This window comes from Kangiella sp. M94 (assembly GCF_054926195.1).
On the sequence record NZ_CM142903.1, the window covers coordinates 685,472 to 800,814 of the forward strand.

General features: G+C 43.6%; 107 protein-coding genes and 1 tRNA gene (2 of these 108 running past the window's edge). 72 read left to right on the top strand and 36 right to left on the bottom strand.

The window, feature by feature from the left end; genetic code table 11:
- From ACYTXU_RS03225 to ACYTXU_RS03285, 13 genes are all read left to right on the top strand, one after another.
- Positions 1-78: the final stretch of a polysaccharide biosynthesis protein gene (locus ACYTXU_RS03225; protein ID WP_462208315.1), read on the top strand. The gene continues 960 nt to the left of window position 1, outside the view; the window shows 78 of its 1,038 coding nt (coding positions 961-1,038); its start codon lies beyond the left edge, outside the window; the stop codon is at positions 76-78.
- A gap of 3 nt (positions 79-81) precedes the next feature.
- A complete protein-coding gene (wbjC, locus tag ACYTXU_RS03230; RefSeq protein WP_462208317.1) occupies positions 82-1,215 on the top strand; it encodes a UDP-2-acetamido-2,6-beta-L-arabino-hexul-4-ose reductase in 1,134 nt (377 codons plus the stop codon).
- Positions 1,212-2,366, top strand: coding sequence for a non-hydrolyzing UDP-N-acetylglucosamine 2-epimerase (wecB, locus tag ACYTXU_RS03235; protein WP_462208318.1), 1,155 nt, complete (start codon positions 1,212-1,214; stop codon positions 2,364-2,366). The genes wbjC and wecB overlap by 4 nt, the downstream gene beginning before the upstream one ends.
- Positions 2,356-3,594 (top strand): glycosyltransferase family 4 protein, encoded by a 1,239-nt coding sequence (locus ACYTXU_RS03240; protein ID WP_462208320.1) that lies wholly within the window; start codon positions 2,356-2,358, stop codon positions 3,592-3,594. The genes wecB and ACYTXU_RS03240 overlap by 11 nt, the downstream gene beginning before the upstream one ends.
- A 1-nt stretch (position 3,595) precedes the next feature.
- On the top strand, positions 3,596-4,453 hold the full coding sequence (locus ACYTXU_RS03245) for a sulfotransferase family protein (protein ID WP_462208322.1): 858 nt from the start codon (positions 3,596-3,598) through the stop codon (positions 4,451-4,453).
- On the top strand, positions 4,440-5,063 hold the full coding sequence (locus ACYTXU_RS03250) for a sugar transferase (protein ID WP_462208323.1): 624 nt from the start codon (positions 4,440-4,442) through the stop codon (positions 5,061-5,063). Before ACYTXU_RS03245 ends, ACYTXU_RS03250 begins: the two co-directional genes overlap by 14 nt.
- Before the next feature lies 1 nt (position 5,064).
- Positions 5,065-6,243, top strand: a complete 1,179-nt coding sequence (locus ACYTXU_RS03255; protein WP_462208326.1) for a DegT/DnrJ/EryC1/StrS family aminotransferase — start codon at positions 5,065-5,067, stop codon at positions 6,241-6,243.
- Between the two features lie 69 nt (positions 6,244-6,312).
- Positions 6,313-8,256, top strand: coding sequence for a polysaccharide biosynthesis protein (locus ACYTXU_RS03260; protein WP_462208328.1), 1,944 nt, complete (start codon positions 6,313-6,315; stop codon positions 8,254-8,256).
- Positions 8,257-8,375: 119 nt separating this feature from the next.
- Entirely contained in the window at positions 8,376-9,284 is a 909-nt protein-coding gene (gene cysD, locus ACYTXU_RS03265; protein WP_462208330.1) for a sulfate adenylyltransferase subunit CysD, read from the top strand.
- Entirely contained in the window at positions 9,284-10,705 is a 1,422-nt protein-coding gene (gene cysN / locus ACYTXU_RS03270; protein WP_462208332.1) for a sulfate adenylyltransferase subunit CysN, read from the top strand. The genes cysD and cysN overlap by 1 nt, the downstream gene beginning before the upstream one ends.
- 17 nt (positions 10,706-10,722) lie before the next feature.
- Complete coding sequence (locus ACYTXU_RS03275; RefSeq protein ID WP_462208334.1) at positions 10,723-12,468, top strand: SLC13 family permease; 1,746 nt, start codon at positions 10,723-10,725, stop codon at positions 12,466-12,468.
- Positions 12,469-12,488: 20 nt separating this feature from the next.
- The gene (gene cysC, locus ACYTXU_RS03280) at positions 12,489-13,085 is read left to right on the top strand and encodes an adenylyl-sulfate kinase (protein ID WP_462208335.1); all 597 of its coding nucleotides are present in this window, start codon (positions 12,489-12,491) and stop codon (positions 13,083-13,085) included.
- Between the two features lie 52 nt (positions 13,086-13,137).
- Positions 13,138-13,214: transfer RNA gene (locus tag ACYTXU_RS03285), tRNA-Val, on the top strand.
- Positions 13,215-13,658: 444 nt separating this feature from the next.
- Here ACYTXU_RS03285 and nth read toward each other — a convergent pair.
- Genes nth through rsxA form a run of 7 tightly spaced genes read right to left on the bottom strand, consistent with a single transcriptional unit; the run spans position 13,659 to position 19,469 of the window.
- Positions 13,659-14,294: an endonuclease III gene (gene nth, locus ACYTXU_RS03290; RefSeq protein WP_462208337.1), complete on the bottom strand. Its 636-nt coding sequence runs from the start codon at positions 14,292-14,294 to the stop codon at positions 13,659-13,661.
- Entirely contained in the window at positions 14,287-14,988 is a 702-nt protein-coding gene (locus tag ACYTXU_RS03295; RefSeq protein ID WP_462208338.1) for an electron transport complex subunit E, read from the bottom strand. The genes nth and ACYTXU_RS03295 overlap by 8 nt, the downstream gene beginning before the upstream one ends.
- Positions 14,981-15,622, bottom strand: a complete 642-nt coding sequence (gene rsxG / locus ACYTXU_RS03300; protein WP_462208340.1) for an electron transport complex subunit RsxG — start codon at positions 15,620-15,622, stop codon at positions 14,981-14,983. Before rsxG ends, ACYTXU_RS03295 begins: the two co-directional genes overlap by 8 nt.
- Positions 15,612-16,688, bottom strand: coding sequence for an electron transport complex subunit RsxD (gene rsxD, locus ACYTXU_RS03305; RefSeq protein ID WP_462208341.1), 1,077 nt, complete (start codon positions 16,686-16,688; stop codon positions 15,612-15,614). Before rsxD ends, rsxG begins: the two co-directional genes overlap by 11 nt.
- Complete coding sequence (gene rsxC, locus ACYTXU_RS03310) at positions 16,685-18,292, bottom strand: electron transport complex subunit RsxC (protein WP_462208343.1); 1,608 nt, start codon at positions 18,290-18,292, stop codon at positions 16,685-16,687. Before rsxC ends, rsxD begins: the two co-directional genes overlap by 4 nt.
- Positions 18,292-18,879 (bottom strand): electron transport complex subunit RsxB, encoded by a 588-nt coding sequence (gene rsxB, locus ACYTXU_RS03315; RefSeq protein WP_462208345.1) that lies wholly within the window; start codon positions 18,877-18,879, stop codon positions 18,292-18,294. Before rsxB ends, rsxC begins: the two co-directional genes overlap by 1 nt.
- Positions 18,880-18,887: 8 nt before the next feature.
- The gene (rsxA, locus tag ACYTXU_RS03320) at positions 18,888-19,469 is read right to left on the bottom strand and encodes an electron transport complex subunit RsxA (protein ID WP_018625604.1); all 582 of its coding nucleotides are present in this window, start codon (positions 19,467-19,469) and stop codon (positions 18,888-18,890) included.
- Between the two features lie 888 nt (positions 19,470-20,357).
- Between rsxA and ubiT the strand changes: the two genes are divergently transcribed.
- Positions 20,358-20,900, top strand: a complete 543-nt coding sequence (gene ubiT / locus ACYTXU_RS03325) for a ubiquinone anaerobic biosynthesis accessory factor UbiT (RefSeq protein WP_462208346.1) — start codon at positions 20,358-20,360, stop codon at positions 20,898-20,900.
- Here the strand turns inward: ubiT and ACYTXU_RS03330 are convergent.
- From ACYTXU_RS03330 to ACYTXU_RS03340, 3 genes are read right to left on the bottom strand one after another with little or no spacing between them, the layout of a single operon-like run.
- Positions 20,870-21,751, bottom strand: a complete 882-nt coding sequence (locus ACYTXU_RS03330) for a U32 family peptidase (protein ID WP_462208347.1) — start codon at positions 21,749-21,751, stop codon at positions 20,870-20,872. The genes ubiT and ACYTXU_RS03330 overlap by 31 nt on opposite strands.
- Before the next feature lie 5 nt (positions 21,752-21,756).
- Positions 21,757-22,746: a ubiquinone anaerobic biosynthesis protein UbiU gene (ubiU, locus tag ACYTXU_RS03335; RefSeq protein WP_462208348.1), complete on the bottom strand. Its 990-nt coding sequence runs from the start codon at positions 22,744-22,746 to the stop codon at positions 21,757-21,759.
- 8 nt (positions 22,747-22,754) lie between these two features.
- Entirely contained in the window at positions 22,755-23,075 is a 321-nt protein-coding gene (locus ACYTXU_RS03340) for a chorismate mutase (protein ID WP_462208350.1), read from the bottom strand.
- Between the two features lie 412 nt (positions 23,076-23,487).
- Here ACYTXU_RS03340 and ggt point away from each other — a divergent pair, with 412 nt between their 5' ends.
- The 4 genes from ggt (at position 23,488) to ACYTXU_RS03360 (ending at position 30,214) form a co-directional block, all read left to right on the top strand.
- Entirely contained in the window at positions 23,488-25,230 is a 1,743-nt protein-coding gene (gene ggt / locus ACYTXU_RS03345) for a gamma-glutamyltransferase (RefSeq protein ID WP_462208352.1), read from the top strand.
- Positions 25,231-25,444: 214 nt separating this feature from the next.
- Positions 25,445-26,560, top strand: a complete 1,116-nt coding sequence (locus tag ACYTXU_RS03350) for a DUF4123 domain-containing protein (RefSeq protein ID WP_462208354.1) — start codon at positions 25,445-25,447, stop codon at positions 26,558-26,560.
- A 5-nt stretch (positions 26,561-26,565) separates the two neighbouring features.
- Entirely contained in the window at positions 26,566-29,394 is a 2,829-nt protein-coding gene (locus ACYTXU_RS03355; protein ID WP_462208356.1) for a toxin VasX, read from the top strand.
- Positions 29,395-29,404: 10 nt separating this feature from the next.
- Complete coding sequence (locus ACYTXU_RS03360; RefSeq protein WP_462208357.1) at positions 29,405-30,214, top strand: hypothetical protein; 810 nt, start codon at positions 29,405-29,407, stop codon at positions 30,212-30,214.
- 109 nt (positions 30,215-30,323) lie between these two features.
- Here ACYTXU_RS03360 and ACYTXU_RS03365 read toward each other — a convergent pair whose 3' ends face one another.
- Together ACYTXU_RS03365 and metG are read right to left on the bottom strand one after the other, a co-directional pair.
- On the bottom strand, positions 30,324-30,860 hold the full coding sequence (locus tag ACYTXU_RS03365) for a hypothetical protein (protein WP_462208358.1): 537 nt from the start codon (positions 30,858-30,860) through the stop codon (positions 30,324-30,326).
- Between the two features lie 39 nt (positions 30,861-30,899).
- Complete coding sequence (metG, locus tag ACYTXU_RS03370; RefSeq protein WP_462208360.1) at positions 30,900-32,924, bottom strand: methionine--tRNA ligase; 2,025 nt, start codon at positions 32,922-32,924, stop codon at positions 30,900-30,902.
- Positions 32,925-33,101: 177 nt separating this feature from the next.
- On the opposite strand from metG, the gene apbC reads away from it, so the two are divergent.
- Together apbC and dcd are read left to right on the top strand one after the other, a co-directional pair.
- Positions 33,102-34,190, top strand: a complete 1,089-nt coding sequence (apbC, locus tag ACYTXU_RS03375; RefSeq protein ID WP_462208362.1) for an iron-sulfur cluster carrier protein ApbC — start codon at positions 33,102-33,104, stop codon at positions 34,188-34,190.
- Positions 34,191-34,240: 50 nt separating this feature from the next.
- A complete protein-coding gene (dcd, locus tag ACYTXU_RS03380) occupies positions 34,241-34,807 on the top strand; it encodes a dCTP deaminase (RefSeq protein WP_015780708.1) in 567 nt (188 codons plus the stop codon).
- A 68-nt stretch (positions 34,808-34,875) separates the two neighbouring features.
- Here dcd and ACYTXU_RS03385 read toward each other — a convergent pair whose 3' ends face one another.
- From ACYTXU_RS03385 to ACYTXU_RS03410, 6 genes are all read right to left on the bottom strand, one after another.
- On the bottom strand, positions 34,876-35,295 hold the full coding sequence (locus ACYTXU_RS03385) for a hypothetical protein (RefSeq protein WP_462208363.1): 420 nt from the start codon (positions 35,293-35,295) through the stop codon (positions 34,876-34,878).
- 9 nt (positions 35,296-35,304) lie between these two features.
- Positions 35,305-35,988 carry a DUF3108 domain-containing protein gene (locus ACYTXU_RS03390; protein ID WP_462208364.1) on the bottom strand — a complete coding sequence of 228 codons (684 nt, stop codon included), beginning with the start codon at positions 35,986-35,988 and terminating at the stop codon, positions 35,305-35,307.
- A 67-nt stretch (positions 35,989-36,055) separates the two neighbouring features.
- Positions 36,056-36,679, bottom strand: a complete 624-nt coding sequence (purN, locus tag ACYTXU_RS03395; RefSeq protein ID WP_462208366.1) for a phosphoribosylglycinamide formyltransferase — start codon at positions 36,677-36,679, stop codon at positions 36,056-36,058.
- A gap of 12 nt (positions 36,680-36,691) precedes the next feature.
- Positions 36,692-37,729: a phosphoribosylformylglycinamidine cyclo-ligase gene (gene purM / locus ACYTXU_RS03400; protein ID WP_462208367.1), complete on the bottom strand. Its 1,038-nt coding sequence runs from the start codon at positions 37,727-37,729 to the stop codon at positions 36,692-36,694.
- Between the two features lie 171 nt (positions 37,730-37,900).
- Positions 37,901-38,566 (bottom strand): OmpA family protein, encoded by a 666-nt coding sequence (locus ACYTXU_RS03405; protein WP_462208369.1) that lies wholly within the window; start codon positions 38,564-38,566, stop codon positions 37,901-37,903.
- 166 nt (positions 38,567-38,732) lie between these two features.
- On the bottom strand, positions 38,733-39,302 hold the full coding sequence (locus tag ACYTXU_RS03410; RefSeq protein WP_462208370.1) for a hypoxanthine-guanine phosphoribosyltransferase: 570 nt from the start codon (positions 39,300-39,302) through the stop codon (positions 38,733-38,735).
- 272 nt (positions 39,303-39,574) lie between these two features.
- Here ACYTXU_RS03410 and ACYTXU_RS03415 point away from each other — a divergent pair, with 272 nt between their 5' ends.
- Genes ACYTXU_RS03415 through hda form a run of 3 tightly spaced genes read left to right on the top strand, consistent with a single transcriptional unit; the run spans position 39,575 to position 42,011 of the window.
- On the top strand, positions 39,575-40,639 hold the full coding sequence (locus ACYTXU_RS03415; protein ID WP_462208372.1) for a DUF2066 domain-containing protein: 1,065 nt from the start codon (positions 39,575-39,577) through the stop codon (positions 40,637-40,639).
- Between the two features lie 59 nt (positions 40,640-40,698).
- Positions 40,699-41,298 carry a CDP-alcohol phosphatidyltransferase family protein gene (locus tag ACYTXU_RS03420; protein ID WP_462208373.1) on the top strand — a complete coding sequence of 200 codons (600 nt, stop codon included), beginning with the start codon at positions 40,699-40,701 and terminating at the stop codon, positions 41,296-41,298.
- A gap of 23 nt (positions 41,299-41,321) precedes the next feature.
- Positions 41,322-42,011, top strand: a complete 690-nt coding sequence (gene hda / locus ACYTXU_RS03425) for a DnaA regulatory inactivator Hda (RefSeq protein WP_462208375.1) — start codon at positions 41,322-41,324, stop codon at positions 42,009-42,011.
- Between the two features lie 15 nt (positions 42,012-42,026).
- Here the strand turns inward: hda and ACYTXU_RS03430 are convergent, their stop codons facing one another.
- Positions 42,027-42,386 (bottom strand): carboxymuconolactone decarboxylase family protein, encoded by a 360-nt coding sequence (locus tag ACYTXU_RS03430; protein ID WP_462208376.1) that lies wholly within the window; start codon positions 42,384-42,386, stop codon positions 42,027-42,029.
- 139 nt (positions 42,387-42,525) lie between these two features.
- On the opposite strand from ACYTXU_RS03430, the gene ACYTXU_RS03435 reads away from it, so the two are divergent.
- Genes ACYTXU_RS03435 through ACYTXU_RS03445 form a run of 3 tightly spaced genes read left to right on the top strand, consistent with a single transcriptional unit; the run spans position 42,526 to position 47,536 of the window.
- Positions 42,526-44,277 carry a pentapeptide repeat-containing protein gene (locus ACYTXU_RS03435; RefSeq protein ID WP_462208378.1) on the top strand — a complete coding sequence of 584 codons (1,752 nt, stop codon included), beginning with the start codon at positions 42,526-42,528 and terminating at the stop codon, positions 44,275-44,277.
- A complete protein-coding gene (locus ACYTXU_RS03440; RefSeq protein ID WP_462208380.1) occupies positions 44,278-45,165 on the top strand; it encodes a TolB family protein in 888 nt (295 codons plus the stop codon).
- A gap of 22 nt (positions 45,166-45,187) precedes the next feature.
- Positions 45,188-47,536 carry a bifunctional diguanylate cyclase/phosphodiesterase gene (locus tag ACYTXU_RS03445; RefSeq protein WP_462208381.1) on the top strand — a complete coding sequence of 783 codons (2,349 nt, stop codon included), beginning with the start codon at positions 45,188-45,190 and terminating at the stop codon, positions 47,534-47,536.
- Between the two features lie 80 nt (positions 47,537-47,616).
- Here the strand turns inward: ACYTXU_RS03445 and pckA are convergent, their stop codons facing one another.
- Complete coding sequence (gene pckA / locus ACYTXU_RS03450) at positions 47,617-49,218, bottom strand: phosphoenolpyruvate carboxykinase (ATP) (RefSeq protein WP_462208383.1); 1,602 nt, start codon at positions 49,216-49,218, stop codon at positions 47,617-47,619.
- 270 nt (positions 49,219-49,488) lie between these two features.
- Positions 49,489-50,460, bottom strand: coding sequence for an octaprenyl diphosphate synthase (gene ispB / locus ACYTXU_RS03455; RefSeq protein WP_462208385.1), 972 nt, complete (start codon positions 50,458-50,460; stop codon positions 49,489-49,491).
- Positions 50,461-50,740: 280 nt separating this feature from the next.
- Between ispB and rplU the strand changes: the two genes are divergently transcribed.
- The 3 genes from rplU to cgtA all read left to right on the top strand — a co-directional run bounded on the left by rplU (position 50,741) and on the right by cgtA (position 53,011).
- A complete protein-coding gene (gene rplU, locus ACYTXU_RS03460) occupies positions 50,741-51,334 on the top strand; it encodes a 50S ribosomal protein L21 (RefSeq protein ID WP_462208387.1) in 594 nt (197 codons plus the stop codon).
- 3 nt (positions 51,335-51,337) lie between these two features.
- Positions 51,338-51,592: a 50S ribosomal protein L27 gene (rpmA, locus tag ACYTXU_RS03465; RefSeq protein ID WP_331889592.1), complete on the top strand. Its 255-nt coding sequence runs from the start codon at positions 51,338-51,340 to the stop codon at positions 51,590-51,592.
- A gap of 129 nt (positions 51,593-51,721) precedes the next feature.
- The gene (gene cgtA / locus ACYTXU_RS03470) at positions 51,722-53,011 is read left to right on the top strand and encodes an Obg family GTPase CgtA (RefSeq protein WP_462208389.1); all 1,290 of its coding nucleotides are present in this window, start codon (positions 51,722-51,724) and stop codon (positions 53,009-53,011) included.
- A 67-nt stretch (positions 53,012-53,078) separates the two neighbouring features.
- On the opposite strand, the gene ACYTXU_RS03475 is transcribed toward cgtA, so the two are convergent.
- Entirely contained in the window at positions 53,079-53,627 is a 549-nt protein-coding gene (locus tag ACYTXU_RS03475) for a DsrE family protein (RefSeq protein WP_462208391.1), read from the bottom strand.
- Positions 53,628-53,837: 210 nt separating this feature from the next.
- Here ACYTXU_RS03475 and ACYTXU_RS03480 point away from each other — a divergent pair, with 210 nt between their 5' ends.
- Positions 53,838-54,281 carry a MarR family winged helix-turn-helix transcriptional regulator gene (locus ACYTXU_RS03480; RefSeq protein WP_462208393.1) on the top strand — a complete coding sequence of 148 codons (444 nt, stop codon included), beginning with the start codon at positions 53,838-53,840 and terminating at the stop codon, positions 54,279-54,281.
- A 169-nt stretch (positions 54,282-54,450) separates the two neighbouring features.
- On the opposite strand, the gene rpsT is transcribed toward ACYTXU_RS03480, so the two are convergent.
- Complete coding sequence (gene rpsT / locus ACYTXU_RS03485) at positions 54,451-54,711, bottom strand: 30S ribosomal protein S20 (RefSeq protein ID WP_015780686.1); 261 nt, start codon at positions 54,709-54,711, stop codon at positions 54,451-54,453.
- A gap of 205 nt (positions 54,712-54,916) precedes the next feature.
- Between rpsT and murJ the strand changes: the two genes are divergently transcribed.
- Positions 54,917-56,449: a murein biosynthesis integral membrane protein MurJ gene (gene murJ, locus ACYTXU_RS03490; RefSeq protein ID WP_462208394.1), complete on the top strand. Its 1,533-nt coding sequence runs from the start codon at positions 54,917-54,919 to the stop codon at positions 56,447-56,449.
- A 185-nt stretch (positions 56,450-56,634) separates the two neighbouring features.
- Here murJ and ACYTXU_RS03495 read toward each other — a convergent pair whose 3' ends face one another.
- Entirely contained in the window at positions 56,635-57,213 is a 579-nt protein-coding gene (locus tag ACYTXU_RS03495) for a hypothetical protein (protein WP_462208396.1), read from the bottom strand.
- A 195-nt stretch (positions 57,214-57,408) separates the two neighbouring features.
- Between ACYTXU_RS03495 and ribF the strand changes: the two genes are divergently transcribed.
- The 27 genes from ribF (at position 57,409) to aroC (ending at position 86,796) form a co-directional block, all read left to right on the top strand.
- Positions 57,409-58,350 carry a bifunctional riboflavin kinase/FAD synthetase gene (ribF, locus tag ACYTXU_RS03500; protein WP_462209351.1) on the top strand — a complete coding sequence of 314 codons (942 nt, stop codon included), beginning with the start codon at positions 57,409-57,411 and terminating at the stop codon, positions 58,348-58,350.
- A gap of 58 nt (positions 58,351-58,408) precedes the next feature.
- Positions 58,409-61,225 (top strand): isoleucine--tRNA ligase, encoded by a 2,817-nt coding sequence (gene ileS, locus ACYTXU_RS03505; protein WP_462208398.1) that lies wholly within the window; start codon positions 58,409-58,411, stop codon positions 61,223-61,225.
- Positions 61,226-61,239: 14 nt separating this feature from the next.
- Positions 61,240-61,776: a signal peptidase II gene (lspA, locus tag ACYTXU_RS03510; RefSeq protein WP_462208399.1), complete on the top strand. Its 537-nt coding sequence runs from the start codon at positions 61,240-61,242 to the stop codon at positions 61,774-61,776.
- Positions 61,773-62,210 carry an FKBP-type peptidyl-prolyl cis-trans isomerase gene (gene fkpB, locus ACYTXU_RS03515; protein ID WP_462208401.1) on the top strand — a complete coding sequence of 146 codons (438 nt, stop codon included), beginning with the start codon at positions 61,773-61,775 and terminating at the stop codon, positions 62,208-62,210. Before lspA ends, fkpB begins: the two co-directional genes overlap by 4 nt.
- Positions 62,211-62,213: 3 nt before the next feature.
- Positions 62,214-63,164: a 4-hydroxy-3-methylbut-2-enyl diphosphate reductase gene (gene ispH / locus ACYTXU_RS03520; protein WP_462209353.1), complete on the top strand. Its 951-nt coding sequence runs from the start codon at positions 62,214-62,216 to the stop codon at positions 63,162-63,164.
- A 161-nt stretch (positions 63,165-63,325) separates the two neighbouring features.
- A complete protein-coding gene (pilV, locus tag ACYTXU_RS03525; protein ID WP_462208403.1) occupies positions 63,326-63,994 on the top strand; it encodes a type IV pilus modification protein PilV in 669 nt (222 codons plus the stop codon).
- 12 nt (positions 63,995-64,006) lie between these two features.
- Positions 64,007-64,759 (top strand): PilW family protein, encoded by a 753-nt coding sequence (locus tag ACYTXU_RS03530; RefSeq protein ID WP_462208405.1) that lies wholly within the window; start codon positions 64,007-64,009, stop codon positions 64,757-64,759.
- Positions 64,760-64,775: 16 nt separating this feature from the next.
- A complete protein-coding gene (locus ACYTXU_RS03535; RefSeq protein ID WP_462208407.1) occupies positions 64,776-65,318 on the top strand; it encodes a pilus assembly PilX family protein in 543 nt (180 codons plus the stop codon).
- Positions 65,319-65,327: 9 nt separating this feature from the next.
- Positions 65,328-68,492, top strand: coding sequence for a pilus assembly protein (locus ACYTXU_RS03540; RefSeq protein WP_462208408.1), 3,165 nt, complete (start codon positions 65,328-65,330; stop codon positions 68,490-68,492).
- Positions 68,482-68,982: a GspH/FimT family pseudopilin gene (locus ACYTXU_RS03545; protein WP_462208410.1), complete on the top strand. Its 501-nt coding sequence runs from the start codon at positions 68,482-68,484 to the stop codon at positions 68,980-68,982. Before ACYTXU_RS03540 ends, ACYTXU_RS03545 begins: the two co-directional genes overlap by 11 nt.
- Positions 68,976-69,389, top strand: a complete 414-nt coding sequence (locus tag ACYTXU_RS03550; RefSeq protein WP_462208412.1) for a type IV pilin protein — start codon at positions 68,976-68,978, stop codon at positions 69,387-69,389. Before ACYTXU_RS03545 ends, ACYTXU_RS03550 begins: the two co-directional genes overlap by 7 nt.
- A 162-nt stretch (positions 69,390-69,551) precedes the next feature.
- Positions 69,552-70,115, top strand: coding sequence for a GspH/FimT family protein (locus ACYTXU_RS03555; RefSeq protein ID WP_462208414.1), 564 nt, complete (start codon positions 69,552-69,554; stop codon positions 70,113-70,115).
- Entirely contained in the window at positions 70,108-70,710 is a 603-nt protein-coding gene (gene pilV, locus ACYTXU_RS03560) for a type IV pilus modification protein PilV (protein WP_462208415.1), read from the top strand. The genes ACYTXU_RS03555 and pilV (ACYTXU_RS03560) overlap by 8 nt, the downstream gene beginning before the upstream one ends.
- Positions 70,711-70,721: 11 nt before the next feature.
- Positions 70,722-71,462 (top strand): PilW family protein, encoded by a 741-nt coding sequence (locus ACYTXU_RS03565; RefSeq protein ID WP_462208417.1) that lies wholly within the window; start codon positions 70,722-70,724, stop codon positions 71,460-71,462.
- Positions 71,463-71,466: 4 nt separating this feature from the next.
- Positions 71,467-72,024 carry a pilus assembly PilX family protein gene (locus ACYTXU_RS03570; protein ID WP_462208419.1) on the top strand — a complete coding sequence of 186 codons (558 nt, stop codon included), beginning with the start codon at positions 71,467-71,469 and terminating at the stop codon, positions 72,022-72,024.
- 11 nt (positions 72,025-72,035) lie between these two features.
- Positions 72,036-74,996 (top strand): PilC/PilY family type IV pilus protein, encoded by a 2,961-nt coding sequence (locus ACYTXU_RS03575; RefSeq protein WP_462208421.1) that lies wholly within the window; start codon positions 72,036-72,038, stop codon positions 74,994-74,996.
- An 89-nt stretch (positions 74,997-75,085) separates the two neighbouring features.
- Positions 75,086-75,796 (top strand): AAA family ATPase, encoded by a 711-nt coding sequence (locus ACYTXU_RS03580; protein ID WP_462208422.1) that lies wholly within the window; start codon positions 75,086-75,088, stop codon positions 75,794-75,796.
- 459 nt (positions 75,797-76,255) lie between these two features.
- Positions 76,256-77,290, top strand: coding sequence for a 3-deoxy-7-phosphoheptulonate synthase (gene aroF / locus ACYTXU_RS03585; RefSeq protein ID WP_462208424.1), 1,035 nt, complete (start codon positions 76,256-76,258; stop codon positions 77,288-77,290).
- A complete protein-coding gene (locus tag ACYTXU_RS03590; RefSeq protein WP_462208426.1) occupies positions 77,280-78,896 on the top strand; it encodes an anthranilate synthase component 1 in 1,617 nt (538 codons plus the stop codon). The genes aroF and ACYTXU_RS03590 overlap by 11 nt, the downstream gene beginning before the upstream one ends.
- Positions 78,893-79,513, top strand: coding sequence for an anthranilate synthase component II (locus ACYTXU_RS03595; protein WP_462208428.1), 621 nt, complete (start codon positions 78,893-78,895; stop codon positions 79,511-79,513). The genes ACYTXU_RS03590 and ACYTXU_RS03595 overlap by 4 nt, the downstream gene beginning before the upstream one ends.
- On the top strand, positions 79,497-80,504 hold the full coding sequence (gene trpD / locus ACYTXU_RS03600) for an anthranilate phosphoribosyltransferase (protein WP_462208430.1): 1,008 nt from the start codon (positions 79,497-79,499) through the stop codon (positions 80,502-80,504). The genes ACYTXU_RS03595 and trpD overlap by 17 nt, the downstream gene beginning before the upstream one ends.
- Positions 80,497-81,957: a bifunctional indole-3-glycerol-phosphate synthase TrpC/phosphoribosylanthranilate isomerase TrpF gene (gene trpCF / locus ACYTXU_RS03605; protein WP_462208431.1), complete on the top strand. Its 1,461-nt coding sequence runs from the start codon at positions 80,497-80,499 to the stop codon at positions 81,955-81,957. Before trpD ends, trpCF begins: the two co-directional genes overlap by 8 nt.
- A complete protein-coding gene (gene trpB / locus ACYTXU_RS03610; protein WP_462208432.1) occupies positions 81,954-83,165 on the top strand; it encodes a tryptophan synthase subunit beta in 1,212 nt (403 codons plus the stop codon). The genes trpCF and trpB overlap by 4 nt, the downstream gene beginning before the upstream one ends.
- A 35-nt stretch (positions 83,166-83,200) precedes the next feature.
- The gene (gene trpA, locus ACYTXU_RS03615; protein WP_462208434.1) at positions 83,201-84,106 is read left to right on the top strand and encodes a tryptophan synthase subunit alpha; all 906 of its coding nucleotides are present in this window, start codon (positions 83,201-83,203) and stop codon (positions 84,104-84,106) included.
- A complete protein-coding gene (locus ACYTXU_RS03620) occupies positions 84,051-84,299 on the top strand; it encodes a hypothetical protein (RefSeq protein ID WP_462208435.1) in 249 nt (82 codons plus the stop codon). The genes trpA and ACYTXU_RS03620 overlap by 56 nt, the downstream gene beginning before the upstream one ends.
- Positions 84,300-84,325: 26 nt before the next feature.
- A complete protein-coding gene (aroA, locus tag ACYTXU_RS03625) occupies positions 84,326-85,624 on the top strand; it encodes a 3-phosphoshikimate 1-carboxyvinyltransferase (protein WP_462208437.1) in 1,299 nt (432 codons plus the stop codon).
- Positions 85,625-85,701: 77 nt separating this feature from the next.
- Complete coding sequence (gene aroC, locus ACYTXU_RS03630) at positions 85,702-86,796, top strand: chorismate synthase (protein WP_462208439.1); 1,095 nt, start codon at positions 85,702-85,704, stop codon at positions 86,794-86,796.
- A gap of 38 nt (positions 86,797-86,834) precedes the next feature.
- Here the strand turns inward: aroC and ACYTXU_RS03635 are convergent, their stop codons facing one another.
- From ACYTXU_RS03635 to arsC, 3 genes are read right to left on the bottom strand one after another with little or no spacing between them, the layout of a single operon-like run.
- Positions 86,835-87,248 (bottom strand): DUF2069 domain-containing protein, encoded by a 414-nt coding sequence (locus ACYTXU_RS03635; protein WP_462208441.1) that lies wholly within the window; start codon positions 87,246-87,248, stop codon positions 86,835-86,837.
- A gap of 37 nt (positions 87,249-87,285) precedes the next feature.
- Positions 87,286-87,885, bottom strand: coding sequence for an NAD(P)H:quinone oxidoreductase (gene wrbA, locus ACYTXU_RS03640; protein ID WP_462208443.1), 600 nt, complete (start codon positions 87,883-87,885; stop codon positions 87,286-87,288).
- A gap of 12 nt (positions 87,886-87,897) precedes the next feature.
- Positions 87,898-88,251, bottom strand: a complete 354-nt coding sequence (gene arsC, locus ACYTXU_RS03645; RefSeq protein WP_462208444.1) for an arsenate reductase (glutaredoxin) — start codon at positions 88,249-88,251, stop codon at positions 87,898-87,900.
- 50 nt (positions 88,252-88,301) lie between these two features.
- Here arsC and ACYTXU_RS03650 point away from each other — a divergent pair, with 50 nt between their 5' ends.
- Positions 88,302-89,495 carry a YihY family inner membrane protein gene (locus tag ACYTXU_RS03650; protein WP_462208445.1) on the top strand — a complete coding sequence of 398 codons (1,194 nt, stop codon included), beginning with the start codon at positions 88,302-88,304 and terminating at the stop codon, positions 89,493-89,495.
- Here the strand turns inward: ACYTXU_RS03650 and ACYTXU_RS03655 are convergent.
- On the bottom strand, positions 89,466-91,043 hold the full coding sequence (locus tag ACYTXU_RS03655) for a hypothetical protein (RefSeq protein ID WP_462208446.1): 1,578 nt from the start codon (positions 91,041-91,043) through the stop codon (positions 89,466-89,468). The two genes, ACYTXU_RS03650 and ACYTXU_RS03655, sit on opposite strands and share 30 nt — an antisense overlap.
- 124 nt (positions 91,044-91,167) lie before the next feature.
- Between ACYTXU_RS03655 and ACYTXU_RS03660 the strand changes: the two genes are divergently transcribed.
- Positions 91,168-91,659 carry a TlpA family protein disulfide reductase gene (locus ACYTXU_RS03660; protein WP_462208448.1) on the top strand — a complete coding sequence of 164 codons (492 nt, stop codon included), beginning with the start codon at positions 91,168-91,170 and terminating at the stop codon, positions 91,657-91,659.
- Between the two features lie 16 nt (positions 91,660-91,675).
- Here ACYTXU_RS03660 and ACYTXU_RS03665 read toward each other — a convergent pair whose 3' ends face one another.
- Positions 91,676-93,181, bottom strand: a complete 1,506-nt coding sequence (locus ACYTXU_RS03665) for a beta-barrel assembly-enhancing protease (protein ID WP_462208450.1) — start codon at positions 93,179-93,181, stop codon at positions 91,676-91,678.
- A 131-nt stretch (positions 93,182-93,312) separates the two neighbouring features.
- Between ACYTXU_RS03665 and ACYTXU_RS03670 the strand changes: the two genes are divergently transcribed.
- From ACYTXU_RS03670 to ACYTXU_RS03680, 3 genes are all read left to right on the top strand, one after another.
- Positions 93,313-94,443 (top strand): AI-2E family transporter, encoded by a 1,131-nt coding sequence (locus ACYTXU_RS03670; protein WP_462208451.1) that lies wholly within the window; start codon positions 93,313-93,315, stop codon positions 94,441-94,443.
- 173 nt (positions 94,444-94,616) lie between these two features.
- A complete protein-coding gene (locus ACYTXU_RS03675) occupies positions 94,617-94,946 on the top strand; it encodes a hypothetical protein (protein ID WP_462208453.1) in 330 nt (109 codons plus the stop codon).
- Positions 94,947-95,098: 152 nt separating this feature from the next.
- Positions 95,099-95,800 carry a hypothetical protein gene (locus ACYTXU_RS03680; RefSeq protein ID WP_462208455.1) on the top strand — a complete coding sequence of 234 codons (702 nt, stop codon included), beginning with the start codon at positions 95,099-95,101 and terminating at the stop codon, positions 95,798-95,800.
- 142 nt (positions 95,801-95,942) lie between these two features.
- Here the strand turns inward: ACYTXU_RS03680 and ACYTXU_RS03685 are convergent, their stop codons facing one another.
- The 3 genes from ACYTXU_RS03685 to bcp all read right to left on the bottom strand — a co-directional run bounded on the left by ACYTXU_RS03685 (position 95,943) and on the right by bcp (position 99,911).
- A complete protein-coding gene (locus ACYTXU_RS03685; protein WP_462208456.1) occupies positions 95,943-97,631 on the bottom strand; it encodes a serine hydrolase domain-containing protein in 1,689 nt (562 codons plus the stop codon).
- Between the two features lie 368 nt (positions 97,632-97,999).
- A complete protein-coding gene (locus ACYTXU_RS03690; protein WP_462208458.1) occupies positions 98,000-99,421 on the bottom strand; it encodes a PhoH family protein in 1,422 nt (473 codons plus the stop codon).
- A 22-nt stretch (positions 99,422-99,443) separates the two neighbouring features.
- Positions 99,444-99,911, bottom strand: a complete 468-nt coding sequence (bcp, locus tag ACYTXU_RS03695; RefSeq protein ID WP_462208459.1) for a thioredoxin-dependent thiol peroxidase — start codon at positions 99,909-99,911, stop codon at positions 99,444-99,446.
- A gap of 174 nt (positions 99,912-100,085) precedes the next feature.
- Here bcp and dapA point away from each other — a divergent pair, with 174 nt between their 5' ends.
- The 3 genes from dapA to ACYTXU_RS03710 are packed head-to-tail and all read left to right on the top strand — an operon-like array spanning position 100,086 to position 102,826.
- Positions 100,086-100,967 (top strand): 4-hydroxy-tetrahydrodipicolinate synthase, encoded by an 882-nt coding sequence (gene dapA, locus ACYTXU_RS03700; RefSeq protein ID WP_462208460.1) that lies wholly within the window; start codon positions 100,086-100,088, stop codon positions 100,965-100,967.
- On the top strand, positions 100,951-102,033 hold the full coding sequence (bamC, locus tag ACYTXU_RS03705) for an outer membrane protein assembly factor BamC (protein WP_462208462.1): 1,083 nt from the start codon (positions 100,951-100,953) through the stop codon (positions 102,031-102,033). Before dapA ends, bamC begins: the two co-directional genes overlap by 17 nt.
- Positions 102,020-102,826 carry an MBL fold metallo-hydrolase gene (locus tag ACYTXU_RS03710; protein WP_462208463.1) on the top strand — a complete coding sequence of 269 codons (807 nt, stop codon included), beginning with the start codon at positions 102,020-102,022 and terminating at the stop codon, positions 102,824-102,826. Before bamC ends, ACYTXU_RS03710 begins: the two co-directional genes overlap by 14 nt.
- A 41-nt stretch (positions 102,827-102,867) precedes the next feature.
- Here ACYTXU_RS03710 and ACYTXU_RS03715 read toward each other — a convergent pair whose 3' ends face one another.
- Both ACYTXU_RS03715 and ACYTXU_RS03720 read right to left on the bottom strand, forming a co-directional pair.
- Positions 102,868-104,232, bottom strand: coding sequence for a sensor histidine kinase (locus ACYTXU_RS03715; protein WP_462208465.1), 1,365 nt, complete (start codon positions 104,230-104,232; stop codon positions 102,868-102,870).
- Positions 104,229-104,918 (bottom strand): response regulator, encoded by a 690-nt coding sequence (locus ACYTXU_RS03720; RefSeq protein WP_462208467.1) that lies wholly within the window; start codon positions 104,916-104,918, stop codon positions 104,229-104,231. The genes ACYTXU_RS03715 and ACYTXU_RS03720 overlap by 4 nt, the downstream gene beginning before the upstream one ends.
- Positions 104,919-105,259: 341 nt before the next feature.
- Here ACYTXU_RS03720 and ACYTXU_RS03725 point away from each other — a divergent pair, with 341 nt between their 5' ends.
- The 3 genes from ACYTXU_RS03725 to ACYTXU_RS03735 all read left to right on the top strand — a co-directional run bounded on the left by ACYTXU_RS03725 (position 105,260) and on the right by ACYTXU_RS03735 (position 109,045).
- The gene (locus tag ACYTXU_RS03725) at positions 105,260-106,483 is read left to right on the top strand and encodes a TonB family protein (protein ID WP_462208468.1); all 1,224 of its coding nucleotides are present in this window, start codon (positions 105,260-105,262) and stop codon (positions 106,481-106,483) included.
- Positions 106,484-106,590: 107 nt separating this feature from the next.
- Positions 106,591-107,718, top strand: coding sequence for a M14 family metallopeptidase (locus tag ACYTXU_RS03730; RefSeq protein ID WP_462208470.1), 1,128 nt, complete (start codon positions 106,591-106,593; stop codon positions 107,716-107,718).
- A gap of 4 nt (positions 107,719-107,722) precedes the next feature.
- The gene (locus ACYTXU_RS03735) at positions 107,723-109,045 is read left to right on the top strand and encodes a saccharopine dehydrogenase C-terminal domain-containing protein (protein ID WP_462208471.1); all 1,323 of its coding nucleotides are present in this window, start codon (positions 107,723-107,725) and stop codon (positions 109,043-109,045) included.
- Between the two features lie 13 nt (positions 109,046-109,058).
- On the opposite strand, the gene ACYTXU_RS03740 is transcribed toward ACYTXU_RS03735, so the two are convergent.
- Positions 109,059-111,185, bottom strand: coding sequence for a prolyl oligopeptidase family serine peptidase (locus tag ACYTXU_RS03740; RefSeq protein WP_462208473.1), 2,127 nt, complete (start codon positions 111,183-111,185; stop codon positions 109,059-109,061).
- 198 nt (positions 111,186-111,383) lie between these two features.
- Between ACYTXU_RS03740 and nadA the strand changes: the two genes are divergently transcribed.
- Positions 111,384-112,439 (top strand): quinolinate synthase NadA, encoded by a 1,056-nt coding sequence (gene nadA / locus ACYTXU_RS03745; protein ID WP_462208474.1) that lies wholly within the window; start codon positions 111,384-111,386, stop codon positions 112,437-112,439.
- A 19-nt stretch (positions 112,440-112,458) separates the two neighbouring features.
- Positions 112,459-113,385 carry a class I SAM-dependent methyltransferase gene (locus ACYTXU_RS03750; protein ID WP_462208475.1) on the top strand — a complete coding sequence of 309 codons (927 nt, stop codon included), beginning with the start codon at positions 112,459-112,461 and terminating at the stop codon, positions 113,383-113,385.
- 57 nt (positions 113,386-113,442) lie between these two features.
- Here ACYTXU_RS03750 and ACYTXU_RS03755 read toward each other — a convergent pair whose 3' ends face one another.
- Positions 113,443-114,450: a LysR substrate-binding domain-containing protein gene (locus ACYTXU_RS03755; RefSeq protein ID WP_462208476.1), complete on the bottom strand. Its 1,008-nt coding sequence runs from the start codon at positions 114,448-114,450 to the stop codon at positions 113,443-113,445.
- 285 nt (positions 114,451-114,735) lie between these two features.
- Here ACYTXU_RS03755 and cysK point away from each other — a divergent pair, with 285 nt between their 5' ends.
- Positions 114,736-115,343, top strand: partial view of a cysteine synthase A gene (gene cysK / locus ACYTXU_RS03760; protein ID WP_462208477.1) — the 5' portion only. The gene runs 340 nt beyond the window's last position; only the first 608 of its 948 coding nucleotides appear in the window; its start codon is at positions 114,736-114,738; the stop codon falls past the right edge of the window.

Genomic DNA, 115,343 nt, shown 5'->3' on the forward strand with positions numbered 1-115,343 from the left:
GGTATGAAGAAACTGCTGTTAAAGCTTGAGTTTATTAAAGCTTTTGCGGAAGGTCAATATATTAATCCAGAAGGTTAACCAATGAAGTTACTAATAACTGGAGCAAATGGTTTTGTAGGCAAGAACTTACAAGTTCATTTAAATGAAATACAAGATATTAATTATACTAGTTTTACTAGGGATAATGATATTGAAGAGCTTGATGAGTTACTTGCTGATGTTGACGTAGTCATTCATTTGGCTGGTATTAACCGGCCACAGCAAGATAGTGAGTTCAAGCAAGGAAATGTTGATTTAACAGAAGCACTTATAAAATCAATTGCAAAGCAACAAAGAAAAATCCCCATTATATATAGTTCATCTATTCAGGCAGAGCAGGACAACCCTTATGGAAGAAGCAAGAAAGCTGCAGAGGATCTGCTGATAGAAAACTCGGGTAACACAGGTAGTCAGGTAAAGATTTATCGTTTGGCCAATGTTTTCGGAAAGTGGTGCAAACCTAACTATAATTCGATGGTGGCTACATTTTGTCACAATATTACTCGAGATCTTCCTGTTCAAATCCATAATCATGATGCCGAAGTAAATCTTGTTTACGTCGATGATGTGGTCAATGAGTTCATTTCTACAGCAAAGCATTTGCATGCTAGCGCAACGTCAGAAGATGAATTGTATTTCTCGGAAGTCTCACCAACTTATAAAGAGACGGTCGGCGATATCGCTAAGCAGCTTAACGACTTTAAAGAAAGTCGTAGCTCATTAGTTACCGAACGCGTTGGTAGTGGCTTTACCAGAAAGCTTTACGCAACCTACGTCAGTTACTTGCCTAAAGAGCAGTTTACCTACCAAATTCCAAAATATGGCGATGAGCGTGGCGCATTTGTAGAGATGCTGAAAACTAAGGACTCGGGACAGTTTTCTTATTTTACTGCTCATCCGGGCATTACACGCGGCGGTCACTATCATCACACCAAGAATGAAAAGTTTTTAGTGATTAAAGGCAAGGCATGCTTTCGCTTCAAGCACATGGTAACAGGCGAGTTCTATGAGCTCTTTACCAATGGTGAGACTCCTGAAATTGTCGAAACTGCTCCTGGTTGGAGTCATGACATCACCAATGTTGGTGATGAGGAAATGATTGTTATGTTATGGGCAAATGAGATATTTGATCGAGATAACCCTGACACTTACGCTAGCCCGGTGGGAACCCAATGAATAAACTTAAAGTAATGACCATTTTAGGTACGCGACCAGAGATCATACGTCTATCGCGTGTTATGTCGGCGTTGGATCAACTTGTTGACCATCGAATTGTGCATACGGGGCAAAATTACGACTATGAACTTAATGATGTTTTTTTTGAAGAACTTGGGGTTCGCCAGCCTGATCATTTTTTAAATGTTGATACCAGTAGCTTGGGTCGCAGCTTGGGTGAGATTCTAATTAAAACAGAGCAAGTACTTCTGGAAGAGAAGCCTGATGCGGTGTTAGTGCTGGGTGATACCAATAGTGCCACAGCCACTATTATGGCAAAACGTATGAAAATTCCTACCTATCATATGGAAGCAGGGAATCGTAGTTTCGATCCTAACGTACCTGAAGAAATTAATCGCAAGCTAGTCGATCACCTTGCTGATTTTAATTTGGTCTATACCGAGCATGCTCGTCGTCATTTACTAAGCGAAGGACTACCACATCGTTTTATATACCTGACGGGCTCACCTATGCGTGAAGTTTTAGAACATTCTTTATCTTCTATTAATCAATCTAATATATTGAGTGAGCTCAAACTTGAGAAAGGCAAGTTTTTTATTGTGAGCGTACATCGTGAAGAGAATGTTGATAGTAAAGAAAATCTGGTTAAGGTCATTGAAGCTTTGACAGCACTGCATGAGGAGTATGATTATCCAGTAATTGTCTCAACCCATCCGCGTACCAGAAATCGATTAGAGAAGCTTGGCCTGCTTGATACATCCCAAGGAATTAGTTTCTTAAAGCCTTTCGGATTTTTTGATTACAATAAATTACAGATGGATGCTTTCTGTGCCATATCGGATAGCGGGACAATTAGTGAAGAATCATCAATTCTGAATTTTCCCGCTGTTACTTTGCGTCGTTCGATTGAGCGACCAGAAGCCCTGGATACAGGAGCCATCGCACTTACTGGTTTAGATAAAGACACTTTAATTGAAGGAGTACGCATCGCTACAGTGAGTCGAGACGTTTTTTCCGGAACTGAACGTGAAGTTCCTGAGGAGTATAAAATACGGAATACATCTGAGCGGGTCGTTCGCTTGATCTCAGGAACAGCAAAGCTCACCCGGCACTGGAAAAACATGGACTTATTTAGCCGATATGACTGGTAGTTGTAACGCGGGCGCAAAAGGCTCGCTACGTGTACTCGCAATCCATAGGTATTACTGGCCAGATACTCCCCCCTACGCTTCAATGCTCCGGCGGATCGTATCGACTTGGGTATCTGATGGACACTCAGTCGAAGTTTTAACTTCCCAGCCCTCCTATAAAGCTGCACTCGACAATCAGAAGCTAGCTGCAAGAGATACTCTGGATGGGGCTAAAGTTTCTCGTATGAAGCTACCCAATGAATCCGGAAAGCCTTTGGTACGAGTGTTGAATGCTGTAAGGCTTAGCTTAACTATATTGCGTAAGGCATTATTTGGTAGGCGATATGATGTCATTATGGTTTCTACAGCTCCGCCTGTGCTTGCGGGATTTACTTGCGCTTTGGTAGCCAAGCTTAGGAAAACTCGCTTTATTTATCACTGTATGGATATTCATCCAGAGATAGGGCGTTTATCAGGTGAGTTTCGTAATCCAATTATATTCAGACTGTTACAGGCAATGGATCGATGGAGTTGCAGTAAGGCTAGACCAGCCGTAGTTTTGTCTGACGATATGAAGAGAGCGCTCGAGGAACGTAAAGGAAGTAACCGGTACCAGATCCGGGTGATTAATAACTTTAGCTTACCCTCGGAAGATGCTCCAAGTCAGTCTTTGCCGTTTAATATGCATACCGAAGATTTCAACCTATTGTTTGCTGGGAATATTGGACGCTTTCAAGGGTTGAATGTATTGATTGAAGCGATGGGAGTACTCGCTACTCAGCTACCTCGTATTAGACTTGTTATGATGGGTGAAGGCACAGCCAGAAAAGAGCTAGAGCAGAAAGCACGAGAGCTTAATGCTAATGTCGAATTTGTTGGTCATCACTCTGTTGCTGTTGCTAAGCTTGCTATGCAAAAAGCTGATGTAGGATTTGTAAGCTTAGTACCAGGTATCATTAAATACGCCTACCCAAGTAAGACAATGACATACCTTGAGCAAGGTTGTCCTCTACTGGTGGCTGTGGAGCCACAAAGTAGTCTGGCAAAAGATGTAGAAAGAAATGGGGTAGGGTTAGCTGTTCCATCAGGTGACGTTGATGCTCTAAAAAATGCGATTATTAAAATGGCTGAAGATGATACTAAGTTACGAGATATGAAAGACAAAGCTTTAGTGCTTGGCTCATCTGATTATTCAGAGGCCAATGTTTTACCTGTTTGGAGTGATCTGTTAAGCGAGAGCTGGGAATAGAATGAGTAGAAAAGACGTTATTATAATAGGTGCCCCACGCTCAGGCACAAATATGCTAAGAGATGTTTTGACCTCATTAGAAGGTATAGAAACGTGGCCTTGCGACGAGATTAACTATATTTGGCGACATGGAAATGTAGGTTACCCTTCAGATGAAATTCCTGCAGAAATGGCAGTGCCAAAGGTGCAAAGCTATATACGACGGAAATTCGATTCAATTGCGAAGAAAAACAATGCAGACATAGTAGTAGAAAAAACCTGTGCAAACTCTCTGCGAGTTCCTTTTGTTGATCGAGTCCTACCTGATGCGAAGTATATTTTTATTTATCGTGATGGTGTTGATGCAACAGGCTCAGCGAAGCTACGGTGGACTGCAAAGTTTGATTTAGAATATGTATTGGAGAAAGTTCGCTTTGTACCAAAGTCGGATTTGCCCTATTATGCTTTGCGCTATTTTTGGGCACGCATTTATAGATTGTTTTCTAAAGAAAAACGCTTAGCATTTTGGGGGCCTGCTCTAAAAGATATGGGTGACATCCTGAAAAAGCATACGCTTGAAGAGGTTTGTGCACTACAATGGCAGCGCTGTGTCGAGCTATCAGAAAAAGCTTTTGCTAGCATGCCTGAAGACAAAGTCATTCGTGTTAAGTATGAGAGTTTTGTTCAAGCGCCTAAAGATGAGTTGAAGCGCATTCTAAGATTTGTCGATAAGGATGTAGCTGATGAAAGTGTTAAAAAGGCAGTTTCAGCTGTATCAGCAAAAAGTCTGGGTAAAGGGAGAAAGTTACTGGGAATAGAAAAGGTTAAACAATTGGAAACGTTGGTTGGAGATACTCTAAAGCGTTATGGCTACCTGTAAAGCAATGATATCGCGTAAGCAGGCATTTATTAAACGCACCTTTGACTTTACGCTAGCATTACTTGGTTTGTTGGTTCTATGGTGGTTAATACTGTTGGCTTGGCTGCTTGCGTGTTTGGATATGAAAAGTAACGGTTTCTTTCGTCAAGAGAGGGTTGGTTTAAAAGGTAAGAGGTTTACTGTAGTTAAAATAAAGACAATGCGACCTCTATGTAGTTCAGAGCCTGCTACGACCGTAACTGCGAGTACTGATCCTCGGATTTCAGCGCTTGGGCGGTTTTTTCGGAAAACAAAAATTGATGAATTGCCACAATTGTGGAATGTATTATTAGGACAGATGAGCTTTGTTGGGCCAAGACCAGATGTTCCAGGGTATGTAGATATCTTAGAGGGAGAAGATAGGTGTATTTTAAACCTTAGACCAGGAATAACAGGCCCTGCTACTTTAAAATACCGTAAAGAAGAAGAACTGTTGTCTTTTGTTGAAGATCCTGAGACATATAATCGAGAAGTTATTTTCCCAGATAAAGTGAAAATTAATTTGGAGTATATGCGTAATTGGTCATTCAAAAGAGATTTGTATTATATTTGGAAAACGATTGTAGGTTAACATGTTAAATACTGATTTTTCGCCGTGGCCGAGCTTTACTCAAGAAGAAGCTGAGGCCGTTTCAAAAGTTGTATTATCAAATAAGGTCAACTATTGGACTGGTGTAGAGTGCCGTGAGTTTGAAAAGGAGTTTGCAGAGTTTGCAGACTCAAAGTTCGCTATTGCTTTGATGAATGGGACTGTCGCGCTTGATGTTGCATTACATGCTTTAGGTATTGGTAGCGGAGATGAAGTTATAGTTACTCCTCGCACTTTTTTGGCGTCCGTTTCTTCGGTGGTCAATATTGGCGCTACACCTGTTTTTGCAGATGTCGATCTTGATAGCCAGAATATAGAAGCGCATACCATAGCACCAAAAATTACGGATAAAACCAAGGCTATAGTTGTGGTTCACCTTGCAGGAAGACCTGCGGATATGGATCCAATTATGGAGTTGGCAGCTAAGCACGACTTATATGTTATTGAAGACTGTGCCCAGGCACACGGAGCCAAGTATAAAGGTACGTCAGTTGGTTCAATAGGTCATATCGGGGCATGGTCATTCTGTCAAGATAAGATCATGACTACTGGTGGAGAAGGTGGCATGGTTACCACCAATGATGAAGCATTATGGCGTACAATGTGGGCTTATAAAGATCATGGTAAAAGTTATGAGGCTGTATATGAGCGCAAACATCCTGCCGGGTTTCGTTGGCTTCATGAAAGCTTTGGCACTAATTGGCGTATGACCGAAATGCAGGCTGTCATTGGGCGTATACAATTGACCAGAATGTCGGCATGGACTAAAGCACGAAATGAGCATGCCCAAATGCTCGAAGAGGTTTGTTCTGAGTTTTCTATTGTGCGCGTGCCAAAAACGCCTGACTATATGCAGCATGCTCAATATAAATTTTATTGTTTTGTGAATCCCGATAATCTGAAAGAAGGTTGGAGCCGTGACCGAATCGTTGAGGAAATTGTGAGCAGAGGTGTACCTTGTTATCAGGGATCCTGTTCAGAAGTATATTTAGAAAAAGCATTTAACAAAACGGATTATCGGCCAAAAGAGGCACTGACAAATGCACAACTGTTAGGTGATACAAGTTTAATGTTTCTTGTGCACCCGACATTAACTCAAGATCAATTAGATAAGACTTGTTTGGCAGTAAAGGATGTTTTTGCTTTGGCACAAAAGAAGTAAGAAGTTGCTAGTTGGCGTTTCAGTTATGTTAACCTGTTGACGAAAGACGAGTTCTTTAAAGGGAATAAAATGAATATTATTTTAGAGAAGCTGTTATCCGCTCCACGAATCATCAAAAGAATGATTACTTATATAGTAGATTTAGGCATTCATATTTTTGCCTATATGCTAGCTTTATACTTAACATTTCAAAGTCTAGATATTGAAACTGCAAGTAATGGATTCTTCATTCATGCTGTAACTTCAATTATTAGCTCAATTGTATTGTTAGCTATATTAGGTTTTTATCGAGCCGTTAATCGTTTTGTTAGTTTTAAAATATTATTAGTGGTAGCTCTAGGGTCTTCTCTGTCGAGCTTTGCGTATTATTTTATTGGAAAGAGCTTATCAATCCCTTATGTAGTTGGATCTTCAACAGTGATATACGGTGCTGTACTGTGTATCTTATTAGGAGGCTCTCGCTTATTAGTTCGTTCATACTTTAGCATGAGATTTAACACCCAGAAAGGAAGGGTGGTTATTTATGGTGCTGGATCTGCGGGTCGTCAATTGGCTACGTCTTTAATTGCTGGTAACGAGTACTATCCAGTTGCTTTCATAGATGATGAAGAGTCGCTTGATGGTGTTGTCATTCAAGGTATAAGAGTGTACAGCGCTAGTAACTTGAAAAAGATTGTGAAAGTACATAATGCAGAAAAAGTACTACTGGCTTTGCCTAGCATCTCCAGAGCTCAAAGAAAGCTTATTATCGGACGTATTGAAAGAGCTGGTGTTGCGGTTCAAACCATACCGGGAATGGCAGACATTATTTCTGGCAAAATGAAGATTGATGAATTTCAAGATGTTGATATTGAAGACCTTTTGGGGCGTGATCCTGTTCCTCCTATGCAGGACTTACTTGATAAAAATATTAGAAACAAAGTTGTTATGGTAACGGGGGCGGGCGGTTCTATTGGTTCCGAGCTTTGCCGCCAAATCGTTCAATTACAGCCAACCACTTTAGTACTTTTCGAAATATCTGAATATGCTCTCTATCAAATTGAAAAGGAGCTGAATGAAGTCTGCCATAAATGCAATTTTGAGATAGCGATAAAACCAATTTTAGGTTCTGTTGTTGATAAAGATAAAGTCGGGCATGTTATGAAGCACTTTAAAGTAAGTACTTTATATCACGCTGCCGCTTATAAACATGTGCCAATGGTAGAGCATAATGTTATTGAAGGTATTACCAATAATGTATTTGGAACTATGAATACTGCTATGGCGGCGATTGATGCAAACGTTGAGAGCTTTGTATTAATTTCTACTGATAAGGCTGTTCGGCCAACCAATGTGATGGGTGCATCGAAGCGCATCGCTGAGCTTGTTTTACAAGGCTTAGCGACAAAAGACTCTAATACATGTTTCTCAATGGTTCGCTTTGGTAATGTGCTAGGTTCCTCTGGATCCGTTGTCCCTTTATTTAAAAAGCAAATAAAGCAAGGTGGGCCAATTACTGTCACACACCCTGATATCACTCGTTACTTTATGACTATCCCAGAAGCAGCACAGCTAGTTATTCAAGCTGGAGCTATGGGCAAAGGTGGAGATGTCTTTGTTCTTGATATGGGGGAGCCAGTTAAAATTGTAGAACTGGCTGAAAAGCTGATTTTGTTAATGGGTCTTGATGTTAAAAGTGAAGATAATCCTGAAGGCGATGTAGAAATCAGCTTCACCGGGCTGCGACCTGGTGAGAAGCTTTATGAAGAGTTATTGGTTGGTAATAACGTTCAAGGTACCAAGCACCCAAGAATTATGACTGCAAGTGAAGTGTTTTTGCCTTGGACCGAGATAGAAGACTATTTAAATAAGCTTTTAGTAGCATGTGACATCAATGCACAACAAAAGATTCGCAATATATTGATTTCAATGCCGGCTGACTTCAGCCCGTCTGATGGCATATCAGACTTACTTTGGGTGGGGGAGGATGCTTCCTCCAATAATATTGTGAATATCCCAAGCAGTAAGTTTTAATCAAGTAGACTTTACGGTTAATTTATTATTGCTCAACTTCATTAGACTGCCCCGATTAATATTGATAGGGTTCTTTCTTGAAATTTTTTTGAACAAACCTCAAATTTAGGTTTTATTACATGAATAATCAATCACTCACACACCTCAAGCAGCTAGAGTATGAGTCAATCCACATTATGCGGGAAGTTGTTGCCGAGTTTGATAAACCGGTAATGCTTTATTCTGTGGGTAAGGATTCGTCGGTTCTTCTTCATCTGGCACGCAAAGCTTTTGCGCCGGGTAAAATCCCATTTCCATTATTGCATGTTGATACTACATGGAAATTCCGCGAGATGATTGAGTTTCGTGACCGTATGGCCAAGGATTATGACTTTGAACTTTTAGTTCATCAAAATCCAGAAGGGCTTGCTATGAATATTAGCCCCTTCACACACGGTAGCTCGACACATACAGACATTATGAAGACTCAAGGCTTAAAACAGGCACTCGATCAGTATCAATTTGATGCTGCTTTCGGTGGCGCACGCCGTGATGAAGAGAAGTCTCGAGCCAAAGAACGTGTTTATTCTTTCCGTGACAAGAAGCACAGGTGGGATCCAAAGAATCAAAGACCTGAGTTGTGGAATATCTACAACGGTAAAGTTCACAAAGGTGAAAGCATTCGAGTGTTCCCTTTATCCAACTGGACTGAGTTGGATATTTGGCAGTATATATACTTGGAGAATATCCAAATTCCTGAACTGTACTTTTCAAAAGAGCGTCCGGTCGTTGAGCGTGATGGCACCTTGATTATGGTTGATGATGAACGCATGCCACTGGAAGAGGGTGAAACACCAATGATGAAGAAAGTACGATTCCGTACTTTAGGTTGTTACCCACTGACGGGCGCTGTGGAGTCTGAAGCAGATACTCTCCCAGCCATTATACAAGAAATGTTATTAACTAAAACTTCTGAGCGTCAAGGTCGTGTCATAGATCATGACAGCACCGGCTCAATGGAAAAGAAAAAAATTGAGGGGTACTTCTAATGTCACACGCTTCACCTTTGATTCAAGAAGATATCCTTAGTTATCTTGACCAACATGAGAATAAAGAGTTACTGCGTTTTATTACCTGCGGTAGTGTGGATGATGGTAAGAGTACATTAATAGGTCGCTTACTACACGACAGCAAAATGATTTTTGAAGATCAGCTTGCTGCGATTACAGAAGACAGCAAAAAGTCTGGCACAACAGGTGATAAGGTTGACTTGGCTTTACTAGTAGATGGTTTGCAATCTGAGCGTGAGCAGGGCATTACTATTGATGTTGCTTATCGCTACTTTTCTACGGATAAGCGAAAGTTCATTATTGCTGATACCCCTGGACATGAGCAGTACACACGTAACATGGCTACCGGGGCTTCGACTTCGGATCTTGCCATTATCTTGATTGATGCTCGCTACGGTGTACAAACACAAACACGTCGCCATAGTTTTATTTGCTCATTACTTGGTATTAAGCACGTCATTGTCGCGGTTAATAAAATGGACTTGGTGGACTATTCACAAGAAGTTTACAAGTCGATTCAGGCTGATTATCTGAAGTTAGCCGGTACATTGGATATTCCGGATATCCGCTTTGTACCGATTTCAGCACTAGACGGTGATAATGTGGTGAATCCTAGCGAGAATATGAAATGGTTCCGTGGTTCGCCATTAATGCACTATCTTGAGATTACTGAGATAGCCCATGATATCAATCTTGAAGATTTTAGGTTCCCTGTTCAGTATGTGAACCGGCCTAATTTAAATTTCCGTGGTTATGCCGGCACCATTACATCGGGAACGATCAGCGTGGGTGATACTATCCGTGCTTTACCTTCCGGAAAATTGAGCACCATAAAGTCAATAGTCACTTTTGAAGGTGAACTTGAAGAAGCAACGGCACCAATGGCTGTGACTATAACGCTGAATGACGAAATCGATATTAGTCGCGGTGATATGATTGTTAAGAAGGATAACTTACCGCACGTTTCTTCGCGAATGCGTGCAAAGATTGTCTGGATGCATGAGCAACCATTGACGGAGCATAAAGAGTATTACATTAAGTTCAACAGTAAATTAACTTCGGGCGAGTTCGATAAAATTCATCATCGGATTGATGTGAATACAATGGCGGAACATCCCGCTGGTCAATTAGAGCTGAATGAAATTGGTTTGGTTGATCTTGAGGTGGGCGAAAAAGTGATGTTTGACGACTATCGCTCAAATCATAAAACCGGCGCCTTTATCATTATCGACCGTTTGAGTAATGTGACGGTTGGTGCGGGAATGATCGAACAACCATTATCTGATTCGGAAGAACCGGGTGAGCCTGCAGATGTCAGTGCTTTTGAACTAGAGCTTAATCAATTTGTCAGAAAGCATTTCCCACACTGGGGTGCCAAAGATATTTCGAATACTAAGTAGCAACTGTTGGAAGCGGTATGCTACTAGAGCAAGCTTACGTTTTTAGTGTCATTCTAGCCATGCTGGCTGGGCTGGTTTTTAACCTGGCTCGGCCTGCGTGGCTTTTTTCGTTAGCAGCCTTAGCGCTTTATTTTCCGGGCTTTGTCCCTGCTGAGCGCTTCTTTAGTCATGCAGTAAACCCGGCAGTATTAACTTTAGTATTGTTATTAGTCTGCTCTATTGCACTTGAACGAACTCGTGCTTTAGCCTGGGTCAGTAAGCAATTATTCAGTAAAAGCCAATTTATTACTTTGGCTAAGATGGGCGGGCTGGTAGCCACCAGTTCTGCATTCTTGAATAACACAGCGATTGTTGCTTCGTTAATGGCCGCTGTTCGTAATAATTCCAGTCAATCAGCAAAACGCCTTCTAATACCACTATCTTACTTTGCAATTCTTGGCGGGACATTAACCCTGATCGGTACTTCTACCAACCTGGTTGTGAACAGTTTTCTTGTGGATTTTGGTCAGGCAGGCTTTAATTTCTTTGACTTTTTGCCAGTTGGATTGGCTATTTTATTAGTCTGCGGCATTGCAGTTATTATTGTCAGTTATTGGCTCCCCGAAGGTAAAATTGCCGGTACCGTCAGTCGTGAGTACTTTCTTGAAGCCAAAGTTGATAGTGACAGCAGTCTGATAGGACGAACGGTTCATCAGGCAGGACTGACAACCATAACCGATCTAGATTTGGTCGAGATAGTTCGAAGCGAACAAGTGATAGCCCCTGTGGAACATGACTTTGAGCTGGAAGAGGGTGATCTGTTAATTTACTGTGGTGACGTAAAATTAGCTAAACAACTCGCTAGCATAAAAGGCTTAAGTGTTTTTGCTGAAGATTCGGGATTACTGGATAAACATCTTAAAGAAGTTATCGTAAGCCCGATGTCGACTTTGATCGGACGCACTTTAAAGCAAAGTAGCTTCCGCGCGCATTTTGATGCAGCAGTAGTCGCGATTGGACGTAATGGTGGACGCTTATCGGGAGCCCTTGGCGAAGTCGAAATTCGTGCTGGTGATAAGTTGGTTATTGCAACAGGCCGTGACTTTTACAAGCGCCCTAACATCGAACGTAATTTCATCTTTCTGGATAATGTAAAGTTACATCCTCCTCTTAAAATTTCTCAAGAGATTATTACATTTACTGGGTTCTTCCTGGCGATAACCTGTGCTGCATTTGGTTTGGTTGATCTACTCACTGCGTTAATCGCATATTTGATACTCATATTTGCGACCAAGGTTATAAGCGCTACTGAAGTTCGTCGACGGTTGCCGCTGGATATATGGTTGGTTATAGCATCGGCCCTTGCTATAGCCGATGTTTTTAATCAGGTAGGGGTTGCTAGTTTAATAGCAAGTGGTGTTACCGGCTTATTTCATATTGAAGGAAGCAATGATGTAACAGGGATTTATCTGTCCTTTATTAGCATCTATCTCTTGACCTGGATTATCACTGAGATGGTAACTAATAATGCGGCTGCTGCGCTGATGTTTCCGATAGCATTCGGATTGGCTGAATCGATAGGAGTTAGTTACATGCCGTTTGTCATGGCTGTGGCATACGGTGCTTCGGCCAGCTTTATCAGCCCTTATGGCTATCAAACCAACTTAATGGTCATGAATGCTGGTAACTATAGTTTCAAAGATTTTGCTAAAGTAGGCTGGCTGGTTTCTCTGTGCTTCACTACCGTGGCACTGATCATGATTCCCATTGTGTTTCCATTTTAGTAAAACTGGAGTTTGTTTTCATGACAGAAAATATAGTTTGGCATCATCATAATGTAACCCATGAAGATCGTTGCCAGCAGAAAAGTCAAAAGCCTTGTGTTCTTTGGTTTACCGGCTTGTCTGGCTCGGGTAAGTCAACGGTAGCCAATGCTGTTGAGGCTCTTCTTTTTCAGAATGGAAATCACAGCTATCTGCTTGACGGTGATAACGTTAGGCATGGTTTGAATAAAGATTTATCCTTTACTGATTCTGATAGAGTCGAAAATATCCGTCGCATTGGTGAAGTTAGTAAATTGTTCACTGACTCGGGCTTGATCGTATTGTCTGCATTCATTTCACCATTTAAAGCTGACCGTCAACAAGTTCGTGATTTGCTTGAAGAAGGACAGTTCGTTGAGGTATTTGTTGATACACCTTTGGAAATTTGTGAGCAACGAGATCCTAAGGGACTGTATAAAAAGGCTCGCGCAGGTGATATTAAAAACTTTACCGGGCTTGATTCTCCCTATGAAGCTCCACAAGCCCCTGAGATTCACCTAAAAACCAACGAACACTCAATTGATGAGTTGGCACAGCAAGTCCTGCAATATTTACGCCGTAACGGCTTCATATCCTAAAATAATTGCTTGAACCGCTAAAAGATTATGGTAGAATTCCCGCTCTCAAAATAGTCGCGTAGCTCAGCTGGTTAGAGCACCACCTTGACATGGTGGGGGTCGGTGGTTCGAGTCCACTCGCGACTACCAAATATAAAAAAAGCCGTGCTTGTCACGGCTTTTTTTATATTTGAAAGATACGGCTGAGAACCACCGAAGGTGGTTTGACAAAATTGCCAGGAGCAATTTTGAACAGACTTTAGTCTGGCCCGAAGGGCGAGGGCAGGATAGCCCGAGTAGTCCACTTGCTACTGGAAATGTAGGTCGGAAAAGACCTTTCAGGTCGTCTTCCGACATTAACAATATCAATCGTCAGATGCTGTAAGTTACTACGGTTTGGGTGTTGGATGGCGTTGCTTCGGCGCTGTTCCAATCTATGAGAGGCATAGCACCATCAACTATGTCATTCCAGGCTTGATCTGGAACCTAGTGATTTTAAGAGATTTAAAGAGCGGATTCTGAATTAAATTCAGAATGACATTCCTAGAGAGAGTGGTTGCTGGGGGCTTAGATACGCCCTGTGTTCAATGACCTTTAATCACTAGTCTTATCTTTAAATTCACACAGATCTTCAATTATGCAGCTGCCGCAGCGGGGTTTTCTGGCGAGGCAGGTGTAGCGGCCGTGCAGGATTAGCCAATGGTGAGCATCAAGCAGGAATTCTTCAGGGACAAACTTAAGTAGCTTTTCTTCGACCTGGCGGACGTTTTTTCCGGGCGCGATTTTGGTACGGTTAGATACACGGAAGATGTGTGTATCTACGGCCATGGCAGGTTGTCTGAAAGCGGTGTTGAGAACCACATTGGCGGTTTTGCGGCCAACGCCAGCCAGTGCTTCGAGGTCTTTGCGATTGTCTGGAACGATAGAATTATGTTTTTCGATCAGGTCCTTACAGCATGAAATGACGTTTTTGGCTTTACTGTTAAACAGGCCAATGGTTTTGATGTATTCCTTGAGTCCTTCTTCTCCCAGGGTATAAATAGCTTCGGGTGTATTGGCTACCGGATAGAGTTTACGGGTTGCTTTGTTAACTCCAACGTCGGTTGCTTGCGCCGATAAAATGACGGCAATCAGCAACTCGAAAGTGGAGCTGTATTCCAGTTCAGTTTCTGGGTTGGGATTATGGTCACGCAGTCGCTCGAATATCTCCTGACGCTTGGCTTTATTCATGACTTAAAGCCTCGCCACTTTGAACGGGTGCTGCTTTGGTTGCTTTGGCACGTTCAGCTCTTTTGTTATCAATACCATTTTTTATAGCGATCAGAATTCCCAGTCCAACGAATGCACCTGGTGGCAATATTGCGAAGAGGAATGTTGAGTCGGTCAGATAAAAAGAAATCGTCAAGTCACTGGCCCACTCACCAAACAGTTGTTCGGCACCAGAGAAGAGAGTGCCTTGACCAATCATTTCGCGTAACGCCCCTAGCGTACATAATACGGCTGTAAAGCCTAAACCTTGCATGACGCCATCAAGCAGTGATGGGAAGAATTTGTTTTTAGATGCGAAAGCTTCGGCGCGGCCAATGATGGCGCAGTTAGTGACGATCAACGGAATGAAAATACCGAGTGTTAAATAAAGATCGTAAGTGAAGGCATTCATGATCAGACCAACATTCGTCACAAAGCTGGCAATCATCATAACGAAAATCGGGATACGTATTTCTTTGGGAATATAGTTTCGAACCAGCGACACAGAGCCGTTCGAGCCGGCCAACACCCAGGTGGTGGCAAGACCAAGTGCCAGGCCATTAATAAAGGTATTACTGACTGCCAGTAATGGACATAGGCCAAGTAATTGTACCAGCGCTGGATTGTTGTCCCATAGGCCGTTTTTGATGATGGTCTTGTGTTCGGAATTAATCATTATTTCCTCCACAGTTTTGTGGTCCTTCGAACAGCTGTTGCTTGTTGTTTTCGAAGAAGACCAATGTTTTTGCGACTTGCTGAATGACGGCACGCGGCGTAATGGTTGCTCCGGTGAAGGCATCAAATTGGCCTCCATCTTTACTGACCGTCCATTCTTCAATATTTGGATTGCTTAATGATTTACCTTCAAACTTTAATATCCAGTCGCTTTTTTTAGCGTCAACTTTATCGCCAAGCCCTGGCGTTTCTTTGTGATCAGTAACGCGCACGCCAGTTATAGTACCGTCTGCATAAATACCCACTACCATGCTTATTTTTCCGCTGTAGCCATTCGGAGCTATTGACTCCATTACCACGGCAACAGGCTCTCCATTCTGCCGCATGCGATAGGCTTTCAACGGTTTGTTGGAACCTAGGTCACCGGCATCGGCTATTAATGTACAGTCATGATAGACGTCATTATTGTATTCACTTTGCTCTACTAATTGATTTAAGGTTCGTGCCAGAGCCGCTTCCATCTCTCCAGCAATAGTGTCGCGCGTAATGTAGTAGGTTATCGCAATTAGGCCCACGCACACTGCCGCAAAAATCGCCAGAATCAATCCGTTCTTACTAATCATTTTAGTGAGCATCGGTATCTCCTTGTGGACGTTTTGCTTTGTGGCCATAAACTTTGGGTTTGGTGTAATAGTCGAGCATCGGTACGGTCATGTTCATCAGCAACACAGCAAAAGCGATAGCATCAGGGTAACCGCCAAAAGTTCTGATAAGAATAGTGATAACGCCAATGCCTAAACCAAAAATCCAGCGACCTTTCGGTGTAGTGGATGCGGTCACAGGATCGGTCGCAATGAAGAATGCGCCAAGCATGGTTGCGCCCGCGAATAGGTGGAAGCTTGGTGATAAGTAGTGGTCGCTGTTACTGGCAAACATTACGAATGACATGAGCACCATCCCTAAAAGCATTCCTACTGGAATCTGCCAGCCAATGACTTTACGGAACATCAGTACCAAGCCACCGCCAAGGAAGCCTAGGTTAACCCACTGCCAACCAGAACCAGATAAGCCATTAATCACTGCGTGAGTTTCAATTTCGGCCAGGCGATAACCCTGAGCCAACTCTGTTTTAACATGATCGAGAGGAGTAGCCATGGTAAATCCATCTACTCCCATGCGCGCTGCTGTTATCGAGTCGCCACTCATGCTGGTGCCCGTAAAAATGTAGGATACCGCATCCATAAAGCCAATTGGATTTTGAGCCAGATCAGCTGGTGGAAGCCATGAGGTCATTTCCAGCGGGAAGGAGATCAGCAGTAGTACGTAGCCAACCATCGCAGGATTAAACAGGTTATTGCCCAAGCCGCCATAAACATGTTTGGCAAACACCATAGCGAATGAAACGCCGAGAACTGTCATCCACCAGGGAAGCAGGGGCGGGATAGCGAGAGCCAATAACCAGCCGGTAACTAGCGCGCTACCGTCGAATAAAGTGGGCGCCACTGGACGTTGACGAATTTTCAGAATGAGAGCTTCGGTGGCCAGCGCTGTGATGCTGGCGAGAATGATGTTAATAATGACTCCGACACCAAAGAAATAGACTAGCGCGAATAAGCCTGGCAGAGTTGCTCCAATAACCCACAGCATCACCTCGGTGACTGACGTCGGCTTTTTGGCAAATGGCGAAGAGATCAGGCTCATGCGTCAGTATCCTTGTTGTCGGTTTTTGTATGTGGCGATTCAGTGCCAGGTTCATCGTCCTGCTGTGCTTTTTTCGCTTTTACTCGAGCAAGCGCTGCGGCAACTGCTGATTTTTTTGCATCATCTTCATTGGTTGCTTCGGCTGCTTTTCGTCTTGCTTCTGCTGCCTTGCGATGTTTCTCCGCTTTCTCACGCTTCACGCGTTCCAGTCGCTCCTGGCGAGCTTCATGGCGTAAGCGTGCTTTATCGGCTTTGGTCTTTTCCACTTTTTGGTTGCGAATGGTAGACTTGGCGTAGCGATAGTATTGCACTAGTGGAATATCACTTGGACACACATACGCACAGGCACCGCACTCGATGCAATCAAACAAATCGTACTCTTCGGCTTTTTCAAATTCATCAGACTTGGCGTGCCAATATAATTGTTGAGGCAATAAAGAGGCGGGACAGGCATCCATGCAGGCGCCACAACGAATACAAGGCAGAGCTAAGTGATCGTGTTTCAACTCTTTAGGCGCGGCCATAATGACACAGTTAGTAGCTTTGACAATGCCCACTTTAGGGTTCGGTAATTCAAAACCCATCATGGGGCCACCCATCACCAGTACGCCAGGATTATTAGCGTCACAGATCGACATTAAATGCTCGACCGGAGTGCCAAAAGGTATCCGATAGTTGCCCGGCTTTTGGCATGCTTCACCAGTCAGGGTGACAATGCGTGACACTAGTGGTTTACCAAACTCAAAGGCTTCGTAAATCGCGAAGCAGGTGCCAACGTTGTGCATGACCAGCCCTAAGTCAGCCGGTAATCCACCATGCGGAACCTCTTTACCAGTCAACAACTGGATGAGCTGCTTTTCGCCACCGCTTGGATATTTGGTCGGCACTACAGCAATTTTGACTGTGTCCATTCCAAGCTCTTTTCGTGCCGCTACTAAAGCGTCAATGGCATCAGGTTTATTGTCTTCAATGCCAATGATAATCTTTAAGTTTTGGTAGAGCTGGCTAATGATTTGCGCACCTTTTAAAACTTCTACCGCATGTTCTTGCAGCAAACGATCATCGCAGGTGATATAAGGTTCGCACTCGGCTGCATTGATAATCAGGGTGTCGATTCCTGACTCTCGCTTGAGTTTGATATGGGCCGGGAATGAGGCGCCACCTAAACCGACAATACCGCTTTCACAAATGTGCGCCAGGATTTCCGCACGTTGTAAATTATGAGTATTGGGCTTGGGACTTAAATCGCACCACTGATCTTTGCCATCGGTTTCGATGACCACGCATAAATCATCAAGGCCGGAAGGATGCGCGATGGGACGTTTTTCAATCGCCACAACAGTACCAGAACTGGGAGCGTGGTGATGGGTGCTGAAAATACCATCACTCTCAGCTATGACCTGACCTTTTAATACAGTGTCACCAACATTCACAACGGGTAGCGAGCGGTTTCCAGCCTGCCCTTTAAGGTTGATGACTAGCTGTTTGGGTAGTGGAATATCCTGAATCGATGTCTGGTTCGATTGGACTTTGTGTTCCTTGGGATGAATACCACCGGGAAACTCGAAAATGGGGATTTCAGATTTATAGTTGGAGCGTTCCATTAATGGGACTCCTTACTGAAAATCTGCTTGATAGGAATTTGATTTAACTCCATCTGTTCCGGCTGTTGCCATTTCCAGGTAGAAACAGTCTGTGGAATTTCAAGCATGTCGATGCAGTCTACTGGGCAGGGTTCAACACATAAGTCGCAGCCTGTACACTCGTCAATAATGACGGTATGCATTAGCTTTGGAGCGCCTAAAATGGCGTCGACAGGACAGGCCTGAATACATTTGGTACAACCGATGCACTCGTCTTCGCGGATATAAGCAACACGCGGTGGTTGTTCTTCGCCACGCTCTTCATCGAGAGGTATCACTTCACGACCAAGTAGATCTGCCAGTGCCTTAACGCCGGCTTCGCCGCCCGGAGGGCACTTATTAATTTCATCACCATTGGCGATGGCTTCGGCATAGGGCTTGCAGCCGGGATAACCGCATTGGCCGCATTGTGTTTGTGGCAATATATCATTGATCTGATCAACAATCGGGTCGCCTTCAACCTTGAACTTCACCGACGCGAAGCCAAGAATGGCGCCGAAAATCAGGCCAAGCACAGCAAGAATAATAACTGCTACGAGTAAATCCATGGACAACCTTACAGCTTAACGAGGCCAGAAAAGCCCATGAAAGCGAGCGACATCAGCCCCGCAGTGATCATTGCTATTGAAGCGCCCTTGAAAGGGAGTGGTACATCTGCCGCAGCCAAACGCTCACGCATAGCCGCAAATAAAATCAGAACCAGTGAAAAACCAACCGCTGCGCCAAAACCATAAATTACTGACTGTACAAAGTTATGAGCTTCATTAACGTTAAGCAACGCAACGCCTAATACCGCGCAGTTGGTAGTAATTAAAGGCAGGAAAATACCCAGCAAGCGATACAGAATCGGGCTGGTCTTATGAATAATCATTTCCGTCAATTGCACCATAACGGCAATGACCAAAATGAAGGAAAGGGTTTGCAGGTACTCCATGCCAAGAGGGGCAAGGATAAAGGTATTAACGATGTAACTCAGCGCAGAAGCAAGTGTTAGAACAAAAGTGGTTGCCACTGACATACCTATGGCCGTTTCCAGTTTTCCGGACACGCCCATGAATGGACAAAGCCCAAGGAACTTCACCAGAACAAAATTATTGACCAAAACGGTACCGATAAAGAGTAGCAGATACTCGCCCATCAGCTGATAACACCTTGTTTTTGCGCAATTTTCGCGACGGAATGAATCGAAAGCGACAATGAGTAAATCTTGCCATCGAAAGACTGCATATTATGAGGGATAGGCGGTTTCTAAACAACCACAGAAAGTTTAGGGGAAATGACCTGGATCAAGAGGATAATCATGTGAGGATATCATTTTTTAAGGACAACTCATGAGTTGTCCGTACTAAGGGCGGACTCTTGCCCGTACCTCATATTCGTCATTCCGGGCTCGCTCCGGAATCCAGTGATGTTAAAGAGCAGACTCCCTAAAGGGATTTCCTTCGGTCGCCTGAATTAAATTCAGGATGACATTCCTTGGGGGATATTTCTCTGTTGGCAAGTGTCATTCCTTAAATGTGTTCTAAGAAGTCTGCCAGGGTCAATCTTTGGCAAAAGCCTATTATTCTTATCATCATCTAGGTAATTCAGGATCTTGGGCGACCGCAGGTCGCCCCTACATTATGCTTGTCATTGCTTGGGTGTTGAGTTTTTGGGTGAGTATGGGCGAACACCATTTCTCCCATGGGCTGGTTCGGCGTTGTAGGGACAACTCATGAGTTGTCCGTACTAAGGGCGGACCCTTGCCCGTACCTCATATTCGTCATTCCGGGCTTGACCCGGATTAAAGTCGTCTGGAACGATTTTAAACAGCGAAGCTGGCCTCTGGTGAAATAAAGGTGACCAAAGGAAATCCCTTTAGGGAATGTATTTCATAATCTGCTCTAATTTGATGGGTTACGCTTTGCTAACCCATCCTATAGTACTTATGCCTTACACTGTGAATAAGGAGGCGCATGATCAAGGTCATGCTTTATTTGCTGTGCAATTCTTATAATGAGCTAACTCCAACAATTGATGAATCTTTATGGCTGAATCCTATGGCGTTCTAAACCTTCCTTTTGCTGATAATGTGAAGTCTGTTTTATTACCTAAATTCGCTTCTGTTCTGGCTCCGAATAATTTGGGTTCTTGTATGGTCTGGGTGCCACAGGTGATTAATCGGAAAGTGATTGAGTCAGTGCTAAATCGTGTGTTGCAGGAGCAGGTTGCGGATGGCGACTTCGATTATCTGACCGACAAGTGGTTGCAGGTTGAAATCAGGGATGCGCGATTGTTTGTGACGCTTGGTTTTCGTAATGGTCAGTTTGTCTGTCGTGAGGTTGTGCGCCAGGCGTGCGAGGCAAATGCTCATTTGTCGGTTATGACGGTTGATGCGATTGATATGGTACAGCACAAGGTTGATCCGGATACGTTATTTTTCCAGCGAAAGTTAACCATTGGTGGTGATACGGAGTTGGCGCATCATGTTAAAAATACGCTGGATACGCTAGACCCTGAGGCTATACCAAAAGTGGTGCTGACGCTGTTGCAGCACTATCAGGCGATCATTTCCAGGCCTGCCATCTGAAACCAGTAGCCGTTGCAATATTCGCGAGTGTTGTCTGTAAAATTAACGGTTGCTTGGTTGCTGTTAATGGCATCAGTCAATGCATGAATAACCTCTAGGGTTGTTTCCGGTGCTACGGGCACAATACGCGCATAATCGATTCCAGCGGCTTCTAGTTTCTGCCAGTGATTGAGTAAATTGCTGACTTTTCCTGATTGAGTCTGGATGCCATTAATCTGGGCAAAGCTATCGCCTTCGCGAGTTTTGACAGGAATACCTTCCACATCATCTTTGCATTTAAACTGGCAGCGATCTTTGGGCAGATCATGATGGCGAGCGGTGAAGCAGCGAGCTGAATAGGCCAGTGGCATTCGCCCATAAACCTGATATTCAAGTTCTACGCCAAGCTCCTGTGCTTTGGGCACGACGGGTTTAAGATCTTGCTGGCCAAGTTCAACCGGAATGTTCCAGCGGGTCATGCCTAATTTGTTGAACAGACTTAGCGACTGGTTGTTATAGATATTGATGGCATTGCCGGCAACAAACGGCCTGCTGGCTTGATTGGCAACTTGTATCGCTGACATGTCATTGGCTTCGATCAGGAAATCACCTTGCTGGACAATGTTTTTCAGGTAGTTCAACTCTGATTCGGCTTCGAGCAAGGTCATGGCTGAAAGCACTACCTGTTTGCCGTTGCTGGCTAACAGCTTGCCAATCTCAATCCAGTCTTGCAGAGTCATGCTGCGACGTTTTGAGCAAACGGTTTCACCCAGATAGACGGCATCAATATCGGTGTCAGCAACTTGCTGGTAAAAGTCCTGATAGGCTTGTTTGGTCCAGAAATAAGGGACGGCTGCGAGTGTTGTTTTCATAGTGTTTATTGCCAGCTGCGTTCATAGGCGCCAATGGTCGTTTGGCGGCCCTCTGACAGTGCTGTGAGCTTCTGTTTGTCCTGTTCGGTGGGTTTGACTGAGTTTTTGAGGACTGAGTCAATCGCTTTGCGCCAGACGTTGGCCACTGTTTCAATGTAGGCAGGGCTGCGCTGGCGACCTTCTATTTTGATCGCTACCACACCGGCCTGGTGCAGTTCAGGTAGAATGTCCATGGTGTTCAGACTGGTGGGTTCTTCCAGGGCGTATTCGATATTACCTTCAACTTCAAAGCGGCCTTTGCAAAGCGTCGGGTAGCCTGCATTTTCGCCTTCTTCAAATTGGTCAATCAGCAGGTGGTTTAATCGACTCTTGAGCACGCCTTCATTTTCTTCCCAGCGCACATGAGAAGAGGGCGAGCAGACGCCCTGGGTATTCGGTGATTCGCCGGTTAAGTAAGACGATAAGTAGCAGCGACCTTCGGCCATGATGCAGAGACTGCCAAAGCCAAACACCTCAATTTCTACCGGTGATTTTTGTGCTAATTGAGTGACCTGCTTTAATGATAAAACGCGCGGTAAAACTGCGCGCTTAATGCCAAAATTCTGATGATAAAAATTCAGCGCTTCAAGATTAGTTGCCGAGGCCTGCACTGATAAATGAATGGGGAAATCACCTGAACGCGAACGGATATAGTCCATGATGCCACTGTCAGCAACAATCAGGCTATCAATCCCAATCCCCATAGCCATATCGACACTGGATGCCCATGTTTGCCAGCCGTCCTGTCTGGGGTAGGTATTGATCGCGCAATATACCTTGCAGTTATTTTTATGAGCGTAGTCGATGCCTTTGTGCAGATGTTTTTCGCTAAAGTTCAGACCTGAAAAATGGCGCGCATTGGTTGCATTTTTAAAGCCGATATAAACGGCATCAGCGCCTTGATCAACGGCTTTGACTAATGACGGGTAATTGCCCGCTGGACATACTAATTCCATGAATTGATTTAACCTGCTTGTTTGGTGTTTTTTAGAAGTTGTAGATTCAAACTGGCATTAAAAACGGCACGAAAAATACAGACCAGATCCAGCTGGTGATAAAGCGTAGGGTTTTGCGAACAGATATTGTTGATGATTTGGCGTTCGCGTTCCGGGCAGTGTAATGGCAAGCCCAGCTCACCTTTCAGATCTGAGATCTGGTCAATCACTTGAGAGCGTTGTTTCAACAGCGTTAAAAGCTGCTCATCAATGGTATCGATTTGTGAGCGTAATTGGTCAAGTGGCATCATGGTTTCATTCTCCATAGCACTTATGCAAACAGTTTGCATATCTTTCTTCATGTCAGAGCAATGAGCACATTCTATGGCTAGCCTTTGGCAAAGCCCTTGATATGAATCAAACAAGTGAGGATGTTTTTGAGAGTGAATTGTAGGGACAGCTCATGACTTGTCCGTAGGGCGGGCCTTGGCCCGCCATATATCCGGTGGGCTAAAGCCCACTATACGTCGGATACTTATTTAGGATCCTGGGCGACGGCAGCTCGCCCCTACCATAATGTTTGTGTTTTCATAGGATGGGTTAGGCTTCAGCCGTAACCCATCAAGAAAGCAATCGATGGGTTACGCTCAAAGAGCTAACCCATCCTATAATTGGCACTGCTGCGTGATTTTTTACTGAGTCTTCGACTTTATATCGATATGGTTTACACTGACCGCATCTTTGAATGACTTAACGTTTGTTATGACTATGATTCGTACAGTTATCTTTACCTTTATCGGCTTGCTGCTGTCTCTTATGCTGAGCTTTGCTGCCTATGCCAGCTCGGAGGGCAAAGAAGCGCCAGCGATTATTGATTACCTGAGTATTCATCATCCGGTGGTGGCTGAAAAGGGCATGGTGGTGTCGCAGCAGTATATTGCCAGTCGTGTCGGCCGTGATATTTTGCGTAAAGGCGGTAATGCGGTTGATGCTGCGGTGGCGACGTCGCTAGCCTTGGCGGTGGTTCTGCCACGTGCTGGAAACTTGGGTGGTGGCGGTTTTATGCTGGTTCACCTTGCCGAGAAAGGCGAAACGGTGGCGATTGATTATCGTGAAATGGCACCCGCTAAAGCGCATCGTAATCTGTTTCTAAATGCTGATGGCAGTGTCAATCCTATTAAAGCACGCTTTAGTCATTTGTCGGCAGGGGTGCCGGGAACCGTTGCGGGCATGGAGTTAGCCTTGGAGCAATACGGAACAATGGACTGGGAAGAGGTTATTCAGCCGGCCATTGATTTGGCGGAGAATGGATTTGAGGTGACCTGGGATTTGTCCAATAACCTGGAGCGCCGTCGTAGCCGTATGCTAAACGAGGCGACTCGTAAGGCTTTTTATAAAGAGGATGGCTCTACCTATCAGGCTGGAGAAATCTTTAAGCAACCTGATTTGGCCTGGTCGCTTAAGCAACTACAGAAGCACGGCTCAAAAGCATTTTATGAAGGTGAGATTGCCAAGCGACTGGTTGCGGATATGGCAAAGCATGGTGGCCTGATTACGCTGGAAGACCTTGCTAATTATAAGCCTGTGGTTCGCAAGCCATTAACGGGCGATTATCGTGGGCACCAGATTGTAACCATGCCTCCATCAAGCTCTGGTGGTGTACACCTGATTCAAATGCTCAATATTCTTGAGCATTTCCCGATTAAAGAGATGGGCGTCAATTCTGCCAATTCTATCCACGTCATGACCGAAAGCATGAAACGTGCTTATGCTGATCGAAGCAAGCACCTTGGCGATACCGATTTTTATGACGTGCCCTTAGAATGGCTGACAAGCAAAGTGTATGCCAAGAAGCTGGCCAAGACCATTGAAATGGATAAGGTGACGCCATCCAGCGAGATTAGTGCTGGTACAAAACCAAAATACGAAAGTCCAGACACCACGCATTTTTCGGTGGTGGATCAATGGGGCAATGCAGTTTCCAATACCTACACCCTGAACTTTTCCTATGGCTCAGGGATTGTTGCCGAAGGCACCGGGATATTGCTTAACAACGAAATGGATGATTTTTCCTCCAAGCCCGGTACTCCGAATGCCTATGGTTTGATTGGTGGTGAAGCCAATGCCATTGAGCCTCAAAAGCGTCCTTTAAGCTCGATGACTCCAACCATGGTCTTCAAAGACGGCAAAGTGAAACTGGTTACTGGAAGTCCAGGCGGTAGTCGAATCATTACGACGGTGCTGCAAATGGTGGTCAACGTCGTCGATCATGAGATGAATGTCGCTGAAGCCACCCATACCGCACGTTTCCATCATCAATGGCTGCCGGATCGCTTGTTTGTCGAGCCTGCAATAAGCCCAGATACGCGAGATCTTTTAAAAGCGAGAGGCTACGAGTTGTATGACTCAAGTACCATGGGCAGCACTCAATCCATACAGGTGGAAGACTATATTTACGGTTCTGCCGATCCGCGCAGACCAAACGCCGAAGCAGCGGGGTATTGAGTTCCTGATTGAAGATCGTATTAACTGTAGGGACAACTCATGAGTTGTCCTTTCTCAAACTCCCCATCATAATGAAACTCTAAGATATATCTAAAAATTATGAGAATCAGTTCGCACTGCGAACTATCCAAGCCTGATTTACCTTACCTATAGAACGCTAAATCTATAGAATGCGCCTTGTTTTTGTTAAGCCTACCCATCTAGAAAGGATTTTATGAAACAAGGATGTTCTACCTGTTTAATCAATGACATAAGTAATACTGCTGTTTCACAGGATAGTGATAATCAAACAGCAACCTTGAGCATTGAAACCCAAGCGTTAAGCCAAATAGCATTAGAAGAATCCAAAGGCCCTAGCTGGAGCAAGCCCTGGATTGATCCTGTCTTAAAAGACACTTTATTCAACGTTTTCTCGGATGACGAGTCACCAAACCATCAACTAAACACCTATTTATTGCTCGATGCCGCCCAGGTGACTTCGCTTGAGGGTGTTTTCAGTTTGGCCAAAGCCGAAGACTTGGGTGTGCAATGTTTGCTTGGAGGCGAGGCTCAAAAAGACCTTAAAGATTATGCCCCCTATCTAATCAACCTGACTCTATTGCAGCAGCAGTTAGAAGAAGACGATATTCCAAGCTTCCACCGCGATGTCTTTATCCGTTATTGGGGCAAGCACTGCGGGATCTTTCTGCACAGCTATGCGGATTTAAATACTGTGGCACGCCACTGTAAAAAATTCATCAAACTGAAAGATGATAATGACCAGTGGTATTTCTTTCGCTTTTATGACCCTCGTGTGGCGCAGGACTATTTCGGTTGGATGCAAAATGATAGCGCACGAATTGCGAAATGGTTTGGCATAAAGCAGGGCGAGCCGTTGATTCAGTCATTGATTCTAGAAGCTGAAGAAGGGCAGGGCTTCACCAGGATTGAGCCAAGGAATTATGAGCAGCTTAATGATCATAGTTCGATTGGTCTGACAGAGGTAGAACTTGGCTGGATGCAGCAAAGCCGCTGGCAGCGTACCAAAAGAGCAATCTATCAATCTCTGCAACAAGAACTATCCGAAGAGCCTTTCCACTTGGGCAAGCTGGAGCGAAACTTGGTGGGAAGCTGGTGTGAAGAAGCATTGCGCCATGATTACACCACAGAAAGAGCCGTTTATGATTACGCTTATAGTCACGCATTGGCATATCATTTTGAACTGGATTTGGCTGAGGTTAATGACTGCCTGGTTGCCAAGGACGATTCAGATGTAGAAAAAGCCAAAGAGTTACACCAGATTTTACTCAACGCCATCAATACCTATCGCATGAACCAACAGGAAGAATAATCAACATGGGACGTGAACAATTTTCTGCGACGCAATCTGCAACTGATCCAATACTGCCTTGTGAAAAAGGTATTCGACCGATATTCCCAGCGCGTTTCGCTATAAAGCCTAGCGTGCTGAATGAACTTTCTAAGACTCCACGACCTATCAGCCAGGAAAGCTGTATTACGAATACCGGCGATCACGAGCTTCGCCGAATTCGTCAGGGTTACGTCTATATTTTTGTGCCCAACCAAATTGAAGACGAAGCCAGCCGAACTGAAACTGGCAATGGCTACTGGATGGTTTTCCGTTATCAAACACAGCTCGACGATTTTAATTCTCCTGTCTTGGAAGATTATAGCTCGATTCCGTTTTCAATCCGCAACCCTGACACGGATCCTTATGTGGGGCTTGATTATTCGTTCCGTCAGTACAGCTGGTTAGACGGTTATGCGGCAGGGCGTTGGGGCTTTAATGATTCAAAAATCTATCCTTATGTTTCTGTGCCTAAACAGGTCACCAAAATAGAAATTGCCTACAGTGAGCACCGCTGGCCAGCGAAGTTTTTTGAAAAGGCAGAAGTAGATGCCAGCTTTCGCAAAACTTTGATGGTGCCGATAGATTTAGCGCCACAACAAACCGACTTCTCCATGCCAATGTCAGAGCTGGAAAACCATGTAGTCGATTTTAAAAAGGACTTATTCTCCGACTTTTCATTCCTACCTGATTATGCAGACGCACACACCGGCATCTTTCCGCAAGACTCGGATGATGTGCTCAGTGGAATTAAAGAACTGGAGTGCGCACGCATCGTAGCGCTACATGACCCAATAGGTCGCGTGTTAGATATTAATGAGCGCATTCATAAGAATGATAATGAGAGCACAGCTTTCAGTCTTGCTCATCAATATCCATTGAGTACTGCAAAAGCAATTACCAAGATCAAAGATACCATTGATGATGCTAACTGGATCAAAGACTTCATTTATGACGATATCATCGTTGAAGATACCATTTGGGAGGAACTGTTCGAAAGTGAGAAGATGTTTGATTCGATCACTCAAAATTTATTGGCAGCACACCAAGATCTTGTTGCCTTTGAGGGCGACTATTCTATACACCACCAAATGAATAAAGCTGTTTCATTGATAACCGGCTCTTCTGAAGAACATGATTGTGAGTTGATCACTTACGCCTCGAATATTTTAAATCAGCTCTTTTTAGGAGTTGGAAATACTGTTTCTGGTTCAGAGTATCAAATGAACACCTTATCAGGTGCCGGAGGCAATCCATCACTATCTAGGACAATTGATGACTATTTGAATATATGGTGGAAAATAGCCAGAACCGTAAAGTCTGGTGTTCAGCAGAACCTTAAGCTTGCTTTGGCCGCCGCAGAGTCTTTTGATTCATTTTTAAGAGTAAATGGTTCTGAGCTTGGCAAATTGCAATTTCAGTATAGCCACCCAAAGTTTATGGATATCCTGAATAAACTTTATGGTGTAGATGATATTGCGCAGCGACCGGTTAAGATTGATGAGATTGAAGAGGTAATTAAGTCCGGAACATTTGGTCAGTCACCAACGAATAATGCTTTCGATGCTGGGCAAACGAATATATCGCAACAAAGCTCTAATACGGTTGAGTTTCAGCAGAGTCTTGGTAAAACCGTTAACAAAACTACTGGCATGAGTACTATTGATCTTCAATACGTGACAATTGATGGAGAGTTTTATCCATCAACCGGTTTTCAAGAGAAAGCACTTTCTCAGGTTGATACCAGAGTGAGTCTGACTGGATTATCTGCATTTCTGAATTTCTCAGGCCTGTTCTTTTTGGTTGAGAACCATAAAAATAATGATGCAAAAACAACGCTCGGTAAAATCGCCCAAAATACCGTTCTTAATTCCATTGTCTTAACCGGGTCACTTATCAATGATATTTATGAGTGCAGACAAACCTATGCGAATGGAAACTTTGTAAGAACATCATCTAGAAGCCTTGCAAATAAGCTGTACTCAAAACTTGGCAAGAACCAAACCTTAAAGCAGGTCGGTAACTTTACTTCGAAGATTAAAATAGGTGCCATATCTGGACCACGAGTGTCTCAGCTAGCAGGTAAAGCTTTGGGTGGCATCGGTGTGGTACTCACCGCCTTCACAGCCTATGAAGGCTTTAAGACAGGCAATAAAGCTCAAGGCTATGGTAGCAGTCTGGCAGCATTTGGCTCAGCGTTGCTGATGGCGGGTGCTCTTATTGGACCTATTGGTGTCGGTATCGCTCTTTTATTTATTGCTGCAGGTCTAATTACCGAATGGTTTGGAGCACTCAATCCGGTAGAGGAATGGGCTTATAAAAGCTTCTGGGGGAAGTCCGATTATTACTGGGGTGATAAAGTAGAAAGGCTTTCAATTAACGAACTTATTAAAGATTCGGAAATTCTATCAGATCCTAATGACCCAAATTATGCAAGCATAAAAGGTTTTTATGAAAAAGAAATGCGGGCCTTTGAAGACCTGTTTCTTCAGCCAAGGCTGGTGCGTGTGGATAATAAAGGTAAATCTTTCCAATTATTTTTACCTAGGTTTCATGAAGAAGGTAATTCGCCCGAAGTTAACATTTCTGTAAGAGAGAGGTACCAGGGAACGCCGGGTAATTATAGTCCAGGGTTCAGATACAATAACTATTCTAATGTCCCGTTTCGTATGTCTGCCCATGAGCCTGTAGCTTTAGTGGATATCTCGCATCTGGTCAGAAATAAAAACTTAGGGCTGTCTGTTTCAGTAGAGTATCGCGATCCATACGGTACTACTAAAAAACTGCCAAGCACCTCGCTCTCATCGAATCAGTAAGATAGGTACTATGAATTATTTTAATTTTATTATTAAGTCAATTAAACGCTATGACCACAATACATTCGACGTTAAACGTTTTGCGATTCTATTTCAAAAACTGAACCTCTATATCATTGGTATTTTCTTGTTAATACCCGCAATCTGGTATAACGCATTCGATAGGGAATTTATTCAGCAAAGGGCTGAAGTTTTTTCTTATAAGCAACGTATTCAGGAACAGTTTGATTCATTGAAGGCTAGAAGAATATATCGAAATCAAGAAATTCCAGAATACAGCACATTTTTTAATGATCAGCTAAAGAGGTATCACAGTAGATTTACTTTTGTCTACGGCAGTATGGCAATTACAGCTTTGCCTTGGTTGTTAATTTTATTCTGGCCGGCAGGTCCTCCTATTCGAGTGGACCGAAAGAATGGTCTAGTTTATACAAGACAGTGGTTTCGATTCTATGCTGCTCGGCTGGATCAATTGCAGCCAGAATGTAAGAGCTTTTCGGCCAGCTTGGAGCAACTGGGAGGTCCGTTGATCGTGAGCTTATATCGCCCAGGCAAAGTTTATGACAAAGATGGAAAATTGAAGCGTGGGATGCGAATTCGTATCGGTTGCTATATCCCACCTGACTTATCGCACAACCGAGATATTCTGTACTGCATTGAACAATTCATGAAACATGAGGCTGATATACCTAAAGAGTTAAAGCCTGAAAATGGTTGGCTTGAGTGGTCATTGGTGCCGGTGAAGAAACTTTCAAAGCAGAAAAAGCTGGATAAGAAGATTGCACACTGGTTTGCAAAAGAGAATAAGTCTGACTCGTAGTGACAATTCACGAGTACCCTATGGGGCAGGCCCTTGTCCGTACGAAGATTTAAGTAGATTGATTTAGAAGTAGGGGCGAACTGTGTTCGCCCTTTTTTATGGTAAAACTTTATGGTTTATCTTGCTGGGATGAGCTTCCAGAGCTTTCTTCGTTCTTGGTGGTTTCGTCACCAAGCGATGGCTCAATAGGTGTTGCCATATTTTTGGTTTTGGATTTTGCTTTTGATTTATTCGGCGTCGCTTTGTCGTTGTTTTGACCTTGCTTCTTTCGCCAAAATTTAAAACCAAACCATGCGCCAAGTCCTACTACAAAAATAGTTACGAATACCCAGATAATGGTTTTGATGCCTGCCATAAAGCCCGCGCTGTCACCATCAAACAGTAGCACCACGGAATTTAACACTAACGGTGAGTAAGTTTCGGCATAATCTACTGGATGCCCGGGAGTAAGTGCGCCGGCTAAAATAACGGAGGCCATAAACCACTTAATGGCGAAGTGCCATTTACGAATGGCGTACCAGATGATTGCAATCATTAGCAAAACCAGTCCGATATAAATGGCCCAGGTTGAACCATAGCTGGCAAAGGTGGTGACCACTTCTTGGGTTTCCCCAGTTTGCAATGTTTCTGTTGCTGCTACTGTCATGGTAAGTCCTGTTATTGTTCTCTTGCTACTCTAAACGCACTACTTTACTCGCATGCCTGGCTGAGCACCTTCATCTGGATTCATGATCCAGAGATCTTTACCGCCGGGGCCAGCTGCTAATACCATACCTTCAGATAAACCAAATTTCATCTTGCGGGGCGCAAGGTTAGCAACCATTACGGTCAGCTTGCCTTCTAAATCAGCAGGGTCGTAAGCGGCCTTGATGCCAGCAAAGACTTGCTTGGTGACACCGTTACCTAAGTCCAATTGTAACTTCAGTAATTTATCAGCGCCTTCAACATGTTCGGCTTTGGCAATTTTTGCGATGCGCAAATCAATCTTGTCAAAGTCACCAAACTGGATTTCGTCTTTAATCGGATCATCCAGTTGTGCTTCAGGCTTTGCTTCAGCTTCTAAGTCTTCTTTTGAGTCTTCAATCATAGCTTCGACCTGCTTCATATCAATGCGTTGCATCATTGGTTTGAATTTGTTGATTTCATAATTGGTTAAAACATCCTGAGAGCTCGCCCAGTCCAGGTTCTCCAGCTTCAGGAAGTCTTGCACTTTGCCTGCTAATTCGGGCAGCACTGGCGCAAGGTAAGCGGTCAGGATCTTGAACATGTTGATACCCAAACTACACACCTGATGGGCGCGTTCTTTGGTTTCATCATTTTTGACCAGATTCCACGGCTCTTCGTTTGCGATGTATGCATTGGCTTTGTCGGCCAGTGTCATAATTTGCTTTACGGCACGGCCAAAGTCGCGGTTTTCATAATGCTGGGCTAATTCTTCCGAGGCATCGGTGAACTGTTTGATCAGCTCAGGCTCAATGATGCTGTCGCTTAATTTGCCATCGAACTGCTTGGTAATGAAACCTGCACAGCGGCTGGCGATATTGACCAGTTTACCGACCAGGTCTGAGTTAACGCGTTGCACAAAGTCTTCAAGGTTTAAATCGAAGTCATCAATGCGGCTGGATAGTTTTGCCGCATAGTAATAGCGCAGGAACTCAGGACGGAAGTGGTTGAGGTAAGTGCGCGCCTTGATGAAGGTGCCTTTGGATTTTGACATCTTCTGACCATTAACGGTCACAAAACCATGGGCCCAGACTGCGCTTGGTGTGCGGTATCCCGCACCTTCTAATACAGATGGCCAGAACAGGGTGTGGAAGTAAATAATGTCTTTACCGATGAAGTGATAAACCTCTGCGTCGCTGTTTTTGCCCCAGAAGTCATCAAAGTTCAGATCATCGCGCTTATCGCATAAGTTTTTAAAGCTGGCCATATAGCCGATTGGCGCATCCAGCCAGACATAGAAGTATTTGCCTTTCTCGCCCGGGATTTCCCAACCGAAATAAGGCGCATCACGAGAAATATCCCATTGGCGTAAATCATCCAGCCATTCGTTCATTTTGTTTTGAACTTCGGATTGGACGTGTCCATCGGCGCCTAACCATTCACGCAGGAATCCTTCGAAGCCCTTCAAGTCAAAGAAAAAGTGTTCTGATTCTTTCAATACTGGAGTCGCGCCAGATACTGCTGACTTTGGATTCTTCAGTTCCGTCGGGCTATAGGTTGCGCCACAGGAGTCGCAGTTATCGCCGTATTGATCTTCGGAACCACACTTTGGGCAAGTGCCTTTTACGAAGCGATCCGGCAGGAACATTTCTTTTTCAGGGTCAAACAACTGATTAATGGTTTTTGAACTGATATGGCCATTTTCTTTCAGTTTTAAGTAAATGCCTTGAGTCAGTTCTTTGGATTCGGGGCTGTGGGTGCTGTGAAAATTATCAAAACCAATCAGACAGTCAGCAAAATCCTGGGCATGCGCCTGATGACTTTCTTTGATGAAGTCTTCGGGTGTTTTGCCTTCTTTTTGTGCGCGTAGCATTACAGGGGTGCCATGAGTGTCGTCGGCGCAGACATAAATACACTGGTGCCCGCGGGACTTCTGGAAGCGAACCCAGATATCAGTTTGCACATATTCCAGCAGGTGGCCAATGTGGATATCGCCATTGGCATAGGGAAGGGCGCTGGTAACAAGAATTTTGCGTTGTGAGCTCATATTGAAATAGAGTCCTGAAATTGGTTTTGAGATTTTTACTTAGCCGTGAATACTACTTGTTTTGGGTCAAATTTTCATTAACTAATTCGCTCAAATATCATGATCTGGCTTGGTTTTCAGCCCTAAAAGACTTAGACTTTGAGCCACTTTTTTAAATAAGCCGGACAGATAAGCAGAATGCTCACTGAACAGCAGATCCACGATGCTCTGAGCCAACTGAAGCTCAGTCAATTAAATACCGATTTAATCAGCGCTAAAGCACTTAAAAAGACCGATATTGATGGTGATAAGGTGACTTTGACCATCAAATTTGGCTTTCCAATGGGTGATTATCAGCAAGAACTGGAGCGCGAGGTAACCGAATACCTTAAAGCTCAGTTTCCAGAGATTGAGGTGCAAGCCAAGGTTTCCTGGCGGGTAGAAGCCCATGCTCACCCAGCTAAAGTACAAGCTATGCCTGATATCAAGAATATTATTGCCGTCGCTTCCGGTAAAGGTGGTGTGGGCAAGTCGACCACTTCGGTGAACTTGGCCTTGGCTTTAAGTCATTTAGGCGCTAATGTCGGCATTTTAGACGCAGATATTTACGGGCCAAGCATTCCGATTATGCTTGGATTACAGGGCAAGCACCCTGAAAGCACGGACAAGAAGACCATTCTGCCGGTTGAAAATCATGGCTTGCAGTCTATGTCGATTGGCTACCTGGTCAAGCCGGAGCAGGCCATGGTATGGCGTGGGCCAATGGCCAGCGGGGCGCTTCAGCAGTTAATTAACGACACCCAATGGCGTGGTCTCGATTACTTGATTATTGATTTACCGCCAGGAACGGGCGATATCCAGCTGACTATGGCGCAGAAGATTCCAGTCACAGCCGCGGTCGTGGTTACGACGCCGCAAGATATTGCGTTGGCTGATGCGCGCAAAGCGGTGACCATGTTTAACAAGGTATCCGTGCCAGTGCTGGGTGTGGTGGAAAATATGGCCATGCATACCTGTTCAAATTGTGGTCATCAGGAGCATATTTTTGGTGCTGGCGGTGGCGACAAGCTGGCGCAGGAGATTGGCGTTGAGCTTTTGGGCAGCTTGCCATTAGCTTTATCCATTCGTGAGCAGGCTGATAGTGGCGAACCAACGGTGGTTGCAGACCCATCGAGTGCAGAAAGTCACTTGTATCTTGACATAGCGCAACGCATTGCTGCTAAATTGTCGTTACAAGAGAAAGAGTTTAGAGCGGACTTTCCGACGATTACAATAGATAACACTTAATATTGATAAAGTAATCTTAAACAATAATTAGATATTAAAGAGAAACGACTATGACAATTAAAGCTGATAAGTGGATCCGCAGAATGGCGGAGAGTGATGGAATGATTGAACCTTTTGAGCCTGGCCAGGTTCGATACAATGGGGATAACCGTATTGTGTCTTATGGTACTTCAAGCTATGGCTATGACGTGCGTTGCTCGGACGAGTTTAAGATTTTCACTAATATCAACTCTGCAATTGTTGATCCAAAAGCCTTCGATCAAAACAGCTTTGTTGATGTGAAAAGTGATGTATGTATTATTCCACCAAACTCCTTCGCATTAGCACGTACGATTGAGTATTTCCGTATTCCACGAAATGTTTTAACGATTTGTTTGGGTAAATCTACTTACGCGCGCTGCGGTATTATCGTTAACGTGACGCCGCTTGAGCCTGAGTGGGAAGGGCATGTAACCCTCGAGTTTTCCAACACAACGCCACTTCCTGCAAAGATTTATGCCAATGAAGGTGTGGCTCAGATGTTGTTCTACGAATCAGACGAAGTGTGTGAAACCTCATACAAAGACCGTGGTGGTAAATATCAGGGGCAACGTGGAGTGACTCTTCCGAAAACTTAGTACCGAGTCCAAATACTAAAAAGCCAAAGGTTTAGTGTCTTTGGCTTTTTTATTGGATGGATTTTAACCTACTGACGAGTATAGACGCTTAATATCGGGTAATGGTGGGTTCCAAAGTTTAGAGTGATGGTTTGAGTTTCTTTGCCTTTGAAAGTAATTTTCTTTTCGACAGGGCTTAATCGATCACCATTCGCAAACAAGGCCATAACTTGTTTGCTGACAAAGATTCGGTTGCCACTGGAGTTGTTGGTTAAGGTGACGGTTACTCTTCTTGCTCCCTGCTCATTACTCATGGTCACGTAATTAACTACCTCGAAATCACTGGTGTCAGGGTAGATGTTATTATCATTGGGAAATTGAAAGTGAATGTCTTGAGTAATGGCTTTATCAATACTTAAAGCGTTATCTTTAGAGTGATTTCCAGCGACCGCGGACAGAGATGCCCAAGCCAATAATAAACTTGAAATAACTGTTCTTTTTGTCGTCATAACTCTTCCTTAAAGTGTCCAGCTTGTTGCCACTAGCTTTGCTTCTTCTTCACCATCTTTAATTCGTTGTATCTGTACCAGCAACATTTCATGGTCTATGGCAAACCAGAAATTGGTTATGCGCGTTCCATTTTTTTCCACTAACTGTAACTTTGCGGTGCGAACTTCTCCCTGTTTGGTTTTCAGGACCTCTTCACCCATTACTTTAAATTCATGATGGCGAATTTCCCCGCGATAACTAATATCAATTGGTTGCAATGGTTTTTGTGCCATCAGATTTTCTCTGACTGCTAGCACCTCGGTGAGCGGATCGAGTAATCCTTCTTTGAGTTGCATATTCCACTTTTTGTCTTCATATGATCCTTGTTCACGCATGCCATCCCAGTCAAAGTTTTGAATCAGGATTCTGTCTGAACGGAAGCTGGTGTCAGCGAGGCTTTGGTAATGCAGCGGACGAATGATTTCATTCACCACTTCGAAACGGCTGGTTTCGCGGCGTTCGTCGGAAAGCAAATAGTAACTGATATCTGACTCCATCGAAGCTTGCCATTGGCCATTGCTAAGTTGCTCGAGTTTGCGGGTTGCTGTTCCCAGTTTGTCACCATCGTGCATGACTTTGTATTTTATAGTGTAAGGTTTAACAGCTTTGAGAGTGGTGCTTTCGTGGTCAGCTGGAGTTGGCTCTTCAGCCATAACAGTCGCTGAGAAGAGGTTAATCAATAAAAGTAGCAGGGCGCTTGAGAAAAGAGTCGCAACTGTTTTACTGGCTTGTGATTGCCTGCTGGTCGAGCCAGGCTTGACCATCCTTGAATTGCAGTCGACCGCTACAGAACCAGCTAACCACTTCGGGGTATAGCTTGTGTTCTTGTTGCTGAATTTTTTGTTGTAGTGTTTGCTCTGTGTCATCTGCTGTAACATGAATACTCCGTTGTGCAATGATTGGGCCACCATCCAGCTCGGCCGTTACAAAGTGTACACTGGTTCCGTGTTCTTTATCACCATTCTCCAGTACTCGCTTGTGTGTGTCGAGCCCAGGGTATTTAGGTAATAAAGACGGATGGATGTTAAGCATTGTGCCTAAGTAATGCTGAACAAACTCTGAACTAAGGATACGCATAAAACCCGCCAAAACAACCAAGTCTGGCTGGTATTGGTCGATGGTTTGAATTAGAGCCTGTTCAAAGTCAGAGCGGCTGGCAAATTGGGTATGGTCGACAGCTACTGCCGGAATACCTGCCTTTACAGCGCGTTCAAGCCCATATACATTGGGCTTGTTGCTAATTACTGCCGATACGCGACCATTGATAGCGCCATTTTGGACGCTATCAATGATGGCTTGTAGGTTGCTTCCGTTGCCGGAGATGAGAACAACGATATTGGGCATACTGGAGCAGCTTTAAAGAACTACTTGTTCTTCATCGCCATCGCGTGCAGCGATATAGCCAATGTTATAGACCGTTTCACCCAGGGTTTGTAATAAATCAGAGGCTCTTTCAGCATTCTCTTTGCTTACGACAAGAACCATGCCGATCCCACAGTTGAAAGTGCGGTGCATTTCATGACGGTCGACATTGCCTTCAGTTTGGAGCCATTGGAATATTTTAGGCAGTTGCCAGGCGCTAGTGTTAATCATGGCTTTGGACGTCTTAGGCATAACACGTGGCAAGTTTTCCTGGAGACCGCCGCCAGTGATGTGTGAAATAGCCTTAACTTCCACTTCTTTGAACAGGCGAAGTAGTGGCTTAACGTAGATTCGGGTCGGTTCTAACAGGGTTTCGCCCAAGGTTTTGCCATCCTCAAACTCAGCATTAACATCAGCACCGCTGACTTCAAGGATTTTACGGATCAATGAGTAACCGTTTGAGTGTGGGCCGCTTGAAGCAAGTCCTAGCAGTACATCGCCTGACTTCACTTTGCTGCCGTCAATAATCTTTTTCTTATCAACGATACCAACGCAGAAACCAGCCAAATCGTAATCATCGCCTTCATACATACCAGGCATTTCAGCCGTTTCGCCACCAATCAATGAACAACCTGAGATTTCACAACCTTTGGCAATACCAGTGACAACGTCAGCTGCTATGTCGACGTCCAGTTTGCCGGTAGCGTAATAGTCCAGGAAGAATAGAGGTTCAGCGCCTTGAACAACCAGATCGTTGACGCACATGGCAACTAAATCAATCCCAACGGTATCGTGCTTTTTCAGATTCAAGGCAAGACGCAGTTTTGTACCTACGCCATCAGTACCCGCAACAAGCGCCGGCTCTTCATAACCAGAAGGCAAATCGAAAAGTGCGCCAAAGCCACCGATATTCCCCATCACTTCAGGACGGTAAGTTTTCTTACAGACGTCTTTGATTCGATCTACTAAGGCGTTACCTGCATCAATGTCCACACCTGCGTCTTTGTAGCTCAGGGATTTTTTGTCGCTCATTTGAATTCCTAGATAAAAGTGGGCTCGGGTCAACTGACCCTTTCAAAAATTGCGCTAATTTTACTAGATGCGGCTATTGATAGAAAGGAGTGACCCTAAAAAAGCATCAACTAAATTGCTTACAGGCAAAGAAAAAGCGGCCGAAGCCGCTTTTTAATAAGTCAGAACCACTTAGTTCTGTGGATCTGGAGTAATGGTTAGTTCTACACGACGGTTTTTAGAGCGACCGGCTTCCGTTTCATTGGGTGCTACCGGGTAGCGTTCGCCATAGCCAACCACACGCAAACGGTTGCTTGGGATCTCGCGTTGACGAAGGTAAGAAGCTACGCTGTTAGCACGTTTTTCCGATAGCTCCTGATTGTATGAGTCGCTACCCACAGAGTCAGTAAAGCCAGCTACTTCCAGATTAGTGTCCTTAAACTTGTAGAGCACTTTAGAAACTGAATCTAGCACTGGATAGAAACCACTATCAATCGCATAACGGTCAGTCTGGAAAGTAATGTCGCCAGGCATGATCAAGTGAATTTGATCACCTTCTCGCTGAACACCAACACCAGTACCTGCTAGTTCCTCACGCAATTCTTTCTCCTGGCTGTCCATGTAGGCACCGATACCAGCACCAATCGCACCACAACCTAGAGCAGCATTACGAGCACTTTTACTGTCACGGGTTGCGCCAATCAGGCCGCAGGTGATAGCTCCGATGGCTCCATATTTTACCGTTTTACTGGTTTGTTCTTCACCAGTGTATGGATTAAGCGTTGTACAACCAACACCCATCACGCCAGCAACAACTGCTGCAGTAAGGGTTTTCATAAAAGGGGTCGATATTTTCATATTGTTTCTCCTCGGGTTCCCCAAAAACTTGAATTCATCATAGTTCATTAGAATGAATACTAACTGAATTAACAGTGACTTATTAGCGTATCTTTGCTTTGAGGTTAATACAAAGACGTAAATGTGAATTATTCCTCAGTATACGCCTTTTATGCGGAGATGAACGTTATATCGCATAAATTGCCGACAAATTGCGCCATAAGCCTTTGTAATCCATGCCACAGCCAAAGATGTATCGATCCGGCACAGTTAAGCCAACAAAATCTGGCTTAAAACCTGATTCAGGTTTGCGCTGGTGTTCTTTGTCTACCAGTACGGCGCATTGCAGGCTTTTGGGCTTAAATGCCAGACACTCGTTAACTATCGCTTCGAGCGTAATGCCTTCATCAAAAATATCGTCTAAAAGCATTACATGGTGATTATGAATATCTTCTGCCTGTGGCTTAACCAGCCACTGCAACTCTTGCCCCTGCACTTTGTCACCATAGCGAGTGGCATGCAGGTAGCTGACGGAAACCGGTATTGTTAACAGGCGTAGCAGTTGGCCGGCAAAGTAAAGGCCACCATTCATGATGCAAAAGAGTTGCAAGGGGCTTGAATAGTCCTGTGCGTTGATTTGCTCCGCGAGCGTATTAATAGCGCTGTCAACGGTGTGCTCTGGTACGATAACTTCAGTAAGATCCAATACGTTTTGCAGATGAGGAAGAGAAGGTGGGGTTGCAGTGTCTTTAGCCATTAAAAAGTGCCTTTATTATTTCTAGCAGATGGGCAAGGTTCGCTTATTATAGGTAACTGTAAGTGAGCATTCCATCGCAAAAAAGTGACTTCCCCTTTGTAATGTGCAGTTAGTTAGAGAGCCATTAGATGGATGTGGGCTAATTGCCTGGCGTGATTGTTAAAAACTGCTAAAATGCCCGAATTATTGGTAACTGCTTATTGCTTGTGCAAAGATTATTGGCTGTTGCAATATCAGCGAGTAAAAGATAATTAAAACAGGAACTTAGATTCATGAAACATCTTTTAACACATTGCTCTTTCTTCCTATTGTTAGTACTGGGTATGTTTGCTGTGCCTGTTCAGGCTGAACGAGTCGCTAATCTATATTCCGCTAGCTGGCCGGTAGAAAATCAATCCACAGAAGTGCGTCAAAAGGCTATGCAAAATGCTTTTGCGGAGGTATTGATTCGGGTCAGTGGAAGCCGTTCTGTTATAGAAAACTCGCAGGTACGCGAAGCTTTACCGAATGCACAGAATTATATGCGCCAATATTCGTATAAGCGTTTAAGTGCTGCCGAGCAGATGATTTACGAAAGGCCACTATTGTTAGTAGCAACATTTGATAGCCTGGCGGTACAAAAAATATTGAAGGATGCATCTTTGCCAGTTTGGTCGGAGAATAGACCTTCAGGTGCTTATTGGATTGCAGTTGAAGAGAATGGTAATCGCCGAGTTGCCACCAATGCTAATGATCAGGTAACGATTGCTTTACATCGAGCAGCAGATCGTCGTGGTTTACCGATAGTTTTGCCGATGATGGATTTGGAAGATAAGGCTACTGTTGCCGTTGGTGATATTTGGGGACGGTTTCTGGGCCCGGTCAATAGAGCGTCGGAGCGATACAAAGCGGATTATGTTGTGGTTGGGCAATTGTCACAAAGTGGTGATCAGTGGTTTGGACGCTGGTCATTGGATCTGGGCGGAACTGTTGACAATATTTCCAGCTCAGGCACAAGCAAACAGCAGGTAGTCGCTGATTTGGTTGATCAAATAGCAAATAAACTCGCTGGGCGCTTAGCCGTTGTACTTTCAGATCAGGTATTAGCGGTCGAGATTTATATCGAAAATATACATGATCTGGAGGCTTATGCAGGTGCCCGAAACTATTTGGCGAAACTCGGTATGACTGAGTCTGTAAGCGTACTACAGGTTAAACAGGATGCTGTATTATTCGAAGTTAAAGTGTTAACTTCGCCGCAAAGCTTGATTGATGCTATCAATATAGGGAATAATCTGCATCGCATTCCTAACGATCAAGGATTAGGAGGGCGCTATCGCTTTCGTTGGCGGGATTAGTTTACCAGGGAAAACACTATAAAATCATGAGCTTAAGCATACTGCCAAATGTCATAACTATGATACGGATAATTCTTATTATTCCGTTTGCTTATTATGTGATGGTAGAACAATATGCGCTCGCACTGGTAATATTTTTGGTTGCCGGTTTATCTGATGGGTTGGATGGCTTACTGGCCAAGCGCTTTCGTTGGCAAAGTCGCTTCGGCTCAATTACCGATCCTCTGGCTGACAAGTTACTGTTGCTGGTGGCTTTGCTATTGTTAGTGGTCAAAGGCCATATTTCCTGGACACTCTTCTGGGTATCAACGGCGAGAGACATTATTATTGTTGGTGGGGCAACCAGTTATCATTATTTTGTTGGGCCGTATGAGATGCGTCCCTCCTTGATCTCGAAATGGAATACTGCCTTACTCATTTTATTGGTGCTATTGGTTTTACTGACAGTCGCTGACTGGTATTCAGTTCCAGATATTGTATTACAAGTTCTTGAAATCACGGTAATTGTTACCTGCGTTATCAGTGGACTTCATTATATCTGGCTAGGTGTGGTTAATTACAAAACTGTCAAAAATAAAAATAGAGCATTAGCAGAAAACAACAAGGATACAGTAGATGATGACTCAGAAGTCAATCATACTGACTCTAGCCACCAATAAGAATAACCTTTAAATTAAAACTCATGCAGCAGCTACCACTCGATATTGAGCTCCATTCCGATGCAACCTTTGCTAATTTTGTCATTGGCGAAAACCAGCTATTGCTTCAAAAATTACAGATGATTTGCCAAGGCGATAGTGAATTTATCTATATTTACTCCGAAAAAGGGCATGGTCGAAGTCACTTATTACAGGCCTTAACTCATGCTTATTCCGAGCAAAATCCAGACAAGCTAATTGCTTATATACCACTGGAAAATGGCATGGTTTTGCCACAAATGCTGGATGGCCTGGCTGCCTTTGATTGTGTATCGCTGGATGGTATTGAAGAAGTGATTGCTAATCAGGAGTGGCAAATAGCAATTTTCAACCTCTATAATCAATTGAAGGAACAGGGTAAAAGCCTGCTTATTACAGGGGTGAATGCTCCGTCACAACTGAACATTCAACTTAAAGACCTTAAGTCACGCCTGTCAGCGATGTTTATCTATAATATCAAGCCTTTAAATGATGAGGAAAAGCTGACTCTCCTACAAAAAAAGGCTGAGGAAAAAGGACTTGAGCTTAGTGCAGAAGTTGGCCACTATTTATTAGCTCGCCAGCAACGCGATATGCCGACATTGCTGGCGATTTTAGATAAGTTAGATCAGGCATCTCTACAGGCCAAAAGAAAATTGACTATTCCTTTCGTAAAAGAAGTGCTTGGCTTATAAGAGCTGGTGGATTGACTAGTTATCTTTAGATTGCTCTGCAAATAAGAAATCGAGGCTAAGCTTAGCGTGTCGTAAATGAGGGATAACGATTGAGCCGCCCACCAACATAGCAACGCCCATCGCTTCATCCAATTCCTGTTTATCCCAACCCTGCTTAACACATTGTTCTAAATGGTAGTCAATACAATCGTTACAACGTAAAACCATGGAGGCTACCAGGCCAAGAAGCTCTTTGGTTTTGGAGTCAAGAGCGCCTTCTCCGTAAGCAGTTTTATCCAGCCCAAAGAATCGTTTAATCAGTAAACTATCTGTTTCTAATGCCTTGGCATTACCCAGTTCGCGTTTGTGGCGAAACTCTTCAAATGGATGAGTCATGATAATTCTCAAATCGGTAAAGGAATCCATTGTACTTACAGTTAGATTTAGCTCAAGTAAAACTGCTGTTACGTGCTGTTTTATATAAAGTTTCTATGGTATAAATAGATTGCTACGGCTTGGCTGAAGAGGAAAACCCATGTCTCTGACATCAGAGGACAATACAGAATTATTAAAAATATTAATGCAAGGGGAGAAAGTCTGGAATCAATGGCGTAAAGAGAATCCTAAAACTCACGCCAATTTTGACGGGCAAGATCTTCGAGGCCTCGACTTGTCTGGCTGCGATCTTTCAGAAATGAGTTTTGTTGGTGCTAATCTGGCCTATTCAGATTTACAGGGCTCGGCTCTAATTGCCAGCAATCTTACCGACGCGAATTTATGTTACTGCAATCTATCTGGAGCAAAACTGATTGCTGCAAATTTAAAACAAGCCAACTTAAATCACGCCAACTTACTTCATGCTAATTTATTAACCGCAATTTGTTTCCGCACCGATTTATCCAGTGTTGATTTACGCGATCATGATTTACGCGGGCAGGATTTACGTGAAGCTAATTTAAGTGGAGCAGATTTACGTAATCAGAATCTTGAAGGACTAGATATGCAAGGCGCTAAGCTTATTGGCGCGAAAATGGATAAGGTTAACTTGCGAGATACCAATCTAAATAAGGCTAACTTATCAGATGTTGATTTATCCAGTTGCCGTATTGAAGGCGTCACTTTAAAAGGTGCTAATCTCAGCAACGCTAATTTATCAGGGCTCGACTTATCAGGTTTTAATTTGAATGGCGTCAATTTTAAAGGCGCAGATTTGCGAAGTGCTAATTTAACTAAAGCTAATCTTGATAATGGTGTTTTAAGTGCTACGAAATTGTGGCAAGTGCAAACCAATGGATGGTCGATTCGTAACATCGAGTGCAGTCATGCCAGTTGGGATCAGCGCGGCCGTGACTATACACATTATGCAAAAAACCAATTCGAAAAATTATTTGCCGATAAAATTACTTTTACCTTGCGCTATCAACGGATGTTGTCTTACCAAGATTTAGCAACATTGCCTTTTTTGATTGAGCATTTAGAAGCGAGCTACTGGGGATGTAAATTAAGGATTCGTGATATTCGTAATGAACCCGGTGATACACGAGCTATTATTGTGGTGGAAGATACCGGTGGCTTGAATCCAACGATGCTAGAAGCCAGCCTCAGACAAGAAGCTGAGAAACTACAATCCATTCAAATCAGTCTTCAATCCGAGCGCAAACTGCAATTTGAAATTCGTGAGTCGCTACAAGCTATTAAAGATAAATACTGGCCCAAGTTACTTGAGCTTTCTGAAATTGACAGCGACGCAAAGACTCGTCGTTTAGCAGTACTGTTTACTGACCTAAAGGGTTTTTCACATTGGACAGAAGAAGACCGTACAGAAAAACTTTCATTATTTCGTGGTTTATTAAAGCCTGTTCTGAAAAAGTGGCAAGCAAGCTATCCAAATATGGAAGGTGATTCTTTACGAGCAACTTTCCAGAATGTTGAGAGTGCTTTAAGCTGTGCCGCGATGATCCAAAAAGTTTTAGCTGGAGCAGGTTTTGCGTTACGCATTGGCTTGGATATTGGCGAAGTCAAAATTACCCATAACGAAATTACCGAGCAATTAGATATTGAAGGCGATGCGATTAATTTTGCTGCACGTTTGGAATCCATGGCGGAACCTGGCGAAGTGTTGGTGTCTGAAAATGTCCGGCATTATGCCATTCAGGCCGACTCAGCTTTTACTTTTAAAGAGCAAAGGCTGGCGCTAAAAAAAGCTGTTGGAGATAAGCAGGCAGGGGACAAGATAGTTTGTTATGCAGCACAGCCTTTAGCATTCGTACAACCACCGGAGTCATAATTGAAACTATATTCTTGGCTGGCAATTGTATTGTCAGCACATTTGGTCTGTATGTCAGATTTACGAGCAGAAGAAGAAACTCCTTCTATTCCTTCCACTGATATTGTTGTCATTCCTGTCAGCTTTCTTGGTAGCTCAATGAAAGTGGATGCTGGTAATGCACTCAATGCTTTTAATCATGTAGGTTACGATAATCAACCTCACTTTTCTAGTGACGGTGGGCTGCTGTATTTTACGCGAATGGTGGATGAGCAAACGGATATCTTTGCTTACGATTTTGCAGACAAAAAACTAACCAATATTACTCATAGTAATGATGTTAGTGAATATTCTCCGACTGTTTATGATGATCAAACATTAAGTGTTATTGGTGTTAATCCTGGGGGACAGCAACATCTGCGACTGGTGAACCTTGACGATGCAGCTCAACAAGTTCTTAACCCGGCTATTGAACCTGTAGGTTATCATGCATGGCTTAACTCAGAGTTGGCAGCTACCTTTGTATTGGGCGAGGTGATGACCCTGCAATTATTTGATATTAAAGCTGAAGGAAAAGCAGAGCCTCTGGCTGAAAACATCGGACGTTGTTTGCAACGAGTCGAAGAGAATACAGTGAGCTTTACTCAGGTAATAGATGGCCAGCATCATATTTTTTTGATTAACCAACATGGCGACATTCAAGCCACAGACATTGTTCTACTTGAGGGTGTGCAGGATTACGTTTGGCTGGACTCAGAGGGGGTCGCTGTTGGTAAGGGCAGTCAATTGTGGTATATAAGTAGCACAGAGAAAAAAATAATAGCAGATCTAGATGCTTTAGGGATTAGCAGTATAAGCAGACTTGCACTTGACTCTAAAAAACAGAAGCTTGCCATAGTCTACGAGTAAACTCTCCAGGAGCAGATTGTTAATGACAAAGAGAGCAAAACCATTACCTTTTTTGGTTAAGAACCTGATTGCTATTGCAATCATAGTGTTATTGGGTTTTCTTTTTCTAGTTCTGGCGGGGCGTTGGCTTGAAACTACTGAGCATCAATATGCAGAAGAGCGATTTAATGATGTTTCTGCTCGTTATATTTCCAAGGTCACCAGCGATATTGAACGCTTTATTGATGATGTTGATCAGTTGGCAACATTTTTCTCACTTTCTGAGAAGGTAACTCGATTTGAGTTTGAGCAATTTGCTAAGAGCAACTTGGTGAAGTATGGCGGAATTCAAGCATTTGAATATGTGCAAATTGTTAAGCACGGTGAGCTGGATGGGTTTCTTAAAATAGCTCGCGAGGAATACCCTGACTATACTGTAACAGAGAAAGCGGAAGATGGTTTTCTGATCCCATTACAACTTAATCGTGAAGTCTATTACCCCATCCTATACGCATACCCTTATGAAGAAAATAAAGAAGTAATTGGTTATGATCCCTATCGTATAGAGGCTCGTCAAGAAGCTGTTGAGCGCGCCATCAACAATAATACAGCAGCAGTAAGCTCTCGTATGGAGTTGCATCAACATCCTGGTAAGTCTGCGGCTTTGGTTTATTCTCCGGTCTATCGTTATGGTAAAGAAGGCAAGGTCATAAATATAAAAGGCTTGGCACAAGGCGTTTTTGTTATAGAAGATTTGATTGAAGAAAGGTCAGACGAGCTTGCTCGTTTCGGCTTATCGTTAACGATTAATGACGTTACTGATGGCAAGACTTTGTTACTGGAGCATTACTCAAGGGGGATAAAGCAATTTAATAAGCAAAATTCTTTTACATTCGATAGAACTGTTAGTTTTGGTGGTCGCCAGTGGAGCATGACGGTAACAGGCAATGTTGAAGAGTTTTATCTACCACTGTCAAATGCAAGATACTCCTTAATCTTATTGGTAATGCTTCTGGCAGTTTTCCTGTTTTATTTTATGTATCTGGTTTTTATTCTTTATCGCAATAATCAGGTTTTACAAGAAAGTAAAGGGGAGTTGAGTAAGAATATCACTGAACTGGAGTCTAGTCGTAACCAGTTAGTTTACCAAGCTAATCATGACTTCTTGACTGATCTTGAGAACCGATTTGCTTTGGATAAATTCTTGAATGAACTAATCGAAAATGATGATGGACGAAAGCACGTTGCCTGCTTGTTAGACATTGACAAATTTAACTTAGTTAATGACTCATTTGGACATGAGGCTGGTAACTTTGTGCTTAAACAGTTTGCAAAAATCATACAGAATAATATAGGCACACAGGACTGTGCCTATAGATTAAGCGCGGATGAGTTTTTAATTATTTTTGATCGCTTGAATTTAGAAGCAGCTTACCAAGTAGTTCAAAAAATATTATCGACAGTTCATGACACAGTCTTTGACTGGAGTGAAATGCATATTAACGTTAACGCCACCGCAGGAATAGCGATAATCAGTTCTGATACTACAGGGGCAAGTGAAGTGCTTTCTGAGCTTGCCTCGGCACGGACGATAGCTAAAGAAAAAGGTGGAAACAGGGTTCATATTTTCGATAAGAATGACCCTGAGAGTGTTCATTTCCACCAACAAGTACTGTGGGTCAACAGAATTAACAAGGCTCTTGATGAAGACCGATTTGCTCTGCGAGTTCAAGCTATTAAAGATCTCCATGGTGAAAATGACTTAAAAGAAGTCCTCATAGTCATGCTTGATGAAGAGGGTGGAATGATACCACCTATTGAGTTCATCCCTGCAGCAGAGCGGTTTAATTTGATGCCCCAGGTGGATAGCTGGGTTGTTACTCGAGTACTGGAATACCTTGAAGCTAATTCACAGGCTAGTGAGTATTTATGGTGTATTAATCTGTCAGGTGTTTCCCTTAACAGCGAGGAGTTTAGAGATTCTCTGGTTGATGAAATCTCACAAAACCAAGAGCTGGCGCGTTATATTGTATTCGAGATTACAGAAACTGCCGCGATTAATAATTATGAGTTAGTTAAAGACTTTATAGATAGTCTCAATCAGTTTGGTTGTAAGTTTGCTTTAGATGACTTTGGTAGCGGCATGTCTTCATATGGTTATTTGCGCAACATACCGGTAGATTTTATTAAGGTTGATGGTTCCTTTATTAAACAAATTATTGATAATGATTATGATCAAACTATTGTCAAAAGTATTTGTGAAATCAGCGTACAGCTAGGGATTAAAACGATTGCTGAATTTGTTGAGACCGAGCAGGTCTTAAATAAGATTATAGAAATGGGCTTCGATTATGGTCAGGGCTATCATATTGATAAGCCCAAGCTGATCTAAATTTACAGCCTCATTGAAAAGAAGACAGACAAAATAAAAGCCGCTTAAAGCGGCTTTTATTTTAAGTTCTAAACTTGCTATTAAAGCGATGGACCTGCTGAAATTAGCGCTTTAGCTTTGTCGTTATCAGCAAATCGGTCAAAGTTTTTGACGAACATTGCTGCTAGATTTTTAGCTTTTGCTTCCCACTCACTAACAGATTCGTAAGTATTTTGTGGATTCAGGATGTTGGTATCGACGCCTTTTAGTTCAGTCGGGATAGCTAGATTGAAATAAGGCAAGTTCTCAAATGAACATTCTTCAATAGAACCATCCATAATCGCATCGATAATACCGCGAGTATCTTTGATTGAAATGCGTTTACCAGTACCGTTCCAACCAGTATTAACCAAATACACCTCAGCACCTGCATCCTGAACGCGCTTCTCTAATACTTCAGCGTACTGTGTTGGATGTAACGATAGGAAGGCTTCGCCAAAGCAAGAGGAGAAGGTTGGAGTTGGTTCTGTAATTCCACGCTCAGTGCCAGCCAACTTGGCTGTGAAGCCAGACAAGAAGTAGTACTGAGTTTGGTCTGGGGTAAGCTTGGCAACCGGAGGAAGTACGCCAAATGCATCAGCGGTCAGGAATACTACCTTTTGCGCGTGGCCAGCCATAGACACTGGCTTAACAATATTGTCAATGTGGTAAATAGGATAAGAAACGCGAGTGTTTTCAGTTTTACTGCCGTCGTCAAAATCAATTTTACCGTTTTCATCGACCACTACGTTTTCAAGTAGTGCATCACGGCGAATGGCGCGGTAAATATCAGGTTCGTTCTCTTCAGTTAGATTGATGGTCTTTGCATAACAACCACCCTCGAAGTTGAAAACACCATTGTCATCCCAGCCGTGCTCATCATCACCAATCAAGGCACGCTTTGGATCCGTTGAGAGAGTTGTTTTACCGGTACCGGAAAGACCGAAGAAGATTGCTACATCACCTTTTTCGCCAACGTTGGCAGAGCAATGCATGGAAGCAATGCCTTTTAGCGGTAATAGGTAGTTCATCATTGAGAACATGCCTTTTTTCATTTCGCCGCCGTACCAGGTGCCGCCGATTAACTGGATTTTTTCAGTCAGGTTGAAAGCAACAAAGTTTTCCGAGTTAAGGCCATGTTCTTGCCACTTAGGATTGGTGGCTTTTGAACCATTCATGACCACGAAGTCAGGTTCGAAACCTTCCAGTTCTTCGTCGCTTGGACGAATGAACATGTTCTTAACGAAGTGTGCCTGCCATGCAACCTGAGTGATAAAGCGTACTTTCAGGCGAGTTGCTTCATCGGCCCCGCAGAAAGTATCAACCACAAATAGACGACTATCTGAGAGTTGATTGGTGACCACTTGCTTTAAGTCTGACCAGACTTCTGGAGAAATAGGCTTATTATCATTCACTCCATTTTTTGACCACCACACTGTATCGCGAGAGGTGTCATCCATAACGATGTACTTATCTTTCGGTGAGCGACCTGTGAAAATACCGGTATCTACCGCAACTGCACCAGTGTCAGTGACCACGCCTTTCTCATAACCTTCGGCGCCTGGTTTGGTTTCTTCTTCAAATAGTAATTCGTAAGACGGGTTATAGACAATTTCTGAAACTGAGTGGATGCCATATTGGCTTAAATCAAGATTGCGAGACATTGGGTACTCCTCTTGGACAAAGGCTCTCAAACCTTTGCAATGCAACTGTTAAGCTAAGCGGATCGGGATGCTTAAAATTGCGCGCTATTATCGCAGAAATTAAAAACGCTTGCGAGAGCTAAAAGCTATCAATTGTCAATTTTTTTGCCAATGATTGGCTTTTTAAATTGATGGCTTCAATCATTGCCTGTTACCCCCTTGCTGGCAAGGTATAAATCGGGGTAGGGGCTGATTGATTCCGTTTTTAGGAGTCGTGTTAGAAAGTTGTGCTTAGGAGTTGCGCTTGAGTGACAGCTGGGCAATATCTATCAGCGCCTGTTTATACTGGCTCTCGGGTAGTGGCTTTAAAGCACTAATTGCTTTCGCCACCGCTTTTTCTGCTGATTGGTAGGTGTATTCGATCGCGCCTGTTTCTTCGATAATACGAAGAATGGCATCCATATTATCAAGCCCACCTTTCTCAATGGCTATACGTATCATTTGAGCATCGCTATCAGAACCATTTTGCATCGCATAAATCAGAGGTAAGGTAGGCTTGCCTTCGGCCAAATCATCGCCGACATTCTTACCGAGCTCTTCGGTGTCAGCAGCATAGTCCAAAGCATCATCCACTAGCTGGAAAGCATTGCCGAGTTGCAAGCCGTATTCACGCAATCCTTCTTCAACATCTTTGCTGGCACCAGCAAGGATAGCGGCCAATTGGGTGGCAGCCGCAAACAAAATTGCGGTTTTGCGCTCAATCACTTGATAATAAGAAGCTTCGTCCACATCAGGATCATTGACGTTCATCAGCTGCAGGACTTCGCCAGCGGCCACTTCGTTAGTGGTTTCAGAGAGAACTTCCATCACCCGCATTTCACCGACCTCAACCATCATTTGGAAGGAGCGGCTATAGAGATAGTCTCCTACCAGTACCGAGGCTTGATTACCAAACATGGCATTTGCAGTTTGGCGACCACGACGTAAGTCTGACTCATCAACTACATCATCGTGAAGCAAGGTGGCGGTATGGATAAGCTCAATCACAGCGGCGAGATTTGGGTGAAATTTACCTTGATAATCTAATGACTTAGCGGCTAAAAGAAGGAGCATAGGACGTAGTCGCTTGCCACCCGCCGCAACAATATAATGACCGACCTGGTTCACTAGAACCACGTCTGATTGCAGTCTGTCTATAATGATTTGGTTGGTAGCATCAAACTCATCCGCAACCAAGTCTCTGATTTGATCTAAGGTCATCATAATTGTCAAAAGCGTTTGTATTCTGTAGGAAAATCAATAAAATGCACCGCAATCCTAGTGAGGGAGCGCGTTTCGGTCAAGTGTTATCGACGTTTTTTCAAGTTGTAGCCGGATGCCAGCCTCGAATGGGTGAAAAAAGAGTAAAAAAGCCTGATTTCATCGGCTTTTCGCTTGATCCAATGCGTGCTTTGGCTTACAATTCGCGCCCTTAATTCGTAATCGCATTGCATATTAACCTTGTCGTTGAGATATACGAGAGGGTCAAAACTGGAGAATAAATATGTACGCAGTAATAAAAAGTGGTGGCAAACAGCACCGCGTTAAAGAAGGCCAAGTTGTTCGCTTGGAGAAAATCGAAGCGGAAACTGGTGCTAACATCGACTTCAGCGAAGTATTGATGGTAGCAGATGGTGATAACATTCAACTTGGAACACCTTTAGTAGAAGGTGCTGTAGTATCAGCAGAAGTTGTTGATCACGGTCGCGCTAAGAAAGTAACTATTCTTAAGTTCAAGCGTCGTAAACACCACATGAAGCGTCAAGGCCACCGTCAGTGGTACACTGAAGTTAAAATTAACGGTATCGCTCTAGATGGCGCTAAGCCAGCAGCTAAAAAAGCTCCTGCTAAAGCCGCGGCCAAGAAAGCTCCAGCTAAGAAAGCCGCTAAAGCTGAAGGTGACGATTTAAGTCAACTTTCAGGCGTAGGTCCAGTTATCGTTGGTAAATTAAACGACGCTGGTATCACTACATTTAAGCAAATCGCCGAATGGACAGCAGAAGATGTTGCTAAATTCGACGAAGAATTAAACTTTAAAGGCCGCATCGAACGTGAAAACTGGATCGAGCAGGCTAAAGAATTGGTAAAAGGAGAGTAAACGATGGCTCACAAGAAAGCTGGTGGTAGTACTCGTAACGGTCGCGATTCCGAAAGTAAACGTCTTGGTGTAAAACGCTTTGGCGGTGAAGAAGTAAGCGCAGGCAGCATCATTGTTCGTCAACGTGGTACTAAATTCCACGCTGGTAACGGTGTTGGTCTTGGTCGCGACCACACTTTGTTCGCAAAGGTTGACGGCAAAGTGAAATTCGAAGTTAAAGGTAAAAACAACCGCAAGTTTGTTTCTATCGACGCTTAATCGAATCAGATGAAGAAAAAGCCTCAGCCATCGCTGGGGCTTTTTTTTGTAAGCGACAATTTTAGGATTGTTGCTTTAACGGTATGATAGACGTTTGGTCTAACAGGGTAACAGTGGCAGAATAGCGCAATGAAATTTGTTGATGAAGTATCCATAAAGGTGAAAGCGGGTGATGGCGGTAACGGCATTGTCAGTTTTCGTCGTGAGAAATACGTTGCACGTGGCGGCCCTGATGGCGGCGACGGTGGCAACGGCGGTAACGTCTATATTGTTGCTGATGCTGAGCTTAATACCTTGGTTGATTATCGCTTTGTGCGTTTTTATCAGGCGACACGAGGTGAGAACGGACAAGGACGTAATAAAACCGGCAGTAAAGGTGAAGAGCTTTACTTAAAAGCCCCGGTTGGAACGCAAATTACTGACAAAGAGACCGGTGAGGTTGTCGGTGACCTGGTTCGTGATGGCCAGGCTGTTTTGGTCGCTAAAGGCGGCTTCCATGGTCTTGGAAATACGCGTTTCAAAAGCTCAATAAACCGAGCTCCCCGTAAAGCTACTCATGGCACTCCGGGTGAGTTCCGCGAACTGCGCCTTGAGCTTAAAGTATTAGCCGATGTGGGGCTACTGGGTTTGCCTAATGCCGGTAAATCAACCTTCATTCGAGCTGTTTCATCAGCTAAACCTAAAGTCGCTGACTATCCGTTCACAACCCTGGTGCCTAACCTGGGTGTGGTTCGAGTGGATACCGAGTCGAGCTTTGTGGTTGCTGATATCCCTGGTGTGATTGAAGGCGCGGCCGAAGGTGCCGGTCTTGGTATTCGATTCCTGCGCCACCTTGCGCGTACTCGAATCTTATTGCATATTGTCGATTTGTTGCCATTTGATGAATCCGATCCGGTTAAGAACTTTAACGGGATCATGAATGAGCTGTATAAGTATAGTGAAAGTAAGGACATCTCCTTAAAAGATAAGCCTGTCTGGTTAGTGTTCAATAAGACCGACTTGCTATCGGAAGAAGAGGTTGAGGCAAAAATTGCTGATATGCTCGAACGCCTGGAGTGGGATGGTCCGGTTTATCGTATGTCTGCCATCCAGAAAGAAGGTACTCGAAAAATTTGCAATGACATTATGGATTATCTGATTGAGCATCCTAAAATGCGTGAGTATGAAGCAGAAACCCAAGCTCAGTCATTTAACTGGCCTGAGCCAGGTGCGATTGATGAAGTGCCACAGGAAGTCTGGGATGACCTTGATGACGAGTGGGACGAAGAAGATGACGCAGAGAGTGATGAGGGCCTGGATGAAGAGCTTTCTGATCAAGAATTGACTGATGAAGAAGAGCTTGAGGGTGAAGGTTCAGAAACTGATGAAACTTCAGACGAAGCTGATGAGTCAGTAGAGCACGAAAAAGATAAGCCCTAGTGTTTCTTCAACTATAGTAATATTAATCTAGAAATATTAAAAAGCGAGCCGTGTGCTCGCTTTTTATTTAAAACGGAATTAACTGGTAATCGTCTTCCTGCAACAATACTGCCATGGTCATGGCTGATAATGCCAACTTCACGTCAGGTGATAGCTCAGTCTTTTTAACCCCATAAAACGTAGCTGACTGACCGCAAACGTAGAACTCAACACCATTTTCAGCTAATTGGTGAACCAGATCGGTATTTGGATTTTTATAGCCATGCCGCTTGGCATAAGCTTCATCGGTTAAGATGTCTTTGACCGCAGCGCCATGCACTACCACCGCTAACTTCATATTTTCAGGTTTGACGCCATTTCTGGCATGCATGTTTAAGAAGCGGGCAACCGACTCTATTTTTCGGCTGTATTGGTCGGGCTTATCGTTGGTTGCGTTGATATCAAACAGAGCCTTATAAACAAAGCCTTCGGGTAATTGGATATCGCTATCCTCAATGGCTGAAGTTGGTCCATAACCTTCAAGAATGGGCCCCATTTTTATATCACTTTTTGCTTCAGATATGTGTGCTGAAAGGACGAACAGGGTACCGGTGAGTACAAGACAGATCCTTTTCATATAAAACCTCTATTGGGAATTTTTTTGTGTCGCTGATTTTAAAACTATACTTAGCATAGCAATAAGTGGCAAAAAATAAGCCACATTTGTGACTGAGTGCGGTAGCTTTAGCTTTTGATAAGGTTGCTATCTGTTTTAAGCAATTTCTTGCAAACACATATTAAGGCTAATATATTTAACGAATGTTAATATTTAACCATGGCAAGCCAAATGTCTGACTCGAAAAGTAATTATACGGAAATAGCTGAAAAGTTGCATGGTGTAGCTGTTCATTTGCTCAGAAATGCCAAAAAGCATGATCAGGAAAGCGGTTTAACTCCTGAAAGGCTCTCGTTGCTGTCAATTCTAGTCTACGTAGGACCACAGACCATAAATAGTCTAGCTGATATGGAGCAGGTATCAGCACCGGCAATCACTCGAACCGTAAAGAGTCTTGATAAGCAGGGCTATGTGATTAAGTCCCGCTCAAAGACTGATCAAAGAGTTGTCTATGTTGCACCAACCCGTAAAAGTCAGCAGTTATTGGAAGAAACGCGGCGCAAGAGGTTAGATAGAATCGAGCATTTGTTAGAGGGGGCAGCCGATGAGGACTTAAAGCAATTGAAGGCGGCAATTACTATTCTGGAAAAGCAAATAGTGGATAATGCCAAATAAAAACAAGGGCTTGTGAGCCATTAATGGAATTGGTTATTGTTTGGCAGACTGTTTATAAAGCAACAAAAAAAGCTGCGACTCAAGAGAGAAGCAGCTTTTATAATTCTTACTGTCTAGCTACTGGTTGTTGTATTAACTTAAATAACCAGTTCTAGCAACACCCGGGCAATTATAGAGCCTGGATACGTGCGGTAAGGCGGCTCTTATGACGAGCAGCTTTATTTTTGTGGATAATGCCTTTGTTGGCGGCTTTATCAATCACAGGGATAGCACGCTCGAAAGCAGCTTGCGCGTCAGTTTTGTTGCCTGCATCAATAGCATAAACAACTTTTTTAATGTAGCTGCGCAACATAGAGCGGCGGCTAGCGTTGTGCTGGCGACGAGCTTCAGCTTGACGAGCACGTTTTTTGGCAGATTTAATGTTAGCCAAGGTGAACTCCTAACAACGTAATAGTTAATTCAAAATTTAAGGTCGCGAAATATACCGTCTTTGCACGTCCTTATCAAGTAAAAACCACCAAAAACGGCAGAATTCTGGCAATTTGGAGGCTTTTAAAGCGATTGTCTGGTCGCAGGTCTAATTATCACTTAAACTTGCGCCAATTTCTACAACAAACAACAGATTAGGGGAATCGATGGGTGGCTTACTAAAATCAAGTACCATCGTCAGTTTTTGGACCATGATTTCGCGCGTTATGGGTTTAGTGCGTGATGTGGTTCTGGCAAACCTTTTAGGCGCTTCATTCCAGGCGGATGTGTTTCTGGTGGCGCAAAAAATCCCCAACTTTTTACGCCGGTTGTTTGGTGAGGGCGCTTTTGCTACAGCCTTTGTACCAGTATTTTCCGAGTATTATTCCAATCGAAGCCAAAAAGAAACGGTGCAGCTGTTAAGTAAGGTTTCGGGTACCTTGGGTGGTGTCTTGGCCATCGTTACCATTGTTGGTGTGCTGGGTTCACAAGGTGTTATCGCTATCTTCGGTATCGGTTTTCTGGATGAACCGGAAAAGTTTAACCTGGCCAGTGACTTGTTGAAGATTACGTTCCCTTATATCTTCTTTATCTCGTTAGTGGCCATGTACAGCTCAGTGCTGAATACGCTGAATAAGTTCGCCGTACCTGCTTTTGCACCGATTCTGCTCAATCTTTCGATTATTGCAGCTGCGATAGTCTATGCCCCGACCATGGAAGAGCCAACAGTAGCTCTGGCCTGGGCCATATTTATCGCTGGCGCTCTGCAGTTGTTTTTGCATTTTCCATTTTTGTGGAAAGCAGGTTATTTGCCTAAACCACAATGGGCCTGGAAAGACACTGCGGTACAGCGCATTATCAAGCTCATGATCCCTGTTATTTTTGGCGCCTCGGTCAGTCAAATAAACCTGCTAATCGATACTCAAATTGCTTCGTTATTGGTTGAAGGCAGTATTTCCTGGTTATATTACTCTGATCGTTTACTGGAGTTTCCTTTGGGTATTTTCGGCATAGCCATTGCGACAGTGCTACTGCCCACCTTATCCAAGTTCTTCTCGAAGAAGGATATGGAGCATTATTCAGGGACTTTGGACTGGGGTTTGCGGATGGTGCTTATGATTGGCATTCCAGCGGCCATTGGTCTGTTTTGGCTGGCTGAACCGATTATGATTACCGTATTCCAGCACGGTGCTTTTACTGAGTACGATTCATTTAAAGCCGGGCAGAGTTTGCAGGCTTATTCTTCGGGGTTGATCGCCTTTATGATGGTTAAAGTTTTTTTAACAGGTTTCTATTCACGTCAGGATACTAAAACCCCTGTCAAAATTGCGGTTGTGGCGGTGGTCACTAATATTGTCTTGAATCTAGCCTTATTTAAACCTTTTGGCCATGTGGGCTTAGCTGCAGCAACCAGTGTTTCAGCTTTCGTCAACGCCATCTTGTTGTATCACTTCTTAAGCAAAGGCAATCACTTGAAACTCTCTCGAGAAAGTAAGCTATGGATTGGTAAGCTGGTTCTGGCCAGTGGTTTATTGTTGCTGGGGCTTTGGTATACAGACTTTAGCGTTGAGCAGTGGCAGGCCTGGTCACGAATGGAAGCCATAGGCATGATCAGTTTCATTATTACTGCAACTATAGTGTCCTACGCGGTTCTATTAGTCATCTTAGGGTTAAGGCGCAAGGATTTTAGGATAGGTTGATTATTTTTCATAGTGATCTCGGCAGAAAAAAATTTCCTAATATCTAAATAATTGGACAGGATAATTATAGGGTGGGTTAGACAAAGTCGTAACCCATCAAACCAACTTGTTGGGTTACGAAGCAAGCTTCTAACTCGACCTATATCAGCTACTTTCTAAGTGAAGAGAGCGCACTTGAATTTAAACTATTTCTCTTCAACCAGCTTTAACACTGTTTTATATCGTGGCTGTTGATGACGCTCCAGATAATAGGTTAGCTCCTGAGTTTCGGGATTGTATTCCAGCATCCAGACGTTACTTTTCGCTTCTGGAATCATCTCAAAGGTATAGTCATCGGCGTGGAAAAACTGTTTGTATTGAGTTGGTTGCTCGCCTTTATAAGGTGCTGAATAGCCGCCATATAGGGTTTGTTCATCAGGCGTACCATCTTCGTGACGATGGTCGTGACGCAGCCTTAAGCCATTGTCAGTTTTGTAGATGAGCCAGGTTCTGGACTTGTCATCGCCTACGTGGAATGGGAGCGATACGTAACGTGGACCACACCCATCAATGGTGGCAACCAGTTTTTTGCCAGCAAAGTCATGGTTGGGGTCATCAGGATAAGTTGACTCACCAACAAACTGGCTGCCACACATGCGGGCAAGGTTATCAAAGAAGGCCAGTTCTTCATCGGTTAAGTCATAATCTGGCGAGAAAAAGCAGGCACAGCTGGTCAGCAAGAGCCCTGATGCCATCATACTGGTGATTTTTAGTTGATTTTTCATGAGGTTACCGAGTTGTTGTATCATTTTATGGGATACTCATATCTTGGCAGTTTCTCGGGCTGGATTCAATTCCCATGAAAATTAGCTAATTTATTGAAAGGTGGTTAATTCCTGACCCATAGTCCGCTATAATTGCCCGCTTTGATTGGCTCGGTATTTGCCATTATTGCCTATCGCCTGGAGAACATTGCGTTCATGCGCTTATTTCGTGGTTTATACAGTTGTCCCTCAAGCCTGTTTGCACAGGGGAGCGTGGCGACCATTGGTAACTTTGATGGTGTCCACTTGGGCCATCAGGCGATCATCCAGCGTTTGACGGTCAAGGCTAAAGCTTTATCCGTGCCAAGTGTCGTTATTGTTTTTGAGCCGCACCCGCAAGAGTTTTTCCGCCCCGATGCTGCACCAGCGCGTTTGTTTAAGCTGACCGATAAGCTGCTTGCATTGAAAGACATGGGTGTGGATTACGTGTTGTGCTTGCGCTTTAATCTAGAGCTGGCTGAACTCAGCGCTCCGGACTTTATTCGTCGCGTGTTGGTAGAAACCTTGCAGGTTAAGCACTTGTTTATTGGCGATGACTTTAAGTTTGGCTATCAGCGACAGGGTGACTTTGCATTATTGAAGCAGGCTGGTCATTTCCCGGTTGAAGCAAATCAGACGGTTGTGCAAGAGATTGACGATGGTGATGTACGTATTAGCAGTAGTCTAGTGCGACAGGCTATTGCGAACAGTGATTTTGCACGAGCTGAAAAGTTGCTAGGCCGTCCTTATCGATTCCGTGGGCGAGTGGCGCATGGCGATAAACAAGGGCGAACCATTGGTATTCCAACTGCAAACATTGCCTTAAAGCGAGTTAAAAGTCCGTTGCAGGGCGTTTACGCGGTTAAGGTCTTGGGTGTCGGCGGCAAGGTCATGAATGGCGTTGCTAATGTTGGTAAGAAGCCGACGTTGAATGAACGCGAAGAACGCTTAGAAGTGCATTTGTTAGATTTTAATGGTGATGTTTACGGACAGCACCTAACCATTGAACCAATCACGAAAATTCGTGACGAACAGAAGTTCAGTGGTAAAGATGAGTTGATTGAACAAATTAACCGAGATATTGAAAAAGCGAGAATGCTTTTTAACAATCAGCTTTAATCTTATTAACACAGTATTAATTTAATTTCACATTACATAAAACAGAGTAGTAGCTTAAATGAGCGATTATAAAGACACATTAAACCTACCGAAAACACGCTTTGAAATGCGTGGAAATTTGCCACAGCGAGAGCCAAAAATGTTGGCCGAATGGAGCAAGAACGATCTTTACGGCGAAATTCGTAAGGCGCGTGCTGGCCGTGAGCAATTTATTTTGCACGATGGTCCTCCGTATGCGAATGGCAATATTCATATTGGTCACTCTGTTAATAAAATTCTTAAAGATATCGTCATTAAGAGTAAAACCTTGAGCGGTTTTGACAGCCCTTATGTTCCGGGCTGGGACTGTCATGGTTTGCCGATTGAAAATAATGTCGAGAAGAAAGTCGGCAAGGCAGGCGCAAAAGTATCGCATGCCGAGTTTCGCCAAAAATGTCGTGACTATGCGGCTAAGCAGGTTGATGGCCAAAGGAACGACTTCATCCGCCTTGGTGTCTTGGGTGAGTGGGATAATCCTTATTTGACCATGGACTTTAAATTTGAAGCCAATATTGTTCGTGCCTTATCTAAATTGGTTCGAAATGGGCACCTGTTTAAAGGTGAAAAACCTGTTTATTGGAGTGTGGTCGGTGGTTCATCTTTAGCTGAAGCTGAAGTTGAGTATCAGGATAAAACCTCGTTCTCGATTTATGTGAATTACCCAGTCAGCGACGAACAGAAATTTTTACAGGCGTTTGATTTTTCCGGTGAACAGGGTGAAGGCGAAGTATCTGTTGTGATCTGGACCACAACACCTTGGACACTACCTTCGAGTCAGGCTGTTACTGTCCACGAAGATTTGGAGTATGTATTAGTACAGGTCGAGCGCGAAGGTAAAAAGCAGCGCTTTGTTCTGGCCAATGAGTTGGTTGAGAGCGTGATGAAAGAAGCTGAAATTGAAGATTATTCAGTTTTGGCTTCGACCCAAGGTTCCAGGCTTGAAAAGCTGGAGCTTAACCATCCTTTCTACGACAAAAAAGTGCCCGTTATTATCGGTGATCACGTCACCACTGATGCTGGTACTGGACTTGTACATACTGCTCCTGATCATGGTCCCGATGACTTTGTGGTGGGAAAAAAGTACGACATTGGCTTATTAAACTATGTGATGGCTAACGGTGTCTTCTCCGACGAAACACCTGTGTTTGCCGGTCAGCATGTTTATAAAGTTGATCAACCGGTTGTTGACCATCTGATAGAAAAAGGCAGCCTGTTGCATCAAGACAAACTACGTCATAGCTATCCACATTGCTGGCGTACGAAAACGCCATTAATTTATCGTGCTACGCCACAATGGTTTATTTCCATGAGCCAGAATGGTTTGCAGGCGCAGGCCATGGACGAAATCAAAAAAGTGAAGTGGGTTCCGGAGTGGGGCGAAGCTCGCATCGAAAGTATGGTGGGCACACGTCCTGACTGGTGTATTTCACGCCAGCGTACCTGGGGCGTACCTTTGTGTCTGTTCATTGATAAGCAGACTGGCGAACCGCACCCAGATTCGGCTGACTTAATGGAAAAAGTTTCGCTTTATATCGAAGAAAAAGGTATTCAGGCCTGGTATGACTTAGATGCTTCTGAGTTCGTCGATGCCGATAAGTACGAAAAAATTGATGACACTTTGGACGTCTGGTTTGACTCTGGCGTGACGCACTATTGTGTGCTTGAGGCGCGTGATTATTTGCGCCAGCCAGCAGATTTATATTTAGAAGGTTCGGATCAGCATCGTGGCTGGTTCCAGTCTTCGCTACTCACTGCAACCGGCATGTATGGTCATGCGCCTTATAAGCACTGTTTGACGCACGGCTTCGTGGTTGATGGTAAAGGTGAGAAAATGTCAAAATCCAAAGGCAATGTGATGGCACCGAATGATGTTATCAACAAGCTTGGTGCAGACGTGTTGCGTCTATGGGTATCCTCTGCGGACTATCGCGGTGAGATGGCGGTTTCCGATGAAATTTTGAAACGTACCGGTGATACTTATCGTCGTTTGCGTAATACCTCGCGCTTTTTATTGTCAAATCTTGAAGGTTTTAATCCTGCTACTGACTTGGTTGCTAAAGACGATCTATTGCCGCTGGATCGTTGGGCAGTGGATTGTGCTTATCAGGCGCAACAGGAAATCATTAAGGCTTACGATGACTATAACTTCTGGTTAGTCGCACAGAAAATTCATCACTTCTGTTCAATTGATATGGGCAGTTTCTATCTGGACATCATAAAGGATCGTCAATACACCGCCAAAACAGGTTCGCGTGCGCAGCGCTCTTGCCAAACCGCTCTGTACCATATCATCGAAGGGTTAGTGCGTTGGATGGCACCAGTATTGAGCTTCACTGCCAACGAAATCTGGCCTCTATTACCCGAGCCAGCTGAAGGTAAGCGCGAGTCCAATGTGTTTATTGCTGAGTGGTACCAAGGCTTATTCCCGATGGAGCAGGCTAAGATTACTCAAGCTGACTGGGCGCTCATTTCACAAGTTAAAGATGAAGTGAACCGTGCGTTAGAAAATAAGCGTAAAGACGGCGCTATTGGTGGTTCATTAGCTGCCGAAGTGACGCTCTATGCGAATGATGAACTGTATGCCGTTCTGTCTAAGCTAGAAGATGAATTACGCTTCGTTTTTATTACTTCACAAGCTCGTCTTGAAAAAGGTGAGGGCGGTGAAGCAACAGAAATGAAAGGCTTGCAGTTGAGCATTACCAAATCTGAAGCAGAGAAGTGCGAGCGTTGTTGGCACCATCGTCATGATGTAGGTGAGAACCCTGAGCACCCGACCATCTGTGTTCGTTGCGTTGAAAACGTCGCCGGTAATGGCGAAATTCGTCATTACGCTTAGGGCCATTAACGATTATGAAAAGATTGCCATTTAAACAGTCAGGCTTGGTGTGGTTGTGGTTGACCCTGGTTTTATTGATTATCGATCAGGTAACCAAAATTTGGGCTAATTCGGCATTGGCTCCAGTTCATGGTGGGCCCATCATCGAGGTGATGCCGCATTTTAATTTAAACCTTGCTTACAATTACGGCGCTGCGTTTAGTTTCCTTGGTGATGCCGGAGGCTGGCAACGTTGGTTCTTTACTGCAGTCGCAGTTGGTATCAGTTTACTATTGTTGTTCTGGATGTGGAGTACTGAATCTACGAAGAAATTACCAAATGTTGGCATGGCACTGATCCTGAGTGGCGCTTTTGGTAATTTAATTGACCGCATGGCTTACGGTTATGTGATTGATTTTATTGACTGGTATGTATCCATAGACGGTTACCATTGGCCAACTTTTAATATTGCTGATAGCGTGATCCTGATAGGCGTTGGACTTTTGTTGATTGACTCATTCGTTAATCCAGAGGAAAAATCCAAAGCAAAAAAAGACGAGAAAAATCAATGAAAATTGAAGCAAATTCAAAGGCTTTAGTGCATTTTAATATTTTGCTTAAGGATGGCTCAGCAGCGGATAGCACGCGGGTAGATGGTAAACCGGTGTGGTTTATTTTTGGCGATGGTAGTTTGACTGATAAAGTAGAGTCCAAACTGATTGGCGCTGAAAAGGGTGAAACCTGTAAGCTTGACATTCATGGCTCGGAATTTTTTGGGCCAGCCACCCCGGATAATGTTCACTTTATGGATATTAACCAGTTTCCGGTGGATTTAAAGTTGGAAGAGGGTTCCATTATTGCCTTTGAACAAATGGGTGGTGGCGCCATTCCTGGTATGGTTCGTGAAGTGAAAGGCCATTCGGTTAAGGTGGATTTCAATCATCCGTTAGCCGACCAGGATATTATTGTAGAAATTGAAGTTGTCGATATTCGACACCAGGAATAAATGATGGATATTGTTTTAGCTAATCCTCGTGGCTTTTGTGCCGGTGTAGACCGCGCGATTGAAATCGTTAATCGTGCGATTGAGATCTTCGGTGCACCGATTTATGTCAAACACGAAGTTGTCCATAATAAATTTGTGGTGGATGGCTTGCGTGAAAAAGGCGCTGTTTTTATCGAAGATTTGAATGATGTGCCCGAAAATGCCACCTTGATTTTCAGTGCGCATGGGGTGTCGCAACAGGTTCGCCATGAAGCCAAAGAACGTAATTTGAAGGTATTTGACGCCACTTGCCCCTTAGTGACCAAGGTTCATATGGAAGTCGCGCGCCATAGCCGTCGCAACGAAGAGTGTGTTTTGATTGGCCATAAAGGTCATCCAGAGGTCGAAGGTACTATGGGACAATACGACAACTCAGAGGCTGGTATCTACCTGGTTGAAGATGAGCAGGATGTGGCAGAACTCCAAGTTAAAAACCCAGATGCATTTTTCTATGTGACTCAAACCACTTTATCGGTTGATGATACTCAGCGACTGGTAAATGCCCTGAAAGATAAATTCCCTAATATCCAAGGCCCCAAAAAGGACGATATCTGCTATGCCACGCAAAACAGGCAGGATGCAGTGAAACAATTGGCCGCTGAATGTGATCTGATTTTAGTGGTTGGTGCGCAAAACAGTTCCAACTCCAGCCGCTTGCAAGAATTAGCTGAAAATCAAGGCTGCCGCTCTTATTTGATTAATAATGCTAAGGAGATCAATCCAGAGTGGTTGGCTGACGTCAAAAGAGTCGGCGTAACTGCCGGGGCTTCGGCACCTGAGATTCTGGTACAGGATGTCATCCGTTATCTTGAGTCTCAAGGCGGCTCCACTGCACTCGAATTCGATGGCGTAGAAGAGAATATCGTATTTGTCCTTCCGGCGGAACTGAGAGTTGAGCAAGAGCCGAGTAGTTAGGAAGTAGCTTCTTAACTCTCTGATTATTATCATTTTCCTGTCTTTGAGCCGATAAATTTACCGTTTATCGGCTAGATCTTACCGTTTGTCTATTAGTTCGTGCTCTTGCCCCTGTATTTTCGTATAACATACTGGTGAAAAAATTATTTTGGACCAGATTAATGTTAAAGCAAAAACTCAAAACATCCGGATACCCCAAAGTGAAGCCTGCTTTCTCTAAACAGCAGGGTTTCAGTTTAATGGAAGTCTTGATTGCAATGATTATCATTGCAATTGGTTTGCTCGGCTTCCTTTCTTTACAGCTCGCATCAATCAATTCGAACCAGGAAGGATTGGCGCGTACCCAGGCAACCTTGATTGGCCAGGACTTGGCTGCGTCAATGCGTGGAAATCGCAAGTACATCAATCAAGGTGATGGTTCTGCCAATGTCGGTAATGCCTATTTAACGAATGCTTTATATAACAGCTGCACAACCGAGCCACCACAGGCTTGTGGTGGGGCTGGTTCCAATTGTACTAATGAGCAACAAGCTGAGTTTGATGTGTGGAAAGTGTGTGCCACCTTGAGCGGTTTCGATGGATCGGCGGCGGCTACCGTTGAAAACAATCCATTAATAAATGGAGAGGTTTATGTGTCTTGTGCAGATAGAGACTCTGGGGATGTCGATGTTTGCTCGCCAGGTTCGACTTTAAGCATCTTTTCTTATTGGCAAACGGGCGCTTTGCGTGAGGACGTCGGACAGCAACAAGCTATCATTAGAAATACACGGTGTAATGCACTGGCACCTGGTGATGATTATGACTGTACTGTCATTGACATCATGCCTTAAAGGAGCGACAGAATGATGAAGAATAACATGATGAACTCCCTAAGAAATAAACAGCAGGCATTTACCTTAATTGAGTATATGGTGGCTATTGTTCTAGGTCTTATTTTATTGGGTGGTTTAACTTATCTATTTATTGGTATGAAACGCTCCAATGAAACTCAGTCCAGTATTGCTGCAATGCAGGAAAGTGGCCGTTTTGCGATGTATTACCTGACCAATGATATTCAATATGCGGGTTGGGCAAATGTCGAAGAAAAAGGTTACGGCTTTTACACTTCACCAGCATTTGATTTTGCGAGTGGGACAGCCGACGGCGGTAGTGCGGCGGCCAGTGATTCGATAAAGATTCGCTACGAGGCTCCAACAGACTGCTTAGGTAATGCCAGCGGAGGCATCGTTGAGAATCGCTATTATGTAGATAGTGGGCAGTTGATGTGTGAAGGCGTTGCTGGTACTCCGCAACCTCTGATCAGTAATGTTGATGCGCTTCATTTTTTATACGGTGTTGATACCGATGGGGATACAGTGCCGAATAAGTTTGTTAGAGCAGATCAGATTGCAGCGAGTGAACGAGAATCTATCGCTGCTGTAAAAGTTATGCTGATCTTGTCATCGAGTAATAATATTCGCCCAGACAATAGCGCACAAAGTTACAGTGTCATGGGGCATGCAGATACTTATGATGTTACTGATAAAAAAGCACGAAAGATTTTTTCGACAACTATTTCAGTTCCAAACAAACCAGAATTCGTAATTACCACATAATGTGATGGAAAAAGTTATGAGAAAACAGTTATCTAAAAATCAGGGTGTGACACTAGCAATGGTGCTCATATTCTTATTAATACTGACAGTACTTGGTGTAGCCAGCATGTCTGACTCGGTGATTCAACAGAAATCATCTACCAATGTTTACCTCGAAAATGAAGCGTTTCACGTGGCTGAAAGTGCTGTAAGCGCGACGATATATTGGGATGAAATTGCCAATAACGCTTTATATGGTACAGATACTTCAGAAACAGCCGTTGGGCAAGATTATTGCTTAGGTTCTAGTGGTGTACTGACTCCAGTTGCTGATGGTACAAGTTGTTCGACAGCATTCGAAGGTTACGCAAATGTCATCGCATATTCACGAGTGGAATATCTGGGCTGCGGTACCTGCCCTAATTTCGAGTTAGGTGTGTCGCCCAGCATCGGTTGTAATGCCTGGAAGATTACTGGTGATGCTACTGTTGCTGAAAAAACCAATGTTGCTGTTCAAAGCTGGGTCACCAAAGTAGGTGGCTGCTTTACAGCTGGTAAAGATTTAGAATTAACTCTATAAGGTGTTGCTATGAAAAAGTTTATATCGCAATTGCTTAAAGGTGCGCTACTTGGACTTTACGTAGCTTCGCCTTTTGCGTTTACGTCGGCACAGGCTGATGATACGGAAGTGTATTTCCTTGATGGGAATTCGTTAGCCCTACCCAAGCCAAAAATTATGATTGGCTTGGATTATTCCTCTGCGATGAACGGTGGGGGGTTACTTGATCAATTGAAGTCAGCTTTAAATACATTAGCCAATGATCCTTCAGTCAATGAGAAGGTAGACTTGGGCTTGACTCTTATTGGTAAAGGGCAGGGTAACGCAGGGCCTGAGGCTTCTGTTGTTTATCCTACTATTGCATTTAATGCTGCAACTAGTCCCACCTTCCAGGAAGTGGTCGATTCATTAACTCTCGCAGATACTATTTCGGGTAATACACCGACAGTTCAAGGTATGTCTGAAGTTGCTCGTTATTTTACGGGAAGCGTTCCTAAGTATGATACCAGGGCAACGCACGCAAGAGCCATATTAGATGGTAGATATGCAGGCAGTAACGATCCTGGCTGCACCAACGCCATGGTTGTTCTTTCACGAGGACAAATCAACGGCAACGAATGGCCTGGGGATGTAGCCAGTCTTGTTCCTGCATCTTATTGCGGAGGGGATTGTGATGACTCAGATCTTGTTCGCTATATGCGTGAAGTGCTAAATGTACAAACCTATGCCATTGATCCAGGAGCGACAGGTAGAAATGCTGCTAACTTAGATAACTGGGCAAGAGAAGGCGGTACTCAGGAAGCTATTGATTACAACGAAAATGTTGCTTGTGAAGCAGAGGGTGGTTTGTGCCAAATTTTGCGCGATATTATTGAGCAGGTTGCTGCGCAAGGTACTAGTTTCGTGCAAGCAGGTGTGACCGTGAGTCAACAAAACCGTTTGAATCATGATAACCACTTGTATTTCGCACAGTTCCAGGCTGATAACATTGCTCGCTGGCCTGGTAACCTTAAAAAGTACAAAATTAGCGGTGGTAATTTAGTAGATGCCCCCGGCGATCTGGCTGTTAATCCTGATACTGGATTGTTTAACGAAGTTAGAGATCCCGATACCAACCAAATTACAACCTCTAGGAGTATCTGGTCCACAGGTGCTGATGGTAATCAGGTGGAGCTAGGAGGAGCTGCAGCAGAGCTTGACCGTTTCTTAGTTAGTTCTCCAGATCCGTACTTCCCTCAGTATCAGGTCTATCAAGGCTGGACAAGAAATTTATATACGGATATTGATGGAAGCTTGAGTTCGGTAAAAGATGCCACGACTAAGTCAGACTTTCTGATGGATGCTGAAACAGACGAGGCTTATCAAGATATTAAGGATAGAACCTTAGGCTATAGCCGTAACGATGTAGCTATTGAGCTTGATACTCCGCTATATGATAGTAATGGCGTGCTGGTTGCCGAAACTCAGTATGTGATTCAAGATGTCGCCCGCTCAGAAAGACTTGTGGGTGACCCACTGCATAGTGTTCCTAAGGTCGTGCAATACAATGATTATGATGATGCAACAGATGACAAGTCAGTTGTGTTTATGGGCACCAACTTAGGGTATCTACATGCTATTGACATCAATGATGGTGGAGAGCTTTGGAGTTACATTCCTTATGACATCTTAGGGAAGATGAAGAACTTCCTGAAAGATATTCCCATTGATGGTAATTCATTTTTACATAACTATGGATTAGATGGCGAGATTTTCATTGCCCATGCTGACTCTAATGGCAATACTCGCGTCGACTTAGCCGATAATCCTGATACAGAGACAGTGGAAACCGCTGAAAAAGCCTTACTGTTTATTGGCATGCGTCGTGGTGGAAATAGTTACTATGTTCTGGACATAAGTACTCCTAATCAGCCTCGATATCTGTTTAAAATTGAGGGTGGATCGACAGGCTTTGAAACTATGGGCCAAACATGGTCAACTCCTTTGGTGACCAATATTGAAGATGCTAGCCAGGAAAGTGGTGTCCGTACGGTTGTCATTTTTGGTGGTGGTTATGATACCGCTGTAGATCAATTATTTGACCATGATGATGATGGTCAAATTGATCATGATTTAACCGGAACAGCTTTCGATGGAACGGCTTTTGACGGCACAGTAAGTAGAGGTAATGATGTTTATATTTATGACATCAATAGCCAATCTATCTTATGGAAGTTATCAGACGCGCTTCCAACCCTGCATTCTGAGCTATCAGCAGTACCAGCTAATGTTCGTGCCATCTCGTTGAATAATGACACTACTGTTGACCACTTATACGTAAGTGACGTGGATGGTCAAATATTCAGGTTGGATATCTTCGAGGATGACACTAATGGATTCACCATCAGTGGCGGCAAAATCTTTGACGCAAACCATGGTGTAATCAATGAGGAAGACAAGGGTAGGTTCTTCTATGCTCCTTCCGTAGCATTTATACCTCGTCCTAATGGTAATTCGTTTGTGGCGGTGGCTGTAGGCACTGGTTATCGTGCTCACCCGCTTAACACCACAATACAAGATAACTTCTTCATGTTGCGGGATACGGGAGTGCTTCAGGATACACCAACATATGATTTGGTAACTTTCAGATCTGGTGAAACAAGTGGTGATTTGCTGGATGTTACTACTTTGATTAATCCAACTAATAGCCCAGATATTGTCGCTGCTCAAGAACCGTCTGATCCCGCCGAGACAGGTAGTAAGGGTTGGTATATTCGTATGACAGGGTTGCAAGTTGCTACAACGAATCCTGATGGTACGGCAACTACTAAGGACTACCAAGGTGAAAAAGTTATTTCCGAGGCTCGCATTTTATTCGGAAAAATTGTATTCACTTCATATGTGCCAACGTATGACTTCGGTGCTGTAATTTGTTCGCCAGTAGTAGGTAGCGGTAAGCTGTATGGTGTAAACTTGATTGACGGCACTTCATTCTTTAGTGATAGTGATCGAACTATCAATCTAATTAGTGACGGTATCCCTCCAATGTTCCAGCTACTTTATACCTCAGGTGCAAATGCGTCAGGTGGTGATGATGCTGCATTTATTGGTCTAGTTGGTAACGAGGTCATAGATGACGCCTTTACTGAAGCCTTGACCAAGGGTTATGATGGAGTTATACGTGTTAACTGGCGGAAGAAACCTGATGATGAGTAAGCAAACAGTAAAAGCATTTACAATCATCGAACTCATGACAACGGTAGCGATTGTGGCCATTATGGCCGCAATCGCAGTTCCAAGCATGAGGAACATGATAATGAATAATCGTCTGGTCGGATTCAGTAACGATATTGTCAGCTCTGTTTCTGCAGCAAGAAATGAGGCGATTGGTTCGCGTCAGCAGGTGGCGATTGAGCCTAATGGCGGTAACTGGTCTCAAGGCTGGCAAGTGTTTGTGGATGCAAATGCAAATGGTTCCTTTGATACTGGTGAAGAAGTTGTTCGAGAGATTGATGCTTATCCAAGTTCAATGAGTGAGAGTGCTTCACCTGGTAGTAATATCGTATTCACCTCGCGCGGAATTATGAGTAACCTTGGTGGCTGGGGTACATTAACTCTATGTGATGACCGTGGCGCAGGACGCTCTATTAATATTGCAGGGGCTGGTAATGTCACTGTAAGCAAAATTGATGTTGGGGGATGTTAGCTTTGAATAGAAGTAAAATAAAAGCCTTTACCTTGATGGAAGTGATGATCGTTGTTGCGATTGTTGCGATTTTGGCTGCTATTGCTGTGCCTATGTATGCAGAACAGGTGAAAAAAGGTAAGCGTAATGATGCGATGCAAGCATTGTTAGCTGCATCTGAAGCAGCCGAACGTTATAAAGCTGCCAATTTTTCTTATGCAGGTCTTAATGGAAACTTGGGTAGTGTTTTTGCAACGAAAGTACCTGTTGATGGCGGCACTTCATATTATACCTTGGCAATTGTCGCCGACACTACAAGTTATACCATTACCGCCACCCCTGTAAATTCTATGGCCGGTGATGGTGCATTATCTATTAATTCATCAGGACAGAAACGCTATAAAGGAACAGATCCCTGGCCAAAATAGCTCGATAATTTGACAATCTTTTTTAATCCCAACCCGTTCTGTGAACGGGTTGTTTTTTATACAAAACAGTACAATTTTAATACACATCAAAGATAGTACACAATCCTTGTTACTCTAGAATAGCTCAGCAATTGGTGGTTTTTGTACCATTTTGGGGGGGCTATGCACTGGAAAAGCAGTATATTATCTAATAGGTCATCAGCTAGTAAAAAAGGGTTGGAAAGACGATCTGGTTTTGGTTTAGCTGAAACCTTCATTAGCTTAATGCTTCTGACGGGCTTTTTATTAAGCGCCTGCCATCTATTATTAAATTTACTCACCTCAAACTTATTAGATCAAACAGCTGTCAGGCTGGTTGATTCATTCCAGCTTGCGCGTCAAGCCGCTATAGAGTCCAACTCCAAAGTAATCGTTAAACCCGTTAACAATAGCTGGAGTAATGGTTGGCAGGTCTTGAGTGTTACTTCTCAACAGGAAAGAACCATTGAGCAGCAACAAGTATTATTCACACAAGCGGAATTGAAGGAAGCTATTATGTTTGTTGAACATGATGAGTTATCTATTGTATTTAATCCGAATGGAATGACTTCTCATTTAAATCCGCTGGGTGAGAACGGACTCACTTTTTGTAATGCAAGTGGCAAAGGACGCCAATTAAGTATGATTGCTTCCGGGCAAGTCCATATAACCCATATTAAGCAAGGCTGTGGTGTTCTCGATGTATAAACAAACCGGTTTTTCGTTAATGGAAGTACTGATCACTATTCTTTTGGTCAGTATTGGATTATTAGGCTATGCAGGCTTACAAATTGGCGCATTAAATAGTTCTCTTGATTCTTTCTCACGCTCGCAGGCAACTATCATTCTAGAAGATGCTGCTGCCCGAATCAGAAATAACTCGGAGTATCTCAAAAGTGATGTTGGCACTGTAAATGCTTATGTTGGTGACTTAGATTTTGCAGTGGATGCTGTTCACACATGGTGTGATATTGAGAAAGGGATTGTCCCGGAAGCAACTTGCAGCGCGGACTCCAATTGCTACATGAGCGATTTGGCTAAGCAGGATATTTATGAAGTTTGTTCCAGCTTACAAGGAACGAAAATACCAACTGGAATTATTGGGGCAAGTTGTTATGACAGAGAGGTTAGTGATGGAGACAATTGCAGCTATGGATCGCGCATGTCACTATTTTTAGCGTGGAAAGGAGCAGAGCGTGAAGATGTTAGCGGGAAAAGGACCTATGAACAAAATACACGCTGCCAAAGTGAATTGGGCCTGTCGGATGACTATGCATGTGTGCAACTGGAGCTTGTCCCATGAGAAATATAAGTATGAAAAACATTAGCCAAAAGAATAGTAAAGGATTCACTTTAGTAGAAATGATGGTGGCCATGTTAATTGGCTTGATCATCATTGCCGGGATTGTGATGATTTTTGTTTCAAGCAAGCAAACTTACCGGCTCAATACCGGTATGACACATGTCCATGATAATGGTCGCTTTGCAATGAGTTATGTCGTGAGTGATTTACGAAAAGCCGGTTGGGTGGATAGTGATATCGAAACGGTTGACGGTCATAGCTTGGCAATGCCATTTAACAAGTTATTAGATAATGTAGATGTAGAGGGTGGGCAACCATCTGATAGTTTAACGGTACGCTATTATGGTGAGGCCAACTGTATAGGTGATAAACCTGCGGACGGTATAGTGGAAAACCAATATCAATTAGTGGCAACGGCTGATGGCTTGCCTGAGTTGAGATGTAACGGTGCTAGTCTGATTAAAAACGTTGAAAGCTTACAATTTAGATATGGTGTCTTGACTGCAAATGGTCTGCAATACGTAACATCGAGTGCTCTTACAGACGTTTCATCACTACAAACTTTACAGATAGCTTTTTCAGTTGCTTCAGACGAGAAAAATGTTATCGACAAAAATGTGACGTTAAGTGGCGTTTTGAATGAAGGCCCATATAAATTTAATGATGGACGTTACCGTAAAGTTTTCACTAGTACCATTGTTCTGAATAACAATGGTCATCAACCACCAGATTCATTGTTGGTTTCGGAGTAATTCTATGACTAATAATCAAAACGGTTTTTCTTTAATAATGGGACTGATCATATTGGCCATTATGGCATTGCTGGGTGTGTCTATTATGTCATCAGGTATCTCATCACAAAAAATTGCGGTGGTGAAGCAAGAAGACACCATGGTTTTCCATGCAGCGCAAACAGCCAATAGTTCTTACGTCAGCACTTATCATTATGATGCTTCACACGTTTTAACGACAGCAACGGATGCATATTGGGATACCTTGTCAGCTCCAAAAGTTGGCTATGTTCAATGTGTTGATTACACGGGTGATTTAGTTGAGTGTGGGGCCGATACACGTTTGGAATCGGATAAAATTTTAAAAGCTAGGGTAGAAGCTTTCTACCATGATTGCGAAACAGCAGCGCTAAAATGTCTTGGTAATTCTTGGGATAACACTGGCCTTGGATGTCACTCTTTTCAGTTGATTGGGGAAGGCAACCTTGATGTAAATCAGAATGATGTCGCAGATGTTGGCGAGGCGCAGACCCATATAGAAGAGTGGGTAAATGTAGTTCGCAGTTGCAATAAAACGCTTTGAGTGAGGGGTCTATGTATATTAAAAAAAGTTTAATAATAGCGCTAATGATTGTTGCAGGCATGATGCCTGTACTGTTGCATGCGGATGACACAGAAGTATATTTTGGCAAATCTCAGCCTGTTAACTTATTGCTTGTGCTGGATGTTTCAGGCTCTATGGCATGGACTACTAGTACATGTCAGTTGAATCGTCGTGGACAACCCTACCCAAGCTGTTATCCAGGCAATGGGGAGCAATCACGATTAGATATTATGAAAGAGGCTTTAGAGCTTTTTCTTGACGATTTGCCTGATAATGTGAAGGTTGGAATTCTTACCTATTCAGCTGGTAATAATATTGAGCTTCTGCATGAAATAAAACAATTAAGCGATAATAGTCATAAAGCAACACTATTAACATCGATCGATGGTCTTGAAGCAAATGGTGGAACATTAACCGCAGGTGCGTTATACGAAGCTGCTAGTTACTTCCGTGGAGAGTACGATGGCTTGTCATCTCCGATTACTCCTGGTTGCGGTAATGCCAGTAATATTGTGTTCTTGACAGATGGTCAACCAAATAGTCTGGAGTATAGTAATTATAAGTACTGGTATGGCATCAGAAATATGACAGGAGAGAGTTGCGCCTGGGATGATGATGGTAAAGAGTGTTCTAAGAAACTTGCTGGTTATTTATCGGGAGTTGATCAGCTAGCGGATATAACGCCGTCACTCGTCAAAACTCACACTATTGCATTTGCCCTTGAAGATACTGATGCAAGAGATTTTCTAGAGGGTGTTGCCGAAGCAGGTAAAGGCTTAAGTTTTACTGCTGATAGTACCGAGGGTTTGGTTGATGCATTTAAATCCTCAATCCAAACTGATATTGAGCAGAGCATGATGGTTACGCCCAGCGTACCATTAAGCCAAAGTAATCGTTTGAATAGTAGTAATGAACTTTTTCTTGCAATGTTTCAACCTGCACAGACTCAATTCTGGCATGGCAACTTAAAAAAATATTACATTCAAGGTGGAAAGGTTACTGATAGAAATGGTGCTGATGCAGTTGATGCGTACGGTCAATTTCTTGAATCATCCTCAAGTGCATGGAGCATGTTTGATGGCAATGAATTAGCGTTAGGTGGTGCTGCTCAGGCTATGGATATGCCTAGAAGTGTTTATTCCAATATCCTTGAGAAGAATTTATGGACTAAGAAAAATCAGATAGAGACAACAAATAATAAGATCACTAAGCCGTTATTAGGGTTAAGTGAGTTGGCTAGTGATGCACAGTTAACCAGTCATATTGATTGGCTCTATAAGGGAACGGTTGATATTGATACGAACGATGACAAAGTTCTTGATAGAACCATTAATCGTTTCGGTGATCCTCTTCATTCAAAGCCTGTTATTGTAAACTATGCCGATAAGAGCCTCTTATTTATGGGGGATAATGAAGGTTTTTTACATGCTATTAATCCTGACGATAATAGTGGCAAAGAAGAGTGGTCCTTTATTCCAAGGCAATTATTAAAAAATACTGCAGAACTGGTTAAAAATAAAAGTTTAGGCGCTGTATCTAGCCGCATGTATGGTCTTGATGGTGATATTACTGTCTATCATCAGGATAGAAATAAGAACGGTAAAATAGATAATGGTGAGTTTGCGTATCTATACGTGGGTATGCGCCGAGGTGGCAAAAATTATTATGCTATAGATATTTCAGATTCTGAGCGACCTCAATTGATGTTTACCATTACTGGTGATAAAGCCACTGCAGAAGAGATAACTGGCGGTCTTAGCTGGGACTCAGTTCACTACTATGAAGGCCTTGGCCAAACTTGGTCCAAACCTGTTATTGGTCATATCAAGTGGAGAGGCGGTAAGAGGCTGGTTATGATTTTTGGCGGCGGTTACGATGCTGCAACACAGGATAATGCAGCTCTCGAAGCTGGTGGTGCTGATGCAGTTGGCCGCAATATCTTTATCGCAGATGCAGTGTCAGGACAAATGTTATGGAACGCTAAAGATAATGCGATTGACTATCGTGGTGCTGATTTCACTAACTTACTGACGAATAGTTTTGCCTCTGATATTTCTGCAGGTGATTTAACTGGAAGTGGTACCATTGAGCATATTTATGCAACCGATACAGCGGGTCAGCTGTTCCGTTTCGATATCACTCAAGAGCAAATAAATAGTGATACACAAATACTCGGCGCTAAAATTGCTGATATTCAAGGCTCTGGCGTTGCTGGAAACCGTCGTTTCTATAATCGCCCAGACGTTTCTTTCGTGAAACTTGGTGGTAACACGATGGCACTGATAGCTATTGGTTCGGGTTATAGAGCGCACCCGCTAGAGGAAGGCATTACTGACCGTTTCTATGTGTTCTACGATAAGAAGATTGTGTCAAAAGGAATTCCTGAACAGGTTATTACTGAAGCTAATATGTATGATGTCACAGACAAAATAACAGTGGCGGACCCCTCGACTGGACTGACTAAAGAGCGTTACGCGGGTATTTTCGATATTCTGAGTCATGAAACCCGAAATAATGGTTGGTATTTGCGCCTTGGGTCGGGCGAGAAGGTGCTTGCTGATGCCAGCACTATCAATTACCGAGTATTCTTTACTACATACTCTCCGCAAAATGACCCCAATAGCTGTAGCGTATCAGTGGGATTAAATAAGCTTTACTCGGTTAGTGTGCTTGATGGTAAACCTGTATTCTTCCGAGATGATAGTGACGCGGTTCCGCCTGGAGAAGTCGGTGAATTAGAGCGCTCAAGAGATCTTGGCTATGTGGGTATAGCACCTGAATTAACGGTTCTGTTCCCTAGTGATGGAGAAGGGCAGGCCGGGGAAGCGATTTCATTGGTCGGCTTGGAAACGATTTGTAGTGGCGCTGAGTGTGACTTTTTAAATCAGCTCAATACAGTCAAATGGCGTGAATTAACCAAAAAAGAGTTAGAGCAGTTAAAAACCGACTAACTATTTGATATTAAAGATTAAAGCTCTAGCTTGCGAATTGCCCCGTGTCATGTAGAATTAGGTAAAACTACAGGATACGGGGATTTTCTGTGCGCGCAAAAGTCATTAGTTTTGTTCAAATGAAAGGTGGGGCAGGCAAAACCACTTTATGTGCCAATATTGCCTCCACTTTATCTGATAAAAGCAAAGTTTTGATGATTGATACCGATCATCCACAAAGCTCACTTGAAACATGGTACAGAGTTCGCGATGAGCAGTATCTGATTGAAAATATGGATATTGTTTCAGCCAAGAATCTTGCTCATCTGCAAAAACAAGTACGCGAAAACACCGATTTATACGACTATATTCTGATTGATGGCCACCCAAGGATTACCAATCTAACAAGAGCCGTTGTCTTATTATCCGATGTTGCCCTAATTCCCTTAAGCCCATCTCCGATAGAAGTTTGGTCCACCAAGCATTTAGCTGAAATTGTTGACGAAGCTAAGCAGCTCAATTCAAATCTGGAAGCGCGTATTTGCTGGAATCGTTACCGGGTTCGGACTAATTCTGCGGATAATGTGGTTGCCAATGCTAAACAGGAGCTTGCACTCGATGATTTCCCAACTAAATTAGGCAACCGTGTTGCTTATCTCGATTCTTTTGCTGAAGGGCTAACGGTAGCTGAATGGCATGATCCAGCAGCTAAGCTGGAGATATGGTCATTGACCTCTAATATTGAGCGTTTGGCGTCTCAGCAGCCGAAGTCACGATTAAAGACTGAGTCTCAGGTTGATAAATTTGCGAAAGGTAAGTAGCTGTTCTTATTCCATTTAAATATATTAGACCAGAAAGTAGTTGACCGTGTAAAAAAGATGGTTTAGATTGCAACACATGAATATGAATATCGCACAAAACATTTGGTGGTGGCACGTTGCTTAAGTAGCGGGCCTTTTGTTGTTTGTAAAATATTCATACAAGACAAAGATTTTAAAAGCCCGCACAAGCGGGCTTTTTTTATGCCTGCGTAAAAGAACCAGGAAATTTTAAGCTAATAGAAATTAAGAGAATTCAAGTCATGACAATAGATACTCTGCAACACACATTTTTAATTGCTAGCTGGTGGTGGTTCCAGTAGGGCGGGGTATTGTCTTGAGGAAAGACGATAAAGCCCGCCATTGTGCGGGCTTTTTTTATGTCTGACGATTTTATTTTTATTAAGAGTTAACTGATTAAGCAATTACAGAGATTTTCAATTTAAAGATAAGGAATACACTATGATTATTATTCTTCGACACGACGCATCCGAGCAAGATGCGCAGGAAATATTACAGAAAATTGATGCTGCTGGCCTAAAGCCACTTCATTTACCCGGTGTTGAACGCACTGTAATCGGTGCACTTGGCGATGAACGTGTTTTAGAGTCGTTGCACCTGGAAAACCTACCGCAAGTTGATTTAGTCAAACCTGTGCTAAGTAAATACAAGTTAGTCAGCCGCGAGATTTATGCGCAGGATACCGTGGTGCATGTTGGTGGTACGCCTGTAGGTTCCGAGCAATTTACGATTATGGCTGGTCCGTGCGCCATTGAGAGTGAAGATCAGCTGCTTGAAACCGCACGTTACGTTAAACAGGCAGGTGCAACAGTATTACGCGGCGGTGCTTTCAAGCCGCGCACCAGCCCTTATTCCTTTCAGGGATTAGGCGTTGAAGGTTTAAAGATTATGCATCAGGTGGGCAAGGAAACAGGTTTAGACACCATTACAGAACTGATGGATGTTAACGACCTGGACGATGTGGCGCGCTATATTTCTGCCATTCAAATTGGTGCCAGAAATATGCAGAATTACACGTTGCTCAAAGCGGTGGGTGAAACCAAAAAACCGGTGTTACTAAAGCGTGGATTGTCGGCAACGATCGAAGAGTTGTTGCTTGCCGCTGAATACATTGTTGCCAGCGGTAATCCGAATGTGATGATTTGTGAGCGTGGCATCAGGACTTTTGAAACCGCAACTCGCAACACGCTCGATTTGAATGCGGTTGCGTTTATTAAAGAGCGTAGCCACTTGCCGGTCATTGTTGATCCATCACACGGCACAGGTGTTCGTACCTTGGTAGCGCCTATGGCCAAAGCAGCAGTGGCATGTGGTGCTGACGGTGTCATTATTGAATGTCATAGAAGCCCCAAAGAGTCCGTATCCGATGCAGCTCAGGCACTTTCTCCGCAAGATTTCCATACCTTGATGCAACAACTTGCACCTTTTGTCACAGCCAGTGGAAGAACCTTGGCAGAGGTGGCGTATGCAAGTTAATACGCTAACCAAAAAGCTTCCGCTTTCTTTGTTGCCCTGCGAAGTGTTTGGTCTTTTAACTGAGAATGGTCACTTGGCTCACACTGCATTGTTGGAAACGGCAGAGCCCGGCACACAGAAGAGTAAGCGTAGTATTAGCATGGTTTCAGCGGCAGCAGTTATAGAAGGGCTTGATGGCATTGTAACCATTAAATGCCTGAATGATAATGGCAAAAGCTTTATAGGTGCACTTGCCAAAATTGACGAATCTCTAGCAGGTTTCACTCGGAGAATATCAAATGAGTCTATTACTTATACGCTCGATAAAGCGAGTGACGACAAGGTGCTAAATGAAAGCCAGCGCCTGACTCAACCGACTATTTCAGATGTGCTGACTTTAATCACCGAGCAGATTGAATGTAACCAAAAAACGGATAATGTCAGTTCCTGTTTGATTGGCGCCATGAGTTTTGACCTTGTGGATCAGTATGAATCCTTGCCAGAACTTAACAAAACAACGCCTGACTTCAAGTTTTATCTGTCTGACCAGTTAGTCATTCAAGAGGACGATTCACAGTCCGCTAAGATTATTGTTAAAGGTTTTGGTGACAATGCTGCTAATACTGTCCGATTAGGCGTTGCCATAGAGTCAATAGAGTCGAAGCTATCATCCTCACCAAAAACTCCGTCTTTAATAGCAGCGCCAACGAGTCAAACTCATACCCCATTGCAAAGTCGTGATTTCAAGATCGACGTCTCGGATGAAGAGTTTAAAAATAATGTTGAGAAAGTTAAACAGCATATTATCGAAGGCGATGCTTTCCAGGTGGTGTTGTCGAGAACTTTTTCAACCGAGTGCGATGATGCCTTTAAAGCCTATCAGGTTCTGAGAAAGTCCAACCCAGGCCCATACATGTACTACATTAATTTTGGTGATAGTCAGTTATTTGGTTCCAGTCCTGAAAGTGCGTTAAAAGTTTTTGATACCAACAAAGTAACCCTGTATCCCATAGCAGGAACACGCAAGCGTGCCATTACAGCAAACGGTGCCATTAACTTTGAGCTGGATGCAAAAACGGAATTCGAGCTTATCAGTGACGAAAAAGAAGGTGCGGAACATATGATGTTGGTCGACCTGGCTCGAAATGATTTAGCTAAAGTGATTAAAGCTGGTAGTCGTCAAGTCACTCAGTTAAAGCGTATTGTGAAGTACTCCAATGTGATGCACATGGTTTCAGAAGTTATCGGCGAACTTCGAGATGATATTAACCCAATGCATGCCTACCGCGCCTGCGCCAATATGGGAACTTTAACGGGTGCACCTAAAATTAAAGCGGTTGAAATTATCCGCCAATTAGAGCAGAAGCCACGCGGCTATTATGGTGGAGCTGTCAGTATCTACAATGCCAATCAGGAGTTTGATAGCGCCATTATTATCCGATCTGCAGAAGTGGCTGACGGAGTTGCCAAGGTTTCTGCTGGTGCGGGCATAGTGTATGACTCGGTTCCAGAATTGGAAGCTAATGAAACATTCCATAAAGCTAAGGCGGTATTGAATGCTTGCCTTGTTGCTGGGCAGGACATTAATGAGAACCTAAGAGAAAAGAGTAAGGAGAGTGCGGCATGAAAGCATTATTGATCGATAACTTTGACTCCTTTATTTATAACCTCGACTATGAGTTGCAGTTACTTGGATTTGAAGTCAGCGTTGTTCGTAATGATGCTGAGTATAGCTATGTTTCTAATCTGGCCAATAAAGCAGATTGCATTGTTTTGTCTCCAGGCCCTGGTAAGCCATCTAATGCAGGTTGCTGTCTGAAGCTGCTGCAAGACTTTCAAAAAACTAAGCCAGTCTTGGGTGTTTGCTTGGGGCATCAGGTGATTGTTGAAGCCTTTGGCGGTGTGGTTAAAAAAGCACAACAAGTCGTTCATGGAAAAGTATCACAGCTTAAATTAAAAGACAGCTCAGGATTGTTTTCTGATATCAAAGGAAGTATTGCTGTAGCACGCTACCACTCACTGGTTGCAACCCAGGTGACAGACACATTAGCAATTACAGCTGAGTCAGAACAAAGTGAAATCATGGCTGTACAGCATACTGAATTGCCTATTTATGGCGTTCAGTTCCATCCCGAAAGCATTATGAGCTTTGCTGGCTACAAGTTACTGCGTAACTTCATCCATATCGTTGAAAGTCATTCGGGCAAAACGGCTAAGGAGACTCGCCATGATGCAGTTGCTTGAATCCATTTACCAAGGTGAGAATTTGAATTACCTACAGGCAACGGAGTCATTTCAGGCTGTCTTACAAGGTCAGGTCGAGGCTCCTGTGGTTGCTGCTATGTTGGCAGCTCTGAAGACTAAAGGTGAAACTGTTGAAGAAATTGCCGGAGCAGCCTTTGCATTACGGCAGGAAGCAGTCCAGTTCCCACAACGAGACTATTTGGTCAGTGATTGTTGTGGCACTGGTGGTGATGGTCACAACACTATCAATGTTTCAACCATTGTCAGCTTGTTAGCGGCGACTGCTGGCATCAAAGTGGTTAAGCACGGTAATCGTTCGGTTTCGTCAAAGTGCGGCTCTGCGGACTTAATGGAACAGCTTGGGGTTAACATTCATGTCACTCCCGAAAAGAGCAAACAGTTGCTAGATGAGGTGAATTTTTCATTTTTATTTGCACCAGACTATCATCCCGGCGTTAAGCATGTGATGCCAATCAGACAATCACTCAAAACGAGAACCATTTTTAATCTGATAGGGCCGCTGGCAAACCCAGCGTTACCTGAGGTTCAGTTGCTTGGAGTTTATGACAAAAAGTATTGTCGACCTTTTGCTGAAATTTTAAAAATTCTTGGCGCACAAAAGGCATTGATAGTTCATGGTTCAGGTTTGGATGAAATTGCAGTGCATGACAGCACCTTTGCCGTTTCGCTCAATAATGGCGTCATTGAAGAGTTCACTCTTTCGCCAGAAGATTTTGGCATTGAACGACACAGCATTGCCAGTATTCAGGCCAACAGTATTGATGATAACCTTCTTGCCGCCGAACAATTATTGAAGGGGCAGGGCAGTGATGCGCACATTGATATGGTGGCTGTGAACTGTGGCGCCTTATTAGTTCTAAATAATCTTGCGGACAGCTTTAAAGCAGGAACACAGTTGGCTAAGGATTTATTAAAAACTGGCCAAGCCTATAAGCACTTACAAATGATTAAGGAGGCTTCCCATGCTTAATGTATTAGAGACCATCCTTGAACATAAGCGCAATGTTATTGGCAACACGCCTGACTACCATGATCTGAAACCCAGCCAACGAAGTTTTTATGATGCTCTTAGTAAGCCACATTATGGCTTCATCATGGAATGCAAAAAAGCCTCGCCGTCCAAAGGACTTATTCGCGCTGAATTTGACCTAAACGAAATCGTCCCTGTTTATGAGCAATATGCGGATGCTATTTCTGTACTGACTGAAGAGCGATTCTTTCGGGGCAGTTTTTCTAACCTGAAGAAAGTAAGAGAGCTTACTGATAAGCCGTTATTGTGCAAAGACTTTATCTTATCACCAAAACAGATTCGTCAGGCGCGTTACTTTGGAGCTGATGCAGTATTGTTAATGTTGTCTGTGCTTACTGATAAAGACTATCAAATTTGTCAGGAGCAGGCTGAAGCTTTAAATATGGATGTGCTGACTGAAGTTCATACTGATGTTGAGCTGGAGCGAGCGATCAAGTTGGGTTCAAAAATCATTGGTATTAATAACCGTAACCTGAAAGATTTATCAACCAGTTTTGAACACACAAAAGCGCTCGTACAAAAGGTACCGGCAGACCGCTTGGTTATCACTGAGTCCGGTATCAATACTCATCAAGATGTATTAGAGCTTTCGCAGTTTTCCGATGCTTGCCTGGTCGGTTCCAGCCTTATGAAGGAGGTTGACCTTGAGTTAGCAGCTCGGCAACTGGTGTATGGCGATATTAAAGTATGCGGCATTACACAACAGTCTGATGCTGACCTCTTGCAAACTTCTCCTGCCAGCTATGTAGGTTTGATTTTTACGCCCAACTCAAAGCGTTTTGTTACCAATAAAATAATTAATTCAAACAAACCTCTAGTTGGTGTTTTCCAGGATCAGTCGATTGATGAGGTTGTATCTGTAGCGCAACAATACAAGTTACAAGTTATACAGCTGCATGGTGATGAATCGATAGAATTTGCTCAAGACATTAAGCAACAATTGCCCTCTGTTAAGGTGTCAAAGGTTTTCCACATTGGAGAGCAGCTATCAGCGGAAAATATTACCTCAGAATTAAAGGCTCTACTCGAAACTTATGATGAGGTGCTGCTGGATACTGAGGTGACTAATGAGGCGCAAAGTCAACGGGGCGGTACCGGTGTTACCTTCGATTGGTCGCTACTAAGCCAACTGGATTCAGACCTGCGTGCAACAAAGCTTCGTATAGCAGGAGGCGTCAATGCAGAAAACATTCAAAAGCTTAAAAAACTTGGTGTGGTCAAAGTAGATCTATCCAGTTCAGTTGAGTCAAGTCCGGGAATGAAGAGCGAAGCCTTGCTTAAAGAATTTTTTAGTCATTGTCGGGCACAGTCGGAACGTTTTAAATCACAAGATACAGATTCGAAATTAGATGGCAATTTAGCCCAAGTGGCCGTTGGAGGTATTTCATCATGAATCAAAAAGTTAATTCACCTACAAGCTTCGAGTTTGACGGTGCTTATATCGGGCAATATGGCGGACAATTCGTCCCGCAGTTATTAATGCCAGCATTGCAACAACTTGATCGGGCATTCGAGGCATCATTGCTTGATGATGAATTTCAAACTGAGCTAAGCCGTTTGCTGAAGGAGTATGCAGGACGCCCAACCCCGGTGACCGAATGCACATCTTATGCACGTATTAATCAGTCACGTATTTTCCTCAAGCGTGAAGATTTGTTGCATGGCGGTGCGCATAAAACCAATCAGGTTTTGGCTCAGGCTTTATTAGCCAAGAAAATGGGTAAGCACCGCATCATTGCGGAAACCGGGGCTGGTCAACATGGCGTGGCCACAGCGTTGGCCTGTGCCTTACTGGGTTTAAAAGCGACTATCTATATGGGCAAAAAGGATTGCGACCGTCAGGCTCCTAATGTTTTCAGGATGCAGCTGATGGGCGCAGAAGTCATTCCTGTAGACAATGGTAGTGCCAGCTTAAAAGACGCCATCAATGAAGCTTTACGTGATTGGGCATCGAGCTACGAAAGCACTCACTATTTGTTGGGCACAGTAGCTGGTCCAGCACCGTTCCCTAAAATGGTGCGCACTTTCCAGAAAATCATTGGCGAAGAAGCCAAGCAGCAAATGAAAAAGTTGATTGGCAAGCTGCCCGATGCTGTTGTGGCCTGTGTTGGCGGAGGCTCTAATGCGATTGGTATTTTCGCGGATTTCATTAAAGATGAGGATGTTCGATTAATTGGTGTTGAGCCAGCTGGTAAAGGACTCGATACCAAAGCACATGGTGCAACTTTATTAAAAGGCCGTGAGGGCATTTTGCATGGCTCAAGAACGTATGTATTGCAGGACGGCGAAGGTCAAGTCCAGGAGTCGCATTCAGTCTCTGCCGGTCTTGATTATCCAGGTATTGGACCTGAGCATGTTCATTTAATGACTGCTGGTCGTGCTGAATATGTTTCGGTGACCGACGAAGAGGCGTTAGAGGCATTTCAGGAGTTATCAAAAACCGAGGGGATTATTCCTGCACTTGAATCATCGCATGCATTGGCTTATGCCAAAAAGCTGGCCGCTGAATCCAGTGAACCGCTGAATATTCTGGTTAATCTGTCTGGACGCGGCGATAAAGATTTAGCTCATGTCATGAGTCTCCTGCAAGAGACTGCCTAACACACCAATTTTGATATAGAGAGAAGAGAGTGACTATGCGTTACCAACAATTATTTGCACGACTCAAAGATTCGAATCAATTGGCTTATATTCCATTTGTGCTGCTGGGTGACCCTACAGAGGAGTTGTCTTTACAACTCATTGATAGATTGGTTGAGAATGGGGCTGATGCACTGGAGCTGGGCTTTGCCTTTTCCGATCCGGTAGCCGACGGACCAGTGATTCAAACCGCCAGTCTTAGACCTTTAGCCAATGGTTTCAGTGTGCGGAAAGCCTTTGATTTGGTTGCTAAAATTCGCGTTAAATATCCTGATTTACCCATCGGCATTTTGACTTATGCCAATCTGGTCTTTGCTCCTGGCATTGAGCAGTTCTATCATGATGCGCAAAATGCAGGGGTTGATTCGGTACTGATTGCAGACTGTCCAGTAGAGGAGCGTGACCTATTTGCTCCGTCGGCACAATCAAAGGGTATCGATACGGTGTATATTGCGCCGCCTGATGCGAGCTCATCCAGTTTAGAGCTTATTGCCACCTACAGCCAGGGCTACACCTATGTGCTGAGTCGCAAAGGAATCACTGGTGCCGATAACAGTGAGCAGGAAACAGGAACTGGCTTAATTGAAAGCTTAAAGCAGTTAGGAGCACCGCCGTTAGTGCAGGGCTTTGGTATTTCTAAGCCTGAGCATGTGTTAAAGGCAGCTCAGGCTGGTGTTGATGGAATTATTACCGGCTCAGCCATAGTTAACTTGATCAATGAGCATTATAATACGCCGGATAAAATGTTAGATTTAGTGGCGGAATACGCCAAGACTATGTCTAATGCGGCACATAATGCACGTCATGAACTGAACATGACCGACTCAATTGAAAAAGGCTCACACTATGTCGATAGCAGAAACAGTCAAGCAACAATTGCTGGAAATGGAACAGCAGGTTGAAGAAGAGAAATTGTTTTTAATTGGATATCTGATTCCGATGGTGGATTTAATACCTGCCGATGATTTGTCCGATGATGAATGGTTTGCTGAATTTGCACTATTCGTTGAAGATGCTGTAGAAGCGGATGGTTTAGCCGATCGTGATGTTGAGCTGTTATCTGAACTACTGGATGAGTTGCAACCTCAAGATTAAATTAATGATAAGAGTGATGATACCTTTTGACTGATCGAATAATAATTTCAAGTGCGGTAAAGCCTTTCGAATTAAAGTTGCCCGGTAGTAAATATTTGGCCAATCGCTATGTGATATTGGCTGCCATCAGCAGTGGAACAACCCGACTGAGCAATGTTCCTAGAAATGACGATATACTCGCTGCATTGAGTGCTATTAAAGCGCTAGGTGCTGGAGTTGAATGGCTTGATCAAACTTGCGTTGAGATTCAAGGCATTGAAAGCTTTGAGCTGGCAGATGACGTTGTCATCGATTGTCATGATAGCGGTACTTTAGCGCGCTTTATTACCGCCTTAACCGGTTTGTTTTATTCGCCAGATGGGCACAAAATTACCATCACTGGCAGCCAGCAGATGCAATCACGACCAATGCAAGAAAGTGTCGCCAGCCTTGAAGGTCTTGGTGTCAGCATTGACAGTGATAATGGTTATTTACCGATAAAGGTTTCAGGACCAATTGCTGGTGGTTCTTGTGAGCTGGACGCTTCTCGAAGCAGTCAATTTTTAAGTGGTCTACTCATTGCCTGTTTAAGGTCCGAGAAAGATACCTTAATTCATTTAAGATCAGAATCCGTTTCCGAAAGTTATGTTGAGTTAACCTTGCGGGCTATAGAGTTGTTCGGTGGCGAAGTAAAGCGAATCAACTGTCGTGAATTTTTTATCCCCGGTCAGCAAACTTTAGCTGCACAAGATATTTATGTTTCCGGTGATGTGGTGAGTAGCAGCTATTTTTTAGCTGCTGCCTTGCTGGCTGAGTCAGGTTGCACTATCCATAACTATCATTTTGACTCGCCACAGGGCGAATCAAAGTTTCCTCAAGTTCTGGAGCGTATGGGTGGCAAGGTTTATCTTAAGCAGGATGATCTTAAAGTTGAATTTGATTCTCCGCTTCAAGGCATCGAAGTGGATATGGGGAATATGCCGGATGTGGTGCCAACGCTAGCTGCTTTGGCCTGTTTTGCGGAAGGCGAAACTCGTATAACCAACATTGCTCATTTAGCTTATAAAGAGTCTAATCGTATTGTCGATTTATGTGAGCAGCTGAAGAAGCTTGGTGCAGATTGTGAGTTCGATGAATCCAGTATCACCATCCACGGCGGTAAACAGTTAATAGCTGCTAAAGTTTCCAGTTGTCATGATCATCGTTTGGCCATGAGCTTAGCTTTAATCGGTATCAAGTTAAATGGTCTGACGGTTGAATCATCGGAAGCAGTAGCCAAGTCATTCCCAGATTATTGGCAGTATCTTGAGCAGATTGGTATGGTAACTGAACCAGTCTTAGAGTGAGCTATAGAGACAGTCTCAGCAGAAACAGTCTCTACAGAAAAAGTCTCAGCAGAAAATTAAAGTATTAGGAAATCCTTATGGCAGGCGATAGTTTCGGAACTTTATTCAGAGTGACCAATTGGGGTGAGTCTCATGGCAAGGCTATTGGTGCTGTAGTTGAGGGCTGCCCAGCAGGCTTGAAACTGTCTGAGGAAGATATTCAAGTTTTTCTTGACCGTCGTCGTCCTGGCCAAAGCTCAATTACCACTCGGCGCGATGAATCGGATCAGGTGCAGATCCTCTCCGGCGTTGTTGGTGGAATCACTACCGGCACGCCAATTAGTCTGTTGATCCCCAATCAGGATCAGCGCAGCAAAGATTACTCTGAGCTTGAATCTATTTTTAGACCGAGCCACGCCGATTACACCTACCAGAAAAAATACGGCATACGTGATGTAGCTGGCGGTGGTCGTAGTTCAGCGCGAATTACAGCAGGACACGTGGCGGCCGGTGCTATTGCACGCAAAGTACTTGAGCAAGCACTAGGCACTGAGATTGTAGGCTATGTTAAAAGCGTCCAAGATTTAACTATGACTCTTGATTCTGATGCGGTGGATGCCAGCCTGATAGAGCAGACTCCTGTACGTTGTCCTGATTTAAAACTGGCTGAACAAATGATTGCCAAGATTGAACAGGCTCGAAAAAACGGTGACTCGCTGGGTGGTATTGTTGAGTGCCGAATCAAGTCTGTACCGGTAGGTTTGGGCGAGCCGGTCTTTGATAAATTAGAAGCTGATTTGGCTAAAGCCATGATGGCGATTAACGCCTCAAAAGCTTTTGAAATTGGTTCCGGTTTCGCAGGGACTTTATTGAGTGGCACAACTCACAATGATGTCTTTATTAATCCGGATGGCAAAGTCAAAACTCGAACTAATAATTCTGGTGGAGTATTAGGCGGAATTTCCAATGGTATGCCGATCGTATTTAGAGTGGCTTTTAAGCCAACGCCGACCATCATTAAGGAGCAGGAAACGGTTAACCTTGAAGGTGAAGAAACGGTGTTTCATGGACGTGGTCGTCATGATCCTTGCGTGTTGCCGAGAGCTGTGCCGATTGTTGAAGCGATGGCGGCCTTAGTGCTGTGTGACCACTTCCTGCGATTCAGGGCTTATAAAGATTTATTCAATGTTTAGCTGTGCACATTGAGTCATTAGAAATAAAAAGGGCTGGTTTATTCCAGCCCTTTTGCTTTTTTAGCATCTTGATTCGTTTTTATGCCGTGTCCCAATGCGTTTTTCTTAACGTATAAAACTGAAGCAAAGAAATAGGTTACGCAGAGTATTGAAATGATCAGTGACCATTGAAATTTGTCCGGCTCAATAATGTAGAAAAAAGCATAAAAGAAGGGTAGTAAAATAATAAAGCCTGTCCATCCGTAGGTGTAGGTTTTGCCTTTAAAAAGCCCTGGAAGAGCGATCAATAAAGGCGCCCACCAAATGGCTAATGAAAAATAGACTAAGGCCTGACTATCATGATTTTTAATAATAAAGAAAGGCATCATAATCAGGAGCGCCAGGTAAACCGCGAGCCCGATTAAACGGTAGCGGATTGCGCTGACTAAGTGTGGGTTTAAATTATTTTGCATGAAGATCTCTTATCTTAAATTAATTAATTCGATTAGCTTAGCCAGCTGCTAATTGTTTACTTATGCCTGCAATCCGCTTACCTTGAGCAATGCACAGTTTTTTTTCTGATTCGCTAATTGACCTATCATTATCACTACCAGCGGTATGAGATGCACCGTAAGGTGTGCCGCCAGTCTCTGTATGAATCAGCTCAGTTTCAGAGTAGGGCAGACCAGTAATTAGCATGCCGTGATGCAACAAAGGTAGCATCATGCTCAATAAAGTTGCTTCTTGTCCACCATGTAAAGTTCCTGTTGAAGTGAAGACTCCCGCTGGTTTGCCTGCCAGTGCGCCCGACATCCAGATAGCTGAGGTGGTTTCCAGAAAATACTTTAGCGGTGATGCCATGTGGCCAAAGCGAGTTGGGCTACCTAGAATAAGTCCATCACACCCTTTAAGCTCGTCCAGTGTCACAAACGGGTCGCTTGCTTCTTGCGGGCGGGTGTCTGCTGGTTCTTGTTCAGCGCTGACAATGGCGGGCACAGTTCTTAATAAAGCTTCGCAACCATCGACAGTTTCGACACCACGAGCAATAAGACGCGCCATCTGGCGGGTATGGCCCTGGCGCGAATAATACAAAATCAGGATTTGCTGCAAAATTATTCCTTGTTATTTAATGACTGTCAGCACATTTTCAGGAGGGCGGCCTACGGCAGCTTTATCGCTTGAAAAAACGATAGGGCGCTCAATCACCTTTGGATTGCTGACCATGAGCTCAATGACTTGCTCTTTGGTTAAGTCAGGGTTATCTAACCCAGCTTCTTTGTACTCTGCTTCCTTAGTGCGAATGATGTCACGCGGCGAAACGCCTAATAACTTTACGATTTGCTTGAGCTTTGTTTTACTGGGAGGAGTCTTTAAATACTCGATAACATTAGGTTCGACACCGTTTTCTTGTAAAAGAGCCAATGTTTGGCGTGATTTTGAACAGCGTGGATTATGTAAGATATTAATTTCACTCATAATATGATGTAATTTGTTCAGACGTAGGGCTATTTTAGGCATAAATGAGCATGGAAAAAAGATGGAAGTGGTTAAAAGCCTTTATTAAATTTGTTTTTATCCAGTTTAATCGAAAGCAGGCCAGCGCCATGGCGGCAGAACTAACGCTAAGCAATATGTTGGCGTTAGTGCCATTAATGACGGTTGCTGTCAGCTTAATGGCCGTTTTTCCTAACTTTGAGGGCGTTAACGCACAAGTCCAGTCCTTAATTTTTGATAATCTGCTGCCAGAAACAGGATTGGCGGTACAGGAACACCTTAATGAGTACGTTTCAAAGTCTAAAAATCTTTCTGCAATCGGTTTTGGGTTTTTAATTGTAACTTCGCTGTTACTCATGCGTTCGATCGATCGTTCTATTAATGCACTTTGGGAAACCCCGACTCAACGTAAAGGAATCCACAAAATATTGGCTTATTGGGCAATGCTGACTATGGCGCCGATATTAATTGCTGCCAGCTTAGCGGCTTCGTCTTATTTTGCCACCTTGCCCATTGTTTCAGACTTGAGTGGAATATTGACCTTTGGCTTGCCTTTTATACTCATTGTATTAGCATTTTCAGCTTTATATATGGTTGTGCCCTATACTCAAGTTAGCTTCTATAAGGCCTTAATTGCCGCAACAGTTACGGCAATATTGTTCGAAACAGCAAAATATGGTTTTGCTATTTTTATCACCAAGTTTTCAAGTTACGAGCTGATTTATGGCGCCATTACTGCGATCCCAATTTTCTTCCTATGGGTTTACCTTTCCTGGTCCATTCTGCTATTGGGCGTGATTATTTGCTTTGGGCTTCATCGTTTTGAAGTGGAAAGCGAGAAGCATGAGCACGAATTTATTTCTGTGTTAAAAATCCTGCAGTTTTTTATTCGGGCTCAGGACAAAGAAAGCTCACTCTCACTCGACCAGCTTAAGAGTAAATTCATTTACTTACACGAGCAGACCTTACGTGGCTACATTGAGCAATTGTTAAGGCTTAATTTTTTAGCTAAGTTGGAAGGGGAGCAATATTGCTTGAAGCTAACAGGCCACTCATTGACTATTGAAGAGGTGTATCGTCGAGGCAACTGGCGTTTGCCCAATGATAATCAGGTTTTGTCAGAGGATAAGAACGACGGCTTCAGCACACCAATAGAGCAGGCAAACTTGGAGTTAGGAAAAGCCCTGGATGTGGACTTAGTCTCGACGAATTCCGAAAACAGCTAATTGAGAGCTACTTTCAATAATGTGGGTAACGTAACTTGGATAATGTTTCCCATCGATTTCTAGCTGTAGCAATTTCTGTCCGCCAATAAGACTCCGGGAGGCGATCATGGTTGATGGGAATTCGCCGCTTTGTTTTAGTGTGATGATAGGATGTTTTACGATTTCATCATCTTTGGTCTTGGTCAGATAATAATTTAGTTGAGGCTCGCCGCGAAGATACTCAACACCAATAGTCGTTCCGCGCGCATGGTCAATGTTTTGCCAGCGACTAACCGCAAGTTGCCAGCGTCGGGATTCTTCTTCATTGTGCTCTATTCTGATTAGAGCAATACTCCCCACTGATAGTTGTGCGACATGCTGTTTGTTATGACGAATGCACATACCGCCTTCACTATAATTGACTGCCTGCCAGTTAATGCCCAACTTGTAGTCGTCACCTAGCAATTCCTTTATTTGATAACCTAGATGCTCATCAATGGTTAGCTTACCTTTTGAAGAAAGAATTTTCTGAATTGCGTTAGGTCCCCAGACTATGCTCACTTGGCTCATCATAGGATAACGGGTGGAGTTTCTCTTTAAGTGCTGGTCGCAATAGGTAAAGATGCGATGCAATAATTTCAGGGCCAGCTTTGTGTCGATTGCTTTGTAGAAGCCGGGTTTAGGGACTTCCTGGCTTTCTTCAAGCTTAAGCATCTGTTGCTCGACAACTTCAAGTAGTTGGTTGGTCAGTAGTAATCGCAAATGGCCGGAATCTTCGTATTCGGTTTCTTTTCGGATAAAGAGAGGCTTCTTACCTTCACTTAAATTAATGATAAAGCAACGACTCTCGCTAAAGTGTTGTAGGTTTTTATCTAAAACAGCTTTATTGCCCCAGTGTGCGAAATATTTAAATAAATGCCAATGCAGATTATCACCAAGATGGTAGGGGTCAACAATCGCCATTAAGCAGCTTCGAATATAACTTTGCTCAATACTGGCCATGGGTTCCAGCGCGTCATCAATGTTGTTGACTTTCAGGCGATGTAATTTGTTGTCGCCAGCAAACTCATATAGCATATGAAGTTCATGCCAGATATAGGCGGGTACTGGTGTATGGAGCTGATAATGTTCAATTAACATTATGCCCAGGTAATGTTGCGAATAATTGATGGCCTTTGCCAATCTTTGTTTTTTATTCAGTGCAAACTTCTGGGTTGATAATTCATCAACGATTCGTTTAAAGGCAAATGCCATTTCTGTGCTTAGCGAATGCAGCGCTTTAAGTTGTTCATGGCTGACTTTGATAGTGCGGCGGTCATTGTGCTCTCGCAGGTGCTTACTAACCTGCAGGTAGGCTCTACTAAGCGTTATAAAGTTAGTCTCACGATGGGCAATTTTTTGCTGACAGCGGTTGAGTGTTTTGGTCACTTTAAGTAACTCATCAATTGCTCGATCAATATTTGAAAAAGCCAGTCGCTCAAACCATGCGTTAATAGCTGAGGGTGCTGTATCCAGCATAAATTCCTGGCCAGCCTGCAGGGAGGGATATGTGAGCTTTAATTGAGTCATTAATAGCGCCTAATTGGTTATAGTTCTATTATTTATAATGTCCACTCAGTATAATATGCCCGAAAGTTTGTGGCATTTCCACCATTCTATTCAAATTAATTCTTTCTAACCCAATGATTTATAAATGATTATTATGAAACAATTGTGTTTGCGCTTGATTTACATTGGCTTTGTTCTGGGGTTTGTCGCCGCTTGCGATACCAGTAAGGATTTTTCGCTGCTTAATGGCGAACAGAAGAACTTGTCGGATTACCGAGGAAGTTGGCTGGTGGTGAATTTCTGGGCCGAGTGGTGTCCACCCTGTCTAGAGGAGATTCCTGAGTTAAATTTATTGGCACAGGAGAATGACAGCATTCATGTCCTAGGAGTTAGTTTCGATAAATTGCCGAATCAGGAATTGATTGAGCTGGTTGAAAAGCTGGATATTCAATATCCGGTTGTGGCAACAGAACCTATGCCCTATTTACCGATGGAGCGTCCACTGAGTCTGCCTGCGAGTTATATTGTGACACCGAAAGGAGAAGTCATGGGGCCGTTAATGGGTAAAGTCGATCGCCACAAGATTGTTGAGCTAATCGAAAAAATTAAATCTGCACAAGCCTCCACTGCTCAATAATCCTAAGTTTACCAAGTCATTGATGGTCAAAGCGGGAGCGGCGAGAGTTTTCGGTTAGAATCTCGCGAATCTTTTGATTAACTTCTTCCAGCCGTGCTTGAATGCGAGTCTGTGCATAAGGGTCTTTTGAAGTGCTGTTGAGCGCTAGCTCGAAGTGTTTTTTCGCGGTTCTTAAATCCCCCAGTAATAGCAAATACTGCCCAGTTGTTTCGTGCATTTCCGGTGTGTGTCCAGCTTCTGCCTGAGCTTCGGCTAGAACATACAAATAACTTGGATTGTAGCGATTAACATCTACATATCTTAAGAGTAACTTTTCTGCTTCTTGGGCTTTATCATTTTCAAGATATATTTGTGCGGTGGCTAAAATCAGCTTTGTCGAACCGGGGGTTTTATCCAGCTGGTTCTTGAGCTCGGGTAGTATGGCTGAAGCAGTATTATTGACTCTGTGTGTTTCAGCTAGACTAAACAACAATAGATGGTTATCAGGATATTCTTTATACAAGGACTCTAGTACTGAAAGTGCTTCTTGTGTTTTCCCTCGCTCTTTCAAAAACTCTGCAAACAGGTAGCGGTCCTCGATTGACGTCAATTGTTTCGCCTTATATCGCTTTTCTAATAAGCGGAAGCTATCCTCACTATTGATCAGGTCGATACTACGGACGCGAGCCTTAACCAGCTGGTAATCAACAGAGTTTTGATGGTCGACTTGTGGGTATAGCTCGGCACGTTCTCGCGCTGCTGCGATACGATTTCTGGAAAGAGGGTGAGTCAATAGAATTTCAGGTGGCTTCAACGAGTAGCGGCTGGCCTGTTGCAAGGTTTCAAAAAAATCAGCGGCAGCTCGCACATCAAAACCTGCACTGGACAACATGGTGATGCCGATTCTATCGGCTTCTTTTTCGTTATCACGAGTGTGAGTAATAATGCTTTGATGCGCTGCAGCTTGAGTCGCTGCAACACCGGCCATGCCTGCTTCAGGATCCTGGGTCGCTACAATAACTGAGGCTATCAGCCCCAAAACGGTTGGAAGGGAAAGGTCTTGTTGTTTTTCCAGGCGTCTGGCCAGGTGTCGTTGGGTAACGTGTGCCACTTCATGTCCGAGCACCGAAGCAAGCTCGCTTTCACTTTGTGAGGCTGTAATCAGCCCTGAATGTATTCCGATATATCCGCCCGGCAACGCAAAGGCATTGATCGAGCCTTCCTGAATCACGAAGAACTGAAAACGACGTCCTAAGGCATCAGGGTTGGCTGCGACTAGCTTATGCCCTAATTGTTGAATATAGTCGGTTATTAGAGGGTCTTTCATTAAAAACTGGCTGCGCCTAATCTGGCTCATGATCCTGTCGCCAATGGCCTGCTCTTCATCCACTGAAAGCGTTGAACCGGCTGTGTCACCGAGCTTAGGTAGATCATTGGTTGCCGCCAATGCGGACATTGATGACAGAGCAATGACTGTGCTAAAACTCAATGAAGCGAGCAGGGAGGAGACCTTTTGGCGTATCAACTTTCGGGATGTTTTCATAAACAATTAAATGTCACACAATATAATCATAAGCAAGTTACTGTATATGATGGGACTTGTGTGGTAAAAGTTCAATCTTGAACTGTGTATCATGTTTGCAGTTAAATCATTGACCTTGTATTGGATATTCCATGACAACCATTTTTACTCGTTGGTTTAGACGTAATTTTTCAAGCCCTGCAACGATTGTGCTTAGCATGTTGTTGATCGTGGGCTTCTTCGTTATTTTAACGGTTGGCGATATTTTGGCCCCAATCCTGTGGGCTCTGGTTTTTGCCTACCTGCTAGAATGGGTGGTCTCTGCGCTACAGCAGAAAAGAGTGCCCCGACTCTGGTCTGTCATTATCGTATTTGCAGGTTTCATTGGTATGGCATTGGTTGTGTTTTTTGGCCTGATACCTTTGGTCTGGAAGCAGGGCGTTAAGCTGGTCGCTGAGCTACCGAATATAATGACCAAGGTTCGAGAGAGCATTCTCGAACTTCCTGAAAAGTATCCTAACTTTGTCAGTACAGAACAGGTAAGTGCTATATTCTCCAGCTTAAACAGCGAGCTTGCTAACTGGGGAGAAGCGATTTTAAGCGCTTCAGTGGAATCATTGATGAGTATTGCAACAGTGATGGTCTACATCATTTTGGTGCCGTTACTAGTCTTCTTCTTCCTGAAAGATCGCAATACCATTATAGGCTGGTGTACCCAATGGCTGCCTCAAGAGCGACATCTGGCTGAGTCTGTGTGGAGTGAAGTGAATCGACAAATCGGTAACTACATTCGTGGCAAGGTGTTGGAAATTGTTATCGTAGGCACTACTTCCTATATCGCATTCCTGATTATGGGACTCAATTACGCCTTGTTATTGGGCGTGTGCGTGGGACTTTCGGTGTTGATTCCATACATAGGTGCGGCATTAGTGACCATCCCCGTGGCCCTGATTGCATTTTTCCAATGGGGTTTCACCCATGATTTTTATATCATGCTGGTCATATACCTCATTATTCAGATTTTAGACGGTAACCTTCTAGTGCCGTTAATTTTCTCCGAAGCGGTCAATCTGCATCCTGTAGCCATCATCGGCTCAATTCTCCTGTTCGGCGGCTTGTGGGGCTTCTGGGGCGTCTTCTTTGCCATTCCGTTAGCAATACTCGTCAACGCTGTTTTATCAGCCTTAAAAGGCCATAAAATCCAACTGGAAAAAGAAGAGCAAGAAGAAGAACTCGGTGAACAAAAAGTGCTTGGTTCGCCAGAACCTACGGAAGAGCCTTAATATAGAATTGAGTTAGAGAAGCCTTGTAATAGCTGTGCATCTGTTACTCCCGCGTAAGCGGGAGTTCACTCCGCCAGCTCATTCATGAAAAGTCGAAACTTGTAAAAACATCCTGATGATAATAAAGTCCTTGAGATGAGCTCGCAGAATAAAAACTCCAGATAGTAATAATAATGAGAAAGACAGATAAGAAAATGGATAATATGCTCAGAGAGGCATTGACTGAGGTCTGTTGTGTTGCACGGGAGAAATTTGGAGGATTTGACTGGTTAACCCATTTTGTAAACTATAGTCGCTTCCCAGGCTCGCTTGCCGTAGTGTGTATTTATCATACGAACGAGCAGCTAGCGGAGACAGATAAGGAGGGGCTTCGCTCCTTAATAAAAGAAAAATTGGAGTCGATTGACGTAAAGTTAAAAGATATTCGGCAGCACGTTAGATTTGATACTGAAGAAAATTGTAACGTTGAAAACGATGGGCGATGGCATGAGCGTTTTCGATAACTATAGTTAAAAAAGTTAATGTAATTATAATTATTCTTTAATAAGAAAAATGTAGGGGGGAAGTAATGTTTTTGATATGGGGTTCCAAAAGGGTTGCACGGAAGCTGGGTTTTGTCGCTGAAGTTTGCCCTCGTTGTTGTGAAGTGCGAACTGTGAAAGTTAAACGTATTGGCATGGCTGGGCATATCTTTTTTGTTTCATTAAGCCGAGGAAGTCTTTTAGGCTTTTCCGGGGAGTGTACTCAATGTTCTGGAGAGTTTGAAATACAACCAACGGACTATCCTGCATTTGAAAAGAAGAGAAAAGTAGAACTTAATTCATTAGTTGCAAAGACTAACCCCAAGCTTCTACCAAACAATATCGTGGCCATTAAGTCGTTCCAACGATTTTCTCAATTACGAGATCCCTTTCTTCGTTTTAATCAAAGTTTAATTGATCGCTATGCCCGGGGAACAAGGCTTGATCTGCTAAGCGGTTTAACTCTACTAGCCACCTTTGTAATACCTATATCTGTTGGCTTTGCTATTCAGTCAATGTCTTTCTCGGATGTGGTTAAAGAAGGGGTTACTAAATTCGCTATCGGTCTATTTCTTATTGGGTTGATAGGAACTATTGTCTTACTCCGTGGGGAGCAAAAGCGATTTTTTCGCAAGAGACTATTTTCGGAAGTTACTCGCTCTCTCAAACCGCTAAATCCACAACATGCAGAGCTTGACTCGTGTTTAGCCTTATTGAGGAAATATGACTACAAAATCAGCAAGTTTGTAACTACGGATAGTATTATGCAAGGAATAAGAATGAACGCGAGCCAAGGGAGTGAGTGGGGACAAAGTAAGCCAACTCATTTTGGTTAATTAATGTAAAGCTTTATGTTCGCACAGACTTTAATCTTGACTATTGCACACAAAAAAGCCTCGTGACTAAGCGAGGCTTTTTTTGTGCGGCAGTATGTTGTTAGGAAATTATAAACAAGCAATTCGTTTATTCTTTATTAACTTACTCACCTACTCGAGGCGCCGGCATTTTCTGCCCGCCTTGATGCAAGGTTAAACCACTGGCCGGTTGATCTCCTTCCAAATCAAATTCTAGCTTGGCGCCAATTTGTTTGTTGTGTAGCATGTTTTCGCTGTAGGCGATAAAGTCTATGGCTGGTTGGCCGGTAGCTTGGCCGGTTAAGCCCTTTTCACCGCGACGGATGCTGAGGATGAAGTTGGGTTGAATTTGGTAATCACCCACCAAGCGTTCCATCTGCGCTGGAGTCAGTTCGATTTCTACGAGTACTTCGACAGTGTCGCTGATCTTCTCGGCATATTCTGGATTAGCTTCGCCACCTTGAAAGAAATCAAGTCCGGTCACTTTGCCCTGTTCATCACGTTTAAGCTGGAATGAACTTAGAGAGTTTAAGAAGACGAAGCGATCATCACCTACTGGGCGTACTTTGAATTCTGCGCCACTGTCGCGTTGACTGATAATTTCTCCATCTACCAGACGCAAGCTGCGAGTGGTGTTCTCGTTAATGCGGTAGACACCGACCACTTCTTTGAGTGCTTCATCCGAAAGCTTTACGGTCGGAAGTTCAATCGGGAAGGGCTTATTTATGGCTAGTGCAGCCAGGCGCTGGGCAACATCACCTGGGCGTGGTTCCAGACCGGCATAGTTGCTCAATACAACCACCGATAGCTTTTCTTCCGGTAACCAGAGTGCGTGCGTATTAAAGCCATGAATACCGCCACCGTGATGAAGCATTAGTTGACCGTGAAGGCTTCCGCGCATCAGTCCGTAACCGTATCCGGCTTCACTCGCGGCTTCGTCCGGCGTATACATCCGCTCCAACATTTTTTTGGAGATGATCTCGCCGCCATGCAAGGCTCGCTGCCAGCGATCTACGTCCAGTGCTGTCGCTGAAAGCGCACCAGCCGCATGAGGCTGGGTCATGCTAAGCCAGGGCGCATTGATGGGTTTGTTGTCAGCCATCTGATATCCACGCGCACGACCGGCCAGAACTTGTTCATCGGGATAATAACCTGTGTGTTCGATGCCAGCAGGTTTGAGTAGTTTTTCTTCTATGTAGGCATTCCAGCTTTGTCCACTGACTTTTTCAATGATCGCGCCAAGTAACACGTAGCCTGAATTGTTGTAGCGCCAGCTTTCACCCGGAGCGAAGTCGTCCTCAATCTCTGCAAACACAGCGATCAATTCTTCCGTACTGACTTCACGGCGAATGCGCTCATCGGTAAAGTAACCGGGAATGCTGGTGTAGCTGGCAATACCTGAGGTGTGATTGAGTAAATGATGAATGGTGACATCATCTGCGGGGAAATCCGGTAGAAAGCGGGTTAATGGATCATCCAGTGATAGTTTTCCCTCTTCGGCTAGCAACAGTATTGCTGCAGCGGCATATTGTTTGGTAACTGAGGCCAGGCGTAGAGTATGGTCTTCGCTCATGGCAACGCCCATCTCAAGATCAGCCATACCGTAGGCCTCTGAGAAAATGACTTTACCATCTTTAGAAACCACCACGGTCGCTCCGGGAGCATCCTCTTGGTACGTTTTTTCTAGCACCGCCCGGAAGGCGCTCATTTCTTTTGTGGGTGAGCTTTCTTTCTCAGGTACGCTGGCACAAGCCGCCAGGCTCAGCAGCAGGGCACTTCCCCACACAGTTGTTATTGATTTTAAGGGCTTCATTCCTTCCTTTCTCCTATTATTAGATGCGGCAACAGTTTTGCCAGTTGTTTGCGAAGAGTTTTACGCCACGATTTTTGCTAAGTCAATCATGGGAAAAGGACAATTCAGGAAGGAGAAGCAAAGAGTGTTTATTTGAAGCTGAAAACACCAAGAATAGCGCTGAGATGTTTCTTTTTGTTATGTGTTAACCCTATGAAATATAAGGATTATCTATCTTGATAAAACTGGCGGTGAAGAGAATGTAATCTCATCTATGAATTTGTATTGTAAAGTGTTACAGCCGGTGTATTAACGAGAAAAGTGATACTGATGCTTAATAAAAAAAGCCCCGTAAAATAACGGGGCTTTTTAGTTTAGAGTGTCTGTCGTTATAACAGCTCTGAGGCATAATCAGCCAAACGTGAGCGTTCGCCACGTTTTAGCGTCATGTGTCCTGAGTGTGGCCAATTTTTGAACCGGTCGACGACGAAGGTGATCCCCGAGGTTGTTTCAGACAGATAAGGTGTGTCGATTTGTGCCACGTTACCCATACAGACAACTTTAGTGCCGGGACCTGCGCGGGTGATGAGGGTCTTCATCTGTTTTGAAGTCAGGTTTTGCGCTTCATCAATGATGATAAATTTGTTGAGGAAGGTTCTGCCGCGCATGAAGTTTAATGAGCGGACCTTGATCCACTTTCTTAGTAAATCATGTGTTACGGCCGTTCCCCATTCATCATTATCGGAAGGCGAGAGTACCTCAAGGTTATCCATTAATGCTCCCATCCAGGGGGTCATCTTTTCTTCCTCAGTTCCGGGTAAGAAACCAATATCTTCACCCACAGAAACAGTTACCCGAGTTACAATAATTTCTTTATAGCGTTTAAGCTCTATGGTTTGCTCCAAGGCTGCGGCAAGTGCTAACAGGGTTTTACCGGTTCCTGCTGGACCTTGCAGCGTTACAAAGTCTATTTCGGGATCCATCAAGAGATTGAGAGCATAACTTTGTTCGCGATTTCTGGCGGTGATTCCCCAGATGTTGTGGCTGTCGTTTCGATAATCTGCCAGGAGTTCAATGGTCGCTGTCGGATGACCATCTTCTTCTTCAACTGCGCGCACAATGGCTTCAAAATTGTCTTGCGGTTGAAACAGGCATTGATTAAGTGACCAATCGGACACAAGAGGTCCTTGAATACGGTAATAGGTTTTGCCTTCCTCCTGCCATGAGTCAATATCGCGGCTATGAGTGTCCCAGAAATTGTCTGGCAGTTCATAATAGCCTGTATAAAGCTGCTCGACGTCGTCCAGTACTTTGTCGTTGAAGTAGTCCTCGGCATGCACACCAACGATATTGGCTTTGATGCGCAAGTTAATATCTTTGGATACCAGCGTGACAGTGCGATCATCATCACGAGCTTGCAACGCCAGCGCTACGTTAAGAATGGTGTTATCAGCTTTACTACTTGGAAGTGAGTCGGGAAGTCTATCGATGTGTTCTTTAGTTTGGAAATAAATTTTGCCGTGTTTGTTGCGATCCTGGATTTGTGGGATAAGACCAATGTGAATGCCTTCGACCATCGGATCTTCGCCTTCTTCAGCAGCGGAGAGCAGGTCATCAAGATAGCGGGTAACTTGCCGAACATTGCGAGCTACTTCCGAAACGCCTTTCTTTCCGGCATCGAGTTCTTCGAGAACAACCATAGGGATTAAAATATCATGCTCTTCAAAGCGGAACAGAGCAGTGGGGTCGTGCATCAATACATTCGTGTCCAATACGAATAGACGTCTTCCGTCCAGGTTTTCTTTTACCATGAGGCACCTCTCAAGTGGTTTATTATAGTGCTTTAACGGCTTCTAATACTTCTTCAACGTGGCCTTTGACTTTAATCTTCCTCCATTCCTGTTTGAGTTTACCTTCCGCATCAATTAAGAAGGTACTGCGCTCAATGCCCATATATTCACGGCCATAGAGTTTCTTCAGCTTGATAACATCGTAGGCTTTACACATTTCTTCGTCGGCATCGGACAGTAAATCAAACGGGAACTCATGTTTTTTGCGAAAGTTTTCATGTGTTCTGACACTATCACGAGATATGCCCAGGATTTCAGTGTTATGCTTCTGAAACTGTTTATAGTGGTCACGAAAATTTTGCCCCTCTGTGGTGCACCCTGGAGTGTTGTCTTTAGGGTAAAAGTAGATGATGAGGTTTTTGCCTTTGAAATCGGTAAGTGAAAGAGTTTGGTCGCCGGTGGCGGGGAGTTTAAAACTAGGTGCTTTTTTATTAAGCTGTGGTTGGCTCAAATCAGCCTCCTTTAGGTTTTGTTTCTTGAGTCTTTTTTATCGTTTTCATTATCACTTTACGTCAGAAAAATTTTTGTCGCAAGCAATCCTGTCTTTTTTGTGATTTTGCTTGTTTTTACTGGCCTCGCTGGCTAACATAGCCCGCAAACAAGGCCGAGCCTTAAGGATTTATTCATGTTTTCAGGTAGCATTGTAGCGATTATCAGCCCTTTGAAGGCGGATGGCTCTCTTGATGAAAATGCATTGAAGGAGCTTATTGAGTGGCACATTAATGAAGGTACTGATGGTATCGTCATTATGGGTACTACAGGTGAGTCTGCGACAGTTGATAGCAAAGATTACGAGGCCGCGATTGAATTGACGGTCAAGCAAGTGGCTGGGCGTGTCTCTGTCATTGCGGGAACTGGCTCAATCAGCACCAGGAAAACCATTGCTTTAACACAACAAGCGGAAGCGATGGGTGTAGATGCAGCTTTGGTGGTTACACCTTATTATTGCAAACCCAGTCAAGAAGGATTATTTCAGCACTTTAAAGCGGTTGCAGAGAATACCAAACTACCGATTATCCTCTACAATGTACCGGGCCGCACTGCGTGTGATTTACTTCCTGAGACAGTTGCTCGCCTCGCAGATATTGAAAATATTGTGGCGATCAAAGAAGCAACAGGTGATTTATCCCGAGTAGAGGAACTAAATCGGGTGTGCAAGACTCCAATCACCTTGTTAAGCGGTGATGATGCTACAGCTTTAGAGTTTATGAAGCAGGGCGGTCATGGCGTGATTTCTGTTACTGCAAACGCCGCTCCGGCGCTAATGAGCAAAATGTGTGAGTTAGCCAAGTCAGAGCAGTGGAAGCAAGCTACTGTTATTAATGAAAAACTGTCAGCCTTACACCAGGATTTGTTCCTTGAAGCAAACCCGATCCCTGTTAAGTGGGCCCTGGCGAAAATGGGCAAGTGTGAAGAAACCATTTTATTGCCATTGACCGTGTTAGCTGAACAGTACCATTCACAAGTATTAAAAGCGTTGGAACAAGCGAATGTCGAGATTAAATAAATATAAAACACTGATAATTTTGAGCTCTTTGGCCACTGTATCTTCATGCAGCTGGTTCTCCGCCAAAGATGGCACTGAAGATATTGATAACCGCTACATGGATAGTCAGCAAGGCCCTGAGTTGCAGGTACCCCCTACTGCAAAGCATATCAGCGTGGATGATCGCTACCGTGTTCCGGAAGGTGTGATTATTACCAGCCGTGATGCCCAAGGCAAAAAACTAAGTCTTGACCCACCACAATTACTATTAATCGGTGGTGATGGTGTGCGTGAAGATTCTGAGCAACTGCACCCAACAGTATGGGTTCGTCATCAAGACGCTCCGTTCATGGACTATGTTTCGCGCTTTGTGACGAAAAAAAATGTTCCTGTACAAAGCTCCGGTGAGAAGCAGATTAGTACAGACTGGATCACGGATGACGATGAAACTGACTTGGCAAATTATATTGGTTCTTATAATTTAGATGGTCAGCGCCACCGTATAACATTAGAGATTATTGATCAGAACTCAAATGAAGTGGCTGTTCAGGTACGTAACACTCAAAGCCAGCGTCTGGTCAACGAAAAATGGGTGGCAATGACACCTTCCAAGACTGTTGCCAGCCAGTTCCTAAATGCCTTTTTAGGATTTTATGATTCAGAACGCACTAAAGAAGCTCGCGAGCGTATCCTGGAAGAGGGAACAATCAACGTTAATCTCGGCACCAATCAGCGTGGAAATATTGCATTGACGACTGAACGCGACTTGATGTCGGTTTGGGATCAGTTACCGAGAGTACTTGAGGATCTTAATCTTACCGTTTCTGATCGTGACCAATCTGCGGGCATTTATTACTTTAATGTGAAAGAACCGGAAACTGGTTTCTGGGCATGGTTATGGAATGATGATGAAGCTAATCCTAAAGTTGATATGGAGCCCGGCGATTATCAAATTTTGATCGAAACTACAGCATCTGGTGCTAGCATGACCTTCAAAGATGATGAAGGTAACTTGCTCGACGCTAATGTTCTTACTAAAGTCTATCCGGAGTTTGCAGCAAGTTTCAAAAGCCGTGGAAAACAGTAATCGACTCAAGGTTGCATCGCTCGGATCAGGAAGCAAAGGTAATGCAACACTAGTATCAAATGGTGAAGTTACGGTCATGGTTGACTGTGGCTTCACTGTCAAAGAAGTCCTCAAGCGCTTACCTCGTTTGAATCTAGCCCCCCAACAGATCGATGGAATTTTAGTTACCCACGAGCATCAGGATCACATTAGTGGTGTTGGTGCTTTAAGCCGTCGCTTTTCGATTCCGGTATGGGCCACTAAGGGGAGTTTATTATCAGGGAAATGCGGTAATTTACCTGAGTTCAATCTGATTGAGGGGTTTGAACCTTTTTCAGTGGGGAGCTTGCATGTGACACCTTTGTCAGTTCCACATGACGCACGTGAGCCATGCCAGTTCCTGTTTAGTCAAGATGAGTTGCGACTTGCTATACTCACTGACCTGGGCTGCTTTACTCCCAAAATTGTTGAGCAGCTTACGCCATGTCACGGCATTTTACTGGAATGTAATCATGACGAAGAAATGCTGTGGAATGGCCCTTATCCTGAGCGACTAAAACAACGAGTGGCTGGCAGAATGGGGCATATGAGTAATCGGCAGGCGATAGAGCTTTTGCAGCAGATGGATTGTGACTCTTTACAACTGGTTATCGCAACACATTTAAGCGAGCAAAATAACTGTCCTAAGCTGGTTAGTGAATTATTGGCAGAAACTTTGAGTTGGCCGATAGAGCAATTAAAAATTGCGGAGCAGGACCTGGGCTTTGATTGGCAGGAGCTGAGTCTTAAACCTTCGACTAGAGTTTACAAATAGTATAAGTCCTGTCCGATAAAAACTATCTATTAATTTTTCAATTAGCTTGGCTCACCTTGAGGAGGATTGTCTTTGCTCTCGGTGTCATCCAGCTGTGTTAGTGGCATGGTAATGGTGAATAGGGCGCCGTTTAGTATGCGACTATCTTCTGCCCAAATCTTTCCGTGATGCCGTGAAATAATTCCTTTAGCGATTGCTAAGCCTAAACCTGCACCGCCAGAGTCTCTGTTTCGGCTAAAATCAAGACGTGTAAATGGCTCAAAAATTCTTTTGCGTTTACCGGGCGGGATGCCGGGACCATCATCTTCTACTTGAATATCAATCGTATCGTTATACTCAGTCAGATTAATTTGTACGGTAGAGATAGAAAAACGTGCTGCGTTTCGAACCAGGTTGATCAGCGCCCGTTCAATCAAGTTCTTGTCGGCATAGAGTGTGCTACCCTGGTTAGGTTGGCTATAGATCACAAATTGCTTATTGTTGTGGATAGTCTTGACCTTATCACACACATCTTGGGTTAGTTCTTTGATATTAAATTCAGACAGTTGCAGAGGGTGTTGACCATGTTTTAACCTTGAGTAACCCAATACTTCACGAACTAAGGCATCTAGCTCATCTAAAGCATCATGCATATCATCCGTTAGTTTTTCTTTACGGGAGTCAGAAGTCTTATCGTTAAAGAGATCAAGGGCAAAACTTAGACGTGCCATAGGGCCGCGGAATTCATGGGCTACTGCATGCATTAAGTCTCGTTGGTTGTAGAGGCTTTGTTGGTGCTCTTTGCGCAAATCGTTGATATGTTCGATTAATTTCGGAATGTTAGTTGCTAAATCCTGAACGGCATAGTCTTGTCTTTCCAGAGCCAGTCCATCAAATTGAATTTTGTCCAGCGCAAAGCTGGCAGGACGGAGATTTCTTTGGTTAAAGTAATAAAGTCCGTACAGGATTGAACCATTCAAAAGAAGAAGCACAAAAGTATAGACTAACCAGTCTTTTACAGTGACATAATAATAGGGTGCATCATAAGGCCCAAGTACCAGAATTGACTCGTTATCATTCAAGATTACAAGGCCAATTGGTCCATCTTTTCCATCCATATAGACCAGATAACGGTTTTGTTTCAGCTCGTCTTTGATGTTTTTGTCTAAATTCAGGTCGGATAGTTTTTCAGAAGTGATTTTAGCTTCCAGTTCGTATTCTGCTCGAGCAATAGTCTGTGGAGAGTGGTTGTAATCGAGGATGGATAACCTGAAATTGAGTTCGCGAGCATCAGAGGTGATGCTCTCTCTTACTTCTTGCTCACCGATATCAAAAACCCATGGGAAGTAAACATAATAAACAAAGGTTCCACCTAATATGTTGGCTACAACAAAAATCAACAGTGGAGCAATTATTTTGCGAATCATTTGGTCAGTAGATAGCCTTCGCCACGAATAGTTTTGATCATATACGGCAACTTAGGATCATCCCCTAGCTTTTTGCGAAGTCGTGAGATTCGTAGGTCGATGCTTCGGTCAGTGCCATCATATTCAAGGCGGAAGGTCTTGCGATGCAGCTCTTCTCTGCTAACAACTTCACCTGAGCGCTCTGCTAACAACCATAACAGGTTATATTCAGCAGTAGTGAGATGAACAACTTCACCGTCAGAAATGACAGTGCGATTTTGCGGGTTAATTTTAACCTTCCCAGCCTGAATAAAGTCAGCGTTATTTTCAATAGCTTCTGAAACTTCAACACGCCTCAGGAGTGCGCGAAGATGTGCTAATAAAACGCGAGATTTAACAGGCTTAGAAAGATAGTCATCTGCTCCTGTTTCAAGGCCGGCAACTTCATCAATATCATCGCTCATAGAGGTCAGCATAAGAATCGGTCCGCTGTAATTAGGACGCACAGTACGACAGACGGTCAGACCGTCTGCTCCAGGCAGCATCACGTCAAGGATGACGGCACGTGGCTGTTGATTGACGATAAGGTCAATAGCCTTGGTACCATTGGCTTCAATTTGCACTTGATAGTCATTGCTTTCAAGGAACTCAGCCACCAGCGACGCTAGCTTGTCATCATCTTCTACAAGTAAAATAGTTTGCGACATTATTTATAGTTTTTTAGTGTACACCCAGTAAAAGTAGGCATTAAATTGCCTGATTTAATCTGTCAGGTCAATGCCTCAGCTTAAATATCTAAATTATTTTTAGATTTTTATGTTCAAATAGTAGCATAGTTTTACACTATAAGCGCTACATCAAAAAAAAATTATTATAAATCAAATGGTTATTTCGTTATATGCCGACAGGTAGAGGTCAGTACTCCCTTATTATTGTCATGCTTGCATTTAACTGCTAATCTTTTACAGTATGAACTGTGTCATAAAATTTAACATTATTGGCACGTCATATATCCAATTAACTTTTCACGAATTACGGCTGTATGCTCATGAAAAAAGTAACATTATTCTTATTATCACTATGTTTAGTTGCACTTTCGGGTGTTGGCAGCTCGGTAAAGGCTGCTGAGCAGGTCAATGTTCAAGGTGCAAACTTGCAGTTGAATGGTATTGCCGTTCACAGCGAATTGCGCCAAGAATGGTTTCTGAATGGCTTGTATTTAACCAATAAATCAGATGACCCTGCTGAAATACTTAATTCTCCGATGATTAAGAGGATGCAGATCAAGGTGTTAGCTGATGAATTGCCGGGGCGTCGTCTAAAGCGTTTCTGGATTGAGCGTATAAAAAATAACAATGAAGCCGCTTTGGTATTAGAAAATGCTAAAGGTGTCCGTGATTTGGCAGATGCTTTAGGTCAGGACCTAAAAGCTGGTGATACTATTAATATTGATTATGTGCCAGGCGAAGGTACTGTGATTCAGATTAATGGTGCGGTGGTGAGCCGGGTGGGCCAAGAGGTTTTCCCGTTAATGCTGAATACCTGGGTGGGAGATAGACCGCCTTCATCTGAGTTTAAAGATGCCATTTTAGGTAATCAATCAGCTGTTAGTTACTCCGATCTGTTGGCTAAATACTCAACTATTAATCCAGCACCTTCACGTGTCTCCTTATTCGATCAAGCTGCTCAAGCAGCGAAAGAAGAAGAGGAACGCTTAAAGCGTGAAGCGGAAGAGCGTCGAGCAGAAGAAGAGCGTCGGGCTCTAGAACAACAACAGAAGGAAGAAGAAAGAGCACGTCAGGCTGAAGCTGAGGTAGAACGTCAGCGTCAACAGCAAGAGCAACAGACTCAGGAGCCAGTTAAGCAGCCTGAGCCTGAGGTTAAGCAGCCAGTTGTTGAGGAGGTTCCTGCAGGGCCCACAGAAGCTGAGCTGGAGTCTATGAGATCTAGCTATAACTCTGCTATTCGTTCACATTATGTACCATTTTTCGAGTATCCGGTTCAGGAAATCATGCGCCGTCATGGTAAATCGGCTTTGCTTAATCCACGTAAAGGGCGTACTCATGGTGAAGTCACTATTCAGCTTGAGGTTGATCGAACTGGTGAGCTGGTCGGAGGTAGTCTAGTCTCTAGTTCTGGAGAGAAAATTCTTGATGATGCGGTGATGAGCGCATTGTTTGATGCGGTACCATATCCAGCGATGCCTGAAGATTTACCGGAGCAAACATTTAAGACAACATTGCCTATTTCAATTCCAGCGCCACAAATGTAGAATTCGCTACATTATTTGCAAAGGGGCCTCTTATGGCCCCTTTCTAGTATTTTAGGCTACGCAGTTTTTCGTGTGGTTTTTTTTGAATAATTTAAGGTAGAAAATCAATGAATATCAATTGCTTATTTGACAGTGGCAATATTGAGGTGATTGATGCTAGTGACAGTAAAGCAATAAAGCTAGCTATCAGAAACGATTCTAACTCTGAATTTAAACAATGGTTCCATTTTCGTGGGCATGGTGAGATTGGTAAGACTTATCATTTCGAAATTGCCAATGCTAAAGATACTTCTTATGCCGATGGTTGGAAAGATTACCAAGTAGCAGCATCTTATGACGGCGAGTATTGGTTTCGGGTACATACTAAATTTGATGAGGAAAAAAGGCTAACCTTTTCACACCAGCTAGAACACTCAACAATCTTCTTTGCTTACTTTGAACCCTATTCATATCAACGTCATTTAAGCTTAATCCATCAGGCTCAACACTCGGAGCTGTGTCAACATCATATTCTGGGTCAAACAGTTGATGGTCACGACATTGATCTGTTGGTAATCGGTGACGAAAGTCGAGCGCGTAAAATTTGGGTTACGGCTCGCCAACATCCAGGAGAAACGATGGCTGAGTGGTGTGCCGAAGGTTTCATTGAGCGCCTATTAAACGAAGATGACGGCCTAGCTCAAAGTCTGTTACAAGAAGCGGTTTTCTATATTGTGCCTAATATGAATATTGACGGCAGCATTCGAGGTAATTTGCGTTCCAATGCTGCTGGTGCAAACTTGAATCGTGAGTGGCAAACCCCAAGCCTTGCTAAAAGCCCTGAAGTTTATCATGTACGTAACAAAATGCAGGAAATCGGGGTTGATGCCTTTATTGATATGCATGGTGACGAAGCTTTACCTTATGTGTTCGTGGCTGGCTGTGAAGGGATTCCAAGTTATGATGAGCGCTTAAAGCAATTGGAACTGGAGTTTAGTGAGATCCTCAAAACCGTAAATCCGGACTTCCAGTCTGAATATGGTTACGACAAAGATGAGCCTGGCCAGGCTAACTTAACCGTTGCTAATGCTTGGGTTGGAGAAGAGTTTAAATGTTTATCGCTGACTCTGGAAATGCCTTTCAAGGATAACGCTAACATCCCTAATAAAGAAACAGGATGGTCTGGAGACCGCAGTTACTTGTTGGGGCAAACCCTATTAAACCCACTCTATCAATTAATTAGAAAATTAAGGTAGCAGCATGGCAAAGTATTTAGTATTTGGCGCGGGATTTGTCGCCGAACCTTTAGTAGAGTATTTATTACGTCGTTCAGATAACTCAGTCACTGTTGTTAGCCATATTCTTGAAGAAGCTCAGGCGTTGGCTAAGAAGTTCCCGGGTGTTGAGGCAGTCCAGGCTGATGTAACCAACCAATCACAAATTGAGCCATTAATTGCTAAGTATGATTTGGTCGTGAGCTTAGTTCCAGCGACCCTTCATACGGTGATTGCAAAAGCATCTATCGCACAGAAAAAGAATATGGTGACAGCCAGTTATGAATCCCCTGCGATGCGTGAGTTGAAACAGGAGGCTTTGGACGCAGGTGTTACTATTCTAAATGAAATTGGCTTGGATCCAGGCATAGATCATTTGAGTGCCATGAAAATTATTGACCAAGTTCATGCAAAAAACGAGAAGGTAATTAGTTTTGTGTCTTGGTGTGGTGGTTTGCCGTCACCCCAAGATAACGATAATCCGCTGGGCTATAAGTTTTCCTGGGCTCCCAAAGGCGTATTGCTGGCGTTGCTTAATGATGCTTTATTTTTACATAACGGTAAGGTTGAGCGTGTTGTTGCAAAAGAACTTCTCAAGTGGGCTAAACCTTTGCAGGCAAATGGTTTAAATCTTGAGGGTTACCCTAATCGTGACTCGACGGGCTACCAGGAAATTTACGGTATTCCCGAAGCTCAGAATATCATCCGTGGTACTTTCCGTTACTCAGGATTTTGTGAAATTATTCAGGCCGCTAAAGAGCTAAATTTATTAGAAGCAAAGTCTGATGGAGCAAGCCCTGACATTATTTGGCAAGATTATATCTGCCAGATAAACGGTGTTCAGGACTTCGATGCTCTTAAAACACGAGTATCTGAGTCAGCGTGGCGTGGCTTGGGCTGGATTGGTTGTTTTTCTGAACAGCCGGTTGGAGATTTTGCTGGACCAATTGATGCGTTTTGCAGCTTGCTGGTACAGAGGTTGAGCTATCGAGATGGTCAAGTTGATATGGTGTTGCTGCAGCATAAATTTGAAATTGAAAAAGCTGATGGTAGTCGTTACCACATCGCTTCAACTTTACAAGAGTTTGGTCAAGTCGGTGGCTATACAGCAATGTCAAAAACAGTGGGCTATCCTGCTGCAATTGCAAGTCAATTGATTGCTGATGGTAAGATTGACCGTAAAGGAATTATCCTGCCCATGACCAAGGATATTTACAATCCAATTCTTGAGTTGTTGGAAAAAGAAGAGATTACTTGTGAAGAAGAAGTTAGGGACCTAGAACCTGGCTTTTTAAGCGAGCTTGACTAGTGGCAGTAAAAATCTAGGGCTGAGCTTGATTCGGGTTAAGTTCTTGTCCGTTATCAGTAGCTCGTAATTCATTACTCAGGAAGTACTTAATAGCTTCCTGAGTAATGAGATCAAAATCTTTCTCATCGCTGATCTGATTTGCAATATCTCTGTTCAGGAGCAATATAGGTCTTTTTGATAATTGTAAATTCTGCCATTTTGCCAAAGTTTTGTAATGGCTCACGTTCGGTTCCTTGTGGTCGCTAATAATCAGGGCTGCTGGATAGTTTTTAAAGGTTAAGCGATGGTAGGGACTGACTGCCAGAAACCACTCCGTTGAAGCTTGATCATTATTCAACATAAATTCTTTTGACCAAAATGGATCCTCTGTTTCCAAAAAGCTTAAATAATCGGCTTCGATATTTTTTAAAACCAAGGCTTTAAAATTTTGCGGTGCATGAATGGCGGCTTCCATTATAAGACTGGCTGCAAAGCCTTCACCATAGGCTGACACATGTTTTCTGGTGGTGTAATTCTTCTCGGTTAACCAATCAATAGCAGCAACGATATCTTCTACTGCTCTAGCATGCTTTTGGCCACTCACCGACTGTCGCCAACTTTCACCATAAACACCGCCGCCCCGAATATGTGCGATAGCAACAATTCCACCTCTAGCCAACCAATCATCAAATAAAGGTGTGTAATAGGGTAATTGGCTATGACCAAACCCTTGGTTAGTTATCAGAAGAACAGGGTTTTCTCCATCCTTAGACAGGTCTTCATGATGGGCAATGGTTAGCGGAATGCGACTTCCATCAGCGGAGCGATAAAAAACCGTTTCTGTGACAATGTCAGGAATCTTGTCCATTGGCTGCAAGCTGTCCGATAGCTTCCTGCTATTCAGGTCCAGTGAAAAAATTCTAGCGGGATGTTCAAAAGTATTAACAGTGAGCAGTAAACTTAACTGCTGGTTTGGCATATAGGCTGGTTCTTGTATTTGTAGTTCACTGTTCGGTGTTACCTTAATGGCCTGTTTAGTGGCACCATTTAATTGCGTGAGATAGAGTTTTTGTTGAGTATTATCAAGGTATTGTAATAACCATCGATTTTCGATTAACCGCGCAGAAATTAACAGCTCATTTTGCTGAGGAACCACTTCTTTCCAGTCCCGACGAGAAGGTTGCTTCAGATTGATTGAAATAATCCTCCAGCGTGGAGCCACAAGATTAGTGTGAAAATAGAATGTGTCATTGATGTTGCCAATAAAGTTCAAGCTGGCGCGAGTATTTTTTGCAATATTGACCGGCTGACCTATTTCACCAGATTGCTTGATGGGAATAACCCAAACCAAGTCAGAGGTTTCTACAAGATGCTTTGCGGTAACCACTAAGTAACGACTATCCAATGATAGCGTTGAGTTAATGTGCCACTGCTCGGCTTCTTTGACATGGTCACTTAAATCGAATAACAGTTGACTGAAATCTGGACCCTGAGCGAGGTTTTGATAGTAGACCTGATGATCGGTTTGATATACAAAGCGATTATATCCGGTTAACCAGATAAACTCGGTTACAAGCGTTGTGGCTGGTAATCGGTAACTATTGAATTGCTGAGTTGCTAAATCAAAGATGAGCCATCTGAACTGATTCTGGCGGTTCTCTGTCTGGATAGCCAGTAACCTTCCTTGGGGAGATAGGGAAGTGGAAACTGCTGTAAGCCCGTCAGGCAGAGCTCCTAGTTCTGTTTCAATTTCTTTAATCGAATCATAAACGACTATATGGCCTTGTTGGTCAGTGGGGTTTTCTTTGATATAGAAGTACTTACTCAAATACTGTTGCGGAAAGCGATGATTGAAGATAGTGTCGCCCTGTCTGCTATCCGAAATAGCTTGGTTGAGCCTGGAAAAATATTCGCTTGAGAGCTCCGATTGCTGCTGGAACCATTGTGTTCGTTGTGGTGTTTTTTGATTTAACCACATGTAGTGGTCTTTAATTTGAACACCATTGAGCTGATAGTCGTAGTCTTGGGTCGGATTCTTGGGTAACGATACTTTGCTGACAGGAGTCGGATCACTTTCTTTGTCATCAGAACACGAACTGGCCAGCAGAAGGATAAGAATTGCTGTTATGATTTTCAGGGTAATAGCTTTCAGACGCTTCATGTGCGGTGTTATCGTTTGATTAAAGTCGCTTATTGACGGGTGGGAAAGCATAGAATCCTTGAAAGGAAGAGTTGGAAAATTGATTTGATTGTACCAATAGGCAAAATTAATGCAAAACCAAATAGCCATAAAACATTTATCAGTTGGTTGCCAACTGTTATATAATACTCGGACCACTCTGTAATTCTTGATATGGCGATGAATTCTATTGTAGCGCCCATTGAAATTGATGTTCCCTTTCCCAAGCCACCTGTTGAACTTTCTGCTGATGAGAAAGAACATCATCAAAAGCTGATTATAGAGCAACTTAAACAGCACAATGCTGTTTTAATAGCTCATTATTATACCGACCCAGAGATTCAGGCTTTGGCAGAGGAAACGGGGGGCTTTGTTGGTGACTCACTCGAAATGGCCAAATTTGGAGCACGTCACCCAGCTGAAACCCTGATTATTGCTGGGGTTAAGTTTATGGGAGAAACAGCCAAAATTCTAAGCCCTGAGAAACGAGTTTTGATGCCAACATTAGAGGCGACCTGTTCGCTTGATTTGGGTTGCCCAATCGAAACATTCAGCGAGTTTTGCGACCAGCACCCTGATCGAGAAGTAGTGGTTTATGCCAATACCTCTGCAGCAGTCAAAGCACGTGCTGACTGGGTAGTTACGTCAAGTATTGCGGTTGACGTTCTTGAGCATTTGTCCGAACAGGGGAAGAAGATTATTTGGGGGCCTGATAAGCATCTCGGCCGCTATATTCAGCAGAAAACGGGCGCCGATATGCTGTTATGGCAAGGTGCTTGTATCGTACACGATGAGTTTAAGTTGAAAGCGCTAGAGCAATCCATGGCTTTATATCCAGAAGCTGCGGTATTGGTGCATCCCGAGTCGCCACAGAACATTGTCGACCTGGCTGATTTTGTCGGTTCAACCTCGCAACTGATTAAAGCCGCTAAAGAGTTACCAAATAAACAGGTTATCGTTGCAACGGATAAAGGTATTTTCTACAAAATGCAGCAGGCAGCACCGGAAAAAGAACTGATTATTGCACCGACTGCAGGTGAGGGAGCGACCTGTCGTAGTTGTGCGCACTGTCCCTGGATGAAGATGAATGTTTTGCAGCTTTTGTCACAAGTCTTTGATCGTGATGATAATGAAATCTTTGTTGATCACGGTTTGGCTGAAAAAGCATTGATCCCATTACAGAAGATGGTAAATTTTGCTAACGATATTAATATAAACGTTAAAAGCAATATCTAATAGAGACCAAAGGGGAATTATGAAGACCAAAATTACAGTATTAAGCTTAGCGGTTTTAACCACTTTAGGCATTACAGCCTGTAGTGATCAGAAAGAAGCGGCTGAGTCTAAGCAAGAAGCCAGTCAGCTTGTTGCTGTAGAAAATGATAGCAATGCTGAACAAGAAACCAAAGCAGAGAAGAAGGCAACAACAGGTAGTAGTTTGCTCGCGATTATCGAGGGTGAACATAGAAGCGAGGCTAACAAAGCTCGTAATCAGTATCGAAACCCAGCAGAGACACTTAAGTTTTTTGGTATTAAACCAGGTATGACGGTTGTGGAAGTTTCGCCGGGTGGAGGTTGGTATACAGAGGTGCTTGCTCCTTGGCTGGGTGCTGAAGGTAAACTTTATGCTGCCCATTTCGATCCGGATACCGAAGTTGAGTATTATCAAAATAGTCTCAATGGCTTTAAAGAGAAAATTGCCGCAAATCCTGACATTTATTCGAATGTTGAGTTAACTGTTTTTGATGCGACTTCAAGTACGCCAATTGCACCTGCCAATAGTGCTGATGTCGTTGTCACTTTCCGTAATGTCCATAACTGGATGCGTGGTGGTCGTGATGATGCATTGAACGCTTTTAAATTAATGCATGATGCGGTTAAACCTGGTGGTTACCTTGGAGTCGTTGAGCATCGTTTAGCTACTGGTTTAAAGCAGGATGAGCAGGCGAGTTCAGGTTATATGCATGAGAAGTTTGTGATTGATCTTGCGGAAGAGGCCGGATTTAAGCTTCTGGAGCGTTCACAGATTAACGCCAACCCTAAAGATACAACTGACCACCCCAAAGGCGTGTGGACCTTGCCCCCTAGCTTAAGATTAGGTGATGAAAATCGTGAAACTTATTTGGAAATTGGTGAGAGTGATCGTATGACTCTCAAGTTCGTGAAACCTGCTACCGAATAGACTTATCAAGTAACAATCTTTGAAAAGGTAACACTGCACCTTATATTAGGTGCAGTGTTATGCTGTAGCTACTCTGGATTGAAAGCTTGCAGGGTTATGTGTTTTTGTTTCAAAACGGTTCAGCAACTCCTTGGATGAGGTGTGTTCGCTGTATAAATAGCGAATGAGCTCTTGCTGCGAGATGTGGGGTGCAAACATTGCAATAAAATCTTTCATGTACTGCTTTAAGAACAAGTTTTTATGGAACGCCAACCATGTTGTGCATTGTGGCAACATCTCAGACGTTGAGTAGCTGATAAGATCTTTATCTGCCTGTGGGTCATAGGCCATATTGGCAATGATACCAACCCCAAAGCCCTTCCTAACATAAGTCTTGATGATATCGGCATCACGAGCCGTGAAGACGAAATTTGGCTCCAGTTTTTCCTTTTTACAGGCGCGCATCAAGCTTGACGAATTTTTATCACTAAAGTTATAAGTAACGAGAGGGTATTTAACCACGTCCTCCAGAGTGATTTTTCTTAAGTCGCCAAGCTCATGGTCCTGTGGAAATAGAATCGACCGATCCCATTGGTAGCAGGGGATTTGAACGATATCTGGACCGAGTTCCGCTGCCCCAGAGGCAATCACAAAGTCAATCTCCTGTTTACGCAGCTGTTCAATGATCTGCTCAGTAGTGCCTTGCTGTAGATCAATTTTGAGATTGGGATACTCTTTGTGGAATGCTGCAAAAGTTCTCGGCAGGACATATTGAGCCTGTGTTTGCGTTGTTCCGATGGAAAAGCAGCCGGAATCGTCTCGACTAAGCTCGCTGGAAAGTCTTTTGATGTTATTGATTTCTTGCATCACTTTACGCGCTCTGCCAAGTATTTCATTACCAACCTGAGTGATCCCAACCAATTGCTTACCATTGCGCTCGAAGATTTTAGTTTGTAACTCATCTTCTAGCAGTCTTAGTTGTTTGCTAATCCCGGGCTGTGATGTAAATATTTTTTGGGCCGCGTTAGTAATGCTGAGGTTATTATCAGCAATCGCGATCAAATATTTTAGTTGTTGCAGTTTCATTTTGGACGTCTAAATGGTTAAATGGCTACTGAAAATAGCATGGTTTATGCACAAAGACAATATCTTATATATCCTTGAGATATATTACACGAGTATTCAGTCCTTTGTTATAGCTTTTGGTTATAAGGGGATAATATTTAATAATTTAGCATGAGCCATTGAGTATGCTTATATTCGCGTTTCAATTTGCCATATACGATATAAAGTTTCTTATCAATAAAGCCAGCTAACTGTTGGTTTTAATTGAGATAAATAGCTTGAGGTTATAAACCAGAGGTTGTACTAATGATTCATGATTCCATCTTGGACACTATCGGCAATACGCCGGTTATCAGAATAAATCGATTGGCTCCAAGCCATGTAAAAATGTTCGTCAAAGCAGAGTTTTTTAACCCACTATCGTCGGTTAAAGATCGGTTAGCGTACGCAATCATTAACGATGCGGAGCAAAGAGGCTTGTTAAAACCTGGTCAAACAGTGGTTGAGGCAACTTCAGGTAATACGGGTATTGCGTTAGCAATGGTGTGTGCAGCAAAAGGGTATCCGTTCGTGGCAGTGATGACTGAAACTTTTTCTGTAGAACGACGAAAAATTATGCGCGCACTCGGTGCCAAGGTTGTGCTGACGCCAGCAGCCGAGCGTGGCACTGGTATGGTCCGTGTCGCTAAGGAGTTATCAGAGAAGCATGGTTGGTTTTTAGCGCGTCAGTTTGAAAATGAGGCTAACCCAGCATACCACCGCAATACTACTGCTCCTGAGATTTTGAAAGATTTTGCTGGTAAACGATTGGATTATTTTGTCAGCGGTTACGGAACAGGCGGCACGATTACAGGAGTGGGTGAAGTACTTAGGGTGGCACGACCTGAAACAAAAATTATTGCTACAGAGCCTGC

What these genes read in the sequence shown, in the direction of transcription:
- wbjC (WP_462208317.1), top strand. Translation starts at nt 82, where the DNA reads ATGAAGTTACTAATAACTGGAGCAAATGGTTTTGTAGGCAAGAACTTA.
- wecB (WP_462208318.1), top strand. Translation starts at nt 1,212, where the DNA reads ATGAATAAACTTAAAGTAATGACCATTTTAGGTACGCGACCAGAGATC.
- ACYTXU_RS03240 (WP_462208320.1), top strand. Translation starts at nt 2,356, where the DNA reads ATGACTGGTAGTTGTAACGCGGGCGCAAAAGGCTCGCTACGTGTACTC.
- ACYTXU_RS03245 (WP_462208322.1), top strand. Translation starts at nt 3,596, where the DNA reads ATGAGTAGAAAAGACGTTATTATAATAGGTGCCCCACGCTCAGGCACA.
- ACYTXU_RS03250 (WP_462208323.1), top strand. Translation starts at nt 4,440, where the DNA reads ATGGCTACCTGTAAAGCAATGATATCGCGTAAGCAGGCATTTATTAAA.
- ACYTXU_RS03255 (WP_462208326.1), top strand. Translation starts at nt 5,065, where the DNA reads ATGTTAAATACTGATTTTTCGCCGTGGCCGAGCTTTACTCAAGAAGAA.
- ACYTXU_RS03260 (WP_462208328.1), top strand. Translation starts at nt 6,313, where the DNA reads ATGAATATTATTTTAGAGAAGCTGTTATCCGCTCCACGAATCATCAAA.
- cysD (WP_462208330.1), top strand. Translation starts at nt 8,376, where the DNA reads ATGAATAATCAATCACTCACACACCTCAAGCAGCTAGAGTATGAGTCA.
- cysN (WP_462208332.1), top strand. Translation starts at nt 9,284, where the DNA reads ATGTCACACGCTTCACCTTTGATTCAAGAAGATATCCTTAGTTATCTT.
- ACYTXU_RS03275 (WP_462208334.1), top strand. Translation starts at nt 10,723, where the DNA reads ATGCTACTAGAGCAAGCTTACGTTTTTAGTGTCATTCTAGCCATGCTG.
- cysC (WP_462208335.1), top strand. Translation starts at nt 12,489, where the DNA reads ATGACAGAAAATATAGTTTGGCATCATCATAATGTAACCCATGAAGAT.
- nth (WP_462208337.1), bottom strand. Translation starts at nt 14,294, where the DNA reads ATGAATAAAGCCAAGCGTCAGGAGATATTCGAGCGACTGCGTGACCAT.
- ACYTXU_RS03295 (WP_462208338.1), bottom strand. Translation starts at nt 14,988, where the DNA reads ATGATTAATTCCGAACACAAGACCATCATCAAAAACGGCCTATGGGAC.
- rsxG (WP_462208340.1), bottom strand. Translation starts at nt 15,622, where the DNA reads ATGCTCACTAAAATGATTAGTAAGAACGGATTGATTCTGGCGATTTTT.
- rsxD (WP_462208341.1), bottom strand. Translation starts at nt 16,688, where the DNA reads ATGAGCCTGATCTCTTCGCCATTTGCCAAAAAGCCGACGTCAGTCACC.
- rsxC (WP_462208343.1), bottom strand. Translation starts at nt 18,292, where the DNA reads ATGGAACGCTCCAACTATAAATCTGAAATCCCCATTTTCGAGTTTCCC.
- rsxB (WP_462208345.1), bottom strand. Translation starts at nt 18,879, where the DNA reads ATGGATTTACTCGTAGCAGTTATTATTCTTGCTGTGCTTGGCCTGATT.
- rsxA (WP_018625604.1), bottom strand. Translation starts at nt 19,469, where the DNA reads ATGGGCGAGTATCTGCTACTCTTTATCGGTACCGTTTTGGTCAATAAT.
- ubiT (WP_462208346.1), top strand. Translation starts at nt 20,358, where the DNA reads ATGGCTGAATCCTATGGCGTTCTAAACCTTCCTTTTGCTGATAATGTG.
- ACYTXU_RS03330 (WP_462208347.1), bottom strand. Translation starts at nt 21,751, where the DNA reads ATGAAAACAACACTCGCAGCCGTCCCTTATTTCTGGACCAAACAAGCC.
- ubiU (WP_462208348.1), bottom strand. Translation starts at nt 22,746, where the DNA reads ATGGAATTAGTATGTCCAGCGGGCAATTACCCGTCATTAGTCAAAGCC.
- ACYTXU_RS03340 (WP_462208350.1), bottom strand. Translation starts at nt 23,075, where the DNA reads ATGCAAACTGTTTGCATAAGTGCTATGGAGAATGAAACCATGATGCCA.
- ggt (WP_462208352.1), top strand. Translation starts at nt 23,488, where the DNA reads ATGACTATGATTCGTACAGTTATCTTTACCTTTATCGGCTTGCTGCTG.
- ACYTXU_RS03350 (WP_462208354.1), top strand. Translation starts at nt 25,445, where the DNA reads ATGAAACAAGGATGTTCTACCTGTTTAATCAATGACATAAGTAATACT.
- ACYTXU_RS03355 (WP_462208356.1), top strand. Translation starts at nt 26,566, where the DNA reads ATGGGACGTGAACAATTTTCTGCGACGCAATCTGCAACTGATCCAATA.
- ACYTXU_RS03360 (WP_462208357.1), top strand. Translation starts at nt 29,405, where the DNA reads ATGAATTATTTTAATTTTATTATTAAGTCAATTAAACGCTATGACCAC.
- ACYTXU_RS03365 (WP_462208358.1), bottom strand. Translation starts at nt 30,860, where the DNA reads ATGACAGTAGCAGCAACAGAAACATTGCAAACTGGGGAAACCCAAGAA.
- metG (WP_462208360.1), bottom strand. Translation starts at nt 32,924, where the DNA reads ATGAGCTCACAACGCAAAATTCTTGTTACCAGCGCCCTTCCCTATGCC.
- apbC (WP_462208362.1), top strand. Translation starts at nt 33,102, where the DNA reads ATGCTCACTGAACAGCAGATCCACGATGCTCTGAGCCAACTGAAGCTC.
- dcd (WP_015780708.1), top strand. Translation starts at nt 34,241, where the DNA reads ATGACAATTAAAGCTGATAAGTGGATCCGCAGAATGGCGGAGAGTGAT.
- ACYTXU_RS03385 (WP_462208363.1), bottom strand. Translation starts at nt 35,295, where the DNA reads ATGACGACAAAAAGAACAGTTATTTCAAGTTTATTATTGGCTTGGGCA.
- ACYTXU_RS03390 (WP_462208364.1), bottom strand. Translation starts at nt 35,988, where the DNA reads ATGGCTGAAGAGCCAACTCCAGCTGACCACGAAAGCACCACTCTCAAA.
- purN (WP_462208366.1), bottom strand. Translation starts at nt 36,679, where the DNA reads ATGCCCAATATCGTTGTTCTCATCTCCGGCAACGGAAGCAACCTACAA.
- purM (WP_462208367.1), bottom strand. Translation starts at nt 37,729, where the DNA reads ATGAGCGACAAAAAATCCCTGAGCTACAAAGACGCAGGTGTGGACATT.
- ACYTXU_RS03405 (WP_462208369.1), bottom strand. Translation starts at nt 38,566, where the DNA reads ATGAAAATATCGACCCCTTTTATGAAAACCCTTACTGCAGCAGTTGTT.
- ACYTXU_RS03410 (WP_462208370.1), bottom strand. Translation starts at nt 39,302, where the DNA reads ATGGCTAAAGACACTGCAACCCCACCTTCTCTTCCTCATCTGCAAAAC.
- ACYTXU_RS03415 (WP_462208372.1), top strand. Translation starts at nt 39,575, where the DNA reads ATGAAACATCTTTTAACACATTGCTCTTTCTTCCTATTGTTAGTACTG.
- ACYTXU_RS03420 (WP_462208373.1), top strand. Translation starts at nt 40,699, where the DNA reads ATGATACGGATAATTCTTATTATTCCGTTTGCTTATTATGTGATGGTA.
- hda (WP_462208375.1), top strand. Translation starts at nt 41,322, where the DNA reads ATGCAGCAGCTACCACTCGATATTGAGCTCCATTCCGATGCAACCTTT.
- ACYTXU_RS03430 (WP_462208376.1), bottom strand. Translation starts at nt 42,386, where the DNA reads ATGACTCATCCATTTGAAGAGTTTCGCCACAAACGCGAACTGGGTAAT.
- ACYTXU_RS03435 (WP_462208378.1), top strand. Translation starts at nt 42,526, where the DNA reads ATGTCTCTGACATCAGAGGACAATACAGAATTATTAAAAATATTAATG.
- ACYTXU_RS03445 (WP_462208381.1), top strand. Translation starts at nt 45,188, where the DNA reads ATGACAAAGAGAGCAAAACCATTACCTTTTTTGGTTAAGAACCTGATT.
- pckA (WP_462208383.1), bottom strand. Translation starts at nt 49,218, where the DNA reads ATGTCTCGCAATCTTGATTTAAGCCAATATGGCATCCACTCAGTTTCA.
- ispB (WP_462208385.1), bottom strand. Translation starts at nt 50,460, where the DNA reads ATGATGACCTTAGATCAAATCAGAGACTTGGTTGCGGATGAGTTTGAT.
- rplU (WP_462208387.1), top strand. Translation starts at nt 50,741, where the DNA reads ATGTACGCAGTAATAAAAAGTGGTGGCAAACAGCACCGCGTTAAAGAA.
- rpmA (WP_331889592.1), top strand. Translation starts at nt 51,338, where the DNA reads ATGGCTCACAAGAAAGCTGGTGGTAGTACTCGTAACGGTCGCGATTCC.
- cgtA (WP_462208389.1), top strand. Translation starts at nt 51,722, where the DNA reads ATGAAATTTGTTGATGAAGTATCCATAAAGGTGAAAGCGGGTGATGGC.
- ACYTXU_RS03475 (WP_462208391.1), bottom strand. Translation starts at nt 53,627, where the DNA reads ATGAAAAGGATCTGTCTTGTACTCACCGGTACCCTGTTCGTCCTTTCA.
- ACYTXU_RS03480 (WP_462208393.1), top strand. Translation starts at nt 53,838, where the DNA reads ATGTCTGACTCGAAAAGTAATTATACGGAAATAGCTGAAAAGTTGCAT.
- murJ (WP_462208394.1), top strand. Translation starts at nt 54,917, where the DNA reads ATGGGTGGCTTACTAAAATCAAGTACCATCGTCAGTTTTTGGACCATG.
- ACYTXU_RS03495 (WP_462208396.1), bottom strand. Translation starts at nt 57,213, where the DNA reads ATGAAAAATCAACTAAAAATCACCAGTATGATGGCATCAGGGCTCTTG.
- ribF (WP_462209351.1), top strand. Translation starts at nt 57,409, where the DNA reads ATGCGCTTATTTCGTGGTTTATACAGTTGTCCCTCAAGCCTGTTTGCA.
- ileS (WP_462208398.1), top strand. Translation starts at nt 58,409, where the DNA reads ATGAGCGATTATAAAGACACATTAAACCTACCGAAAACACGCTTTGAA.
- lspA (WP_462208399.1), top strand. Translation starts at nt 61,240, where the DNA reads ATGAAAAGATTGCCATTTAAACAGTCAGGCTTGGTGTGGTTGTGGTTG.
- fkpB (WP_462208401.1), top strand. Translation starts at nt 61,773, where the DNA reads ATGAAAATTGAAGCAAATTCAAAGGCTTTAGTGCATTTTAATATTTTG.
- ispH (WP_462209353.1), top strand. Translation starts at nt 62,214, where the DNA reads ATGGATATTGTTTTAGCTAATCCTCGTGGCTTTTGTGCCGGTGTAGAC.
- pilV (WP_462208403.1), top strand. Translation starts at nt 63,326, where the DNA reads ATGTTAAAGCAAAAACTCAAAACATCCGGATACCCCAAAGTGAAGCCT.
- ACYTXU_RS03530 (WP_462208405.1), top strand. Translation starts at nt 64,007, where the DNA reads ATGATGAAGAATAACATGATGAACTCCCTAAGAAATAAACAGCAGGCA.
- ACYTXU_RS03535 (WP_462208407.1), top strand. Translation starts at nt 64,776, where the DNA reads ATGAGAAAACAGTTATCTAAAAATCAGGGTGTGACACTAGCAATGGTG.
- ACYTXU_RS03540 (WP_462208408.1), top strand. Translation starts at nt 65,328, where the DNA reads ATGAAAAAGTTTATATCGCAATTGCTTAAAGGTGCGCTACTTGGACTT.
- ACYTXU_RS03545 (WP_462208410.1), top strand. Translation starts at nt 68,482, where the DNA reads ATGATGAGTAAGCAAACAGTAAAAGCATTTACAATCATCGAACTCATG.
- ACYTXU_RS03550 (WP_462208412.1), top strand. Translation starts at nt 68,976, where the DNA reads ATGTTAGCTTTGAATAGAAGTAAAATAAAAGCCTTTACCTTGATGGAA.
- ACYTXU_RS03555 (WP_462208414.1), top strand. Translation starts at nt 69,552, where the DNA reads ATGCACTGGAAAAGCAGTATATTATCTAATAGGTCATCAGCTAGTAAA.
- pilV (WP_462208415.1), top strand. Translation starts at nt 70,108, where the DNA reads ATGTATAAACAAACCGGTTTTTCGTTAATGGAAGTACTGATCACTATT.
- ACYTXU_RS03565 (WP_462208417.1), top strand. Translation starts at nt 70,722, where the DNA reads ATGAAAAACATTAGCCAAAAGAATAGTAAAGGATTCACTTTAGTAGAA.
- ACYTXU_RS03570 (WP_462208419.1), top strand. Translation starts at nt 71,467, where the DNA reads ATGACTAATAATCAAAACGGTTTTTCTTTAATAATGGGACTGATCATA.
- ACYTXU_RS03575 (WP_462208421.1), top strand. Translation starts at nt 72,036, where the DNA reads ATGTATATTAAAAAAAGTTTAATAATAGCGCTAATGATTGTTGCAGGC.
- aroF (WP_462208424.1), top strand. Translation starts at nt 76,256, where the DNA reads ATGATTATTATTCTTCGACACGACGCATCCGAGCAAGATGCGCAGGAA.
- ACYTXU_RS03590 (WP_462208426.1), top strand. Translation starts at nt 77,280, where the DNA reads ATGCAAGTTAATACGCTAACCAAAAAGCTTCCGCTTTCTTTGTTGCCC.
- ACYTXU_RS03595 (WP_462208428.1), top strand. Translation starts at nt 78,893, where the DNA reads ATGAAAGCATTATTGATCGATAACTTTGACTCCTTTATTTATAACCTC.
- trpD (WP_462208430.1), top strand. Translation starts at nt 79,497, where the DNA reads ATGATGCAGTTGCTTGAATCCATTTACCAAGGTGAGAATTTGAATTAC.
- trpCF (WP_462208431.1), top strand. Translation starts at nt 80,497, where the DNA reads ATGCTTAATGTATTAGAGACCATCCTTGAACATAAGCGCAATGTTATT.
- trpB (WP_462208432.1), top strand. Translation starts at nt 81,954, where the DNA reads ATGAATCAAAAAGTTAATTCACCTACAAGCTTCGAGTTTGACGGTGCT.
- trpA (WP_462208434.1), top strand. Translation starts at nt 83,201, where the DNA reads ATGCGTTACCAACAATTATTTGCACGACTCAAAGATTCGAATCAATTG.
- ACYTXU_RS03620 (WP_462208435.1), top strand. Translation starts at nt 84,051, where the DNA reads ATGTCGATAGCAGAAACAGTCAAGCAACAATTGCTGGAAATGGAACAG.
- aroC (WP_462208439.1), top strand. Translation starts at nt 85,702, where the DNA reads ATGGCAGGCGATAGTTTCGGAACTTTATTCAGAGTGACCAATTGGGGT.
- ACYTXU_RS03635 (WP_462208441.1), bottom strand. Translation starts at nt 87,248, where the DNA reads ATGCAAAATAATTTAAACCCACACTTAGTCAGCGCAATCCGCTACCGT.
- arsC (WP_462208444.1), bottom strand. Translation starts at nt 88,251, where the DNA reads ATGAGTGAAATTAATATCTTACATAATCCACGCTGTTCAAAATCACGC.
- ACYTXU_RS03650 (WP_462208445.1), top strand. Translation starts at nt 88,302, where the DNA reads ATGGAAAAAAGATGGAAGTGGTTAAAAGCCTTTATTAAATTTGTTTTT.
- ACYTXU_RS03655 (WP_462208446.1), bottom strand. Translation starts at nt 91,043, where the DNA reads ATGACTCAATTAAAGCTCACATATCCCTCCCTGCAGGCTGGCCAGGAA.
- ACYTXU_RS03660 (WP_462208448.1), top strand. Translation starts at nt 91,168, where the DNA reads ATGATTATTATGAAACAATTGTGTTTGCGCTTGATTTACATTGGCTTT.
- ACYTXU_RS03665 (WP_462208450.1), bottom strand. Translation starts at nt 93,181, where the DNA reads ATGAAAACATCCCGAAAGTTGATACGCCAAAAGGTCTCCTCCCTGCTC.
- ACYTXU_RS03670 (WP_462208451.1), top strand. Translation starts at nt 93,313, where the DNA reads ATGACAACCATTTTTACTCGTTGGTTTAGACGTAATTTTTCAAGCCCT.
- ACYTXU_RS03675 (WP_462208453.1), top strand. Translation starts at nt 94,617, where the DNA reads ATGAGAAAGACAGATAAGAAAATGGATAATATGCTCAGAGAGGCATTG.
- ACYTXU_RS03685 (WP_462208456.1), bottom strand. Translation starts at nt 97,631, where the DNA reads ATGAAGCCCTTAAAATCAATAACAACTGTGTGGGGAAGTGCCCTGCTG.
- ACYTXU_RS03690 (WP_462208458.1), bottom strand. Translation starts at nt 99,421, where the DNA reads ATGGTAAAAGAAAACCTGGACGGAAGACGTCTATTCGTATTGGACACG.
- dapA (WP_462208460.1), top strand. Translation starts at nt 100,086, where the DNA reads ATGTTTTCAGGTAGCATTGTAGCGATTATCAGCCCTTTGAAGGCGGAT.
- bamC (WP_462208462.1), top strand. Translation starts at nt 100,951, where the DNA reads ATGTCGAGATTAAATAAATATAAAACACTGATAATTTTGAGCTCTTTG.
- ACYTXU_RS03715 (WP_462208465.1), bottom strand. Translation starts at nt 104,232, where the DNA reads ATGATTCGCAAAATAATTGCTCCACTGTTGATTTTTGTTGTAGCCAAC.
- ACYTXU_RS03720 (WP_462208467.1), bottom strand. Translation starts at nt 104,918, where the DNA reads ATGTCGCAAACTATTTTACTTGTAGAAGATGATGACAAGCTAGCGTCG.
- ACYTXU_RS03725 (WP_462208468.1), top strand. Translation starts at nt 105,260, where the DNA reads ATGAAAAAAGTAACATTATTCTTATTATCACTATGTTTAGTTGCACTT.
- ACYTXU_RS03730 (WP_462208470.1), top strand. Translation starts at nt 106,591, where the DNA reads ATGAATATCAATTGCTTATTTGACAGTGGCAATATTGAGGTGATTGAT.
- ACYTXU_RS03735 (WP_462208471.1), top strand. Translation starts at nt 107,723, where the DNA reads ATGGCAAAGTATTTAGTATTTGGCGCGGGATTTGTCGCCGAACCTTTA.
- ACYTXU_RS03740 (WP_462208473.1), bottom strand. Translation starts at nt 111,185, where the DNA reads ATGAAGCGTCTGAAAGCTATTACCCTGAAAATCATAACAGCAATTCTT.
- nadA (WP_462208474.1), top strand. Translation starts at nt 111,384, where the DNA reads ATGAATTCTATTGTAGCGCCCATTGAAATTGATGTTCCCTTTCCCAAG.
- ACYTXU_RS03750 (WP_462208475.1), top strand. Translation starts at nt 112,459, where the DNA reads ATGAAGACCAAAATTACAGTATTAAGCTTAGCGGTTTTAACCACTTTA.
- ACYTXU_RS03755 (WP_462208476.1), bottom strand. Translation starts at nt 114,450, where the DNA reads ATGAAACTGCAACAACTAAAATATTTGATCGCGATTGCTGATAATAAC.